The 111719-nt window shown below is 57.4% G+C and carries 118 protein-coding genes and 2 pseudogenes (1 of these 120 cut by a window edge); 46 read left to right on the forward strand and 74 right to left on the reverse strand.

Translation table 11 applies throughout. The features are described 5' to 3' along the window. Window positions 1-1538 precede the first annotated feature (1538 nt). The gene (locus LMH93_RS27925) at window positions 1539-2006 is read right to left on the reverse strand and encodes a hypothetical protein (protein ID WP_023383514.1); all 468 of its coding nucleotides are present in this window, start codon (window positions 2004-2006) and stop codon (window positions 1539-1541) included. A gap of 356 nt (window positions 2007-2362) precedes the next feature. On the opposite strand from LMH93_RS27925, the gene LMH93_RS27930 reads away from it, so the two are divergent. After that, window positions 2363-2623, forward strand: coding sequence for a xenobiotic compound monooxygenase A subunit (locus tag LMH93_RS27930; protein WP_023383513.1), 261 nt, complete (start codon window positions 2363-2365; stop codon window positions 2621-2623). Between the two features lie 1603 nt (window positions 2624-4226). Here LMH93_RS27930 and LMH93_RS27935 read toward each other — a convergent pair. The 4 genes from LMH93_RS27935 to LMH93_RS27950 form a co-directional block, all read right to left on the reverse strand. After that, complete coding sequence (locus LMH93_RS27935) at window positions 4227-5264, reverse strand: ParB/RepB/Spo0J family partition protein (protein WP_023383512.1); 1038 nt, start codon at window positions 5262-5264, stop codon at window positions 4227-4229. Next, window positions 5261-6382 carry a ParA family protein gene (locus LMH93_RS27940; protein WP_023383511.1) on the reverse strand — a complete coding sequence of 374 codons (1122 nt, stop codon included), beginning with the start codon at window positions 6380-6382 and terminating at the stop codon, window positions 5261-5263. Before LMH93_RS27940 ends, LMH93_RS27935 begins: the two co-directional genes overlap by 4 nt. 382 nt (window positions 6383-6764) lie before the next feature. Next, on the reverse strand, window positions 6765-7916 hold the full coding sequence (locus LMH93_RS27945) for a tyrosine-type recombinase/integrase (RefSeq protein WP_054893896.1): 1152 nt from the start codon (window positions 7914-7916) through the stop codon (window positions 6765-6767). Further along, on the reverse strand, window positions 7913-8581 hold the full coding sequence (locus LMH93_RS27950) for a hypothetical protein (RefSeq protein WP_023383816.1): 669 nt from the start codon (window positions 8579-8581) through the stop codon (window positions 7913-7915). The genes LMH93_RS27945 and LMH93_RS27950 overlap by 4 nt, the downstream gene beginning before the upstream one ends. A 962-nt stretch (window positions 8582-9543) precedes the next feature. Between LMH93_RS27950 and LMH93_RS27955 the strand changes: the two genes are divergently transcribed. Next, a complete protein-coding gene (locus LMH93_RS27955) occupies window positions 9544-10569 on the forward strand; it encodes a DNA-binding protein (protein WP_023383815.1) in 1026 nt (341 codons plus the stop codon). 165 nt (window positions 10570-10734) lie between these two features. Here LMH93_RS27955 and merR (LMH93_RS27960) read toward each other — a convergent pair whose 3' ends face one another. Then, window positions 10735-11133: an Hg(II)-responsive transcriptional regulator gene (gene merR / locus LMH93_RS27960; protein ID WP_003089120.1), complete on the reverse strand. Its 399-nt coding sequence runs from the start codon at window positions 11131-11133 to the stop codon at window positions 10735-10737. 74 nt (window positions 11134-11207) lie between these two features. On the opposite strand from merR (LMH93_RS27960), the gene LMH93_RS27965 reads away from it, so the two are divergent. From LMH93_RS27965 to LMH93_RS27975, 3 genes are read left to right on the forward strand one after another with little or no spacing between them, the layout of a single operon-like run. After that, complete coding sequence (locus LMH93_RS27965) at window positions 11208-11558, forward strand: mercuric transporter MerT family protein (protein ID WP_003089115.1); 351 nt, start codon at window positions 11208-11210, stop codon at window positions 11556-11558. Between the two features lie 12 nt (window positions 11559-11570). Beyond that, complete coding sequence (gene merP, locus LMH93_RS27970) at window positions 11571-11846, forward strand: mercury resistance system periplasmic binding protein MerP (protein ID WP_003150552.1); 276 nt, start codon at window positions 11571-11573, stop codon at window positions 11844-11846. Window positions 11847-11853: 7 nt separating this feature from the next. After that, entirely contained in the window at window positions 11854-12066 is a 213-nt protein-coding gene (locus LMH93_RS27975; RefSeq protein WP_003089113.1) for a GDCCVxC domain-containing (seleno)protein, read from the forward strand. Window positions 12067-12078: 12 nt separating this feature from the next. Here LMH93_RS27975 and LMH93_RS27980 read toward each other — a convergent pair whose 3' ends face one another. Genes LMH93_RS27980 through LMH93_RS27990 form a run of 3 tightly spaced genes read right to left on the reverse strand, consistent with a single transcriptional unit; the run spans window position 12079 to window position 15725 of the window. Beyond that, window positions 12079-15072, reverse strand: a complete 2994-nt coding sequence (locus LMH93_RS27980; RefSeq protein WP_003299771.1) for a Tn3 family transposase — start codon at window positions 15070-15072, stop codon at window positions 12079-12081. A 3-nt stretch (window positions 15073-15075) separates the two neighbouring features. Next, complete coding sequence (locus LMH93_RS27985) at window positions 15076-15486, reverse strand: putative toxin-antitoxin system toxin component, PIN family (protein ID WP_003150546.1); 411 nt, start codon at window positions 15484-15486, stop codon at window positions 15076-15078. Continuing rightward, window positions 15486-15725 (reverse strand): ribbon-helix-helix domain-containing protein, encoded by a 240-nt coding sequence (locus LMH93_RS27990; RefSeq protein WP_003089107.1) that lies wholly within the window; start codon window positions 15723-15725, stop codon window positions 15486-15488. Before LMH93_RS27990 ends, LMH93_RS27985 begins: the two co-directional genes overlap by 1 nt. Before the next feature lie 201 nt (window positions 15726-15926). Here LMH93_RS27990 and LMH93_RS27995 point away from each other — a divergent pair, with 201 nt between their 5' ends. Then, on the forward strand, window positions 15927-16856 hold the full coding sequence (locus tag LMH93_RS27995; RefSeq protein WP_003150544.1) for a recombinase family protein: 930 nt from the start codon (window positions 15927-15929) through the stop codon (window positions 16854-16856). 81 nt (window positions 16857-16937) lie between these two features. Continuing rightward, window positions 16938-17393, forward strand: a complete 456-nt coding sequence (locus LMH93_RS28000; protein WP_023383814.1) for a hypothetical protein — start codon at window positions 16938-16940, stop codon at window positions 17391-17393. A 60-nt stretch (window positions 17394-17453) separates the two neighbouring features. Here LMH93_RS28000 and LMH93_RS28005 read toward each other — a convergent pair whose 3' ends face one another. The 3 genes from LMH93_RS28005 to LMH93_RS28015 form a co-directional block, all read right to left on the reverse strand. Continuing rightward, window positions 17454-19970 (reverse strand): hypothetical protein, encoded by a 2517-nt coding sequence (locus LMH93_RS28005; protein WP_224459424.1) that lies wholly within the window; start codon window positions 19968-19970, stop codon window positions 17454-17456. Then, window positions 19967-22501, reverse strand: a complete 2535-nt coding sequence (locus tag LMH93_RS28010; RefSeq protein ID WP_023383812.1) for a DNA topoisomerase — start codon at window positions 22499-22501, stop codon at window positions 19967-19969. Before LMH93_RS28010 ends, LMH93_RS28005 begins: the two co-directional genes overlap by 4 nt. Before the next feature lie 141 nt (window positions 22502-22642). Next, window positions 22643-23635, reverse strand: a complete 993-nt coding sequence (locus LMH93_RS28015) for a hypothetical protein (protein WP_004574787.1) — start codon at window positions 23633-23635, stop codon at window positions 22643-22645. A 286-nt stretch (window positions 23636-23921) separates the two neighbouring features. Here LMH93_RS28015 and LMH93_RS28020 point away from each other — a divergent pair, with 286 nt between their 5' ends. Next, window positions 23922-24617 (forward strand): XRE family transcriptional regulator, encoded by a 696-nt coding sequence (locus LMH93_RS28020; protein ID WP_224459423.1) that lies wholly within the window; start codon window positions 23922-23924, stop codon window positions 24615-24617. A gap of 48 nt (window positions 24618-24665) precedes the next feature. On the opposite strand, the gene LMH93_RS28025 is transcribed toward LMH93_RS28020, so the two are convergent. From LMH93_RS28025 to LMH93_RS28040, 4 genes are all read right to left on the reverse strand, one after another. Beyond that, window positions 24666-24986, reverse strand: a complete 321-nt coding sequence (locus tag LMH93_RS28025; protein WP_230065390.1) for a hypothetical protein — start codon at window positions 24984-24986, stop codon at window positions 24666-24668. 31 nt (window positions 24987-25017) lie between these two features. Beyond that, a protein-coding gene (locus LMH93_RS28030; RefSeq protein WP_087535084.1) for an IS3 family transposase occupies window positions 25018-26168 on the reverse strand; the annotation gives its coding sequence in 2 pieces (ribosomal slippage) (window positions 25018-25934 and window positions 25934-26168; 1152 coding nt in all). 41 nt (window positions 26169-26209) lie between these two features. Then, the gene (locus LMH93_RS28035) at window positions 26210-27022 is read right to left on the reverse strand and encodes a DUF3150 domain-containing protein (protein ID WP_230065391.1); all 813 of its coding nucleotides are present in this window, start codon (window positions 27020-27022) and stop codon (window positions 26210-26212) included. Window positions 27023-27137: 115 nt separating this feature from the next. Beyond that, on the reverse strand, window positions 27138-28082 hold the full coding sequence (locus tag LMH93_RS28040) for an AAA family ATPase (RefSeq protein WP_230065392.1): 945 nt from the start codon (window positions 28080-28082) through the stop codon (window positions 27138-27140). A 110-nt stretch (window positions 28083-28192) separates the two neighbouring features. Between LMH93_RS28040 and LMH93_RS28045 the strand changes: the two genes are divergently transcribed. Next, window positions 28193-29173: an IS5-like element ISPa16 family transposase gene (locus LMH93_RS28045; protein WP_038410028.1), complete on the forward strand. Its 981-nt coding sequence runs from the start codon at window positions 28193-28195 to the stop codon at window positions 29171-29173. A gap of 350 nt (window positions 29174-29523) precedes the next feature. On the opposite strand, the gene LMH93_RS28050 is transcribed toward LMH93_RS28045, so the two are convergent. The 9 genes from LMH93_RS28050 to LMH93_RS28090 all read right to left on the reverse strand — a co-directional run bounded on the left by LMH93_RS28050 (window position 29524) and on the right by LMH93_RS28090 (window position 41234). Continuing rightward, window positions 29524-31257: a VWA domain-containing protein gene (locus tag LMH93_RS28050; RefSeq protein WP_023383809.1), complete on the reverse strand. Its 1734-nt coding sequence runs from the start codon at window positions 31255-31257 to the stop codon at window positions 29524-29526. Between the two features lie 80 nt (window positions 31258-31337). After that, the gene (locus tag LMH93_RS28055) at window positions 31338-31892 is read right to left on the reverse strand and encodes a hypothetical protein (RefSeq protein WP_175442731.1); all 555 of its coding nucleotides are present in this window, start codon (window positions 31890-31892) and stop codon (window positions 31338-31340) included. 101 nt (window positions 31893-31993) lie between these two features. Continuing rightward, complete coding sequence (locus tag LMH93_RS28060) at window positions 31994-33925, reverse strand: helicase-related protein (RefSeq protein ID WP_023383807.1); 1932 nt, start codon at window positions 33923-33925, stop codon at window positions 31994-31996. Between the two features lie 141 nt (window positions 33926-34066). After that, window positions 34067-34531 (reverse strand): membrane protein, encoded by a 465-nt coding sequence (locus LMH93_RS28065; RefSeq protein WP_041925804.1) that lies wholly within the window; start codon window positions 34529-34531, stop codon window positions 34067-34069. Window positions 34532-34837: 306 nt separating this feature from the next. Next, a complete protein-coding gene (locus tag LMH93_RS28070) occupies window positions 34838-36430 on the reverse strand; it encodes a conjugal transfer protein TraN (protein ID WP_217989949.1) in 1593 nt (530 codons plus the stop codon). Window positions 36431-36442: 12 nt separating this feature from the next. After that, window positions 36443-37603, reverse strand: a complete 1161-nt coding sequence (locus LMH93_RS28075; RefSeq protein WP_041925803.1) for a hypothetical protein — start codon at window positions 37601-37603, stop codon at window positions 36443-36445. Continuing rightward, on the reverse strand, window positions 37600-38016 hold the full coding sequence (locus LMH93_RS28080) for a hypothetical protein (RefSeq protein WP_023383803.1): 417 nt from the start codon (window positions 38014-38016) through the stop codon (window positions 37600-37602). Before LMH93_RS28080 ends, LMH93_RS28075 begins: the two co-directional genes overlap by 4 nt. 245 nt (window positions 38017-38261) lie before the next feature. Continuing rightward, window positions 38262-39446, reverse strand: a complete 1185-nt coding sequence (locus LMH93_RS28085) for a hypothetical protein (protein WP_175442732.1) — start codon at window positions 39444-39446, stop codon at window positions 38262-38264. 825 nt (window positions 39447-40271) lie between these two features. After that, complete coding sequence (locus LMH93_RS28090) at window positions 40272-41234, reverse strand: tetratricopeptide repeat protein (protein ID WP_023383801.1); 963 nt, start codon at window positions 41232-41234, stop codon at window positions 40272-40274. Window positions 41235-41282: 48 nt separating this feature from the next. Between LMH93_RS28090 and LMH93_RS28095 the strand changes: the two genes are divergently transcribed. Genes LMH93_RS28095 through LMH93_RS28110 form a run of 4 tightly spaced genes read left to right on the forward strand, consistent with a single transcriptional unit; the run spans window position 41283 to window position 44163 of the window. Next, window positions 41283-41714 carry a lytic transglycosylase domain-containing protein gene (locus LMH93_RS28095; protein ID WP_023383800.1) on the forward strand — a complete coding sequence of 144 codons (432 nt, stop codon included), beginning with the start codon at window positions 41283-41285 and terminating at the stop codon, window positions 41712-41714. Beyond that, complete coding sequence (locus LMH93_RS28100) at window positions 41715-41993, forward strand: hypothetical protein (RefSeq protein WP_023383799.1); 279 nt, start codon at window positions 41715-41717, stop codon at window positions 41991-41993. Between the two features lie 9 nt (window positions 41994-42002). After that, on the forward strand, window positions 42003-43637 hold the full coding sequence (locus LMH93_RS28105) for a GspE/PulE family protein (protein WP_023383798.1): 1635 nt from the start codon (window positions 42003-42005) through the stop codon (window positions 43635-43637). Continuing rightward, window positions 43543-44163 (forward strand): thiol:disulfide interchange protein DsbA/DsbL, encoded by a 621-nt coding sequence (locus tag LMH93_RS28110; RefSeq protein ID WP_224459421.1) that lies wholly within the window; start codon window positions 43543-43545, stop codon window positions 44161-44163. Before LMH93_RS28105 ends, LMH93_RS28110 begins: the two co-directional genes overlap by 95 nt. Window positions 44164-44355: 192 nt before the next feature. On the opposite strand, the gene LMH93_RS28115 is transcribed toward LMH93_RS28110, so the two are convergent. From LMH93_RS28115 to LMH93_RS28175, 13 genes are all read right to left on the reverse strand, one after another. Continuing rightward, window positions 44356-48552, reverse strand: a complete 4197-nt coding sequence (locus LMH93_RS28115) for a conjugal transfer protein TraG N-terminal domain-containing protein (RefSeq protein ID WP_023383796.1) — start codon at window positions 48550-48552, stop codon at window positions 44356-44358. A gap of 9 nt (window positions 48553-48561) precedes the next feature. Beyond that, entirely contained in the window at window positions 48562-50001 is a 1440-nt protein-coding gene (locus tag LMH93_RS28120) for a conjugal transfer protein TraH (RefSeq protein WP_224459420.1), read from the reverse strand. Window positions 50002-50012: 11 nt separating this feature from the next. Continuing rightward, window positions 50013-50984 (reverse strand): conjugal transfer protein TraF, encoded by a 972-nt coding sequence (traF, locus tag LMH93_RS28125; RefSeq protein WP_082412208.1) that lies wholly within the window; start codon window positions 50982-50984, stop codon window positions 50013-50015. A 29-nt stretch (window positions 50985-51013) separates the two neighbouring features. Beyond that, entirely contained in the window at window positions 51014-51577 is a 564-nt protein-coding gene (locus LMH93_RS28130) for a S26 family signal peptidase (protein ID WP_041925802.1), read from the reverse strand. Window positions 51578-51581: 4 nt separating this feature from the next. Next, window positions 51582-52046, reverse strand: coding sequence for a hypothetical protein (locus tag LMH93_RS28135; protein ID WP_023383792.1), 465 nt, complete (start codon window positions 52044-52046; stop codon window positions 51582-51584). Window positions 52047-52226: 180 nt separating this feature from the next. Further along, window positions 52227-54659: a type IV secretion system protein TraC gene (gene traC / locus LMH93_RS28140; RefSeq protein WP_054893906.1), complete on the reverse strand. Its 2433-nt coding sequence runs from the start codon at window positions 54657-54659 to the stop codon at window positions 52227-52229. 112 nt (window positions 54660-54771) lie between these two features. Further along, entirely contained in the window at window positions 54772-55113 is a 342-nt protein-coding gene (gene traA, locus LMH93_RS28145; RefSeq protein WP_054893907.1) for a TraA family conjugative transfer protein, read from the reverse strand. Between the two features lie 19 nt (window positions 55114-55132). Then, window positions 55133-55741, reverse strand: a complete 609-nt coding sequence (gene traV, locus LMH93_RS28150) for a type IV conjugative transfer system lipoprotein TraV (protein ID WP_082412207.1) — start codon at window positions 55739-55741, stop codon at window positions 55133-55135. Window positions 55742-55755: 14 nt separating this feature from the next. After that, on the reverse strand, window positions 55756-56958 hold the full coding sequence (locus LMH93_RS28155; protein ID WP_054893908.1) for a TraB/VirB10 family protein: 1203 nt from the start codon (window positions 56956-56958) through the stop codon (window positions 55756-55758). A 2-nt stretch (window positions 56959-56960) separates the two neighbouring features. Continuing rightward, the gene (locus LMH93_RS28160; RefSeq protein ID WP_054893909.1) at window positions 56961-57806 is read right to left on the reverse strand and encodes a TraK domain-containing protein; all 846 of its coding nucleotides are present in this window, start codon (window positions 57804-57806) and stop codon (window positions 56961-56963) included. Further along, window positions 57803-58435 carry a TraE/TraK family type IV conjugative transfer system protein gene (locus tag LMH93_RS28165; RefSeq protein WP_023383786.1) on the reverse strand — a complete coding sequence of 211 codons (633 nt, stop codon included), beginning with the start codon at window positions 58433-58435 and terminating at the stop codon, window positions 57803-57805. Before LMH93_RS28165 ends, LMH93_RS28160 begins: the two co-directional genes overlap by 4 nt. A gap of 58 nt (window positions 58436-58493) precedes the next feature. Then, window positions 58494-58778, reverse strand: coding sequence for a type IV conjugative transfer system protein TraL (gene traL, locus LMH93_RS28170; protein ID WP_054893910.1), 285 nt, complete (start codon window positions 58776-58778; stop codon window positions 58494-58496). Then, window positions 58775-59386 carry an OmpA family protein gene (locus tag LMH93_RS28175; RefSeq protein WP_054893911.1) on the reverse strand — a complete coding sequence of 204 codons (612 nt, stop codon included), beginning with the start codon at window positions 59384-59386 and terminating at the stop codon, window positions 58775-58777. The genes traL and LMH93_RS28175 overlap by 4 nt, the downstream gene beginning before the upstream one ends. Window positions 59387-59608: 222 nt before the next feature. Between LMH93_RS28175 and LMH93_RS28180 the strand changes: the two genes are divergently transcribed. The 4 genes from LMH93_RS28180 to LMH93_RS28195 all read left to right on the forward strand — a co-directional run bounded on the left by LMH93_RS28180 (window position 59609) and on the right by LMH93_RS28195 (window position 64490). Further along, on the forward strand, window positions 59609-60481 hold the full coding sequence (locus LMH93_RS28180; protein ID WP_054893912.1) for a hypothetical protein: 873 nt from the start codon (window positions 59609-59611) through the stop codon (window positions 60479-60481). A gap of 64 nt (window positions 60482-60545) precedes the next feature. Beyond that, window positions 60546-62306 (forward strand): type IV secretory system conjugative DNA transfer family protein, encoded by a 1761-nt coding sequence (locus LMH93_RS28185; RefSeq protein WP_054893913.1) that lies wholly within the window; start codon window positions 60546-60548, stop codon window positions 62304-62306. Further along, window positions 62299-63573, forward strand: a complete 1275-nt coding sequence (locus LMH93_RS28190) for a hypothetical protein (RefSeq protein ID WP_054893914.1) — start codon at window positions 62299-62301, stop codon at window positions 63571-63573. Before LMH93_RS28185 ends, LMH93_RS28190 begins: the two co-directional genes overlap by 8 nt. Before the next feature lie 11 nt (window positions 63574-63584). Further along, a complete protein-coding gene (locus LMH93_RS28195) occupies window positions 63585-64490 on the forward strand; it encodes a hypothetical protein (protein ID WP_023383780.1) in 906 nt (301 codons plus the stop codon). 46 nt (window positions 64491-64536) lie between these two features. Here the strand turns inward: LMH93_RS28195 and LMH93_RS28200 are convergent, their stop codons facing one another. The 3 genes from LMH93_RS28200 to ligA form a co-directional block, all read right to left on the reverse strand. After that, window positions 64537-65073, reverse strand: coding sequence for a YcbK family protein (locus tag LMH93_RS28200; protein WP_054893915.1), 537 nt, complete (start codon window positions 65071-65073; stop codon window positions 64537-64539). A 142-nt stretch (window positions 65074-65215) separates the two neighbouring features. Then, window positions 65216-66283, reverse strand: a complete 1068-nt coding sequence (locus LMH93_RS28205) for a toprim domain-containing protein (RefSeq protein ID WP_023383778.1) — start codon at window positions 66281-66283, stop codon at window positions 65216-65218. A gap of 60 nt (window positions 66284-66343) precedes the next feature. Then, window positions 66344-68350, reverse strand: coding sequence for an NAD-dependent DNA ligase LigA (gene ligA / locus LMH93_RS28210; RefSeq protein WP_060495169.1), 2007 nt, complete (start codon window positions 68348-68350; stop codon window positions 66344-66346). Between the two features lie 122 nt (window positions 68351-68472). On the opposite strand from ligA, the gene LMH93_RS28215 reads away from it, so the two are divergent. Continuing rightward, window positions 68473-69369: a recombination-associated protein RdgC gene (locus LMH93_RS28215; RefSeq protein WP_023383776.1), complete on the forward strand. Its 897-nt coding sequence runs from the start codon at window positions 68473-68475 to the stop codon at window positions 69367-69369. An 80-nt stretch (window positions 69370-69449) separates the two neighbouring features. Then, on the forward strand, window positions 69450-69830 hold the full coding sequence (locus tag LMH93_RS28220) for a hypothetical protein (protein WP_023383775.1): 381 nt from the start codon (window positions 69450-69452) through the stop codon (window positions 69828-69830). Between the two features lie 41 nt (window positions 69831-69871). Here the strand turns inward: LMH93_RS28220 and LMH93_RS28225 are convergent, their stop codons facing one another. Genes LMH93_RS28225 through LMH93_RS28245 form a run of 5 tightly spaced genes read right to left on the reverse strand, consistent with a single transcriptional unit; the run spans window position 69872 to window position 73555 of the window. Further along, window positions 69872-70267 carry a hypothetical protein gene (locus LMH93_RS28225; protein WP_023383774.1) on the reverse strand — a complete coding sequence of 132 codons (396 nt, stop codon included), beginning with the start codon at window positions 70265-70267 and terminating at the stop codon, window positions 69872-69874. Between the two features lie 42 nt (window positions 70268-70309). Continuing rightward, a complete protein-coding gene (gene trbC, locus LMH93_RS28230) occupies window positions 70310-71041 on the reverse strand; it encodes a type-F conjugative transfer system pilin assembly protein TrbC (protein ID WP_224459419.1) in 732 nt (243 codons plus the stop codon). Next, complete coding sequence (locus LMH93_RS28235) at window positions 70989-72026, reverse strand: TraU family protein (RefSeq protein ID WP_023383772.1); 1038 nt, start codon at window positions 72024-72026, stop codon at window positions 70989-70991. Before LMH93_RS28235 ends, trbC begins: the two co-directional genes overlap by 53 nt. Then, window positions 72023-72721 carry a type-F conjugative transfer system protein TraW gene (gene traW / locus LMH93_RS28240; protein ID WP_023383771.1) on the reverse strand — a complete coding sequence of 233 codons (699 nt, stop codon included), beginning with the start codon at window positions 72719-72721 and terminating at the stop codon, window positions 72023-72025. Before traW ends, LMH93_RS28235 begins: the two co-directional genes overlap by 4 nt. A 36-nt stretch (window positions 72722-72757) precedes the next feature. Continuing rightward, entirely contained in the window at window positions 72758-73555 is a 798-nt protein-coding gene (locus tag LMH93_RS28245; RefSeq protein ID WP_023383770.1) for a DsbC family protein, read from the reverse strand. 110 nt (window positions 73556-73665) lie between these two features. Between LMH93_RS28245 and LMH93_RS28250 the strand changes: the two genes are divergently transcribed. Next, the gene (locus tag LMH93_RS28250) at window positions 73666-74394 is read left to right on the forward strand and encodes a hypothetical protein (protein WP_041925798.1); all 729 of its coding nucleotides are present in this window, start codon (window positions 73666-73668) and stop codon (window positions 74392-74394) included. Window positions 74395-74473: 79 nt separating this feature from the next. Here LMH93_RS28250 and LMH93_RS28255 read toward each other — a convergent pair whose 3' ends face one another. From LMH93_RS28255 to LMH93_RS28270, 4 genes are all read right to left on the reverse strand, one after another. Next, window positions 74474-74737: a hypothetical protein gene (locus LMH93_RS28255; RefSeq protein WP_023383768.1), complete on the reverse strand. Its 264-nt coding sequence runs from the start codon at window positions 74735-74737 to the stop codon at window positions 74474-74476. Between the two features lie 34 nt (window positions 74738-74771). Continuing rightward, complete coding sequence (locus LMH93_RS28260) at window positions 74772-74996, reverse strand: hypothetical protein (protein ID WP_023383767.1); 225 nt, start codon at window positions 74994-74996, stop codon at window positions 74772-74774. Window positions 74997-75135: 139 nt separating this feature from the next. Further along, window positions 75136-75384, reverse strand: coding sequence for a hypothetical protein (locus LMH93_RS28265; protein ID WP_023383766.1), 249 nt, complete (start codon window positions 75382-75384; stop codon window positions 75136-75138). 11 nt (window positions 75385-75395) lie between these two features. Beyond that, window positions 75396-75659 (reverse strand): hypothetical protein, encoded by a 264-nt coding sequence (locus tag LMH93_RS28270; protein WP_054893917.1) that lies wholly within the window; start codon window positions 75657-75659, stop codon window positions 75396-75398. Window positions 75660-75862: 203 nt separating this feature from the next. On the opposite strand from LMH93_RS28270, the gene LMH93_RS28275 reads away from it, so the two are divergent. Continuing rightward, on the forward strand, window positions 75863-76561 hold the full coding sequence (locus tag LMH93_RS28275; RefSeq protein ID WP_023383764.1) for a hypothetical protein: 699 nt from the start codon (window positions 75863-75865) through the stop codon (window positions 76559-76561). 38 nt (window positions 76562-76599) lie between these two features. On the opposite strand, the gene LMH93_RS28280 is transcribed toward LMH93_RS28275, so the two are convergent. Both LMH93_RS28280 and LMH93_RS28285 read right to left on the reverse strand, forming a co-directional pair. Beyond that, window positions 76600-77061 carry a hypothetical protein gene (locus tag LMH93_RS28280; RefSeq protein ID WP_023383763.1) on the reverse strand — a complete coding sequence of 154 codons (462 nt, stop codon included), beginning with the start codon at window positions 77059-77061 and terminating at the stop codon, window positions 76600-76602. Window positions 77062-77080: 19 nt separating this feature from the next. Further along, entirely contained in the window at window positions 77081-77944 is an 864-nt protein-coding gene (locus LMH93_RS28285) for a hypothetical protein (RefSeq protein ID WP_023383762.1), read from the reverse strand. 538 nt (window positions 77945-78482) lie between these two features. On the opposite strand from LMH93_RS28285, the gene LMH93_RS28290 reads away from it, so the two are divergent. After that, complete coding sequence (locus tag LMH93_RS28290) at window positions 78483-78974, forward strand: hypothetical protein (RefSeq protein WP_175442733.1); 492 nt, start codon at window positions 78483-78485, stop codon at window positions 78972-78974. A 49-nt stretch (window positions 78975-79023) separates the two neighbouring features. On the opposite strand, the gene LMH93_RS28295 is transcribed toward LMH93_RS28290, so the two are convergent. Further along, window positions 79024-80082, reverse strand: a complete 1059-nt coding sequence (locus LMH93_RS28295) for a tyrosine-type recombinase/integrase (RefSeq protein ID WP_023383760.1) — start codon at window positions 80080-80082, stop codon at window positions 79024-79026. 253 nt (window positions 80083-80335) lie between these two features. Here LMH93_RS28295 and LMH93_RS28300 point away from each other — a divergent pair, with 253 nt between their 5' ends. Then, window positions 80336-81193: a hypothetical protein gene (locus LMH93_RS28300; protein ID WP_004574800.1), complete on the forward strand. Its 858-nt coding sequence runs from the start codon at window positions 80336-80338 to the stop codon at window positions 81191-81193. A gap of 95 nt (window positions 81194-81288) precedes the next feature. On the opposite strand, the gene LMH93_RS28305 is transcribed toward LMH93_RS28300, so the two are convergent. From LMH93_RS28305 to LMH93_RS28325, 5 genes are all read right to left on the reverse strand, one after another. Continuing rightward, complete coding sequence (locus LMH93_RS28305) at window positions 81289-81948, reverse strand: hypothetical protein (protein WP_023383758.1); 660 nt, start codon at window positions 81946-81948, stop codon at window positions 81289-81291. A 159-nt stretch (window positions 81949-82107) separates the two neighbouring features. After that, entirely contained in the window at window positions 82108-82398 is a 291-nt protein-coding gene (locus LMH93_RS28310) for a hypothetical protein (RefSeq protein ID WP_023383757.1), read from the reverse strand. A gap of 58 nt (window positions 82399-82456) precedes the next feature. Continuing rightward, window positions 82457-82972: a hypothetical protein gene (locus tag LMH93_RS28315; protein ID WP_023383756.1), complete on the reverse strand. Its 516-nt coding sequence runs from the start codon at window positions 82970-82972 to the stop codon at window positions 82457-82459. Continuing rightward, window positions 82969-83376: a hypothetical protein gene (locus LMH93_RS28320; protein ID WP_023383755.1), complete on the reverse strand. Its 408-nt coding sequence runs from the start codon at window positions 83374-83376 to the stop codon at window positions 82969-82971. Before LMH93_RS28320 ends, LMH93_RS28315 begins: the two co-directional genes overlap by 4 nt. A 201-nt stretch (window positions 83377-83577) precedes the next feature. Then, complete coding sequence (locus LMH93_RS28325) at window positions 83578-84039, reverse strand: hypothetical protein (RefSeq protein WP_023383754.1); 462 nt, start codon at window positions 84037-84039, stop codon at window positions 83578-83580. A gap of 127 nt (window positions 84040-84166) precedes the next feature. Between LMH93_RS28325 and LMH93_RS28330 the strand changes: the two genes are divergently transcribed. After that, the gene (locus LMH93_RS28330) at window positions 84167-84742 is read left to right on the forward strand and encodes a hypothetical protein (protein ID WP_023383753.1); all 576 of its coding nucleotides are present in this window, start codon (window positions 84167-84169) and stop codon (window positions 84740-84742) included. Between the two features lie 96 nt (window positions 84743-84838). On the opposite strand, the gene LMH93_RS28335 is transcribed toward LMH93_RS28330, so the two are convergent. Together LMH93_RS28335 and LMH93_RS28340 are read right to left on the reverse strand one after the other, a co-directional pair. Next, on the reverse strand, window positions 84839-85633 hold the full coding sequence (locus LMH93_RS28335; protein WP_023383752.1) for a hypothetical protein: 795 nt from the start codon (window positions 85631-85633) through the stop codon (window positions 84839-84841). Between the two features lie 84 nt (window positions 85634-85717). Beyond that, on the reverse strand, window positions 85718-86080 hold the full coding sequence (locus LMH93_RS28340) for a hypothetical protein (protein WP_175442734.1): 363 nt from the start codon (window positions 86078-86080) through the stop codon (window positions 85718-85720). Between the two features lie 78 nt (window positions 86081-86158). On the opposite strand from LMH93_RS28340, the gene LMH93_RS28345 reads away from it, so the two are divergent. Then, window positions 86159-86377 (forward strand): co-regulatory protein PtrA N-terminal domain-containing protein, encoded by a 219-nt coding sequence (locus LMH93_RS28345; RefSeq protein WP_004574529.1) that lies wholly within the window; start codon window positions 86159-86161, stop codon window positions 86375-86377. A gap of 152 nt (window positions 86378-86529) precedes the next feature. On the opposite strand, the gene merR (LMH93_RS28350) is transcribed toward LMH93_RS28345, so the two are convergent. After that, entirely contained in the window at window positions 86530-86949 is a 420-nt protein-coding gene (merR, locus tag LMH93_RS28350) for an Hg(II)-responsive transcriptional regulator (RefSeq protein WP_004574528.1), read from the reverse strand. A gap of 71 nt (window positions 86950-87020) precedes the next feature. Here merR (LMH93_RS28350) and merT point away from each other — a divergent pair, with 71 nt between their 5' ends. From merT to LMH93_RS28390, 8 genes are all read left to right on the forward strand, one after another. Further along, window positions 87021-87371, forward strand: coding sequence for a mercuric ion transporter MerT (gene merT / locus LMH93_RS28355; protein ID WP_004574527.1), 351 nt, complete (start codon window positions 87021-87023; stop codon window positions 87369-87371). 13 nt (window positions 87372-87384) lie between these two features. Beyond that, window positions 87385-87663 (forward strand): mercury resistance system periplasmic binding protein MerP, encoded by a 279-nt coding sequence (merP, locus tag LMH93_RS28360; RefSeq protein WP_004574526.1) that lies wholly within the window; start codon window positions 87385-87387, stop codon window positions 87661-87663. 12 nt (window positions 87664-87675) lie between these two features. After that, window positions 87676-88107, forward strand: a complete 432-nt coding sequence (gene merC, locus LMH93_RS28365; RefSeq protein WP_004574525.1) for an organomercurial transporter MerC — start codon at window positions 87676-87678, stop codon at window positions 88105-88107. Between the two features lie 12 nt (window positions 88108-88119). Then, the gene (gene merA, locus LMH93_RS28370; RefSeq protein WP_004574524.1) at window positions 88120-89802 is read left to right on the forward strand and encodes a mercury(II) reductase; all 1683 of its coding nucleotides are present in this window, start codon (window positions 88120-88122) and stop codon (window positions 89800-89802) included. Between the two features lie 20 nt (window positions 89803-89822). Then, window positions 89823-90239 (forward strand): hypothetical protein, encoded by a 417-nt coding sequence (locus LMH93_RS28375; protein ID WP_004574523.1) that lies wholly within the window; start codon window positions 89823-89825, stop codon window positions 90237-90239. After that, on the forward strand, window positions 90239-90601 hold the full coding sequence (gene merD / locus LMH93_RS28380; protein ID WP_004574522.1) for a mercuric resistance transcriptional repressor MerD: 363 nt from the start codon (window positions 90239-90241) through the stop codon (window positions 90599-90601). The genes LMH93_RS28375 and merD overlap by 1 nt, the downstream gene beginning before the upstream one ends. Beyond that, entirely contained in the window at window positions 90594-90830 is a 237-nt protein-coding gene (gene merE / locus LMH93_RS28385; protein WP_004574521.1) for a broad-spectrum mercury transporter MerE, read from the forward strand. Before merD ends, merE begins: the two co-directional genes overlap by 8 nt. A 123-nt stretch (window positions 90831-90953) precedes the next feature. Continuing rightward, window positions 90954-91166 (forward strand): DUF3330 domain-containing protein, encoded by a 213-nt coding sequence (locus tag LMH93_RS28390; RefSeq protein WP_004574520.1) that lies wholly within the window; start codon window positions 90954-90956, stop codon window positions 91164-91166. Window positions 91167-91303: 137 nt separating this feature from the next. Here LMH93_RS28390 and LMH93_RS28395 read toward each other — a convergent pair whose 3' ends face one another. The 3 genes from LMH93_RS28395 to LMH93_RS28405 are packed head-to-tail and all read right to left on the reverse strand — an operon-like array spanning window position 91304 to window position 94953. Continuing rightward, the gene (locus tag LMH93_RS28395) at window positions 91304-94300 is read right to left on the reverse strand and encodes a Tn3 family transposase (protein WP_004574519.1); all 2997 of its coding nucleotides are present in this window, start codon (window positions 94298-94300) and stop codon (window positions 91304-91306) included. A 3-nt stretch (window positions 94301-94303) separates the two neighbouring features. Then, on the reverse strand, window positions 94304-94714 hold the full coding sequence (locus LMH93_RS28400; protein ID WP_004574518.1) for a putative toxin-antitoxin system toxin component, PIN family: 411 nt from the start codon (window positions 94712-94714) through the stop codon (window positions 94304-94306). Next, a complete protein-coding gene (locus tag LMH93_RS28405) occupies window positions 94714-94953 on the reverse strand; it encodes a ribbon-helix-helix domain-containing protein (protein ID WP_004574517.1) in 240 nt (79 codons plus the stop codon). Before LMH93_RS28405 ends, LMH93_RS28400 begins: the two co-directional genes overlap by 1 nt. A 201-nt stretch (window positions 94954-95154) precedes the next feature. On the opposite strand from LMH93_RS28405, the gene LMH93_RS28410 reads away from it, so the two are divergent. After that, on the forward strand, window positions 95155-96081 hold the full coding sequence (locus LMH93_RS28410; RefSeq protein WP_004574516.1) for a recombinase family protein: 927 nt from the start codon (window positions 95155-95157) through the stop codon (window positions 96079-96081). Here the strand turns inward: LMH93_RS28410 and LMH93_RS28415 are convergent. The 4 genes from LMH93_RS28415 to LMH93_RS28425 all read right to left on the reverse strand — a co-directional run bounded on the left by LMH93_RS28415 (window position 96035) and on the right by LMH93_RS28425 (window position 98552). Further along, complete coding sequence (locus LMH93_RS28415; protein ID WP_079392336.1) at window positions 96035-96292, reverse strand: replication initiation protein; 258 nt, start codon at window positions 96290-96292, stop codon at window positions 96035-96037. The genes LMH93_RS28410 and LMH93_RS28415 overlap by 47 nt on opposite strands. Then, window positions 96285-96572 carry a helix-turn-helix transcriptional regulator gene (locus tag LMH93_RS29735; RefSeq protein ID WP_073656513.1) on the reverse strand — a complete coding sequence of 96 codons (288 nt, stop codon included), beginning with the start codon at window positions 96570-96572 and terminating at the stop codon, window positions 96285-96287. The genes LMH93_RS28415 and LMH93_RS29735 overlap by 8 nt, the downstream gene beginning before the upstream one ends. 770 nt (window positions 96573-97342) lie before the next feature. Continuing rightward, window positions 97343-97984 (reverse strand): DUF1109 domain-containing protein, encoded by a 642-nt coding sequence (locus tag LMH93_RS28420; protein ID WP_021703084.1) that lies wholly within the window; start codon window positions 97982-97984, stop codon window positions 97343-97345. After that, window positions 97971-98552: a sigma-70 family RNA polymerase sigma factor gene (locus LMH93_RS28425; RefSeq protein WP_034011917.1), complete on the reverse strand. Its 582-nt coding sequence runs from the start codon at window positions 98550-98552 to the stop codon at window positions 97971-97973. Before LMH93_RS28425 ends, LMH93_RS28420 begins: the two co-directional genes overlap by 14 nt. A gap of 215 nt (window positions 98553-98767) precedes the next feature. Here LMH93_RS28425 and LMH93_RS28430 point away from each other — a divergent pair, with 215 nt between their 5' ends. The 5 genes and pseudogenes from LMH93_RS28430 to LMH93_RS28445 all read left to right on the forward strand — a co-directional run bounded on the left by LMH93_RS28430 (window position 98768) and on the right by LMH93_RS28445 (window position 102108). Then, a complete protein-coding gene (locus LMH93_RS28430; protein WP_021703082.1) occupies window positions 98768-99040 on the forward strand; it encodes a BufA1 family periplasmic bufferin-type metallophore in 273 nt (90 codons plus the stop codon). A gap of 206 nt (window positions 99041-99246) precedes the next feature. Beyond that, window positions 99247-100275 (forward strand): annotated as a pseudogene (locus LMH93_RS30020) (methyl-accepting chemotaxis protein); the annotation flags it as partial. A 198-nt stretch (window positions 100276-100473) separates the two neighbouring features. Further along, window positions 100474-101178 carry a methyl-accepting chemotaxis protein gene (locus tag LMH93_RS30025; RefSeq protein ID WP_442800205.1) on the forward strand — a complete coding sequence of 235 codons (705 nt, stop codon included), beginning with the start codon at window positions 100474-100476 and terminating at the stop codon, window positions 101176-101178. A gap of 40 nt (window positions 101179-101218) precedes the next feature. Then, window positions 101219-101473: a hypothetical protein gene (locus LMH93_RS28440; RefSeq protein WP_217989955.1), complete on the forward strand. Its 255-nt coding sequence runs from the start codon at window positions 101219-101221 to the stop codon at window positions 101471-101473. Next, on the forward strand, window positions 101404-102108 hold the full coding sequence (locus LMH93_RS28445) for an HD-GYP domain-containing protein (RefSeq protein WP_217989954.1): 705 nt from the start codon (window positions 101404-101406) through the stop codon (window positions 102106-102108). The genes LMH93_RS28440 and LMH93_RS28445 overlap by 70 nt, the downstream gene beginning before the upstream one ends. 11 nt (window positions 102109-102119) lie before the next feature. Here LMH93_RS28445 and LMH93_RS28450 read toward each other — a convergent pair whose 3' ends face one another. After that, entirely contained in the window at window positions 102120-102761 is a 642-nt protein-coding gene (locus tag LMH93_RS28450) for a DUF1109 domain-containing protein (protein WP_021703079.1), read from the reverse strand. A 342-nt stretch (window positions 102762-103103) separates the two neighbouring features. Between LMH93_RS28450 and LMH93_RS28455 the strand changes: the two genes are divergently transcribed. From LMH93_RS28455 to LMH93_RS28470, 4 genes are read left to right on the forward strand one after another with little or no spacing between them, the layout of a single operon-like run. After that, the gene (locus LMH93_RS28455) at window positions 103104-103376 is read left to right on the forward strand and encodes a BufA1 family periplasmic bufferin-type metallophore (RefSeq protein WP_021703078.1); all 273 of its coding nucleotides are present in this window, start codon (window positions 103104-103106) and stop codon (window positions 103374-103376) included. A gap of 18 nt (window positions 103377-103394) precedes the next feature. Further along, a complete protein-coding gene (bufB, locus tag LMH93_RS28460; RefSeq protein WP_021703077.1) occupies window positions 103395-104228 on the forward strand; it encodes an MNIO family bufferin maturase in 834 nt (277 codons plus the stop codon). After that, window positions 104225-104980, forward strand: a complete 756-nt coding sequence (locus LMH93_RS28465; protein ID WP_021703076.1) for an HvfC/BufC N-terminal domain-containing protein — start codon at window positions 104225-104227, stop codon at window positions 104978-104980. The genes bufB and LMH93_RS28465 overlap by 4 nt, the downstream gene beginning before the upstream one ends. A gap of 11 nt (window positions 104981-104991) precedes the next feature. After that, a complete protein-coding gene (locus LMH93_RS28470) occupies window positions 104992-105456 on the forward strand; it encodes a DoxX family protein (protein WP_034011916.1) in 465 nt (154 codons plus the stop codon). 142 nt (window positions 105457-105598) lie between these two features. Here LMH93_RS28470 and LMH93_RS28475 read toward each other — a convergent pair whose 3' ends face one another. Continuing rightward, window positions 105599-106306: a glutathione binding-like protein gene (locus LMH93_RS28475; RefSeq protein WP_021703074.1), complete on the reverse strand. Its 708-nt coding sequence runs from the start codon at window positions 106304-106306 to the stop codon at window positions 105599-105601. Continuing rightward, window positions 106303-106917, reverse strand: a complete 615-nt coding sequence (locus LMH93_RS28480) for a TetR/AcrR family transcriptional regulator (protein WP_034011914.1) — start codon at window positions 106915-106917, stop codon at window positions 106303-106305. The genes LMH93_RS28475 and LMH93_RS28480 overlap by 4 nt, the downstream gene beginning before the upstream one ends. A gap of 101 nt (window positions 106918-107018) precedes the next feature. Between LMH93_RS28480 and LMH93_RS28485 the strand changes: the two genes are divergently transcribed. Then, window positions 107019-107717, forward strand: a complete 699-nt coding sequence (locus LMH93_RS28485) for a glutathione S-transferase family protein (RefSeq protein ID WP_021703072.1) — start codon at window positions 107019-107021, stop codon at window positions 107715-107717. A gap of 65 nt (window positions 107718-107782) precedes the next feature. Next, window positions 107783-108457 carry a haloacid dehalogenase type II gene (locus tag LMH93_RS28490; protein ID WP_021703071.1) on the forward strand — a complete coding sequence of 225 codons (675 nt, stop codon included), beginning with the start codon at window positions 107783-107785 and terminating at the stop codon, window positions 108455-108457. A 213-nt stretch (window positions 108458-108670) separates the two neighbouring features. Here LMH93_RS28490 and LMH93_RS28495 read toward each other — a convergent pair whose 3' ends face one another. After that, on the reverse strand, window positions 108671-108907 hold the full coding sequence (locus LMH93_RS28495; RefSeq protein ID WP_021703070.1) for a DUF2798 domain-containing protein: 237 nt from the start codon (window positions 108905-108907) through the stop codon (window positions 108671-108673). 360 nt (window positions 108908-109267) lie between these two features. On the opposite strand from LMH93_RS28495, the gene LMH93_RS28500 reads away from it, so the two are divergent. Beyond that, on the forward strand, window positions 109268-110014 hold the full coding sequence (locus LMH93_RS28500; RefSeq protein ID WP_060495442.1) for an SDR family NAD(P)-dependent oxidoreductase: 747 nt from the start codon (window positions 109268-109270) through the stop codon (window positions 110012-110014). Between the two features lie 413 nt (window positions 110015-110427). Here LMH93_RS28500 and LMH93_RS30030 read toward each other — a convergent pair whose 3' ends face one another. Both LMH93_RS30030 and LMH93_RS30035 read right to left on the reverse strand, forming a co-directional pair. Then, entirely contained in the window at window positions 110428-111303 is an 876-nt protein-coding gene (locus LMH93_RS30030; RefSeq protein WP_082469383.1) for a methyl-accepting chemotaxis protein, read from the reverse strand. Between the two features lie 48 nt (window positions 111304-111351). Then, window positions 111352-111719, reverse strand: a pseudogene (locus LMH93_RS30035) (PAS domain-containing protein) (its annotated part continues 286 nt past the right edge of the window); the annotation flags it as partial.

Here is a 111719-nt window from a genome sequence, read left to right on the forward strand (position 1 = left end):
GCTCTAGCCATTTTTCTGTGCCATCTCCAGGGGAAACAGTGCCATCCTCCGAGACTAATGTGCCGGCGGTAGATGGCTCCGGTGCCATCCTTAGAAACATGTGCCACCTTTAGACCCGTACTGTGCCATCGCTAGGCGATCTCGTGAATTGTGCCACTGGTAGGCCTGTGGCTTCCTAGCAATGGCACAATTGGGCCAATCCCAGTAAATACGGGCTTTCCAGCCATTACTGATGATCGATTTCGCATCGGCACCCTCCCTAACGATGGCACTCTTCAGCACGATTCGTGGCACACGAACGCAGCGATCTGCCGAAATTGCTTTAGCAGTGCTCTAACAATGGCACATTTCGTTTCTTCAGCCTTATCAGACACCTACAGAACCCCTCCTCCCCCTGACGATGGCACAATTGATGTTCTAGGGAGGTGCGACTCCCCCCTTAGCCCCCCCTAATAGTGGATTGCCACGACGCATAATGACTCAACCTGTTTGAACTAGTTGAACGAAGCCCGCGATCGGCATCGTTGATATAGTTTTCACTGTGAAAAGTGGCATAAGACTGATGGGGAGACACTCGAAGCGTGGCACATTTGGCTGGGTGGCCACTGCCCTTACCTCATCTAGAGATGGCACATTTCGGACGGCTTCCCAATTTTGCCCACTAACCATGGCACATTTGGGCAATTTCGATCTGTCGTGCCTCTAGAGATGGCACATTTCGCTGTTTCGCCCTGTGATCAGACAGCCAGGTCCAGGGAGGTCCGCGCCTACGAAGGACGCCACCTCTAGCCATGGCACAATTGGCGGCATGAGGTTTTCACGTGAAAACACTGCAGGCGGTCCCAGCAGGTCACCTCGATCAAGAGCCCTGGGTCACTTGAGCCATGACAGAGAGAAAAAGGGGGGCGATCGAGTCGACCAGGCTACGAAACAAGATGTCAGGCTCATGCTGCGTCTGATGGAACGAGCATGGGCGATAACGGGGGAATAGGACACCATTGCCAGAGTGCCCGTGGCCTTATCGGGAACAGCCGTGTTGCCGGCCTAATTGGCGGGAATAATGTATCTGCTCGGCCTGGCAAGGCCTCCTAAATGGCAGTCGGACCGAGCGAGCCCGCACGCAGCTAAAGCCCGGGCGGTAACCAGGTGCGCAGAACACGCTCTCTCTATGGGTATGGGCAGCATGGCCCTGGTCTTGATCGGTTGCAGTCTTGACTGGCCTCGCGCCGGCAGTGCCTGCCTACACGGTACCCAAGACCAGTAATGAAGGGCTGCATGATTATGTGGGCCGTATGTTGTGGGCGGCCTGGTCACATATGGCAGAGAGCGCCAATGACGCTGTGAAGGCCCAATTGCAGTCAGAGTTTGAGCTTTCGACCGCTTCGCGGAAGTCACCCTCCTACAGCGGTTAAGCCTGGGTAGTAAGCTGAGGTCCATTGCCGTTGAGATGAAGGGCCAGTACCTCGTGATTCGACTTCGAAGCTGCCTGCGGAAATGAACAGGCAAAAAAAAACCCCGCTAAGCGGGGTCTGGGGTTATCAGAATTGGAACCGAGGATCACCTGTATCCACTAGACCATCCTGAGCTGGGTTTGCATGCGCAGCAGCGTCAGCTGCTGGCGACGGCTGGCTCACCGGTCTAACCTTTGGTGTAACCGAAAGGCTGATGAATGGTGCACCACCATCCACGCCGTCTTTGCGCCAGCCTGCAATGCGCATTTCGTGGTTGAAGCCGAAGCTACCCGCGTAGTCGGGACCTTTTTCCTTCTTGTCAGCTTCCTTGAACAGGCTGGCATTGATCCCGCCTACTGACAGTGAGTAGAACTTCTCGTTCGAGCCGTTCTTCTGCTTGAGCCAGACCGCTACCTCAAGCTTCAGCTTATGGCTGCGCTCCTTGTTCAGCGGGAACTCCATATAGCCGATCATCACGGGTGCTGCATCAGATGTGCGGTTCTTGTTCTCGAAGATGGTTCCGGAGCCTTCGCTCAATACCAGTGCAATAGACATGCGTTTCTCCTGATCTTTTGGGGGCGTATGCGCCATAGCTTGCACTGCTGTTATGCAGCACATGGTTTTGTATTCGACGCATAACACGTAAACGTACTTTTATTGAATCCTATGGTAACAGATTGATCTGCTTGCCCCACGCCCTCTACTCTACAAATCAAAGGAGGACCCCATGCCAGGCCAAGCATACGCACCGTCTATGTACTGGTTACGTTGGGCAGGCGAGAACAATTGGGCGGTTCATCTATGCACTTCACCTAAAGTCCTTGATGACCGGGGGCCTGATTTTCACTGTGAAATGGCTAATTTATGAGCTCGTTTCATCCCTACGTTTCACAGTGAAATGACCACGCGAGTTGATTGACGGCCCGGTACCGGAATCGAACCTGGAGATCGTCGGGCTGCGCAGCACCGCGCAGATGTACTACGAGACCGCCCAGCGAAAAGGCCTGAGCATTCTTCAGCTGTGCAAGCGCATCGCTTGGAAGGCCCAGGAGCACCTGGCCATCGTCAGCACCGGTCAGGACGTGGGCGACAAGATGGAGGCTTGGGTCGAAGAGGAACCCGCCGATAGCGTCAACATCGCGCCCACTCACTTATACCCATGGCATCGATGATTTCGTCGAGTACGTGCTGCCCCGAATTGCGCCGCCGGCCGGATCCGCTTCCGCGAGAAATACGAAGGCAGAACGCTGCGCGAGAAAACAGCCCTGACCGTGCCTTAAAGCCGCTTCGCCTGGTCCTGGCCGGAGAGTCGTCATCATGTCGCCGGCCTTGATTCAAACCGAACCCGCCCCGGTATCAAAGGTAGCCGGTGATCCGCCTCTTTCCGCCGTTGCCTGGGGCAGTACGCTACGGGCAACGGCGGTGGTCACCGCGTGCAGCGGGGCACAGCTCAATGGCATGACCATCGACTCGGGACCCTCGCTGTATGAACCCAAAAGCAGCAGGTTCTTAACAAGCTGGCCCGTTATCTGGGCTCTTGGTTGTGAGTGTTTTCACTGTGAAACGCACAGCTTGATCCAGCAGCCGGCACGGATTTAATGCACTGCCGTTAACCCTGTCGATCCTCGCATCCCCTATGACCGTTGGGCATGGTGGAGAGCAGTTCGCGGTAACCGCTCGTAATGGTGTGCCACCCCGCGGGTTTTCACTGTGAAAACGTCGGAATGCCGCCAGTGGCGCGAATTGCACCACGGAGCTGATTAAGCCAGGACAGTTCGATACCTGTTTACGTACTGAGCTGCGTTTTGAATCCATGAGTTCCCTCACCGAGGTGAAGCTTTTCACAGTGAAATAGAAACCCGGAACCTGTCCGTATATGAAGGGGGCCGCGGCTTTTCACCGTGAAAAGCTCGATGCCAGATTGAAGCCAGGCGCGCAAAGTCGGATCACTCATGTCCATTTCCTTTGGATCTGCAGGCACTACCCCAGACCAGCAACCCGTAGTCTTTTCACCGTGAAAAGGGAGGCGGAAATCTATGGGCATTCACAACATGCACATTCCTGGACGCTGGCTATTCAACTCGGCAGTCGGCTGCTCATAACTTGAGTCTCCTAGAAGATGTCCGGTAGCACCCGGCTTGGTAAGGAGTTCCGCCCAAGTGCCCGAGCGCACTTTTCACCGTGAAAAGTGGGGATGGGTCGGTGCTCGGCAACTTGCCAGCTGCGCCGGTGATGTCTGGATCGCAGGAGCAGAACGAGACTTCTGGGCACGACTCGGAGAAGGAAGAGAGCAGGTGGAAGCCGATTACCTTTTCACTGTGAAACGACCCGCATTACAGCAATCGGCGGGAGCGCGTCGAACTGTGAAATGGTTTGGCTAGGAGAAGGGCTGCTAGAGCGTTTCACAGTGAAAAGCATGACGGCGTGACTTCATTCATCCAGCAAATGAGCTGGCTATGCGGTGCGCAGTGAGCAGTGAGCAGTGTGAGGTGTGCACTGCATAGTAAACACTGCACAGTGCGCAGTTGGTAGTGAGCGCTGATGGAGGGAGCTGCTACATAGTTGAGATGGGAATAGGGGCTAGTTTTTCACAGTGAAACGCCTAGGAGGGGGCGTTATTTTTCACTGTGAAAAATAGCCAGGAGGACAAGAAGTGATGTGATCCGAGACCGAGCTTTTCACAGTGAAACTACGAAAAACTCAACAATATCAGTGGATTAAAAAAGGAAAGGCGAGGGCGCCTTGCCGCCGGAGGGACCGGCGGCGGAAGGGATTTTAACTACGCGTTTTGAGCATCTCCTCGATGTATGCGAGGACCTCTGCGGGATCAATGCCTTTGGGAGGAGTGAGAATCAACTTGCGCCCATCGATACGGGCATCCAGCTGGGTGCGTTCCTTGTAATCGATTTGCCGCGGAGGAACAGGGGCCTGAGGTGATGTCTTGCGCCGAATCTCACCTTTGGCCCAGTTGATTGCGCTGTCCTGGGATGCACCTTCTTTAATACGGTTTGCGGCGGCCAGAACGGTTTCAATATGTCCCTTGTCAGCCAAAGCAACCATATCGGAGACAACCCTGTTACCAATCAGGTCAGGATCTTCTTCCAGCAGTGAAATGACACCCTCAGGCAACTTGAAATAAGCAAGGCAGCGGCTGATCGTGGCCATGCTTCGACCGACACGGCGGGACAACTCCGCCTGGGACTGTACAACCTTGTCATCGAGAAGCTTCTTGTAACTTGCACCACGCTCGAATTCAGTAAGGTCTTCCCGGGCATCGTTGTCCGTAACGGACAAGATCGCCGCTTCCGCATCCGACAGATTCCGGATGAGCGCGTAGATGTAGGCTTTTCGGAGCAGCTCATGAGCCAGGAACCGGCGCTCACCAGCAATAAGCTCGTAAGTACCGTCAGCAAGAGGGCGAACGATAATCGCGTTGTTGAGGCCTTTATCTTCAATCGTGTTCGCGAGAAGGCCGAGTTTCTCGGGGTCAAATTTGCGGCGTGGCTGATACTTCCCGCGGCGTATGAGCGTCAATTGCAAGAACTTTGCCTCGCCTGGCAAGCGCTCGCCGCTCAAGAAAATGTCATCCAAGCCCGGCTGGTGAACGTGATCAGCATCAGAAACCGGTGCACGTTCCAGCGGCTCCGCTGAACTGTCCCTTTCTTCATCAAGGTGCAAAGAACTGAGCACCTCGCTCATCGGCCGGAGGTTAGCTTCCGGAATAACCTTCGGAACATGTACGCCCTGGATGCTAGACGAACCCTCCGCCGGCGCGATCACAGTAGGCTTGCCGATCGGGCTAGAACTCCTCATTTACCCTTCTCCAGGACTGTTTTGATTCGGCCAACCATTTCCTCGAACACATTGCGGAACGCGACCAAAGAGTTCTCACCACCTTGTTTCCAGAGGGAAAGAGGTACGCCGTCTTCCAGGCTTTTCGAGTAGTCCTCGGAGTGGAAGAGCGGTTGTTCCGTAACCTTCCCTGGGAACAAACTGGACAAGCGAGCGAGGTTCGCTTGTAGGCGGGGGCGGTTGCGCATGTACATGGTGGGAACTGCAACGATCTCTGGAGCCCGACCGAAATCGGTGCTCATTTCATTGATCTTGTGGGCCAGTCGAGATAGCGCACGGAAGGAGAATTTGTCCATACGGATTGGGCACAGCAGGAAATCAGCTGCGGCCAGGCTGTTCCGGGATAGCATGGTTCCAGAAGGTGCGTTATCCATGATGATCACATCATAGCTTGATAAGTCGCAGTGAGGGAGCTGACCTTTGCGAGCTCGTTCGATGAACAGTGAGTACCGGAAGTCGGCACCCTGGGCGTTACGGAGCACAACGTCCATATCGTCCAAGGAATCGTAAGCTGGGATGAGGTGGGGGCCGTGCTCGCCAAATGGTTTTTTGATCACTTGGTCCAGGGTCATTTCTGGGAAGTTTCCGAGACGGATCAGGTTCCCGAGGTGGCCCTCTACTGCTCTGTCAGCAGGAAGGCCAAGCTCTACAAGCTCCTCGGTAGTCTGGTCAGGGTCATAGCCCAGCATGCTGGACACGTCGGCTTGAGGATCGTTGTCAATGATCAGGGTCTTGAAACCTGCCAAAGCGAACTCGATGCCGATATTGCAAGTGGTGGTAGTTTTCGCGGTCCCACCTTTTTGGACGTAAGTCGAGCAGGTGATTGGTCTCGAAAACCCTTTAGTGTTCCCATTTGCACGACGAATCGACGCAATCAGGAACATGTCAGCTAGCGTGTAGCTCCTGACCTCTACGGATCCGCGTGCGACACGTGCGATGTTGAGGTCGTGTTCCTTCTCGATGGCTTTGAGTGTCTGCGTGCTGATCATCAAGCGTTCAGCCACAAATTGTGGGGTGAAGGTTAGCTGAGTGAAATCAGTGAAGATGTACTGATCGAGTGGCGCAGCAGCTGAAGTCATGTGGTTTACCGAGGTCAGGTAGGTAGGATGGCCGCATTTTCATACGAATCCATACGGTCAGACAAGAAAAAACGCATTTCTACCTGATAGAGATAGAACACTTACTGAAATCTGTCATCTGGTAGTGTCTGGGTTAAAACGCTGTCAACCAGATGATTTTGGGTAATTAACTGATTTAGCGACAAAAATATCGAGGGTAGGGCGCTCAGATGTCCGTCGTAACGGAGAGGGCTCTATGCGGAGGACGTACACTGCAGGTATGAGAGTTGTTCGTCGAAAATGGTCGGACGATGCTTCATCCCTCACAGCAGCCGGGCCATCAGCGAAGGGTGGCCTTGGCAGCCACCGTCACTGATTCAACAACACTGAGGCCTGGAGATATTTACCGGTGTAGTCGAGGGGTGCTTAGGGTTTGAACGACACCCGCATGCAAAGCGTCGTCCTCCGTATGCAGGTAACGACTGGTGGTTTCGATTTTGCTGTGACCAGCCAGAGCCTTGATCATCACCAGGTCACCAGTAGCTTTGGCAAGGTGACTGAAGCACGAGTGGCGGAGCCAGTGCGTTGAGGCCTCCTCAAGTCGATCGGCCAAATCGAACTGGCTGCGCTCTATTGCCAGGGCTGCAGCACGATGCATGATCTCTTTGACTGCTTTCAAAATGGTGTCGTTATGCGCGCGTTTGAGCTTTGAGTTCGAGGCGAGGAGGAGGGGGGTTGTGTCCTTCACTGGCACCTCACGTGACAACCCGAACGCGTGGCGATACTGCAACAAGTCCTCATAGAGGTCTTCGGATATCGGCACATCTCTAACCTTGTTTCGTTTGCCCAGCACCTCCAACCACAGAGTACCGCTTGCTGATCGCCGGATTTTGCCCATGGTAGCGCCGGTCGCTTCGAACGTTCGCACGCCGGTCATGTAGAACAAGCTCAACATGAAATGGTCGCGAGCTCGTTTGAGTGGGCTTTTTGTAGCTGCGATAGCCTCAAATGCCAAGCCTATGGCTGCCTCGGGAAGCAGCCGTTTGATCGTCAAGTCGACGTCGACTTGGGGCTTGGCCACGAGCGACACTGGGTTCGCTTTAAGGCGTCCACCCTGGATCATCCACTTGTACATGCTGCCGATCTGGATCAGGGCGTACTGCTGCGACGCTTTGCTAAGTGGTCCAGCGAACGGTCTCCAGTCTGGATGAGAGCGCTTGTGCTTTGTATGCGATACCCAAACCTCAGCCGGCTGTGGGTCAGCCATAAAGCCGATGTACTGGGTGATGTCCATCACAGTTATTTGGGAGAGCTGTTTACCCAGGGTGTGCAATGCCCAGAGGATGAACCGCTCCACTTCCTTCCGCATAACCCGTTTAGTCTTAGGGTTCGTTCCTTTGGCATGGAGCCACATCCAAGCTGCTTCGATGTCGTTATCTGCCTGGATCACATCGACCTGGTCAATGACGTCGACAGGCTCGCGATCAAGCAGCGCAACTTCTGACTTGGCCTGGAGGTACGGAATTCTGTGTATGGCTGGAGTGTTCGTGTTCATCGTAAGTCTCGCGTTTTGCCGTTGTAGACAAGCCAGTCGTCAATCTCATCGGGCTCGAACCATCGCTGCGAGCCTGATGGTGCTTCGCACTGGTACTCTTCCTGTACGCCTCCAGCCGAATCGACACCTTCCCGTGTTGCAACCACTACCAGAATGGACCCGAACGTCGCAAAGTTGTCGATCTCGCTGTCGACGACCAGCTCGGCACCGCGGGATAGGTAGCGCCTCCAGCGATAGCCGTCTGTGGCGACCCCTGCGAACTCTTCGTCATCTTCGTCGTCATCATGATTCCAAGTGAAGGGCTTATCAGCAGCTGCAGAGCTTGCGACCGCTACTGGCACCTCGATCGGTGCATCTTGCACCTGAGTGATCTTGCGCTGCCGTTTGGCTGGTGGCGCCAGCACCATGCGAGCTGCTTTCACCGCAGCCTGTTCGTTTGGGCTCAGCGTTGGTAAAGCCCGGGCCAGGTCGTCCCATTTGAAGTCCCTGTCCTCGTCGGCAGCGATGCGGCTCATGTGCTCTGGACGAATTGACCAACGGCATGCCACATCAGCCATGCGCCAACCCTTATGTAGGATCAGTTGCTTGAAGTCATCTCGGGACAGCTTCCCAGGGCGCAGGAGCAGCAGCCCACGAGAAATCTTTGCATTTTTGGCTTGATCCACAGCGCAAGTCTTTTGTTGTGAAATCCCTGATTTTAGGGGCATTAACGATGAAATCAAGTAGTTGGATGAGCCAGGTTGGCTGCGCCCGTTGAATCCTGAGATGAGCCCAGAAGATGGATTTTTTACGTGCTCCTGTGTGAAATCTGGTGATGTTAGCCCCTGCGAATTGATCAGAATCGACGTAGGAGCGTCTTCGGGGTCCGTACATCCCAGTGGTCGCCGCGGCTTATGAGCAAGGTACCGTGGGGCTCTGTCCTCGGAAGTAATACTGAGGACGTTTCCGGAACTGATTCCTGGACCGTTGCGTTCATCCTCCAAGTTCACGAATTACTTCCCGCCGTTGGCAGCCATGCCTCAGACGTCTGGATCACCGCCGGCGCCAGACTGCTCAACAAGACGGTTTTGCCTGGGCGTTTGACCCAGGAGCATCAGTGAGGCTTTGCCAATACAGCAGGTTTTCTGCAGCTGATCGGGCAATGATCGGGTTGCGGCCGCTCTGTGCTAGGGTTTGAAAAGTGTCCATGGTTCGTTTCAGCTATGGTGCCCCGCAGATCCGGTGCTGCCTTGCTTTCGCATTTTTGGCCGTGGCTTCGCATTTATGGCTGACGTTGATGCTTGATCTCCAGCGCAAGCAAATTTGTCAGAACCCCTTTGTTCATAGGGGTTAACGAGTAATCAAAAACGCCTCTTTGAAAAGCCAGCTACTGATAGCGATGGGCTTTTGAAGGGGCGTTTTTTCTTGCTTGAAAAAACTCGTGATAATCGGAGATATTCACGAGTTTTTCATTTTTCGGATACGTTACGTATGATATCCAATACGAATTTGTTGTTTTAGAGACGTGAGTGTATGCTCCCCTCTAAGGCCAGCCCCCTCCCTGTGAGGAGCGGCCAAGGCACGTACTGGCCCCTCGCCGAGGTCGCCGGCTCCTAGTCTCCCGACCCTATCTCCAAGGATACGCCTCATGGCCAACACCGGACTCCCATCTGACAAAAGGCTGAGCACCAGAGATCTTGTCCACCTTTACGCGAGAGAGCTGCTTGATGCGGGTCGCGAGGTTCGCCAGGCGGAAATTCGCGAGTGCATATACATTCACCATGACCTCAAAGCCTCGCCCAATCTGGTGAACGAGGAAATCAAAAGGTTCTGGAGTGAGACCGGCCCTATTCTGAGCGCCAGGCTGCGAAGACCTGGTGTTCCAAACGCAGTGTGCGAAAAGCTTGATGAGATCTGGGATGTCGCTCTAAAGGCGGCCGAGGAGACTCATGCGGTTGAGCGCAAAGCGCTTGAGACGGCGACAGCGGCTGCCGTTGATGCCGCCAAGGCGGCGCAGGACAATGAGCGGGCAGCTACTGCTAGCCTTGAATCCCAGAGCAGAGAGCTCGCTGGCCTCATCGCGGACAAGGAGCGGTTGACCGATCAGCTGGATCAGTCGAGTGCTTATATTCGGCAACTTCAAGCTGAGGTCGCAGATCTCAACAAGAGACTCACTGCCGCAAGTCAGGCTCATGGTGAGGAAATCAAGCGCCTGCAGGATGTGCACAGTGGCGTAGTTGAGCGTGCCCAGGACATGCATCGCGGAGAGCTTGAGCGCCTTCAGCAGCAGCTCCAATCAGCAAACGATGCGACTGAGTCTGCACGTGCGAAGGCCGAGACTGCGCGGATTGCCGCGGAGGAGCACCTTGAGAGAACCGAAAACCACCTGATGATGGAGACCGCCAGGGTTCGGGATGAAGAGAGAGGCAAAACAGAGAAGGTCGGCAAGGAGCTGCAGCAAGCTTTGACGCTCATCGACCAGCTGCGGATTCAGCGCTCGAAGGCCACTGACGATGCCGCTGAGACCCGCGGTCGTCTGGAGGTTACCCAACAGAACCTGAGCGCCCTAGAAGCACAGAACAAGGAGCTGCGTGAACTGAACAGAACCCTGCAGGCCGCTCTGCTGGAAGGCTTTAGAGGTGGTAAAGCAGCAGCTTCTGGCACGGATGAATAGTTTGCTGAATTGACATTTTGTCAATTTGTCAAGTATTTCTTGTGGTTTTCGGATGAAGGGTGGTAGTTTAATAAGGGGTTTGGGGAGCAATGGAACCAAAAACCAACGTAAGCTCTGAATCCCACCGTAAAGGGGCTTTCCGATCTCCAGCTCACCCGCCAGGCATTACTCTCTGATCAGTGCCTCGATGATCGGGCAGATCGTTCCGCCGTCTCCCGCATCACATTGCTGCACCAGTTCGCCTAACAGTTGCTGCATGACGACCAAGTCGGCCATCTTCTGCTCGATCAACGCGAGCTTGCGTGCAGCCCGTGCTCGCGTTTCGGCACAGGCGCACGACTCATCCAGCGTCAGCAGTCCACCGACTTCCGAGAGCGTGAAACCCAGCGCCTGAGCCCGCTTGATGAAACGCAGTCGCTTCACCATGTCCACCGGATAGCGCCGATGGCCACCCAAGGGTTTGGCTGGTTCATCCAGCAGCCCGCGTCGCTGGTAGTAGCGGATCGTCTCGACGTTCACCCCGGCGGCGTCTGCCAGCTTGCCAATGGTCAGCTCTGTGGCCATCACTTTCTCCTTGATTCCGTACTTTGGTACGGAGTTTAGAATAGCACCTAGGCAATCAGGCTCAGGAGATGGGAATGGGGATGCAACTCACCGGGAAAGGCTCGCTGGTCGCGAGTTCGCTGACCGCCATCGGTGCGTCGGTGTGCTGTGTCGGGCCACTGGTGCTGTTGGCACTCGGTGTCGGCGGTACGTGGGTGGGCGCTCTGACCATGATGGAGCCACTACGCCCCCTCTTCATCGGGTTGACTCTACTGTTCCTGGGATTGGCATTCCGCAAGCTCTACCTGGTGCCACAGGTTTGTACGCCAGGTACACCCTGCGCCGATCCGCGCACGCTCGTGCGACAGCGACTCGTGTTCTGGATCGTCAGCGTGCTGCTGCTCGGCCTATTGGCCGTGCCGTGGCTCGCCCCGCTGTTCTACTGAAGGAGATTAACCATGCGCAAACTGCTGATCGCCGTGCTTTTCGCCTTGCCCTTCGTGGCGCTGGCGGCTCCCCCGAAAACCGTCACGCTCGACGTGCAGAACATGACGTGCGGACTCTGTCCGATCACGGTCAAGAAGTCGCTGGAGAAGGTGTCCGGCGTGAGTGACGTCCAGGTCAATTTCGACCAGAAGACGGCGACCGTCACCTACGATCCCGATAAGGCCCAGCCCGAGGCACTGACTGAGGCGACCGCGAACGCGGGATACCCCTCCACAGTGCAGAAGTGAGGTCACGATGAGCGCCATTGTCCTTGAGTCCGTGCTGACTTGCCCGCGCTGCGGCTTCGCCAAGCCGGAAACCATGCCCACGGACGCCTGCCAGTTCTATTACGAGTGCAGCAACTGCAAGGCGCTGCTGCGCCCCAACCCAGGGGATTGCTGCGTTTTCTGTTCGTTCGGCTCGGTGAAGTGCCCGCCGATCCAGCAGCAGCTTGGGTGTTGCTCATAGCGTTTAGGGGGATCACAGGTCGTCGTCTGGATTACGCAGTGGCCGCAGCTCGCCGCGCGCAACTTCTTCCGGTACCGCAAAGGAATACCGCCCGAGCATGTTGATGTGCTCGTAGATCAGCGGCGATAGCCGGGCCAAATCCTCTTCCAGCACTGGATAGCCGTGCTGCTTGAGCCGTTCCACGGCCGCCGTCATGTAGAGGGTGTTCCACAGCACGATGATGTTCACCACCAGGCCCAGAGCACCGAGCTGGTCTTCCTGGCCTTCGCGGTAGCGCTGGCGGAGCTCGCCGCGTTTGCCGTGGAACACGGCGCGGGCCAGGCTGTGCCGGCCTTCGCCTCGGTTCAACTGGGTCAGGGTGGCGCGGCGCTTGGACTCGTCGTCGATATAGGTCAACGTGTGCAGAGTCTTTTCGATCCGCCCGAATTCGGCCAGCGCCTGGGCCAGCCGGGTGGGTCTATCTCCCGTTTGCAGCGTGCGCATGATGCCAGTCGCCGGCACCCGGCCGAGTTTGAGCGAGCCGGCCAGGCGCAGCAGGTCGTCCCAGTGCTCGGCGATCAGGTCGAGTTTGACCGACTGGCGGGCCAGCCCGTTGAGCTTGCCGTAGTCCGCGTCCGGGCGCGTGCGCCAGAAGCGGGTACCGCCGACATCGGCCAGCCGCGGACTGAAGTGGTAGCCAAGTAGGCGGAAGAGCCCGAACACCACATCGCTGTAGGCCCCGGTGTCGGTCATGATTTGCGTCGGCTGCAACTCGGTCTGCTGTTCCAGCACGACCGCCAGCAACACCAGGCTGTCGCGCAGCGTGCCGGGCACGGTGATGGCGTTGAGGCCGGAGAATTGGTCGGAAATCAGGTTGTACCAGGTGACACCCCGGCCGGTGCCGAAATACTTCGGATTGGGGCCGGCATGCACGGTGCGCACCGGTACGACGAAGCGCATGCCATCGGCGGAGGCGACCTCGCCGCCACCCCAGACTTGGGCCAGTTCCAGTTGGCTTTGCGCTCCGACCAGGATGGCGTTAGCCGCTGACAGGGTGTCGTCGCGGATATAATTCTGGCTGACCCAGGACAGCCGGTCACGGCGCAGCGCCGGGTTGTCGGTGCGGATCAAGGGCTCCAGGCCGGTGTTGCAGGCCCCGCCCAACAGCACCGCGCAGAGGCTGGTGACCAGGTTGTCGGCGCGTGCATTGCGTTCGGAGACATGGGTGAAGGCCTCGGAAAAGCCAGTGCGGGCGGCGATTTCCAAGAGGATTTCCGGCAGATCGACACGCGGCATCAGGTCAGACACGGCCGCCCGCAGTTGCAGCAACGAGCAGGGCTCGTCCAGCTTGTCCAGCGCCCCGAGCGACAGTTCGGTCTTGCCCTCGGTGTTCTCGCTCAGTTGAATCGCCGGGTTGTCGGGCAGGCGCGCGGCTACTGCCAGCCAGGTTGCATCCAGCTCGACGGACAAGGCGTCCAGGGTGGTTTTGGCGTCGATGGTCAGGCCCAGTGACCGGCAGATGATCGGTCGCGCCGCCAGCCATTCGGCACCGTCGAGCAGGCCAAGACGCGGGTCGGCATAGCGCCAACTGGGCGAGACGAAGACATCGCGGCGGCGCAGGGCCGTGCGCAGCGCATCGAGCGTGCAGAACACATAGGCACCCATGTCGAGGGAGCCATCTTCGCGGGTGATGTGCTTCTGCCAAGCCTTGGCCACGATCTCCTGCGGCGCGTCATCCTCTGGCTTCCGGCGCGGCAGGTTCAGTTGCAGCCACTCCAGACTAGCCGCCACGCCCTTGCCGGCCGGGCTGAAGCCGAAGCGGATGTGCTTGAGCAGGTCGGGCAGGAAGCGGCGCACGCTGCGGTAGCGCGCTTCCAATGCAAGAAAATAGACGTCATCTACCGGGCGGATCAGCGCGTTGACCTCTTCCAGGGCCTTTTCCAGGGTGGTCCTCGGCAGGTCGTTGAACAGCCGGGCGCGCACGTTGTCATCGCTGATCGAGCTGTCCAGCACGACCTTGCACGCGGCGGCGAGCGTCGCGGCCGACCGATCCAGGTCTTTCAGGCTGCGCATGCGGGCTTTCTTGTCGGCCTTCTCCGCGTTGCTGAACAGGTCGCGCAGCAAGGCCTCCAGGACTTCCAGTGCGTCGTCGTGCGCAGTCGCCTCCAGGCAGAGTGCGAAGGCCACCAGTGTCGCCATCCGCCGCGACGCCGGCAGCCGATTAATCGCGGTGACCTTGGCCGTGTTGGCGAAGCGGGCCAGGGCGGCGATACGGCTGGGAGGGATGTGCGCCGCCGCCGGCAAGGTGATGCCGATGCCGCGCACGTCATCGAGCCGGCGCAGTGCCCGAATCAACGCGGGGCCACTGACCATGACCGGGCCGGAGCGCAATTGATCCAGCCGGGAGCTGCGGTTGCCTTCGGCCACCGTCAGCAAGTCTTGCAGTTGCAATCGCTGTTCCTCAGTCACGCTGCGGCCCAGCGTAAACCAGAGGCGTTCTTCGACCCGACTGCGCAACTGGGCGATAAAGCGCTCTAGTTGAGACACACCAGGCAGGAGGACTTTCTGTGTGAACAGCCACGAGGTGGCTCGCTCAAACAGCACTCCCGGCCGGTCGGTGCCCGTCCAGCAGAGGGCATACAGCCAGCGGCTCAAGCGAAAGCCGATGCCCGGATCGGTGAAATGACGATAGCCAAAGCGGTTCTGAATATCGGTGGCATGTATCCAGCGGCGATGATCGCTATAGCGCTGGAGGCAGTCGGGGTCTGGAATCGCCAGTTGTCGGCAAAGCACCTGCAGGACTTCCACCGGCACGGCGGCGGGCTTGTCCGGCAGAACGCCAACGAAGCGGACGGTGGTCAGCAGAACGGCATAACCCAGACGGTTATGGTTACCCCGCAGCACCTGGATGGCTTCACGGTCTTCATCGCTCAGGTGGAAGTAACGTTCCAGCTCTTCACGGCTGGGCGAATCAACATAGCGGCCAAAACCGTCGCGTTGCTCTTGAGTCAGAAAACCGACCGGCATTGATCACAGCACCTCGACGCAGAACACGGCGGGCGTGACGATCCGCGTGCGTTCGATGTGCCCGCGTTGCAGCAGGCCGGCGCGGCGATCACCGGTTACCAGGTAGTCCGCATCGCCCGCCAAGGCCATGGCCAGCAAAAACGAGTCATCCGGATCATCGGCTTCGACCTCAATGGTCAGGCGCTCCAGTACCACAGCCCGTTGCAGGTTATTGATCATGGCGCCCACCTTGGCGGGCTGTAGGATGGCCTGAAGCTTGGGATAGCGGCTGGCTCGACGAATTTCATCGAGTTGCATCCGCGAGGTCACCACCTCGAAACGCGCCGCCCGCCAGGCACGGTAGATCGCATCGGGCGCGCCATGTGGCGAGATCAGGGCGCTGAACAGGATGTTGGTATCCAACACGACCCGCATCAGCGCTTACGTGCCCAGTCGAGCGCTTCGTCAACCGCGTTGGTCAATTCTGCCTCACTCAGATGGGCGTTAGCGGCCTTGGCCTGCTCAGCGCTCAGCTCCAGGATGTGTGCCCGTACCGCTTCTTCGATGAAGCGCGACAGGTCGCCCTTACGGCCGCCGCCCTGGCTGGCCAGAAACATCCGAAGCGACTGGTCGGTGTCGGCCGAGACGGCGACATTCCAGCGAATGGTATTCATAGCGTTCTCCGCTAATAGGTGTTTGTGTGTTTATACGCCAATCACAAAGGGCGATGCAATGGTTCGACAAAACGAAGGTTTTGCCGAACTCTATCGAGGAATGGCTCGGTTCGTTAAGCTCCCCGCGCTACGGTTCAAATAACTGGTACGCTTAATCAAAGTTCAACTATTACTAACGTAGTCGAGTAAACAGTACTTTTGATGAAGATCGGTTATGCGCGAGTGAGCACTCGGGATCAGAAAGCCGACCTACAAGTCGATGCCCTGAAACAGGCCGGGTGCGAACGCATCTACCAAGACATCGCCAGCGGCGCGAAAAGCGCCCGGCCGGAGTTGGACAAACTGCTGGCCAACGTGCGGCCGGGTGATGCCGTGGTGATCTGGAAGCTGGATCGCCTTGGGCGTTCCCTCAAGCACCTGGTCGAGTTGGTCGGCGAGCTGGCAGAGCGCAAGGTCGGCTTACAGAGCCTGAATGACCCCATCGACACCACCCACGCCCAAGGCCGCCTGGTGTTCAACCTGTTCGCCTCGCTGGCGGAGTTCGAGCGCGAGCTGATCCGCGAGCGGACTCAGGCGGGTCTGTCGGCCGCACGGGCGCGTGGCCGGATCGGTGGCCGTCCCAAGGGCCTGCCAGCCAAGGCTGAGGCCACCGCCATGGCGGCCGAAACCCTCTACCGCGAAGGTCGCCTGAGCGTCAGCGCGATCGGCGAGAAGCTGCACATCTCCAAGAGCACGCTGTACAGCTACCTGCGCCACCGTGGTGTCGAGATCGGCGCGTACCAGAAGAGCGCCAGGTCACGCGACCAGCAGCCTTCGGCCGCGTCGCCGGCAGAGCCGCCCGCCGCCGAGCGGGTGGCCACCGTCACCCTGCGCCTCGCGGTGGTGAATAACAGCAAGTTCGTGCGCGGCCGGAAGCGGGCCACGGAGAACATTGAGCGCTACTGCCTGGAGCCCTATGGCATGAAGCGGCTGGATGCCGGCCACTATGAGTTGACCATTCCGTATCGGAGCGACGATGAGCTGGACAAGAGCGTGCATGACCTGCTGACCGAGATCAGCCAGGAGGCCGACATGCGCAACTGTTTTGTCGAGATGGGCGCCTGGGAAGAAGACACCGAAAAGCGTTGGTAGGGCTTACGTTGGTTTTTGGTTCCATTGCTCCCCAAACCCCAATAACGCACCGCGTGGTGCTACTTTAGATGAGGACTTTTTATGGCTAACCGCAAGACATGCACGGACAGTGCATCTAACGAGGCAGCGCTTCTGCAGGTGTTTGCCACCAACACCTTTCGTAAGGTCATCTTTTTTGCTAGCCCAGATACGGGCGGTTCGCGCAAGGATGGCTCCGAAAACAACTGGCCATTGATGGCTGTGTTGGTCGAGGACCAATCAGGCGAGCTCGACGTTTATGATGGGGATTTCCTTACTGCTACTCGTTACCCGCGCTACCTGGAAGTTAAAGCCGTCTTGGATGCGGCCCAGGCTAGTAACGGCAATGTGTTTTATGCCACAGCTCCACTTCCTTTCACTTCGGGCAAAGGAGAGGATGCAGCTGCGTTGGACATGCTCTCAGTTCAAACCGACGTATTTGATCAGTCGACGCGAGCAAATTATTTCAAACTGCTGAGCCGTTTGACCGAAAAGCAGTACGCTCAGACCTACGACTGATCATGGCTCCCTGGCTTTCTTGATGTCAGCCAGGGAGTCATGATCAGAGCCGGCAGCTCGTCAAAGGTCCAGCTGCATCGGCGCCATCGGAATGCCCACCATTACCACGCCTGGCTTAGGCTCGACGGTAGGCAACTTCCCCGCCCGAATCAGCGTGCTCAATTTCAGTTTTGGGTCGTAGACCATCAGGTCTGACTCCAACACGTAATCAAACCCATCTCTTGTCCCACAAATCGGTATTTCTTCCGCTTTTACTGCTGCGCGGATACCCTCTAGCTGCTCAGCAGGGCCTGGCTTTTTCTTCCTTGGTGCAACGAATGCAGTGAAGTTGGCGCCTGCCTCTTCAAGAGCCCTGAGCGCTGCGGATTCGGCAGCAGGGCTTATCCTTTTCGTTGGGGTTGCATCAGGATCAGGTATGGCTACCGCCACAGGTGCCGGCGCCGGTACGCCTAGATCACCATCATTGTGTATGAGCGAAGCGCCCGGCCCTTCTTCTCCTGCAGTTGAATTCACGCTTTGCTCGGCTGTGTCCACGATCGAGGATTCACTGGGCGCGAATGCGCCGAACACATCATCCACATCATCGACGTCATCGCTCCCTGAGTGCCCAGGTTCTATGGCGAGAAAATCTTCCTCCAGTTCCACCTCCTGCCCGGGACCGAACGAGCTAATCGACAAGCTCTGCAGGTCCTCATCTAGCAAGTCGTCATCTGCACCACCACTCATGAGCGGGTCATCATCCTGCGCCGCTAGCGCTTCAGCGGAGATACCGGATTGCGTCCCTGGAACGTCACTTTGCTCGGAATCACCGCTTGCAGCGCCGGCGAGCGCAGATGTTGCGTGCTCGGTTGAGTCGACTGTTGGAGCATTAGGTTGAGGAACACTCGCGGTATCAGCTATGGGTTGACTAAATCCTTCATCAGCCCGAACTTGTGGTGCTGGTGCTGGTGCTGGTGCTGGTGCTGGTGCTGGTGCTGGTGCTGGTGCTGGTTGTGGCTTCACTTCTTGCTTGCCGGCGATGTTCATCTTCGCGGCGATTTCAGCACTGAAACCACGGGCAACGATCTCCCGAAGCGCATCTGCTTCAGTGATTCCCAGATTGTGCGTGAACAATGGGCGCTCGATATCCAGCTTAGTACCCATGTTGGGTAATCCACTGAGGCCCGCAAGCTCGGGGGTGGTGGCAACTGGCACGACAATAATGCAAGGTTCCCAGGTCGTGAGGTGAGCACCCGTTTGTGCGTTGCGCAACGATACCGAGTACATCGGCAAAAATCGGCTCATGTCGGCGTGATTATGTCGCGAGTACAGCAGCCCCTTCTCTTGGAGCGTCGTCATAAGATTGAGGGTCATTCGGTACCGACCATCACCCTCCTCCAACGACCAGCCCATTTTGGCCAAGATGAGAGATCGAAGGTCCTTTTCCCGGATGACGATCAGTCCATCGTGTTTCTGAGCAATCTTCAGCGTGGAATCTTTGGCCTGGTCACCGGTGCCGTTAACTCTGCCGTACTCCGTCATGATCTCGACGAAGCTGTGATAAATGGCATTGGACTCGTCTTCTGAGATCTCGTGATCACTCAGCGTCTCGGTGATGCTCGACTCGACCATGCCGGTCTTTTTGTCAACCAGGATCAGGAACTCCATGAGCGCCGTCATGCGGTCGTCCAGGCTGAGGCCATTGCGGTCAACCGGGAAATCGCTTGGGTGGTGGTAGTGGGCGATGACCAGGTTCACTGCTTGTCGATCGCGTGCAGGTAAGGCCCAGTATTCCGGGAAGCGTGCAAGAATTCTCGCACCCAGGGCATCGTGCTGGATCCGGTTGTCATCCTGCGGTGTGAGCGCTCCAACCTCCTCCTGGGTCTTAACACTGCCGTCGGGTAGGAGCTCATAGGCTTCCAGCTTACCGATGTCATGCGCCAGGCCCAGAATGGGGATCAGCGGATCAGTGGCGTCAAACCGATATTCCTTGTTTTTCAGGTCAATGATTTTGAATTTGGGCTTGCCCCTGGCCTTTACATAAACCCCGTCGAATACGTATGCGCCAGCATCCTCCAGTGCGGTATCTGCCACGGCCAGACAATGCTCCCAAAGCCGACGATTTCCGTGCCCCCCCTTGCGATGCGATGCAGGGAAGTGCGCATGTGCGGAATAGGTGTCCCAAATAGCCCAGAAAAACGCTACATGTGCCGGCCACTTCTTCTCATTGGCAGCAACCCAAGCCAGCACTTTTTCACTGCCGATGGGGAGACGCTTTGACGCTACCTCGATGCGAGGTAGCGCTGAGGTGGGCATGGGAACCTTGCCGAGCGTCGATCGGGCGCCGTTGAGGATGTTTCCTTTCTTGCCGGCGTATAGCTTGTTCAGTGCTGACAACCTGGTGAACCAGATAAACCAGACACCGATGATCAGACCGGAAACAACGCCCAGGATCCAGTGTGAGACGTTATAGCCCACCAGAGGCCAGTTCTCTAAAAACTCCATGGGAGAACCGCCAAAGGCTCGGGCCGTAAGCAGAAGCCACCAGAAACCGAACACGATGGCCGTTGCGCGAATGACCTTGTTGTTGGCGTTCACAGGAAAGCTCCGCTGTCTGTTTGGACCGTAGGTGACGGCGCCCCGTCTGAACTGGCTGGTTGTTCCTTCGGAACCGGGGCCCCGTTATTGTCCTTTAATGTGTTGGAGCACCCACCGCCCCCCTTCACAAAGCCACTGCAACCCCAGAAAGGAGACTTTTCAGCGTTCCGCAGGTACATGGGTTTGCCGCAGAGGTCACATGGAAATGACTTCGGCCGCTCCACTGGGTCGCCGTCGCGATCGTTCATGGTGTGATTGCACTGCTCTCGATCAACGCAGGCCCAGAAGTGCCCTTTGGGGACTTTGATTTTGCGCATGCCGCCTTGGCATTTCGGGCAGGAAACGACATTACCTTTGGAGTCCCGGGTATTCGCCGTCGGGTCGAAGTAAAACTCGACCTTGCCTGTGTCGAGCAGCTTCAGCCCGGCCTCGAACTTGGTGGATTTCTTCGGATTGACAAAGCCCTTGAGCCCAAGCACTACCTTGTCCCGGAGCAAGGTTTCTGCTTCCGATACTTTCAGCATGCGACTGGCAATCTCCCGCCATATGGAAAATCCGCACTGCCGCTCGCACATGAACGTTCGGGCCTGGATCTCAACTGCGCCGCCGCAGGTGGGGCAGAGAGCGCCAAGCTTCTTGACCTGGACACCTGCGTATTTTTTCTTGATGGAGTCGAGGATTTCCGTGGTCAACTCTGCAAGCTCGGATTTGAAAGCGTCACGCTTGTACGCCCCCTTTTCCATCTGACGGAGCTTGTGCTCCCATTCCCCGGTGAGAACTGGCGACGTAAGGGCATCGATGCCGTTGTCGACCAGGAAACGGTAGACAGTCATCCCCTTTGCGCTGGGAGCAAAGTACTTCTTCTGCTGGATGAGATAGGGCTCTTTTTTTCGGCCTGCGCCGTCCTTGGTGGATTGGAGCGATTCGATCATTGCAGAGCGCGTGACCGGTGTACCCAGCCCCCGCTCCTTCATCGCCTCACGAAGGTCCTCATCCTCTACCAGGCGCCCTGCCGTCTCCATCGCGCCCAGCAACGTGTCCTCGGTGTACCGTTCTGGAGGCTTGGTTTTGAGCATCTTCAGCTCCATGCCCAGCGGAGTGACTGACTCTCCTTTGACGTACCGTGCGAGCTCTTTCTTGTCGTCGGAGTCACCATTTTGATCGGTTACGTCCTCGACGATCCCGGCTCCGTAAACCACCATCCAACCTGGGGACACAAGCACACGACCTGTCGACCTGAAGAGCTCGTCAGCCACCGTCGTAAGCCGGACAGTCACCGAATACTCAGCTGCTGGATGGAACACGGCAATGAAGCGCTTGACGATCATGTCATAGATTTTTTGAACGTCCGGCTCCAGGTCCCCAGCTCGCTTTCCGGTTGGAATGATAGCGAAGTGGTCCGACACCTTCGTCGAGTCAAAAATCTTCTTGTTGGGTCGTACCCAGCCTTCATCGAGCACGCGCTGCGCGTGATCTGCATAGGGGGTTCCAGCAAACATTCCCATGACCTTCTTCGTGTCGTTGATTGCGTCATCGGGAAGGTAGGCAGAGTCAGTCCGCGGGTAAGTAGTGAGGCTGAGCTCCAGGTAAAGTTTCTGGGCAATCTCCAGTGTGTATGCTGCAGAAAACCCAAGCTTGCGGTTCGCCTCTCGCTGCAGCGAGGTGAGGTCGTACAGCTTGCCAGGGCCCGTCTGGGCCGGCTTGACTTCATCCACCACACTGCTCGGTGCGACTCCAGAGCACTTGCTGATCAAAGCATCGGCTTTTGCTCGATCCATGATCCGGTGCTGGGAGCCACCCTTCTGCTCAGTCGTCTGTGGTGCCAACCACTTGCCGGTGTATTTACCAGCAGCAACCCCAAAGCTCCCGTGAACCTCCCAATAGGGCATGGGCCGGAAGGTCAAAATTGCCAGCTCCAAAGCACAAACCAAGGACAGCGTTGGGGTCTGCACGCGGCCAAGCGGGAATATCTCGGCTTTAGCAGTCTCTCGCTCATAGAGGCGTGAGATACCCCGGCTCGCGTTGATGCCGACGATAAAGTCGCCTTCGCTTCTGATCTCTGCTGCCATGGCGAGGTTGTCGAAATCTGCGCCTGGCTGCATGTTCTTGTACGCCTGCCGGATAGCGTCATCGACCATGGATCTCATCCACATCCGAAGCATTGGCTTTGTGCATCCAGCCATTTTGTAGATGAGCCTGAATATGAGCTCGCCCTCGCGGCCGGCATCGCACGCGTTCGCAACAGCGGTGACGTCAGGCCGACGCATTAGGCGTTGCAGCACGTTATAGAACTTGGCCTTTGGCTCAATGACCCTCAGGTCGAATTGATCTGGGATCACAGGCAGATTGCCGATGTCCCGCCCTCCCTTGGCCATTTCCTCTGAATGGATTTCAACCAGGTGGCCGGCAGCGGGGGCAAGAATAGCGTTCTCGCTCTCCAGCCATGATTCCACCTTGCTGAATCCTCCGACCGCTTGCGCGATTGAGACCGCTACGGTTGCTTTTTCAGTGATGATCAGTGTCTTGCCCATGCGGACTAGCCTTCCAGTGCAGAATTACATTTCTTCCAAGCTGCCGGCCTAGCCAGACGGCTGCTGGGTGAGAAACAAAAAAGCCATCGACTCCAGTGCTGGATCTCGATGGCTTCACAGAACGAGGTGAGGCGGCCGCTGCTATGCGTCTTGTTGCTCACCTGGAGTTGCAGGCGTGCTTGCCGAGTCGGAACCAAAGGCCGAGGCGAACATGGCGCTGCGCTCTGCATCTCCTTGTTTCGGCTGCGGCGCCTGGGTACCGTGGCCCTTGAAGAGCTCAGCCGCCCAGCTTGGCACGATCTTGATGTGGCCAGAGTCCGGGAGCACAGGGCCTGGCATGTCCTTGGCCTGAATGAACGGAATTTTGGACACTTCGGCGATCCCTGTTTCACCATCCGGCAGGGAGATTGCCTTTACGTCCATACGGAATTCGCCGTTGACGATGATAGGCATGCCGCGGGCGAGTTTCTCAGACAGCGGCTGCAGATTACGGCCGTACCAACGAACAGGGATGCAGGCATCGGTGTCCTTCGACTGCCGAATCAGCACGACCAGGCGGTCGTTGATTGGAGTACCGTCTACGGGATGTTTGCGGTTGCGTTCCAGCGACTTGGCTTGAATGAAGCCTGCGATACGGATCTGGTTCGAGGCGTTCTTGTTGAGATCCATTGCCTTCCAATCGAACGAGTTGAGACGGTCTTCTGTGCCAGCGCTGGGTAGACTCTCCAGCTGTGCCACAGAATCCGGAGTACCGGAGTCCTTTGCCGCTGCGTGCACGGCTACATCCCATTTCCGCATGAAGTCGTCTCGAAAACGCCCTCCAAGGTGCATCAGGTTTGGAGCTTCGAATCGGATGCTCTTCACCCGTGCAATACGGTTATCACCCTCGATGGCGCCATCGGTGTGAACGAACGCCATGATGAGGTCCCACTCCTTGATGTCCTTGGGGATCGGCGACTTCTTGGGATCGTAGTGGATGGGAAGCATGTGGTTTTCCGCCCGGGTCTGCTGGATGTAGCAGATCCCCTTGACCGGATCATTCAACCGCAGGACGCCGGCGATGTAGCCAGAGTTGAGCATCCCGTTTGGATACGAATAGGAGTCAGGCTTCCGCTTTGCGTCCTGGGGCAGCATTGAGTACCTCGATACGTGAATGGCTTGGTTTTCTCAAGAATACGCAACACGTACCAATAATACAAGGCGAATCAAAATGCACTTGTCGCGTGCTTGGCGGTCACAGAGCTACCTGCAAGGGGGCACATCCAGCCCAAAAGTCTCTTTTTCCACCGGAACAAGAGATTTGAATCTTGTTGTTAACTGTGTAGAATCTTTTTTAAATTTATACTGGATTTCTCTGCTTTATTTGTTTAGGGAGCGTCCTGAATCGTGTTAGACGCCGCGACCAACCTGGAGCCGCACAATGCCCAAAGCTAGCGACAAGACCGCAAGTGAATCGACAGGACGGCGGTCTCAAGCGCCCGCCAAAGCACCAGCAAAACCAGCTGCAAAAGCTGCGGCGAAGCCGGTAGCTAAAAAGCCTACTGCAAAAACGCAAGCCCCTCAGGCTGCTACGCCTAAGAGGCCTCGTGCTTCTGCCAAGGCCAAAACAGCAGTACCAGAAGATAAGGGACATGCAGCAGTCGAAACTCGGAACACTATGCCGGGCTCTCGCCTCGTCAAGATGATCAAAAAGGTGATCATCGATCGTGGACTACCTGATCGTGCAATTGCCGATGTCATGGGTATCACGGTCATCTACTGGAACTCCCTGGCTAACGGGAACCGCCAGATACGATCGCTGGGTAAGGAAAAGCTGCAAATGGTGGCTGAATTCCTTGGCCTCCCCCTCATCCAGGTTTACAACCTGGCTGATTTCTTCACGCCAGAAGATTTTGTGTACAAGAAAGATCTTGATGAGCAGCTCTGGCTGTCGATCGAGAAGATGGGTAGTGATCCTACCTGGGCGGGCTATATCCCGAAGCCGGATGAATGGGCGCAAACGCCTCTCTCCGTTCGCATGACCATGGTGTTGCTGTATGAGCAGCTCTCTGGGCGCCAGCTGTTGGCTAAGGCCGAAATCGAGCTGCCTGGTGTGCAACCGCCGCCGGTGGCTTAATTTGCGGGAATAAAGAAACCCCGGTCATTGACCGGGGTTTTTTTTGGGTTAGAAGATGAACGGAGCCGATGGTGGCTGCGAGGTGGTGTCCGATGGCACAACCTTTTCAGGCTCTACCAGGGTTTTTTCAGGTTCAGCCGCAAAGAAGAGGTTCTCCTCTGTCTTGCGACCAGTTGGAAGTGGCGGAATCACAGAGACCTCAGGAACGATGGTAACTTCATTTTGTTCTGCTTGAGGATGAATAGTTGCAGATGCTGAGCTACTGAAGAAGACGTTATCGTCAGCAACAGCCGGCGCTGAATCAGAAGCCGATACATTCAAAGGATCAAACTCGGTGGCATGTTCTCCAAGGATTTTTTCAGGATCCATGCAGAAGGACAACTGAATCGCCCCTGGTTTTCTAGACACTCTCCAAGCTCAGGAAATAGCGTTTCTCATACTCTACTGGAGACAGCTGCATAGCACTGCTGTGTCGGCGTTTAGGGTTATAGAACATCTCGATGTAATCGAAAATATCACTTCGGGCTTCTTCACGGGTTGTGTAGATCTTTCGTCGGATTCGCTCTCGCTTCAAAAGCTGGAAAAAGCTCTCGGCTACGGCATTGTCGTGGCAGTTTCCCCGCCGGCTCATGCTGCTGATTACATTGTTGGCCTTCAAAAAGCTTTTCCAATCCGAGCTACTGAACTGACTGCCTTGATCTGAGTGAATCATAACTTGCTGCTGAGGCTTGCGTCGCCAAACAGCCATCAACATCGCGTCGATAGCCAGGTCGCTGCACATCCTTGGCTTCATTGACCAACCAATTACTTGGCGTGAGAACAGATCCAGCACTACCGCGAGGTAGAGCCACCCTTCATAGGTGCGGATGTAAGTGATATCTGTCACCCAGACCTTGTTCGGCTCACTTACCTTGAACTGCCGCGCGAGGTGGTTGGGCGAGGCCACTGTTGGTTTTCCACCATAGAACCCTGGACGCCGCCGATAGCCCGTTTGAGAACGCAGCCCCTCCGCCTGCATCAAGCGCCTGACTCGATTTCGGCCGCATTCCTCTCCCAGCTCACGCAGGTCATCGTGAATTTTGCGGTAGCCGTATACACCTCCGCTTTCCAGCCAAGCGTGTTTGATCAAGCCAAGCAGACGTTGATCTTCTTTTGCTCGGGCAGATTGAGGCTCGGCCAGCCAGGCGTAATAGCCGCTGGGGTGCACCTTGAGGGTTTGGCAAAGGCGCCGCACCGGGTAATCAGTCGAGTGCTTCTTGATGAAGGCGTACTTCAGCCGCACTCCTTGGCAAAGTACGCGGCGGCCTTTTTTAAGATGTCTCGCTCTTCCGTCACGCGCTTGAGTTCAGCGCGTAGCTTGCGCAGTTCGGCCTGCTGATCGTCGTCTTGCTGACGCTGCTCTTGGGGCTTGCTGTAGACCTTGATCCAGGCGTAAAGACTGTGCACGGACATGCCCAGGCGCTGGGCGACATCGGCGACAGGTTTGCCTTTCTCGGTCACTTGCTTGACCGCTTCGATCTTGAATTCTTCGGGGTAACGCTGACGACTCATGGCACCTCCTATTTGGGCCTCATTATGAGGCTTGGAGGTGTCTACGAAACCAGGGGCGATTCAAACAAGCCAGATACTTGGATGTAAGCAACCCCTTCAATGCTCGGTCCGCTCGGAACAGCAGCCAACACCGATGCACACATTTTCTCCAAGTTAGAGAATTTGCTTGAAAGAACGCTCATAGCTTCAGCTTTGTCCTGAACCCGACGGATCAAACCCAGGATTCTCGACGTCGTTTTGCCGTTGCCCTTGCGAGTCCAGGAGCGATTTACATCTTCCGCGATCTCCAAAGCGGCCTGGCCGACTAAGCCTTTAACTTCCGTTTGAAGTGCATCTTCTTCGCCAAAGTAGCTGGTGTTGCTGATACGAATCGCCGAAGTGTCAAAGGTCAACAGTCTTTCGAGCACTTGTGCCTGTGGAGCATGCTGGCGGATCAAATCTGCACGGGATTTACCACCTGGTGTTGTAACCGCGTTTGCAGGAGAGCTAGCCCACTTCTCCACCAGGTCCGGTAAAGTGTTTAGGAAGGAAGCCTTTTCAACCAGATATTTTCCTTTGATCGCATGCAGCACTTTTGCAAGCTCGTCTGCGTGTTGGGTGGGTACAAAGTATCCGCGGATACGATTGTTTACCTTTCGAGAAACCCCTACTTTAAGGATTTCTCGCTTGGCTTCCGATCGGTATTTGTTAACCCAAGCGAATGCGCCCGACGGCAGCATGCGCCCGACCTCGCGGATGAAGTCATCCCCATCTACAGTTTTCTCACCGGTGCTTCCACCAATGATGACGTCAAAAAGCACTACATCCTGAAGGATGCTGATGCCCAATTCATCGGTTTGCTTGGTAGTGCTCATGGTGGTTCTCCTGAAATTGAAAGAGCGGGTCCCTTGCGAAAGACCCAGTGACAGGAGATGCCTCACAGGCACCCATAAACGAAAAAACCCCGGCGAGCCGGGGTATGGTGAAGCGTTAGACTTTTCCGACGATCGTCGACCAGGTGCTCAGGATCGCAGCAGCCTCATCGTGCGGTGCGAAGTCCAGAACTGTCACTTGCAGAGCAAGCTTCTGGCTTTCTTCAGTCGTTTTGCCCATCTGCATGAGGAGCTTGTAGTTCATCGCCCAGTTCAGCACATTACGGGTTGTAATGGTGAAGTTGAAGGCCATCCCCCCTGCCCCAGCATCCTCGTTGAGAGCGATGAAGTTCGCCCGAACTTTGGCTGCCAGGGTTGCCATGGATTTTGCAACCAGTGGATCAGTATTCGTCTGGTCTACAATGAGGTTGGCTTCACGACCCTCCTCCATGTAGGTGCAGAACATCGAATTGAAGCGGTCCATCGTCGCGATGTTCATTTTCTTGGTACCCCTGTAGCCAGTAGCGCTACCGCCTTTGCCGCCAGCAGACCCTTGGCCGTTTGTGTTGCCAGTAGCAGCGATCAAGCATCCAGGAGCAATCGGGATCACTTCGTTGGTCTGATCAAGAAAGATCGGCTTGCCATCCAGAATACCGTTGAGACCCATCTGGATCTGTGGTGGTAACTGATCGAACTCATCCAAGAGCAGGATGGAGTTGGGGGTTTTAGCCCATTGGCACACCTTCCCATAGATCCACTTCATGCCTTCGGGGCCGCACAATTTCCAACTGCCGAAGAGGTCAGAAAGAGTGGTTTCCTCGGAACATTGAACGGTGAAAACCGACCTGCCCGTACGGGACGCAAAGGCCTCGACTAACGTGGTTTTGCCGGCGCCGGTTGGCCCGTAGATGTAGGTCGCTTTCTTGATGGATGCCTTGAAAAAGTCCTGTGGAAGTCCTGCTGAAGCTGCCCAAAGGATCAGGCGCGTAAGCAATTCATCGTCGAAGCTGTAAGGTACGATTTTTGGTGTGAAGCGTGTTTCAGCAAAGATCTTGGTCTGCATTCCATTGAAAAATGGTGCTGTTGTACCGAAAACCTCTGGTGCTAAGGAAGGTCTGAAAAAGACTTCCCGAATCTGGTGAAATACGCCGATCCCGCCAGCCGAGTTTTTCCATGAAGCAGATGACCTTCGCCGACGCCGAGTACGCCGGCAAGCGCAAGCAGACCCGTAAGGAATTGTTCCTGATCGAGATGGATCAGGTGGTGCCGTGGAAGGGATTGATTGCCCTGATCGAGCCACACTACCCAAAGGGTGAAGGTGGTCGTCCAGCCTATCCGCTGATGGCCATGTTACGTATCCATCTGATGCAGAACTGGTTCGGCTACAGCGACCCGGCCATGGAAGAAGCGCTCTACGAGACGACCATCCTGCGTCAGTTCGCCGGGCTGAGCCTGGAGCGCATTCCCGACGAAACCACCATCCTCAACTTCCGTCGTTTGCTGGAGAAACATGAGCTGGCAGCCGGCATCCTCGGCGTAATCAATGGCTACCTGGGGGATCGCGGCCTGTCGCTGCGCCAGGGCACTATCGTCGATGCCACACTGATCCACGCACCCAGCTCGACCAAGAACCAGGACGGCAAGCGCGACCCGGAAATGCACCAGAGCAAGAAAGGGAACCAGTATTACTTTGGCATGAAGGCGCACATCGGCGTGGATGATGAGTCGGGGCTGGTACACAGCGTGGTAGGCACGGCAGCCAACGTGGCGGATATCACCCAGGTCGACAAACTGCTGCACGGTAACGAGAACGTCGTCTGCGCCGATGCCGGCTACACCGGCGTCGAAAAGCGCCCCGAACATGCGGGCCGCGAAGTGATCTGGCAGGTCGCAGCACGCCGCAGCACCTACAAGAAGCTCGATAAACGCAGCGCCCTGTACAAAGCCAAGCGCAAGATCGAGAAGGCCAAGGCACAAGTGCGAGCGAAGGTCGAGCACCCGTTTCGAGTGATCAAGCGCCAGTTCGGTTACGTGAAGGTGCGCTTCCGTGGCCTGGCCAAGAACACCGCTCAGCTGGTGACGCTGTTCGCGCTGTCGAACCTATGGATGGCGCGCCGACATTTGCTGACTACCGCAGGACAGGTGCACCTGTAATGCGGAAAATGGCTGCTGCGAGGTGCTCGCGGCGGCCAAAAACGGAGAACTGAGCGGGTTACCTGGTCGATTTTGATCGACGGCCCGCTTTCAAAAGCAGCAAGGGCTGAAGTCGACCGGAAATACAGGGTTACTTCAGACCTTCCCTAAACGGACTTCAATTGGATTGAGGGTGTCGATTCCAGCGTCGAGTTGCGGGTCGTTGATGTGTTGGAAAGCAGTCATGGTCAAATCCCCAGTAGGCAATGGATGGCCTCTTGCGAAGGCCTGGTACAAGGGGATGCCTAACACGCGAGTAGAAACATAAAAAACCGGACTCCAAGGAGTCCGGCTGGTCTTTCGTTTTGGCTCTATACGATACCCTGCTTCAACGCTGCAAAAACGGCTGTCGCGAGGTCTTTGTCGGATTGTGCCACTCCACAGGCCAAACCCAGGTCAGCGTAGCGTTTATGGTACCCATCACCGATCAGGACGAAGCGTACTTCGATGCCCATCAGCATTGCTTCATCAACGGCTGAACGCAGCACATCGCTATTCCCAGGATCCCCGTCAGTAACCACAATCAGAATTCTGCGGGCCTCCGGTCGATCGATGAGTTTCTTGAGCGCCCAGACCACAGCAAGGTGAGTTTTCGTACCATTTTTGGGCTCAGGGCTGTACCGTTGCAATGTACCGGCCCAGCTCTCTTCAAACCCATGCCATTCACGAACTACTGTGTTGTAGGTAGCAATTCCAAATGGAATGGCCGAGTTATTCAAAACTTCACCTACTGCCACCGAAACCCGGTTGCAAGCTTCCTGTGCTGAGATCCGATCGTCACTCTCATCCTTCTTTGGAATTGGTCCAAATTTATTGTCCATGGAAGAGCTTTCGTCACCCAAAAGGTAGAAACAGGTGTCAATCTCCTCCGCTTGCTTTCTTCTGGTGCAGATTAGGTCGTCTCCCACTGCGTATCGCCAAAGTTTTCGAGTGTTGAGCCTTCCTTCACTTGCAGCCCATACTTCATTTTGGGTGATTGTTTCTATGAGTTCCTCGAAAGTCGCTGAGAGTATTGCAGCTGTCTTCTGAGCGCCAGCCCGAAGAAGGCTACGATTTTCAAATGAGCCACCAGACTTTGAAAGACTCAATTCCTTCATCTCGTTTGAGGCGTCTGGCTGATAGCCTCCCAACCGATTCTGACTCACGCCAGGCAGGCTGGAACAGATGACATCTTCTAACCCTTTTGCATAGCTTCCACAATCAATCTGGCTCGCGTTCAGCACTTGGTTTATGGCGTCGGAGATGTTACCGGGAGTACTGGGTTGGCCATTACTACCTGGTTGCCCCGGAGAACCAGGTTCACCTTGCGGGTTGTGGCTACCAGATCCTTGTTGCGGGGGGCTCTTCTGTTGGTCCTTAGTCAGTTGGAGTAGATCCACAATCTCATTCGCTGCAAGGTTCGCACCCTGAGTGTCTGATGCATTGCAGCCCTTTACAGCAATCGCCTTCACTTGCTCAACCAAAGGTGCACCGAACGTTGCAATAGCCAGTGCGCGATACGCGATAGCGAAGTCCTTCAGACAGGTTTGTTCAAGGAGCTCACTACGAAGCTCAGTGACCAACCAGGCAACGAGAATTGACTGAGGTGTTTCTTGGCCAGCGACTGGACCGTGAAAAACTCCTCTTTTCACCAGGATCTTTAAGGTGTTGTGAATATTCGCGTTGGCACCACGAAAGCGGGGCTTTGCCAATAGCTCGCCGCGGGGATCCTCTAGAACGTTCAGCAGTGTTCCGGAGATATCTGGCTTCATCAAAACAGAAAAGTCCGTGTGCAGGCCGTGGCAGAGAATTTCATGGTCGAGTAGACCTTGGATCAATTCGAGATCTTCATCAGTACCCATGGCAGCGGTCAGAGGCAAGGTCAGAAGTAACCCACCAGCAACCTTTTGATCCGGGCCAATCGAAGCAGTTTTAATGTTGGCCCAGATGACACGCACCCGTCGCCCCAGCTTGTTCGCTTCCGCGATCAGCAGATGGGTATAGAGGTAAATGTGACGCATCGAGACTTTGGACGTTGCAGGAAGCTGCGCTTGAGCGAGACCCATGGATATCCCCTTCTATTGAGTGACGGCATCGGCGATGCCTTTGCCTTACGAAGGGGAATGCTTGACACGTGATTAGAAAATCAATCGTCACCCTGTGGCAGTTCGATACCATGCTTTTGCAATTGCTCACGAAGAGCGCACTGCAGGTCCTTCATGAGAGCTTTGCCATCGAGGGCTGGGGCTGCAGGCTCAACTGGCGCCGGCGTCTGTGATTGGTGGACCAAGGTGGGTGGTAGGGGCCGGCCGTTGGCTTTGTACCGGGCAATGTAGTCCTCAACAATGTCACGTAGGAGTGCCGACGATGTAAGGCCTGGGTGGGATGACTGCGACATCTCAGCTACGATCGCTTGAAAATCTTCTTCAGTTGTACGGCTTACGCGGGTCGACAATGGCTGATCAGCGCTCTCCCGGCTTGCGAAGTTGATTTTCTCAGCCTGGCCCAGGTAGGGCTCCAGGATCGGGGCCATCAGGTCTCGTACTACCTCGTCATCCACATACTGGTAGCACTGGATTTTAACGGTGCGGCTTAAGAAGCCCACCAGGATGGGAGAGCTCTCGACCGCTTCAAGCAGGCGCAGCTCCGCAACCGCATCATTAGCGTACTTCAAAACGGTTGGCATACTGATGACATACATGCGGCCGACGTCGCGGGCTATGTCCCCGGAGAGTAGTCGCTGGTAAATCGCTACCTTGACAGCGAGCGGTGTTGATTTCGCGGCCAATTTGTCCCCCTGTCCTATTCCTGAGCCGGTATGAGGCCCGCTTTGACTGCGCCAGCCATGATTTCACCATGACTTAGCCGTAAACCGAAGAACAACGGTCGATTGGCACCAGATTGCTTTTCACCCTCTAGGCTCAGATCACCATAGCCGCGACTCTCCGCATCTTTCTCGGCGAGCACGAACCCATCATTGCAGGCTGTCAAAAGTCGCAAGCGCGATGACGCTGACTGTTTGATGGGGCTCGGCAGATACATGATGAAAAACCCACGCCCCCCCTTACGAGCTACCCGACCACGGAGCTGGTGCAACTGAGCCACACCAAAGTGCTCGGGGCTCACTGCAACTAGCAAAGTCAGACCGGGGAAGGTAACGCCTACCTCGATCACAGTGGAGGCGACCAAAAGTTTCAGTTGCCCGGCCTTCATCTTGTTTATGACGTCAGTCTTTTCGTCATCCGTCATTCCCCCATGGACCCGGCCTACGTCGTCTCCCAAGCTCCTCCTGAATCGCTCGTAGGCGGCTTCCACGGCATTGCGAGTTTCAGCCTCACCATTGACGACGGGATAGACGAACGCTGCTTGTCCGCCCTGCTTGATGATCTGCATAACGAGATCATGCAACTTCTGCCTAGCGTTGTGCGTGATGATCCTTGTTACGATCTCCCGCGGTACCGGCGTGGTCCTCAGAATTGAGATTGGCAGGCCTCCGAGCTTGACCAGTGCAACCGTTCTGGGAATCGCGGTTGCCGTTGATTCAAGGAAGTTGGTATGGGGCGCGATGAGCTTCTGCCGTTGCGCCACAGAGAATCGTTGCTGCTCGTCAGCGATGACCAGGTCGAAGACTATCCCCGCTTTTTTGGCGGCAGAAAGCACAGCAGTGGTGCCGACAACGATTCCCGCAGACAGGTCAATATTGGTCTTGCCCACCGGACCGACAACAGTGACAACGGGGATTTCGTAGAAGAGGCTGCTCAACTCGGCCGCCAGTTGCTGCGCCAAGATTTGCCCGGGCGCGATGATGGCAACCTTTGCCCCCGCGAGGTAGCTTGCCGCAGCTGGAACCATGAACGTGAATGACTTGCCCGTACTGACATCACCCGACAGGACACGCTGCATCGGATAGGGCGACCTGAGGTCTGACACGATCTCGTCGATGGCTTGAAGCTGGTCGGCAGACGGCGAGAAAGGAGCACGCCTGATTAAATCAGCAACCTGGACTCGGTCGATTCGGAGGAGGGCTCCTTTCACTGCTGGTCGGTTGCGATGAGCCTCAACGCGATTAACAAGCGCCTGTATGCATACGGCCTTGGCAATCCTCACCGCCTCGTCTCCCTCACGCACTGACAAAGGCGTGTGCAGGTTACGCAGCAAGTCAGCAGGGTCGACAAGGCCTGTCAGCTTCCGGAAGTCATCTTCGTGCATCAGGGCCTGTTCTAGGAGCAGGCAGGCTGCCTCGTTGATGTGTGCCATCGCTGCGGTGATGGCCTCACCAAGAACTTCAGCACTCACCTGATTCTGCTTTCCCTGATAGACGGGCATCACCCGTCCAATCATCGCAGGGGGTATGACCATTGGGTTGGACATGGAGGGACGGCCCTCATAGGTGACCACCTCGCCGTAGGTGTGCACCGTCGCGCCAAAGTCGTACGCCATCCAGGGTTCGATCGAAGGCTTACCAATCAAGCTGATGTGCAGACGCTGACCTCGCCCGTCGACCACTTTGACGAATCCGCGGAACGCCCCTTTGGCCTCTTGCAAGGGCGCACCGGTGCGATCGTAGATCGATCGCTCGATTAGGGTGAGCGCCATGTACGAGGCTTCGCCAGTGTCAGGCAAGGGAAGCACCACAATGGGGTCGTGAAAATCCCTGTATTCCTTCGGTACCGTCAGAAGGCACTCGGGCAGCGATGTGAACCCCAGGCGTGTGAGGCGGCCTATGTCATGCATAATCTGATTTCGCGGTTGATGATCGAATATGAATAGTCACGCGTAACTATAACTCAAGAGAATCAAATAGCACTCGCTTGGTTCCGGTGCCGGCACAAAAAAGCCCTAGACGAATGATGTCGTCTAGGGCTGGGTGGAACATTAGTGGCTGACCCGAGAGTCGCCGGTTTGGCCTGTGATCAAGCGAACCGAATCACCAGGGGCGAAGGTTTCAGCTGGATCTTTTGCCTGGGTGACCGCCTGCAAGCTACCGTCACTGGTCATTTTAACGGTGATCTCGACCCCATCAGCATCGTGGGCTTTTTTGTCGACCGCAGCACCAATGGCGGCGCCAACTGCACCTGCGACGACCATCACGGCCAGTTGTCCCAGACCACCACCGCCATTGCTGCCGGCGATAGCGCCCAAGGCACCACCAGCCATGCCGCCGATTGGCGAGGGCTTCCCATTGATTTTGACATCACGAACAGAGTCGACGACACCGAGTTCAACCTTCATCTTCTGCATGGCAGTTGCTTGGGAGTAATCCCGGTTCGTCATGTTCGAGGCGCAACCAGACATTGCAGCAGTAGTGACGATCAGCAGAGATGCGATAATTTTATTCATAATTTTTATCCTTAAGTCAGTTGTTCGCTTTAATAGTGCGAATTAGAAAGAGCACAGGACGGCGACGGCCGAGACGGTGTGATCCAATCCTGAATGGGTCTTGGGTTAGCTTTACACTCACGGGATGTGCCACACGGGTTTGTAAACGGCGGCGAAAAAAACTGATTGGCAGTTATAGGTCCGTGTAAATCATCTCTTAAGCCCCATTCTCTTTTCCTTCACAAGGCCGTGTATTAATCGGTTGCCCGGACACACCCAGCCAAAAAAAAGCCCCGCTAATTTGCGGGGCTCTAGAGGGTTTCCGTTTTAGTTGTATGTGTTGTCGCTGGCTTTTTGTGAGATGTCATCCTGAATGTTTTTGACCTCAGGAAGAACGGTTGCATTCATGACATCATCTACGAACTCGGAGAGGTCGAGTGCTGAGAAGTCAATTTGCTGGAACTCCTCCACTGTAAATCCGCCACAACTAGGGCTTTCGGGTGTTCCCCAGCCCTTCCCTATCTGTGGCTTGCCCTGTTCGTTGATGATTTTTGCAAGCACAGAGTTGTAGCAGCAGTACGCCTCAGTGGTTTCGAGGCATGCACCAAAGACTTTTTTAGAGCAGTAGCTACCGACCAGGTGACACAGGTTTGCGCCACGATGCATCCCAAGTTGCTGCTCCTCTGGCTCGCAGGACTTGAGCTCCATTACTACTTGAATTGCGACAGCAATCGCAAAGCTGTACGGGTCGAAGTAAAAGCCGCCGCCAAGGCCATAAACAGGGCCACCAAGCATACCTGTGGCAGGGATGGTTCCACCGACGGCATAGCTCAAGCCGTAGACACTGAAGCTAAGTGTTGGCGCAGATGGCGCCGCCGCCCCCAAAGCAGAAGCACCTTGTTTTACCCACTCGACGTTGTTGTACGCAAAGTCATACATGTATTTCGAGCCATAGCTAGCTAGGCCTCCTCCGACAGTAGAGACTGCCTGGCCCATAATGGAGAAGTTGGTTTCAGCTCCGCTACTTTTACCGCAGCAGTTTTTAATACCACCGTACCCTTTTCGGCAGGATTCATCTTCACCGCCAAACAGTTCGCCGTCCGAACCATACACACCGGCTTCACGAGCTGCCTCTTTAGCTGCAACAGCTTTGGCGAAATCGCTATCAGATGGATAGCTGGTGTCCCAGCAGACACCCTCGTAGCAGGAGACTTTCGTGCTGCAATCCTCGGTGGTGGTCGTCTCACCCTTTTTGGTAATACAACTATAGGTGATCTGGGACATAACGCAGCCGATCGGATCGGTACTCTCGATGCACGTCTGGACGATTTTCTTACAGCCCTTGTCCTCGTATTGCTGGCAGTCGTTCTTTTTGTCAGGGTTGATGCAGGAATAGTCGTCCTTGTATTTCCAGCATGCCTTATAGACCGGCAACCCGTTGATGACCCGGGTTTCCGGTCCCTCAACGCACGTGTGCGACGCGATATAGCACAGCGGGTTTGTAGCGAGTGGGTCGCACTGGCTGGTGTCGAGCTCGTCGCGGATAATCGTATGGGTGTCGTCCAACTGTATGGTGTCGGACGGCTTTGGTGTGGCCGGATTGTCGCAACGATAAGTTCGCTGCTCGACCAGGCACGTGCCGTTCCAAGCGGTGGAAATGCAGGATGTTGAGGTTTGATAACAGCCAGCGACCTTCGAAATGGCGGCACAATAATCAACAGAGTCAGGCTTCACGCATTCGTATGTAGATCTATATCGCCAACAAGCCTTGTAGATTAAGTTGCCCGCAATATTTCGGGTTTCGGCGCCCTCTACGCATGTTTCCCCTGTTTTACGGCAGTCAGCCGCATGGGAGAAGGTTGCAAAAAAAACTAACACCATTAGCGGAATCAGTTTCTTCCAAACGTTTCTAATACTCATCCGTTATAACCCCTACTGAGCGCGAGCATTCAGCGCGCTACATTGATCAGTCCATGTTTCGGTGCAGGGGCCGTTGCACAGCATCCGAGCGTACATTGTGATGTAAGTTTCGCCTCCGCCACCTACAGCTGTGATCGTTTCAAGCTTGTTGACACCAGCCACCAGGTAAGGAATCAGATTGATGTTTGGTTTCGCCCCCCAGCTTTTACCAAGCTCCCGGTTGCGCTGTACTCCATCACCGATGTTAACTTTGCCGTTGCTGAAAAGGGACAGCTCAGTACCGCCATAAGGACCACTGAACAAATAAGTACCGTTGATTTTGATCAGGATGTAGTCGTCGTAGTACACGGATGCGAGCGTAAACTCGGTGAGCATTGTCGGGTCTTTGACTTCGAACTCAAGCGAACGCGGATAAATACCATCGCGCCAGTAGTTGTCACCGATGGAGCCGAACTGAAGCGCATAGGTACCGTTAGAGTTGGCCAGCTTCCAGGAAGTGTACATGTCGGATTGTGTGGTTCCTGGCACAATACCTCCGTTGTCGCATCCTACAATAGGCGGCTCGCAGGCCATGGTGAGGTAACGGTCACACGTGACGTTCTCGATAGCGTTGTGTGTCACATTGCACTGAAAATTTGCCTTTGTGTCGACATCAACGACTTGACCCATTGAGCAATATTTTGCTTCGCTCAAGTTGTACTCGTTGCATACCTCCGTCGAGTAGATGTCCGGGGTGGTTGTGGTTTTGGTACCGCAGTTTTCAGTGATATCGCCTGGCTTGGCATTGTTGATGATTTCACCGATCCCGCTGATGATCGGGTCGTTCTCGTCGACATCAACTTTGACTCGTTCGTAGGGATTCTTTGCCAAGAAGTTGACAGCATCGCATTCTTGGTTCGCGATCTGGTCGGGGCCGTCTGGCTCTGTCTTGCACGTGTTTATCCGTGCGGTACCGACGTTGAATAGTGATGTGCTGCCGAACTGTGAAGACTGCGATGGCGTGTCTGTGTAGAAAGGCATCGCCTTCGCATTGGATGAGCTCACGTTGGAGGAAAGTTTACTGAGGTTTGCCTTGCCGAGCTCTGTCCCCTCAGAGTGTGGATCAGCCACAACTGTGGTTGACAGCACGAGAGCCGCGGCCAAGGTCAGCAGGCCATTGATTCTGGATTTCATTTGGACTGGACCTTGTTGACCTTGGTCGCCGATTGCGGTTCTTGAGTGAACAAACTCGGGTCTGCCGGTGGCGCTCCGTCCTCACAGACGTTCATCCCCCAGCCAACTTCAAGTGGTCCGGACCCCCCATTGACTTTCGGTACCATCTGCTGGGTGAACTGAATGGCTACGCGAGCACAGCCTGGCTGCTTCAACTGCTCTACGACTTTGGCTTCCACCATGATCGGTTCACGGGAATGGGTTTGAGCCATCCAGACGTCAGCCTGGTCACCGGTTAGCTCAGCGGATGCATGTCCGGATTTCACAGCTTCGATCAGAATTTCTTTTGAGGTGTCGGCGTGCGCTGCGAATGGGGCGGCGGCGAGGACGATGAAGGAGGTGCACAGGGACAACAGCTTGGCTCTGAAATGCATTTCGGCTTCCCGGATACTGACAGTATTTTACACGTAAATGTAAGGCACTTTGGTATCGAAATCAATCTGGCAGATTGGAGGCCGGCTGAACGCCACTAGCCATCGGGAACGTATCCGCAAGTGATCTGGCGCCGGTTACGCTCAAAGAAGCCCTCAGTTCAGATGATCTGCGGGCTTCTGATTCATAAGCATACGTTTGGTCGGGTTACATGCGCTGATACGCGGGGTAGTTCAGTGGTGAGGGTTTATAGCGAACGTTGTTCATACGATGAGCACTGATCAACCCAAGTTTCCTCGCATTCTGGAGGGCACTGTTGGTGCGCTGTGATATAAACCATCCCATAGCCTGGGCCTTTACCATTGAGAACTTTAATATTTATAACGTTCGAGCCTTCTCGCAAATATGGAATCAAGTCGATATGCTCGCTTGTTTTGAGATTATTGCCAGTCTCTGCTTTGTAGTGGTCGGCGGGATTGTCACTCCACCGAGCATGAGGAGGGCTGTAATTGGTGTCTTGAACCAGCTTAGTGGCATTCGCGTTCCAGCCTCCAAATGCACGGCCGTGTACACCAATAAAGATGCCATTGACTGCAATGCCTACATAGTTGTCGGAATGTATGGCGTTGATGAAGAACTCATCGACACGGTCAAGCCCTGCGATGGAAAAGTTAAAGTCTGCTTCTGTCACTTCATTGATGGCCGTGACGTTATTGACGATCGTCAGGGCAGAGCCGACCAGAGTAAACTGATAGGCGCCATTACTGATCGTTGCGGAGTTTACGGCGATGCCTGATCCTGTGCAGCCTGCGATTGGGGGTTGGCAGGACAGCACAAGGTACTTGTCGCACGATACCGTTTCTAGTGCGTTCTGGGTGACATTGCATTGGAAGTTGGCCTTTGTGTCAACGTCCACAACCTGGCCCATTGAACAGATTTTTTGATCGCTGAGGTTGTACTCGTTGCACACTTCTGTTGAGTAAATGTCTGGCGTAGTAGTCGTCTTCGTGCCGCAGCTCTCAGTGATCTCATCGGGTTTTGCATTATTGATGATTTCGCCAATGCCACTGATTATCGGATCATTTTCGTCGACATCAACTTTAACGCGTTCATATGGGTTCTTTGCTAGGAAGTTTACTGCATCACACTCTTGATTCGCGATCGCATCAGGGCCGTCAGCTTCAGTTTTACAACTATTGATGCGGCTTGTACCAACAGTGAAAAGTGAGCTGCTGCCAAATTGAGAGGATTGCGATGGTGTGTCAGTGTAAAAAGGCATCGATTTAGCGTTAGCTGAAGTCACATTAGAGGAGAGTTTACCTAAAGTTGATTTTCCAAGTTCGGTACCTTCCGAGTGCGGGTCGGCTAAAGCACCAACGGCTACGGCCAATAACCCCGCCAGAGTTAGCACCCGTTGTTTTCCTTTTTTCATCCCATTCACCTTGCTATCGGATGCTGGATGGTGAGGACTTCCTTTCCAGCATGACTGCGACAATGCGGACCCAACAGGCCATCTCGTACCAATTCGCTACCCCTGCCCACGGCCCGGTTGAGATTGCTTGGCCTCTTCATGTACCGCACTTGATTCAATGTCAGATCGGCCTGAGCATTGTCGAAATTTAGAAACGCCGATCGCATGACACATGGTTGCGTACATCGTCTGCGCATGACACATAAGCATAATACTGTCAGTATTGAAAGCGCTTTTCATGGGATTTCATTAGCGCGAGGGATGATGGATGGTTATGGAGCGATACAGTGCTCTGGAGAATTTTTTGCTGGCAAGCCCTGGGGGTTACCTGGTGCCAATGCTTGTGATGGCATTTGTCGTGCGAATGCTGCCACCTCGATCCCTTGCAGCGTCTCTGCTCAGGGCGGTTGGTGTTTTCAGCCATGAACTCTTCCATTTCGCGGTGGGCTACCTCACAAGGGCTAGGCCCATTGGAATGACCCTGATACCTCGGCGAGAAGGAAATCAAATTATCCTTGGGTCCGTGGAGTTCGAGCGCCTGACATGGGCGAATGCTTGGGCTACCGCTCTTGCACCCTTGTTAGCTCTGCCAGTCCTCTATGCGCTCGCCTCATGGCGCACCACGAATCAGGTAGGGGGACTGGCTTTTGAGGACCTGGCCTGGTGGATTCTCGCAGGTCCCATTGTCTTGCACTGCTGGCCATCGAGGGCAGACTGGCGGATAGCCCTCATCTCGTGGCCGATAGTGGGGCTAGGTCTGCTATCTACAGCTCTGTACGTATGGACTCACGACTTGTCGTTTCTGTTGGCCTGGAGCAGCGTGGCGTCGTAGTCAGGACGCTTCATGTGTTTGTGTGTCAATAGCCAGTTGGTTGCGAAGCTGGTTGCGTCATTCTGTTCTTTGGCGGTCAGTCCGAAGGACGACATTCCCGCTGAGTTCATGCCCGGTTTTCCCTTGTTCAGACCGACGTAGATCATCCACCAGGATGCGGCCATCTTCACGTTTTGATTCATCCCCTGGCCATTTTTGTACATCGCAGAGAGGATGGCGGGTGCATTCGGTTCGCTTGCTTGCGCTGCCTTCGTCAGCCAGTTGTATGCCTCTTGGTACCCCCCGCGTTCGTAGAGCATCCGCCCAAGTAGGTAGTAGGCTGTCACGTTGCCACGGTTGGCGCCCTCATTTGCCCATGTCCAGGCTTTGTCATGGTCGCCTTTGTTGAGGTAGTAGAGCGACAGGCGGACAGCTGCAAGATCGACAGACGCGTCCTTTACTGACGACTCAAACATCTCCATCGCCTTGGTCTCGTCCTTCGGTACACCGCGGCCAAGCAAAGTAAGTACTGCCAGGTTGTACCGAGCAAGGGGGTAGTCAGAGCTGGCGGCAGAGAAATATGCTGCAGCGGCGGCGCTGTCTTTTTTGACCCCTTCACCGTGATCCAGCAGATAGCCCACTACGTTCTGTGCTCGGCTATTCCCGCCTTGGGCGAGCTCGAAGAGCTTCGGCAGTGCAGCTTTGTCCCCAGCTTTGTAGGCTGCCCAAGTCCGAAGTACTTCGCCACCCTCCCGGGCGGTTGAAAGGAGGCCCTTCATAGCAGTGGAGATGTCTGGGAGGTCGGCGCCCCCTGCTGCTGCTTCGTTGCTGAAGTATGCAGCTGCTGACGTGTCTTGGGCGCTGCTTGCAGCACAGGTGAGGCTCACGAACGCTAGAGGGAGCGCCAACAGGATCGGCAGTCGATTCAGTGAATGCATTAGCGGATACACCTTGTTTATTGGTACGCGTAATGTATTCTCTAGCGCATGAAAAAACTATCCCTCCCTTTTCTCCTGATAGGTGCATTGGCCTGGCTTCCTACGACCTCCCACGCGGACTGCTTCGCCGAGGCGGCTGCGCGATATAGGGTCAGCGAGAAGCTACTCCGCGCCATTCAGGTCACCGAGAACCGACCGGGCAAAGCAGACGTAGTGAGCCAAAAAAATAGCGATGGGACCTGGGATATCGGATTGATGCAGATCAATTCCTCTTGGCTTCCAAAGCTATCGAAATACGGTATTGGTGAGAAGGAGCTGTTAGATCGCTGTGTTAGCGCGAATGTCGGCGCCTGGATCCTAGCAAGTAACATCGCTTCACACGGCCATGTTTGGAAAGCGGTTGGCGCATACAACAGCCCTAATGAGAAAAGTCAGCGGATTTACATTCAGAAAGTCATGAATAACTACGGTGGTTTGTAAATGAAACAGCTATTCAGCAGTTTTTTTGCTGTTCTTCTATTTGGCTGGATTTTGTACACGGTATCCCCGGAGGAACCGTGTGAACGCGTCGAGCGTGGCGCTTTACCGGTCCGAGTTGTTTTTGATGCAGTTCGTTGGGCAGGTACGAACTACCTTAGTACAGATTCGCGTATTGACTTGTTGATTTGGAGCATTGCGGCTGATAAATCCGTGCAAAGTTTCATTTCGCGCTTGTTCTATGGCCCAGAACTCAACTGCACTACCGGCCAGGCTAAATAGGAGCTGACTGTGGCAAAGGAACCAGATCTTTTTATTTACAACTCCCCGGCAGATAAACCGGCGGCAACCTATTTGAACGACTTGTTCAGGATGGCCGCCGAGAATAAAGTCCCGGACATTCACTTCCAGTGGGTTCAAGGTCACGTGCATATTCAGCTACGGCAAGACGGTCAGCTGAGGCATTTTGAAACCGTAGAGCCTGCTATGGGAAAAATGATCGATACGAAAATTCGATCGCGGGCCACCATGGACCTCTCGCAGCATCAAATCCCCCTCGATGGTCGTATCGGATTGCGATACCCGGGACTGGAGTTGGAGGTCCGTGTGAGCTTGGTTCCAAGTCACAATGGGCAAAAAATCGTATGCCGGTTGCTCGACCAAGAAAACGCGTCGATGAGCCTTGACCGAATTCGAATGCCGCCTCTGGTCGAGCACGCATTCCGCGAGATGATCAACGAACCTCAAGGGCTGATCCTTGTCACCGGCCCAACCGGCTCAGGTAAAACCACGACACTGTACGCAGCACTCAATGCCATCAACGACGGTACGCTCAACATCTGTACTATCGAGCATCCGGTTGAGTATGTAGTTAAGGGCTTTGTCCAAATCAACGTAACGCCCCAGCTCAGTTTCGCATTGGGTCTACGGGCCCTGTTGCGTCAGGATCCGGACGTTATTCTGATTGGTGAGATTCGTGACCAGGAAACCGCACAGATTGCCATTCAGGCTGCAAACACCGGCCACTTGGTCTTTGCCACATTGCACTCCAATAGTGCAGCACAAGCTGTACCTCGCATCGTTGATCTTGGGGTCGATGCCCAAACACTTGCGTCTGTACTCATTGGTGTGATTGCTCAGCGACTTGTGCAGACTCTTCGGACTGATATAGAACACGAATGGCTACCTATTAATGACGTAGAGCGCATGTGGTTGAAAAAGAATGGGCTGCCGCCTGTCACAGGCAATATTCCATTTGCGCCTTCGAAAGATTCGTTTTCAGGTAAATGCCCCATCATTGAGCTTATTAGATCAGACAGATCAGTGCGTGCAGCCATTATCGGTGGCGGTGGAGAGATGGCTGTGTTGAACGCTGCTGCACGGCAGAGCCAATTCGACACATTAGGCCAATCCGCTGTGCGGATGGTAACTGATGGCTTGACAACCTTGGGACGGGTACGGACCTTAATTAAAGATGATTCTGTGAAGCCAGCGGTTAGGCGCATCGGTGATGTTCTAATCGCTCAGGGCCTCATTACCTTTACGCAGGCAAATCAGGCAGCTGAACTTCAGCTGCGGTGTACGATTGAAGGCAAGGTCAAAAAGTTCGGGCAAGCCCTCATTGATCTGGCGCTTGTGTCACAAGATGACGTGGTGAACGCTCTTGGTTACACCGAGGGGGCGGTGGAATTTTTGAATGAGTTGGCCGCGACCCGGAAAATCAACTTCAGGGCACTGAAGGATACTGTCGAGCTGTGGCGCACTGAGCGAAATCAAGAGTCAATCTTCGACATGCTCATCGAGCAGAACCTCATCAGCAAGGAAAGTTTATATGAAGAAGTTTATTGCGCGGATGGCTATGGCAGCCCTGCTGGCAACTCCAGTCCTCTCCTTAGCACAGGAGTCGCTGCCGTCGCTGCCGTATAGAGAGGTTGCGGCCCAGGCTGAAGACAGTCACAAGGTCATCGTGTTCTTTTCCTTTGCGTGTCCAGTCTGTGCTTCATACGATCAGACCTTGGCTCGGTGGGCCAAAACGATGCCGCCTGGCTGGTCCGCTGAGTTCCTTCCCGTAGCGGTCCCCGACAAAGCCAATTACATTGCTGCTCGTGCATTTTTTGCTGTCCAGGATGCAGATCCAGCCCGACTCGACGCATTCATGTCGGCGGCCTATACGTTGATCCAGCAGAATGGCATGCCGATGGAGAGCCCTGATACATGGACGAAAGCTGTAGCGATCTCGAACGTTCAGGGGTTCAACGAAGCCTGGCACAACGTCACTCAGCAGCGGCTGGAGAAGGCTTTTGCCAAGCTCCTCACATATGGAGTTGATGCCACACCTTCCATGGTCATCAATGGGAAGTACGTGATCACACCTGACGATGTTTCCGGCGATAGTGCGCTCTACATGAACCTGGCCAACGGCATGATTTCCAAGGTGATGCTGGAGCAATAACCCAGCCCACGGTTGGTTCTGCCAGGAAAGATTGTCAAAACAGGAAACCCCCGTACCCACGGGGGTTTTGCATTTTGGCGGCCAGCCCGGTGCCAGGGATCCTATCTACAAAGAAGAGCTGTACAGTCCGAAGGCGGGCAGCGTTACAAAAAAGAAAGCCCGGCATAGTCGGGCTTTCTTTTTCAGCTGTAGTTAGCTTTTGCCCCCTCTCGTCGTCGGCGGCTTGGCGTCGTCATCACCCTTGTCTTCCGGGGTAACAACGGTGTTTTCCAGGGTCATCACTCGCGTAACGGGTGCCGGCTTCCCTCCTCCACTGAACGGCGACTCGTAAGCATCCGCAGCTCCCATCATGCCTTCACCGTATGGGCTACCTGACCCATTATCTGAGCCGGACAGTTGTGGCTCACCTGCTGAGAGCCCAGCGCTAGCCTGCGATTGGGCACCAGCAGTCATCAAACCAGCACCCGATGCCGTCATCATTTCGCCCGCTTGTAGTTCAGTGTGGGACTCGGCCATGGCTGGTTGCGAACCCATATGGAGTTGACCGGTGTGAGCGGCGGTGGACGCGTGACCAATGGGCTCCATCAGGTTCTGACTAGTCCCCGCGGTCATGAGCCCCTCACCTGGGGCCGCTCTAAGCTCCCCTGCGTGACCTGTGATCGGTGCAGCCTCGACGCCGGTCAGCGCTGCGGCCGCGACGGGCTGGCTGGCTTGTACAGGTGCAGCGTCCTGACGGATTGGTGCCTGTGCCTCGGCGCTGGTCAGCGCTGCGGCCGCCACGGGCTGGCTGGCTTGAACAGGTGCAGCGTCTTGGCGGATCGGTGCGTTGCCCTCCCCCCCGGCGAGCGCTGCCGCTGCTACAGGCTGACTGCTCTGTGCATGGGGCGCCTCCTGTCGTATTGGAGCTGGTGCTGGGGCAGGCGCTTCAGCGTTTGCATTAATTGGTGTGACCAGTGGCTGGCCATGGGCTGCAGCTTGCGTATTTTCGCCCGGGGCAGCCATCAAGTTGCCTGCGTGTCCGCCCAGGGGAGCAAGAGCGTCGGCGCGCGCCGGCATTGGGGTCACAAGCGGCTGACCACTCTGTGCTTGAGGGCCAGGTGTGGCGCCATCACTCTGGAGCATTGAGCGCACACTTGAGCCGGGCTCAAAGCGCTCAGGCTTGCCGTTGGCGGCCACATCAGCATTGTAGTTGTCTGCCATGTGATCGGAAGCGATCATCATCCCTGGAACAACCGAAACGTTGCCAGCAAGCTTGGTGGCGGCTGCGGCCTCGCGGCCAGCAGTCTTCGCAGTAGCTGCAGCGGCTTTCGCAGTTTCAGCAGCTTCTGCCACATGTTCGGCGTTCACGACCCGCGAAGCCTGGCCTTGGCCACGAAGCAGCGCAGGTACCTCGTGCCCAGCTGCATTGACCACGCGTGCAGCCTGAGCAACTTCGGTACCGGCTTCAGCTGCTTTCAAGGCAGTTTCAGCGCTGCGTGCTGCCAGAACCGCTCTTGTCGCTTGAGTCCCTTTGATAGCTGCTCCACCCCATCCTGCGCCTGGCACAAACATAGTCGCTGCCGTAACGGCCATCGCAGTTTTAGGGTTTTCTTGCTCCCATTGCTGCTCGGCCTGGCCTACGCCGACCATGGTGTTCGTGATTGGCTTGACCGACATTGTGTCGCGGATCTGCTCAGGGGAAAGGGTAGTGTCCGCATTTTCGAGTGCTGTTTTACCCGCCCGCATCTGCTCTTGAGCTTTGGCATGGCTGCTTGGCATTTGCGACGATACATAGGTCTCGCGGTCCTCGTAGGAACGGTATGGATCCATTCCAGATGCGACTTCCCTGAGCTCTTGTGGTTGTGGAGCACCAGTAGGGCCGACCTGATTCGGATTGACCCCGGGAACATTGGTCGACGGGTTGCCGATGTTAGCGCGAGAAACCTGACCGGCTGGGTTGTCACTGACCTGGGCTGCTCGCCCACCTACGCCTTGGAATTTGGCCGCATCACCTTCGCTCGGCCCACCCACAACGTTTCCAGTCATAGCCGAAATGACATTCGCGAACTCTGTGTCCGCCCCAATGGACTTGAGGGCCCACAGCTGGGCTGACTCACGAGCGCCAACCATGCCAGTGGATTGCTGGGCATAGCGGGTTTCAAGCTCGGGGAATTTCTTGTTGAATTCACTGCGCTGCGAATCGCTGAGCCCGGCGATTGCCTGATTGAGCGCCTGCATCCCCTGCTGCGATCGGGTGAGATTCCCGCCGGTGGTCTCCTCACTGATCTTCGCGTTTGCGGAAACGCCGGCCTCCGCTGATGTAGCTTGCTGGAAGCGATTGAACGACGATTGGGTGTCGGCGGTGGTTGCACTCAGACGTCGACCCAAGGCGTTTTCAGTTGCGGCTTCTCTGCCAGTGCTATGAGAGAACGTATCAGCAACTGAGGCCTTCCACCCGGACATGTCACTTTCATTTTTGGAGATCTCTGAACCAAACTGGGATGCAATGGTTGAGGCCTGAGACTTGGTCATATCTTTCCCAGTGGCGTTCTGAATGCCAGCAGAAACACCGCCGAAGATACCGCTGAAACCCACCTTCGCGTCGAACGCCTCTTTGAAGGAATTCATCTCCTTCCCAGTGAACCCCAAGGCCTGACCAATGCTATCCCCCAGCTTCATCGCCTGCTGGGAAATATTGCTGTGCTGGCGATCGAGCGATTGCATGCGCTGATCTGTCCAGCTGTCACCGGATTTGTAGGAGGACATTTGGCGCAGTGAGGCCTCGACAGCTGAGGAGCTCTCGCTGCGCTTAGAATGGTCGGAACCGAAGGCACTCTGGGTGGAAGTGCTTAGCGTGTTTTTTAGATCCGCCGTGTTCCAGTTGGCGCCATTGAGTGACAGACCGTTATTTACACTGCCGGAATGTTCTGACTGGTACTGGTTACGGCTTGCCACATCGACATGTGCCCCATTTTTTACAAGATCAGGAGACTGAAGTTTCTCGTCATTGTGGTCGCGCCCCGACCAGCGGCTGGCAAGGCTTACCATGCCGTAAGCAGTCAAGCCAAGCATTGCTGCAGAAATGAGTGGTGTGGCGGCCAGCATATCCGATGCGATACCCAGCCTAGTTGCAAGAACATCGTAATAGACCGCCTTCATGTTGCTCGGTACTAGGCCAGCTTCTGTGAACTCAGTCAGTTTCTCTGCGACATCGTTTTGGATGTACATCTGAATCACAGCGGAAAATGGCAGCCAGGAAGTAGTCCATATCCCGAACCCCAGAAACTTTACATACATCATCAGCGATCCAGCCCCTTTAAACAGGCTGTAAATGATGACGATGGGCGCGAAGCCGAAGAAGAGAATCTGAAGGAAGACCATTGTCGGTGTCATGATCTTTGCAAAGAAACTGCCAGACGCCGCAGCATCGGAGCGGAACTGCTCGTCTTGCTGAGTCAACGATGTCATACAAAGATTGAAGCTGTTTTGATCGGAAACGCTATCTAGACAGTTGTATGTCCCTACTACAGAGTTGTAGAACAGCGCGTTCACCATGAAATCATCAGCGCTTTGAGCGGCAGACCACAGCGAAGGCACCAGGTTGGTAATTGCAGCACTAACATCGTCAGGCGTGTAAGCACTGCCCGAAGGGCTCTTAACCTTCATGCCGGCATTGATCATTTGTTTCGCGGCTGCGGAGGATGGGAACGCATCAACCTTGAGTGCTATCTTGGTCTGTGCTTCCTGGCAAGAAAGAGCGGAGCCTCCAATATTGACGTTATCCCAATAGGTGGTAAGGCCCGTGCCGCGGGAATGGCCTAATACATAAGAAACAATATTTGTGGATTTTTGGAAATCCGCAATGCTGAATGTCGTTGAGCCAGGAACACAGTCGATAATGTATTGTTTCAAGCTGGCCACAAGGTACGGGTCAACATTCTCCACACCCTTGCGCAGTGTAAGAAGCAGTTTCAACGGAGTGACAAAGCCATTCTGAGTGACGGCCATGTAACTCCCTGAGGTGCTTTGGTAGGCTGTGTTGATTTTTTCAAACAGTCCGTACATTGTCGTTGTGAACAAGCTGGCTGGTGCCGCGATTACAAGGGGGACGTTATCAACCTTGTTGACCGTCCCTGTGTAGATATCCTCGATCTTCACATCGGCCTTAATGGTGCAACACGCAACCATCATGGCGAAGCCAAACAGGCCACCCACAGGTCCGTTTGCAGGGATGAACTGTTCCGAAGCGCCTTTCTGAATTACAAACATAATTCCTGAGATCAGCGCAATGAACCCACCAACGAGGTACACGCCAGTCATGAAACCCTTGGCGTTGAATATCATCGCTACGCTGTTGAGCGTATTGTAAAAAGTCGAAACATCACCTAGTACAAATACAGTGAAGTCCATAATATATCCCTAGAGGCCCGGCTTAACAAAGATCGCTGGGTTGCTGGTTAAAATCATCTTAATCCACTGCTCGGTAGCAACAACCCTTGGTTGGAAGTTTGCGTCCTCCGCCCTGATGGCTGCGAGCTCCTGAACGAGCTTGTTAATGTTCTGGTCAACAAAGTCAGGTTTGATGCCTTTAACTCCGTTGAATGTCTGGTTCGCTGCATACAGAGCAGCCTCACCATATTTCAGGGCCAGTTCATTTGCGATGATTGGCGCCATTTGTTCCGCAACACCCTGAATTGCCCCAGGGAATTGCTGTACCTTTCTAATCAAGGCAAGCGCAGGTGTTTTGACAGAGTTGATGAACTGTTTTTGTGCTGCAGTGAAGTCGCAAGAGTTACTGGTGCAGTTTGTAAGCTTGCCTACAATCGAAGTGCTAGCTGTACCACTTGTCGCGCCTTGTGCGTAGCCGAACAGCATTTTGTTGGTGTAGCCCAAGGTGCCATCAAAGCTCAATGTCTTATTGGGGTTGATGCTAGTGCACTTGTTGCGGTCGTACCCGTTGTCGCAATGCAGGAGTTTAAGCGGCGTACTGTTGGAACTTGAGCCGTTTTTGAAATTCATCAGTGTCAAGGTTGGGCTATAAATTTGACCAACCTTAGGCTTTTCAGAACCGTCAGAGTTTTTCGAGGAGCTGTCCGGCGCAGTCATAACTACTGCGCCAATCATGCTCATCACAACTTCGTTAGCGAGATTGCTGTCAGCTTCGCCAGTGTCGGGGTTACCCAGGTATTGGCCTGATGAGGTGTCGGTAAGGGCTTTCCAAACAGGGTTGCCGCACTCCTCGCAGCTTCCGTCATTGGTGCCTTTGTCAGAACTGCTGTTCGGAGAGCTGAATAGATCTGTCAAACCAGCGAACAGATCAGAGAAGGAGCCAGTTGCTGCCGAGGCCGCCGTCGATGCCTGGTCAACCATCTCTTTTCGAGCTGATGGATCTGTGAACGACTTGACGATGGAGTTCGCCACAGCGCATGTGTTCTTCATCATCTGGTTCAGGGCTTGCAGCTTATTCTGGAAGTCCTGCATCAGCTTGCCCAGAGCCGGGTTGATAGCGTCAATGGCGGCTTTGAACGCAACCCCAACAGCGTTCGCTGCGATTTGGCGGAACAATGCAACCAGGGCGTCTGCGTTGATGAACGAGAATGACCCCGCGAACATATCAATCCCGCCGCAACCGGCCGAGAATCGAGGCGGGTCGAAAGCAACCAGGTTAATGTTACGAACCGGGCTTCGAAGGGCTGCGCCACCGCCTACCATGCCGCCGCGGCTTTGGCTTGTGAAGGCGCCCGCGCTGGTGCTGTTCGACATGAACATGCCGTCAAGCGCATCAGCAAGTCCAGCTGATGCAGGTGCTGAAACCATGGTAAGTGTTGCCACCAGTAATAACGATACCAGCTGTTTCAATATATTCCGCATTATTGTTGCCCCCCTTCGTAGCGGCCTTCCAGTTTGTCCTTCAGGTATTTAACCCACTGCTTTGGATCATCACTCGCACCCTTTTGAGTGTCTTCGTTGGTCAAGACGCCTCGATCATATGTATTGATTTTCTGTGCAATGTCTTTCGGCAATAGATTGTTGCTGTCAGCTGCAATGATGATCCGCTCTGCGAGCTGGTCTTGGGCCATCATCCCTTGCGATACGATGTAGTAGTTGTTCGGAGGAACAACGAGAACTGTAGTTGGCGTGATGCGCAGGTTCAGAATGCTCGCTTGCCCGGTGTTTTTCTCAAATTCCGTTACATTCGGTAGAGGTTTGCCATCCATGGAAATGAATTTCGTGACAAATCCATACTCCTTGGCCAGTTTCTGAACGGTGTTCACTTGAGGTCGGCAGAATTCACACTTCGAATCGAAGAAAACCCACAAGCCGCCCACGGTCGCGACATGTTTTAGTGCCTCAGTTACACCGGCCTGAGCATTCCTCAGGAAGAATGGTTTCGTGTAAGTTGCGATAGGGACTCGGTTGTTCTCGTCCAGGAATGGATCGGCGGCCACAACACGGGTTGTCATCTCTGCATAGCGCTGGGACTTGTCCATGGCCACGCGCTGCGCGTAGAGATACGCCTCAACGTTTTCCTTGCTAGGGTCGTCGATCGCGGCGTCCAACAGCTTCGGCATGTTTTCGCGCAGCCACGAAACAGAAAACGGGTGAACTGTCGGTTCTTTGGAGTCAGGTTTTTCGCTGGGAGCTTTGGGCTCTTGACGGATTAATGGCGGAGGCGGTGCAGTCTCTTTTGGATCTTTGTAGAAAAACCACCCCTCAGCTTTGCGCTCGATGAACCTCGGAGATCCGCTGTCGACATCCGCATAGACAACACTGGGCAAGGCGGCGATAGACAATAGCGCCGATACTAGAATGTTTTTTAGTAATCCTTCACGCGTACGCATACGCTTGAGTCGTTCGAATGGAGCTTTCATCAGATGATGGGCCCTACCTTGCCAATGATCAGCTTCGAATCTAGGAAGCCCCAGTAGCGGCCGTCATAGCTCCTTGGCTCAGTCCCAATGACCAGAATCTTGCCGGCCGGTACTGTCATGACACGGTCGAAATCGCCGGACTTCTTGCCCAGCTTTTCGATAAGGTCCAGCTCACCGATCAGTCGATCGCCGATGTAGGCGACGTTGTTCTTCACGACCAGCTTGTCACCCGGGAGGCCTGCGACCATCTTTCCAACGGTCTTCCCTTCGAAGTGCTCGCCCATGAGGCCGCCTTTCGGCACGAATGCGACGAAATCACCCCGTTTGAGGTCAGCAGGCTGGCCATAAGTGATCATGTACAGGCGCCAGGGCAGGCAACGGACTGACGCAAGATCAACACCGATCCGGTAGTCCTGGCGAAACGTCGTAACGGCCGCAATTGCAACGATGAACGCAGCGGCGATACCTATGAGCGAGTTTCGAAGAAATCGAAGCCGTGCTTTGTCTGTCCGAAGGGTTTTGAGCGGGGACACCAGTCGAGACGCCAGTGCTTTAGAGTTCATGCGATCACTCCAGCTCAAGGCCAAGGTGCTGTGCAACCTGGCCGGTAACGTTCAGCCCCGCGGGTGCGTTTAGGGCTACCGATGAGTTGATCACCAGCACCCCTGAATCTGTGTACCCCTTCAGTACATTTTGAAGTTCTGTCACGAATGCAAGGCCGTCGGCTTGCGCTTGCTCAGGGCTTAAGCCGGCCTTATCGAGAGTACGCTTCATCTGCGCATTGGCGAGCTTGGTGCCATCAACCAGCACTACCTGTGCTCCCGAACTGAGGTTCTGCCCGGCGAAGTGATAAGCCATGAAGCTGGTGAAGCCGGATACAGCGAGAGCCACGAAGGCGCATGTCAGAAAGGAAACCCCTGCAGGTGCTTGCTGGGCTTTGCCACCCTGTGCTGGCTTAGTCCTTACCTGGTCATCATCAGGGCGGATTTGCTCCCCTGGCTGTTGTTGTTGGCTATTCGCTGTATCAGTCATCGTGGCGTTCCCTAGTAGCGGTGGAAAGAGGTAGCGCTCAATGCGCAGTTATTTTTGCAAGCATAACACGTAGCACTACGACAACAGTATCAGTTTGCCGCAATAAAAAGCCCGGCGCATGGCCGGGCTTTTTATTGCAGTGGTGGTGATGGTGCAGGTGCTGACTGCTTGCTGGCCTGATTACGCCGCAGAGCTCTGGCGGGCCATGTAATTGTTCACTGCCTCTACCGCATCGACCCCACGGTCAAGATCATCAAGAATCTCGTTGCGGGCTGCCCCTTTCGAGGAGAACGTCACGTTGTGGAACTCATCCACAACAAGGCGCACGATGCCCCAATCGGTTTCGCTACGCTTGACCATAATCTCGCTGTACTTGCCGGGCATGGTGTGTACCGTCTTCAGCATGTGAGCCCCGTAAGGTTCGATCTTGAACTGCTTGCTGTCGATGGCCGAGTCGATCGATTCGGACTTCTGCTGCAGGATGAACTGCCAGGCCGAGTTTGCGGCGATTGCCTCGGTGTTTTTCGACGCATAGACGTCGCCAATAGCCTGCGTTACTACCAGCACCGCACCATCTTCTTTCCGCGCTTTGCGGTAAGCAGCAACCATGGCCTTGGCCATCATTGGATCGTCGAGCATCTCCCAGGCCTCATCGACGATGAGGATTTTCTTCCGGCCTCGCTCACCCAGCTGCGCCTTGTACATGTCGTGGTTGATGCGCGAGATCAACTGCAGGAGGACCACCTGCTGAAGAGCTGGGCGCCCCTTCAGATCGCTCAGCTCCATGCAGATGAACGCGTTGCTCATGTCCAGGTTGTTCTCACCATCGAACCATTTGGTGTACTGACCACCGGCAAACGGGAACAGCTGGCGGCCCAAGCGCCGGCACTCTTCGTCATCCGATTGATTGATGAACCAGTCTGCAACAGCGGTGATATTTGCGGCGTTGCCGAACTTCTCCCAGGTACTGGTAATGGCCTGCTCGACACGGGACAGCTGGTAATCGTTAAGCGTGTCCTCCGGTGCGGCCATTTTGGCGATGGTGGCTTTGAGGATGTCCATTTCCTCGTGCAAGTCTTCAACATGCGTGAACGGGTTCAGGCATACATCCGACTCAGGCTTGAACTCGATGAATTCGCCACCAACCATCTTGCACAGCTTCAGGTAACTCCGGCCGGCGTCGATCACCCACAATTTTGCGCCTGCAGCGAGGTAGTCGGCGGCGATTTTCTGTGTGAAGAACGACTTGCCAGCGCCGGCCTCAGCAAAAATGATCCCGCTGTAGTTGGTACTCGACTCGTACAGATCAACCAAAGCAGGCTGGCCACGGCGCGTGAGCAGCAGCATTGCCCCACCCATGCCGCTACCTGTCCATTCGCCGAGTATCGGTAGGAACTGACAGGCATGTCGCACTGCCATCGTATGGAAGCGATAGAGGTTCTTGACGCCTTCATTGGACGTATTGAGTGGCAGCAGGTTGTTCCAGAGAGCTTCAAGGATGCGCCTGTCTTCCCGGAGCTCGAAAGCCAGAGAGGTGTAGTAAGCCTGCAGGCCCGCGGACAACTTGTTCAGGCGCTGCTTGTCACGCGAGAACAGGAAAATCGTAAAGTTCACCTCAACGATGATCGCACCCTTGCCGTCGATCTCATGAACCAGGGTGTCGATGCCCTTTTTCTTGTAGCTGAGGATGGGTATCAGGTGAGCTGTGGGCCCAAAGACCTGGTGGTTGATGATCGAGGACGTTTGCTTGACTTCGTCCTTCTTCACGACCTGGTCAGGGTAGTGGATGGTCAGCACCATGTAGTACGGGTCGGTGATCTGGTTCGAAAGCCCGTTCGGGTCGCCGATCATGTGGTTCATGATTGCGAGGCTGGTTTTCTGAGGGAAGTGTTTGACACTCAGCGCTTTCGCATAGTGGGCGCCGTCATTGAAATTGATGGTCGACGGGTCATCGTAGTTGATGGAGTCGCCAGGGTAGTAGACCTGGTCCTTGATCAGTTGATCTTCATCGTAGTGCGACCGAGGAGCATCCCACAGCTTCGTGAGGATTCGCATGAGCACCAGATAGCCAACTGCATCGAGCTGGAACAGATTCAGCGACGCTGCTTTGAGCGCTTCCGTGACCCGGTCGGCCGATTCTTTCGTCGCCGCGATGTCTGCGTCATCGGGGCTATCGGTGCGGCAAGGGAACTTCACGGTCACGATGACGCGCTGACGATTCAGCATCACACCACTCCGCTGAACCAGCGGATTATCAACGCCACCGTTAATCAGGTTGGCGTGCTGGCGTGAGAGAGCCTTGAGAATCGGGTTCAGCGCTGGCTTGCTGTTCAAATAGGCATCGATGTATTCGCCGACATCGGGGCTTTCAAGCATTGCGATCTGAATGTAGGTGCCTGCCGCGAAGTTCATGCTCAGGGCAGACTGAAGCTTGTCGACGGTCGAGGAGCTGGCGCCTGTCAGGGCGTCAGATACAAAACATGCCCCGAGGTAATGTTCATTCCCGTCGGAGCAAAAGAATACTTTTGAGTCGGGGTCGATAGCCCTGACATTGAGTTTTTTTTGAGGGGTGGATGTTCTATCCCCTTTGAGCGTCGCTTTCGAAGCTGCCATTTCACTGTTCGCCATATGTGGTGGTTGAGTAGGCTTGGAAGGCCTGGAGGGCAACCCGCAGGCAGAGCCAGTTGAAAAGGCGCACTAGCGACCTAGTGCGCCTTGAGGGGCGTTACAGCGTTGCGGTGAAGATGTTGGTCAGTACGCCTGGGCCAACGCTTGCAGAGAGCGCTACGGCTACGCCGGTCACAACGGCCATGACCGATTGCTTGACCACGCCGATTGCCAGGCCGGTACCGAGGGCACCCAGGGCAAAGACCTTACCGAGGGAGCCGGTCATCCAACCGTCGAGGCTGATGACGATCTCGTTGAAGGTGGAGTCGGCGCCGGCGGTCACGTCGACGGCGACAGCCAGACCGACCACAGCCATGCTCACCAGGGCACGTTTGTCGATTTTCTTGAATGGAGCAGCGGCTACTGCGGTGGTTTCGATTTGTGCGATTTGTGCGGTCATTGTGTAGCTCCCAGTGTTATCAGTTCAGATTGATGTCAGTTGTGGATGGGATTGCGGACGACGTAACTTGCGGTCCGTAATTGGTTGGTTCTGCAGCAACGTTTTCCGATTTAGGGGCGGCAACATTGACTGGCGGTACAGCGGTTAACTCAAGGTGAGGAACAACCATGCCTTGGCCTGAGTATTCGGATTTTCCGAACGACCAAGTGCGTGGCTGAATCTCGGTAAAGAGGTAGGACGGAAAGTGCAAATCGTCCTTGCTGTCGATCCACGGAGCGATCCAGATGCGCATGACTTGGGCTGGAACTCGAACCGGTCGAGCAAGATCCGCAACAGCTGGCCCTGGCACACCATTGGATACCTTGAGGTTATGCTCAGAGCCGGCAGTCTTTCCCATGTCGTCACCGTACTTTACGTTCGGTGCCTTCTGACCAATTGGCATATCGCTGTCGGTCAGCGCTGGGCTCTGTTCTGTGGACTTGTAAACAGCCATTGGCGACTTACAAATGATGCCTTGCGGCATGCCTGGGCATGAGAACTCGTCATCGCCGGCGGTATTCAACCAGGACGAACAACCACTCAGAAGAGCAATAGGCAACAGCGCTGCGACTAATGCAGTACGTTTCATATGATTACCTTTCATCATTTCAGTTCGATCCCTTTCACCAGCATGATCGTAACTTTGCGGCCGGCGTCGATCTCAACTACCGGAGTCATTTCGCGAGCCATCTCCATGTAGAATTTGGCAATTTCATTCGCGGAAGTAGAGAACCCTTTAGCAACACCAGTTTGCAGAATGGTCGATGTGTCAGCGCTTTGGGTTTGAGTGGTGCTGCTGTCACCCAGGCTCAACTGCGGGATTGTTTGTGGTGTCATGCCCTGTGCGAGGCCCGAGAGACCGCCGGCAACCAAAGTTTTGGCAATCATCTGGCCCTGCTTGGACACGAGTCGACCACGCATACCGACCCGCCCGTCCTCGCCAACGATGTAACCTTCCATCTTCCCTTCGATGATCTTTCCGTCTTTGCGTACGCAAGAGAAAGATTCTGTCCGGAGCATAGCGCGCTCACTGGAAAGAACACCGTAGCCAGAAGCGAGCGCAAAACATTCTTTAACATCGACGCTGTACTTGTTTGGCAGTACGGCGTCAGACTTGATTCGCATGGTCGTCGGCACAGGGTTTTTCTGCGTTGTGGAGCTGGTTGGCGCGTCCATACCGTTCAGCAGCACACCTTCGAAGAACGAACCGGCTGGCATCGCCGGGGTCGGCTTCTCTGCCTGCTTCGGGGCCTCATTCCGGGCCGTTTGGGTACCGCCAGTGACCCGCAGGGTTGCTACCTTCGGTTTCGGCTCTTGCAGGGCTTCACCAGTGCCAGCTGCGCTTTCATAGCCTGGCAACGCAGCATTCAGAGCTGGAGCGGTACCGCCCTTGCTAAGCTCCAGTTTGTCCATCCGATCACCCAAGCGCTTCAGCTCGCGAAGCGTGTCCTGGGTAACAGGGTCAGGCCGTTGCCCCCGCAGTCGTTCTTCTTCAAGGGCGCGTAGGCGATCATCTTTGCGATCTTGCTCCATCTGCTTGAGCGATTGGCCGATCTCTTTAAAACGTTTGTCCTGTAAAGCCAATTTAGCCATGATCTGCTCAGGAGTATTATTATCTCCACGAGGCAAGAGCAGCTTGGTGTCGGAAGTGCCTTCGGTTTTCGTATTGTTCTTGGGCTTGTCATTGCCAACAATTACAGAGCCGACAATCATCAAGAAGCCTAAAAGGCCAATAATTGCAATTGTCGATCGAACGCCTGGGCTAAGATCTTGCCACTTATCTTTCAGCTGGTCTTTGATAGCCATGCTTAATTCCCCGTAGCCGACTTATCAGAGACGATGAACACATCAGTGGTCATGCCGGCACGTAGGGTGGCTGTCGGGAAGAAAGACACAGCGCGGACACCATCGCTGTAGAACGTACCTTCATCAAGATCGACGTCGGTTTTGGACGTTCCTTGCAGGCTGTAACGATAAATATCGTACTCTGGGCCGGAGTAACGAACTTTTGGATAGGCAATTACGTTGCCAATGTTCGCGGCCGACGCAGGCAACAGACCTTCACTGAAGCCTTCAGGGGTTTTGCCGAGAGCTGCTTCTCGCAACACGTAACGAATAGTATCGGTGTAGTTGTTGCTGTCGGGCGCCTGGTTCTCGGACGCATGACCGCCAGTTTCCACCATCGGCTTGTCCAGTTGCAGCGTAATGGTCTGCTGTGGGAGCTCCTTCGGAATCAGGGTCAAAGAAATGACCGGGTCGTTTGGATTAGAACCAGTCACGTACAGTGCGACTGGCTTATCCTTCGTCTTCATCGTCGCATAAAGCGATTGACCGATCGTACTGATATCCAAATCATCAGGTTGCTGGTCGACTGCTTTAGGCGAAGCGAACGGAGTGGAAATCCGGTTCGGCAAGATGTTCGAAACGTAAATAACTTCGTTACGGTCCGAGCTCACGCGAACTACCTGGGTGCGCGAATCAGATTCGGCGCCAGGCATAACGCCCAAGCCAGGCAGAGGCTGCGCTTCGACAGGTTTGACTCGTTTTGCTGCCGTAGGAACAGGCGGCAATTTTACTTCCGCCATCCCATCAGCCCATGAGATGGATGCATGGATGGTGGCCAGCACGATTAGAGCAATGGCTGAGCGTTTCACTGAAGCGCCTCCTTGGTTGGTTCTGCTGGCTTAGGCGGGTGAGACTGAAGCCACTTGAGTGTTTTTGGGGTGCTGCCTGGGTAGTGGTCCATACCCGTGATCCAAGGGCGGCCCGCACGCATCTCGATGACGTACTCGACCACTTGGTAGTCCGGTTTGGGCTTGCCGGTTGCGCTGCGAGACTCCATCGAACCGAGAATGAAAACCTTCTTCGTCTCCTTCTCGTAGCTGATGTCAGTGGCGTTCCAGGACACAGAACCAGCATTCGTTGCGAACACGGGGTCGTTGGCCAACACGAACATCTTCTTGCGCACGTCTGCGTAGATCTTCGGATCAACGAAGGCGCTAACAGAGTCGGCAATGAAATTCACGTTCTTGGGCGTGACATTGCCCATCAAAGTCGAGGCATAAAGGCCAAAGGACTTGATGTACTCGTCGTCCGCGTTGTTCCAGCCAACCTTCACGGCCTTGTCCAGGTTCGGCGGCACCAAACGTGTGGTTTCGTGCTGCCCCATTTGGTTGAAAGTGAGCAGCAGGACCGATACCGAAAGGCACGCGATCGACAAGGTCTGGAAGTTTCTGAGACTTTTCAGCCCTTCCATCGTGTTCTGCATTTTCTTGATCTTCATTGCGGCCTCAAAGCGCTATCGAATACATAACGCGTACAAATAAAGTCGTTCGAAAGCTTTAGTAGAAGTAGTCGCGCTTCGAAGAGTCGTCGTAGTGTTTATTCAGCCCCATGACGCCTGCCTCGTAGCAGAGGTGATGCAGAATGCCGTCCAGTGCACCGCTCTTGAAACGCTTAAACCGCTTTACTGCGTACCAGCCGCCGGCGAGGGAAGCGATGGTTGCCCAGCCCCCCAGTGCGATACCTGCGCCCAGGCAGCCAATGAAGATCGCAGCCTCATCGATTTCCCAAAAAAGTAATTGCGTCTGACTGTCAACGTAGCGCGGGATATCAATCTCCTTCACAGAGGTTTCCCCGCAGCTTTAACGATGTCGACCTCGACCCGACGGTTCATCGAGCTATCGGAGCTAGATACAGGGTCACGCTTGCCCCGGCCGTAAACCTTGATGTTTTTCTTCTTAACACCGTGCCGAACCAGGTAACGCGCAGCTTCGATGGCGCGGTTCTCGGACAGGCGCTGGTTGTAAATCGCCTCGCCCACTTCGTCCGCATAACCGATCAGGGTGATGGTGCTGCCGACGCGAAGTGCGTCAGCGATGACGTTGGTCAGCGGCCACCAGCCCGTAGGCATGCTCTTGTCGAAGTCAAAGTAGAGCGTGGTCCGCGTGTGACGGGCCTCCTCGGCGATCTTTGCATCTTCTGCATCGAGCAGAGCCTCTTCTGCCGGCATCAGGGCCCGAGGCCTGGCTGGCTCAGTCACCGTCCAGACCGGAGATTCGGCTTTCTTCTGGGTGTCGCGAATGGATTCAACAAGCGCGTGCCCTGCATGCGCGGGCTCAATCGCAACGCCGTAGCTGTCTGGAACCACTACCTGTCGCACATCAACGGCACCCGCGGTGCTTGCTGAGAGCGCAAGCGACGCAAGCAGAATGGCTCTGTTCAAGGTGATCATAGAATACTCGTTGGTTTGGAATGCTAAATAACACGTAGCGATAATACAGATAGTTGGCTTTTTGTTGCAACCGTCCTCTTGTGGCGCCTAAAATATAGCGACGTGTTACGTATTGCAAACGCTTTTGGCGATTTCGCGGTCTAGCCCCACCACCTTATCAGCAGCTGTGCTTCATACCCCTGCATTAGGTATTCCCTCTTTGCAGAGTCGTAGGAGTCAAAAATGCAAACCAGAACAGACGCAGCAACCCACCAAAGCTCGGCCAACGGCGAATCGCTGTGGGCCAGCCAGGGCCAGGCCGCGGCTTCTATTGGCCTGCAGGTGTGGAACAAGGTTGAGAAGACCAATCCTGATGAGACCAAGTCCTTCAACAAGGGTGGTTTCCAGGGGACCGCGATCGCGCCCATCTATCAGATCAAGCGTGCTACTGAGGTTTTCGGACCTTTTGGCCTTGGCTGGGGTGTCGAGCTGATCAGTGAAGCGTACGTGGACGGGAAACCGTTCGTTGTGGATGGCCAGGTCGTTGGTAAAGAAGTCATTCACAAGGTGTACGTTGAGCTGTGGTACCTGCAACAGGGATTCCGCGGTTCAGTGAAGCAGTTCGGCGCTACCACCTACATCACGCGAGATTCCTACGGAATCATCAGTAGTGATGAGGATCACGCCAAGAAAAGTCTCACAGACGCAACTTCAAAATGCCTTTCGTTGCTTGGCTTCAGTGCCGATGTCTTCACTGGCAAATTCGATGACACCAAATATGTCGAGGGTCTCCGCGAGGAAGCCCAGCATGGTCAGGTAAACGAATCAGTTGGAGGCACAACAGGTGCAGCTGAGACTGTTCAATCAGATACCCAACAGCAGACATCGACGCAACCGCCAGAGAAATCTCGGTACCAGAAGTACAAGGATCAGCTGGATCAAATTGCTCAAACCGGGCAGACCGTAAAGGACGTGCCAGGCGTTCGGACCACCATCGAGCAGGACAAGCTCCTGTCGCAGATGGAAATCCAAACGCTTTTGCAATCGCCGCTGCTGCGCTTACCCGCAGCAGAGAAAGACAATGCGCAGGCTTCCGAGTCGAGCGTTTTCCTCTAACCCCCACAACCCGGGCGCCTCATGGTGCTCGGGTTTTTTTGTGCGTAGCTTAAGGCTCACCTCCATGAGTATGGATCAGATACTTCGCTCGAAAATCGGTGGCTTCAAAGACACCCTGGCACTGAGTTCGATCGGTGCTGGTGGACTTCTGACATCGCCTTTTTTCAGCTCTGTGCCGGCCACCCTCCCCCTCGCCATGGGGGCTGCGGGTGCGGCGTACGTGGGCAACCGTGTCTTTGATTTCTGGAAGAACCAGCTCCTCCTTGAGTCGAAGATCAATATCCGCTCGGCTACCGATCTGGCGCACGGAGATGGCTTGCTGCTTGGCTTCACTACCGACACGGGACAGCCTGTACGTGTCCCTGATGAAGACTTCATGCGGCATGGATTTATCCTGGGCCAGTCCGGTGTAGGTAAAACCGTATTGGGCAAACTGATGATGTTCCAGCAGATCCAGCGTGGCGGCGGCCTGACGTTCATCGACGGTAAGATGAATGCGGACGACATTCAAACGATCTACCAGTACTGCGTCTGGGCGGGCCGCGAGCAGGATCTGCTGATTCTGAACCCGGGTAACCCATCACTCAGCAATACATACAACCCCATCCTCAGGGGTGACCCTGATGAGATCGCCGCCCGCATCCTGTCCATCATTCCCTCTACCGAGAATAACCCTGGCGCTGACCACTACAAACAGTCGGCGAACCAAGGCATCACCACCCTCGTAGCGGCAATGCAAGCTGCTGGCCTCGCTTACAACTTCATCGACTTCACGATCCTGTTGATGAACCACAAAGCGATCGAGGAACTGGAAACCCTGCTCAAGAAGACCCAGCCTCACAACCCGGCGACCAAGAACTTCTCCCTGTTCCTTGAGCAATACAAGATCGGCGGAAAGCCGGGCATGGAGAACGTGGTTGACATCAAGCGGATGAAGGAAACGTTCGGCGGTCTTGCCGGCCGGATGTACTTGTTCGGTACGGGGAAATTCGGTGACGTGATGAACACCTACGCCCCCGAGATCGACCTGTTCGAAGCAATCCGGGCGAAGAAGATCATCTACGTCGCTCTCCCGACGATGGGTAAAAACGAAGCCGCCTCCAACTTCGGCAAGATGTTCCTGGGCGACCTGCGTACGGCTATCTCGTGGATCCAGGCGCTGCCTGAAGAGGACCGGCCTAACCCCCCGCATTTCAATTTCATGGATGAGCTGGGCAGTTACGCCGTTCAGTCGCTAGCACGCCCCTTTGAACAGGGGCGCAGCGCGCAGATGGCACTGTTCCCCGCAGCCCAGACCTTGGCCAACCTGGATGTGGTTTCTCCTGACTTCAAAGAGATGGTCATCGGTAACACCTGGACCAAGATCTTTTTCAAGATCGGTACCCAGGCCACGGCCGTTGAGTGTGCAGACCTCATCGGCATGAAAATCGGTATCACGAAGTCATTGAGCGGTACGCAGAACGAAAGCAGTAGCACCCCCCTTCTCAATGTGGCGCCAGAGGGTGGCACCGGTGCTGCCGCCGGCATATCGGTCGGTGAGCGAGAGCAGGAGGAGTACAAGGTCTCGCCGGATGACCTCAAAGCGCTCGGTAAGGGGGAATGCATCATCCAGTACGGCGGAGACCAGATCTTCAACGTCCGGGTGCCGATGATCAGCATCGACAGAAAGCTGCAGAAAGAAATCGGCCCTATTCGAATCAACCACTTCCGCAGGCCGTCCGTTAAGGGTGCGGACTTCTTCAAGAATAGTGACAAGTACCTGGGTGGCAGCGGGCTGCCCACTGGTGGGCGGAAGAAACAACAGGAGCAGCTGAGAGATGAGTAACGTAGAACCTAAGGGCGCTCATGTTGTGCCCGGGCATACCCTTGTGCTCGATGAGAGCACTGAGGGCCAGGGGCAACTGATCAGGGAGGTGATTCAGCGACGCATTGCAGCCGGCGCTGCGGTCTTCGTGGTCGGCTCATCGGTCGATGAATCACTTTTGGGAGCGATGATCGGCGCCAGCACTGCAGTTGGCCGGGGAGCTGATCTGCTCATCGTGAATCCTGGTAGTCCCGCCTTGAGCCATACCTACAACCCGGTGCTGCACACAGCTCCTACCAAGGTCGCGAGCCATGTCTTGAATTTCCTCGCGGATCAGGATGCGACGGCAGGTCACGATTCAACCCCAACCGCAGCTCTTGTTCGGGCGATTGTGTCCTCGCTGCAGCTCGCTGGCCTGCCCTACTCGTACCTTGATCTGGGTATGTTCGTGATGAAGCCTGACGCTATTTCAGCGCTGATCGAACACATGGCCACTGCATACCCTCGTTCAGTGCAGCTGGGAGCCCTGCAGCAGGCCTGCAAGGCCTTTCAGGATGATGTTGGCGACATCTGTGCGGTAAAGCTGAAAGGACGCTTCTCGGGCCTCGCTGGGAGCATGTGCATGCTCGGCGCCGGTAGAGCGGGTGAAGTGTTCAACAGCTACCAGCCTGACGTCGTGCTGCACGAGGCGCTGGTAACACGAAAGATCGTGTATCTCGCAATTCCCTACATCGGCCGAGGCCAGGCGGCGTCCAATCTCCGCCGCATCGTGATCTCGAATCTGGCGGATGCTGTTCTGCGGTCGATCGGTGAGCCTGGTGCACCCACTGCGCTGGCTGTGTTCACCGATCCAGGTGGTTGCAATGACCCGAGCATCGAGCAGCTGCTCTCGCCACAGACTGAGCAGGTGATGAGCGTATGGGTTGCAGCTGGTTCGCTCGACGATCTTGGGCGTGAGTCTCTGGATCTGCGCGAGGCCTGCCTGAGTCGAGCTCGCAACCTGGTTCTGTTCAAACCTCAATCCGAGTCGGCAGCGCAGGTCTATTCGCAGCTGTTGCCTACGGAGCCTGAGCAAGCCCAGGGCACAGGGGATGTGATGCAAAAACTCTTGTCGATGGGCACCACCGACTACGCGATTGTTTCCGGCGAGCACCAGGTGACCTGGGCGAGTGTGGCCACCCCTGGTGAAGTGAGGTTCGCCACAGCGGCCGACATCAGATGGCCGGCCAGGCGCCAGCATGCCCGAATGGCTGGCGCAGATCAATTCACGCAAACAGTTCCGGTTTAAGGGTGGTGCCAATGAACGAATTCACTGATATGCCCCTGGGCAACGAGGAAGAAAATGATGTCTTCGGATCTGAGCTTCTATCTGACGATTCTGGCGGTCTTTCTGATCCTGGCGATGTTCGTAACTGGCTTGAGAGCTTTGATAGCGCCAATCTTTTCGAAGGTCTTGACGCCTTCGATCTTGATAACGCTGCAGACGATGCTCAAGTGGATTTTCTGGGGACTGACGAAACTGTGGTCGAGTCATATCCTTTTGCTGAAGAACTTGGGCTCGCCGCACTCAATAATCTATCGAACCTTGGAGCGCAAAGACGAAAACTGAAGAAGGATGAGCTGCGCCGGCTTGATGAAGAGGATTTCGAGGACGGCGTAACGCGTCTCGCGTTTCGCATCATTAAGGCCAACGTCGAGGCTTTGTTCGCGAAGAAACTGCCGACCGATGTGTATGTGACAGCTGCCCAATGGGTGTTCGGGCCTACCCTTGGCGACTGGGCATTTGATAAGTGCTGTGAGGTGCTTGGAGCTCGCAAGGACGTCATTCGTCTGCGGATCCACTACGAGTTCTGGCGTCGCTGGTACGTGTTCCCGGTCGAGTTTCCTTTCATGATCGACCCCGTGCCAGAAGCTGTTGCGGATGAGATCTTCATCCTGGCCGGTGATGAAGGGTACGATCTTGCTCGGGTAGCGTGGGGGCAGCCTGGCATTCGATCGGCTGACCTGCTGGCACTCGCATCCGGCGGCAATGTCACAGAGGCCTATCGTTCGGCTTTGGAGCGGCTGTGTGATCGATACATGCTGAGTCAGCAAAATGATTGCTGGTACCTCACCGGCCGTAACCCAGCACTGAGGGCCGTGGACCTGGCCTTGCTCCCTCACAAGCCCCTCGTCAACCAGATCTCCTGGTCCAGCATGTTCTAAGCATGATCGGGGGCAGCCAGGCTCTTCATCGAGCGAGAGCCTGGTACTATCCCCGCCAGACCCTCAAATTTCCATCGTCTACGTGAATGAAGTTCCGGCCTGGGTAAACGCCCACGCCGCCGCCCTCAAGATATAGGGCTAGTCGTCGAAGGTAGTCTACCGGTACGCCTGGCACTGTGAGGTCGCAAGCGCCACCTCTTAGGTGCGCAGAGTGCTTTTTGCCACCCACCTTCTTGTTGGTCGACTCTTCGCGATACCCTGAAAGCACGATGATGGGCTTCGTTATCCCGTGAATTTTGAACCAACCTTGAATTCCTGCGACGTCCAGGAGCACAGGGCTCATCTGCACAGCCTTGCCCGTGTGAACATCGCGCATCAGTCGGCACACGGGGTCATAGCCGGACCAATCGAGTCGACCGTTCTGGTAATAGACCTTGTCGACCTCCTCCCACTGCCCGGGTTTGATCTCACGCTTCAGCCAGAGACGTCTGGGTTGATCCCAGAAGGTGCTGGCGCTTGAGAGCAGCGGAGTTGAGGAAGCGGCCAAGCCGAGGGCATATTGCAGGAATGTTCGACGGTCCAAAAGGGGGGCTCCACTTCTCTGAGCGGTGATTTTATCACCCGTATTGATGTATGTGTACGCGTTATGAATCTACCGACGCACTCCCCGGGGTCGCATTGTAACAAGCCAAAAAAACCCGGCTGCGAGAGCCGGGTTTGGTGGGTTAGTTTAGGAGGCCACGCATGTGCTTGAGCTGCTCGTTTAAGTCGCCGACCCGGTTGGGTGGATTGAAGGTGCCAAGGTTGGCTTCAAGAGCCACTAGCACTGGCTTGAGGTTCTCTGCAGCCTTGAAGCCCGGCTTATCAGGATCGAGCGCCTGAAGCACGTTCTTCTTGGCCATCATGTTGAACCATTCAGGCTCCCAATTCTCGCAACCAGGAAGCGCGAAGATCGTCCTTTTCGACCCCATTTCGACGGCTGATAACATGTCGATCGGACCTTCGACGATCATGAACTCACTTTCAGAGCCTTCCCAGATCCAAGGAGATTTTCCGCCGTACCGCATGGCCTTCTTCTCCCCTTCTTTGGGTTCACGCATGAGCCTAAACTCAGCAGCACAGTGCGATTGCGACCGAAACCACAGTGGCCGAAATGCACAGGCTGGCGCCTTTTTTTCGGGGTTCCACAGGCCCGCTTTCACCATCAGTTCCTGCCCTGCGACTTCAGTCAAGAACCCCTTGGCTTCCATCGGGTTGTTCGGGATTGTGATGAGGATGCCTCGGTTGCAAGCTTCCCGGGCTACATCCTCAGATATACCCCGGCCAGCAAAGTACTTCAGGGCATCTTTCGAGGGATAACTGCAAGCTTCGGCGACGCGTTGCAATACCAGCGCAAGAGCACTGTCATCGCGTTGGATCGCGTCCATGGGCTTGGGCGGAACATAGTGCTTCAGCAGCTCAACATCGGCGCCCATCAGGTCAAGACCTGCCTCCCGATGAGATTTCCCCCAGTAAAATGCCGCCGCAGCGACCACGTCACCTTGCTCACCGCACGAGTAGCAGAGCCACCCGCCGTTTTTCACGCTGATCTTCACCGAGTGAACGGAAGAAGCTCCGCATTCAGGGTTTGGACAGATGTTGTACCGAATTGCACCTGCTGATGGTCTCGCTTTCGCACCGAGCATGTGCTCGAAGAACCAGTCGAGCGGGACGTTATCTCGCACATACTCAAAGTCGACTTCATAGGCGACTCCATTAGCATCGCGCTTGTATGGTCCATTAGTTACTGACATTTTCTGGTTCTCCAGATGAAATCTTAATGCTCTGTGATGCTTCACGCCGGCCTGTAATACTCAGCCCGCGGCGGCGGCCAATAGCCGGGCTTCATCCCACACATCGATGTCCAGGTCCTTGGCGGCTTCGAGTTTCGAGCCTGCTGCCTCGCCGGCAACGACGAAGCTGGTTTTGCTTGAAACCTTGCTTGAGACCTTCCCCCCGGCTCCTTCGACCAGAGCTTTGGCAGCCTCTCTGCTGAGGGTTGGAAAAGTGCCGGTGAGGACGACAACCTTCCCTTTCAGCGAGGCCCCGCCGATGGCAGCGAAGTCGTTGGGTGTGGTGATCGTGGCCAGCCGATCTGCCTCAGCACCGAGAGTAGAATCCTCGAAGAATCGGGTGATGTTGGTGGCGGTACCATCCCCAACATCCGCGATGGCCAGCAGTTGCGCGTAAGTCGCTGCGCGGAATGCTGACCAGGACCCGAACTGCGCCGCCAGAGCTTTGCTGGTGGCCTCGCCGACACCCTCGATCCCCAGCGAGAAAATGAATCGCGGAAGGTCCGGAGCTTTCGAGCCCTCAATGCCCGCGACCAGGTTCTTCGCTGAGACCGGCCCAAACCCGGGGAGCGGTGCGATGACCTTGTCGTTCAGACTGTACAAGTCGGAAGGCATGCTGATCAGGCCGGCGGCGATCAGAGTTGAGACCGACTTGTCGCCCAGGTTGTCGATGTTCATTCCCAGCCGAGACGCGAAGTGAGCGATCTTGCCCTGCTTCTGTGCCGGGCATTTAATGCCACCTGGGCAATGCAGCTCGACGGCGCCCTGCAGGCGAACGAGGGGGCTACCACATGACGGGCACTCTGTCGGCATCACATAGTGGGAGAGGGTCTTATCGCCGATCGAGGGCACTGTCCGAACGATCTCCGGTACCACATCGCCCGCTCGGCGAACGATGACGGTGCTACCGACCTTGATACCCTTGGCCTCGATCTGATCGGCGTTGTGGAGGTTGGCGCTGGATACCACTACGCCACCGACGCGCACAGGCTTGAGCTTTGCCACAGGGGTCGCAGGCCCCGTTCGGCCGATCTGCACCACAATGTCTTCGACGACGGAGACGGCCTCCTCTGCTGGGTACTTGGACGCAATGGCGAATCGGGGGGTGCGATTGTTCCAGCCAAGGCGTTCTTGGTCGGCGAGGGAGTTGACCTTGAATACGACGCCGTCGATGGCTACTGGGAGGTTGTGGCGATTCGCACCCACCGCATCGTAGAACCCTTTGATGCCATCCCAGCCGTGGACCACGGTCGTTTCCGGGGCAATGCTGAATCCGAGCTCCAGCAAGCCCTCAATGATCTTCCACTGTTTGGTTGCCTTGAACGCAGGGGTGCCGTCGAGCTCTTGGGCGCCATACGCGTAGAAAGACAGTCTCCTGGACGCAGTTACTTTGGGGTCCAGCTGGCGCATGCTGCCGGCGGCGGCGTTGCGGGGGTTGGCGAGGGTCTTCAAGCCCTGGCTCTTGAGGCGCTCATTCACGATCTTAAAATCGCTATTGAGTATGACAACCTCGCCACGAACCTCCAGATCAGTGGCCGCTGGTAGGGTCAGGGGCAAGTTCAGGATGGTTTTGGCCTGTGCCGTTACATCCTCACCGGTCGTTCCATCCCCGCAGGTGACTGCGCGAACCAGGACGCCAGCCAAGTATCGAGCCGAAAGCGCTAAGCCGTCGTACTTCAGTTCAGCGGTGAACTCGATGTCCGCCGGCTGTGACAGCTCATCCACCACAGAGCTTGCAAATGCCCGGGCCTCTTCCTCGTTCATGGCGTCTTTGAGCGACAGCATTGGGACATCGTGTTGTGCTTGGAGGAACTCTTCCAGAACCCGGCCACCGACCCGCTGCGTTGGTGAGTCAGCGGTAGCCAGATCTGGATACGCAGCTTCCAGTTGCTCCAGTTCACGAAACAGGAGGTTGAATTCTCCGTCCGGGATCGTCGGGGCATCGAGTCGGTGGTACGCATCCATGTGTCCAGCGACCTCTGCACGGAGTTGAAGAAGGCGTTGCTCAACCTGGGCGAATTCAGACATGGTTTTTCCACTGGCAGGATAGGTGTGTGCATGATTATAAATCTGCCAGTATTATGCGTACATGTTTCTTTTTCGTGCGCCAAATTGTGCTGGCGGTAAGCCGGCCAGGAGTGAGTTGCATCATGTTTTCGAACCTTCACCTCTACCGGATTACTGAGCCCTGGAGCTTGTCTACGGCCGAGCTTGCGAAACGTCTGGAAAAAAGGGCATTCACTCCCTGTACGGGTAGCGTCATCAAAACCCAGGGTTGGGTGGAGCCCCGGGTTGGCGGTGGCCTCGTGTTCGAGGTGCAGAAGCAGATCCTGCTAAATCTGTGCTTTGAAGAAAAGAAGGTACCCGAGCCTGTATTGCAGCGACACGTGGCGAAGAAGGCGGCCAAGATGCTCTCCGAGAAGGGCTACAAGCCGAGCCGGGACCAGCTCAAGGCGATGAAGGAAGAGGCGTTTATCGAGCTCTTGCCCAGGGCATTCGAGTCACAGAGCACTGAGAAGGTGTGGATCGATACTTCGGCGGGCCTGATCGGCATCGACTGTGGCTCACCGGCGAAAGCCGATGATGTCGTCACTCAAATACATGACGCCATCGATATCCCTGCATCACTGATTCGAACCTCGATGGACCCCTCCTCTGCGATGGCCACCTGGTTGATGAACAACGAATCCCCCGACGAATTCACGGTCGACCGTGAGGTCAACCTGCAGGGGCTGGACCTTGAAAAATCTAAGGTGGGCTACGCCTCGATCAGCCTGGAGCGCGAGGAGATCCGACAGCACCTCCTCGAAGGTCGGCGCCCCGTACGGTTGGCCATGACGTTCAATGAAGAGGTGTCCTTCGTGCTGACTGACAAGTCGACACTCAAGCGCATTGTTTTCCTCGAAAACGTGAACAAAGAGATTCCCGATGAGGAGGAAGAGGAGGCTGCATTCGGCGCGATGTTTCTGACTTACGCCGGCGTGCTGGCAAAGCTCGTACCCGCTCTCATGGAAGCGCTCGGCGGTGAGGAGGCCGCACAGGGATAATCCGATTTGTAGTCGCGTGATGTGCATTACCGGGTACTAGGCAAACGCAAGGCTTAGCCACTCAACCCGGGAGAATGACCATGAAACTGACTATCGACACCGATGTTTGCAAACGTAAGGCTCAAGCTCTGTCGCTTGAACTCGTACTGTTCATCACCGCGTGCTGCATGCGCTTGAAACTGCTCTGCGAAATTGCTGTGATGCTGGCAAAGGCCGGTTATTACAGGATGTTCTTCTCGCAGATCTACACCGCCAGCAACATCGATGTTGACGGTTTTCGTAACGTGTATGAGCTCGAAGGGTATCCAAGTGTTACGCCTGGCTTTGTGCGCTTGCAGTATCGCCAGACAGTAAACGGTCACGAGAAGGCCCGCTCCAGCATGCTGGTTACTGTGCAGGAATGGAATGCAGTGGCCCGTCGTGTGGCATTCGGTTCTGGGCGCTTGGCTCAAGCTGATTAACGTTTTACAGCACCCGGCCTCTCCTGAGGCCGGGTTTTTTATTACTCGCCGTACAGCGCGGCCCATGCCTCTTGGACTGCTTCGTCCGAGGCGTCGCTGAGCTCATCCAGGCTGACGTCCGCATACCCACTAGCATGCAACAGGGCGTCGGCATCTGATGGTGCAAGCCCTCGGCAGATTTTGTGAATTTCTTGGCAGCGGCCATAGTTCCATGCCTCATAAACCTGCGCGTTCCAGGTGATGCCCTTTTCGACGTGTGCGACCAGGTCGCGAGTCATGACATAGGCGCCTAGGTAGAAGATGCAGGAATTCAAAGCGCATGCTGATAGTTCGCCTGGGCTTTCTCCACGACGCTTCGCAATCTCCAAATCAGCCCAGGAGCTCAGGTTCAGTTGGAAGCCAGGCTCCCAAGCAATGGTGGTCAGTTCAGTTTGCATAGTTTCACCAGAAGCCCGGCGCGATGCCGGGCTCGATCGTGATCAGTGGACGGTGCCAGGGGCTTGTTGTTTGTAGATCTTCTGCAACCTGGCCTCGGCAAGCTTTGCGATCTCAGGCTGCGCACGGAGGCGGATGGTATCCAGGGCCAACATTGCGCTGATGTCGCCGGTGATCGACGTGAAGGTGGCATCTGGTGAGCAGCCATCGTCCAGAACGGACTCTGCTTCTGCAGACGCCACGACGAACGTTGGTACCGATTCCACTTTGAAGGCCTTGAACAGATTGGGATTGATCTCCCACGGCACACCGGCCTTGTTCACCTCCAGCGCAGCCTGTTTGGTCTGCATCTGGGAGCCATTCTTGAACCCTCTCACGACCATGACAGCACCGGTTTCGCGAGCTTGTTGCGCCAGCCGCTCAAGCCTGTCTTTGGGCATCGAGAACGACACGAAGATGATGAAGTCGTTCGCGCCGTGGCCACCCTTTGCACCTTGTTTTGCGGCGTTGAATCGCGCAATGACGTCGTCAAGCGACTCGGTCTTGGTGGGCGCTGGGGCGTCGATGACCGGTACCGTGGCCTTGAACGTGCCCGGCTTCACCGGATCAATCTTCCCGTTCAGAGCGGCACTTCGAGATGCCGCCTGCTCCTGCATGATCTTCTGGATAGCTTCGTTGGAAGGCATTTCCAGCTGCTGGGACACGGCAGGCACGGCGAAGAAACTAGTTGCTAAGAGTAGCGCCGCCGCAGCAGTCGCGTTTACGGAAAATGCCATAGCCAAAGTCCTTGTATCCTGGGAGAGGGAACTCAGTGTTCGATTCGGTCAGAATTGTCGACCGCCCGATTGGAGAGCAGCACTTGCCTGCGATTTTTGCGGTCTCAGGCTTGGGGTAGAGGCGAGTCAGCTTGTACTGCCGCTTGTCCATGATGATCTGCGGGTAGTAGCCGCACATTGCGTCACCTCCCATTGCCGCCCACTGGGTACCCGCGGCATGGAGTTTCGCGAGGATTCGCGTGGTTTGCAGCCGGGCGGTTTGCTCCATGCTCAGGTGCGCCTCGTTCCGACCGGTCAGCGGGTACATGTGACCGTAGGAGCCGGCGGCCCAGAAGATCGTGGACAGTGGGAAGCCTGTAGCAGCGGCAACGGCATCGGCGGACATGGCCCCGATCGCCAGCATGCTCCCGAAGGGGAACGCGTAGGGGGTCAGGATGCCGGCGAGTTCGTCATCGTTGTGGGTTGGGTCCGCGAAAGACATCCAGGGCACGTCGATACCGCGGTTGTCCATGCACGTGTCGTCCAGGATGGCGCCCATCACATACATGGCCGGGTTGATATAGAAGTTGACCTGCATGAACGAGTCGCGGGTGCTGCCGATGCCGCTGCTCTGATCGTCAGAGATGTAGCCGAATGCATCTGCGTTGACGCCTACGTTGACTTTCACCCCACCGAGCAAGGGGAAGCATCCAGGCACCGTGGTAACGTCGGTCATCATGTCGAACTCCCAGAACGAGGTGGGAATGCCGACCTTGGGCGGGTTATCGCACGTGCAGAATGCGCTTTTGTTCCCGCTGTCGAAGTCTTCCTGGCCATCGGAAATGAGCTCCGTTGAACCGAAAAGCTTGATCGGGAACATGCAGGACCAGCAGACGTCCGAAATCAGGTTCGGGAATTTACCGGTGCACACGCCTTCATCGGCAGAGCTGACCGTACTGAGCAGGGCCGTTGCCACAAAGCCCAGGGCCATAAGCAGTTTCTTCATAGCTTCAACTCCTCGATCTGGAGTTCCCTGCCCTTTTGGGTCAGGACCGCGGGAACGCGCTCGATCCCGAACTTCTTCGTGAGGATGCCCATCTGGTCGAAGTAGACCGGGCGACCCCACTCCCGGTTGAGCTTCAGGAACGAACCCGCGACCAATATCACTTTGTCCCGGGGATGCTCATCGGTGCGCTTCTTGGCGTACTGCAGCTGCTTCGGGTCGCGAGCGTCGATGAAGATGATCGCTTTGCTGAGGGTGATGTGGTCCAGCGGGTTGATGCGAGTGCCCGCCGGCACCAGGATGTTACCCAGATGATCTTTGACGGTCTCAGGGTACGTGTAGGTCGGGTCGTACATCCTGATCTGCGGCTCAACGACGGGCCCAATGCCGGGTACCGGCTTGGGGTTTTCTGCTCCGGCCAACTGCTTGTCGCGGTAGTCGTTCCAGAACTTGTCGAGTTCGCCTTTCTTGTCCATCGCTTTCAACCGACCTTGGATCATGTCGATTGCATCCTGCTCCTGGATCTCCCAGGTGTTTCCGTACTTGCCGAGCTCTTCGGCATGAACAGTGGATGACGCGAGGTAGAGGGCGGTAAGGAAAGCGGATGCGCATAAGCGGCGTAGCTTCATCACAACTCCAATGAGAATGCCCAGCCCGGGGCTCATGACGATCAGGTGATCAGAAACCAACGTGGCCATCGAGATGGCCACGTGGAGAAGACTGTTGGCGGGAGATCAGGAACCGCCGTTGAGCCAGGCGTCGAGCCGCTCGGCCGATACCAGCCCCGGCATCTTCCGACCGTCTTCGCTCACCATGGCGGGAGTACCCTGGAAGCCAATGCTTTCGGCCAGCGCGATGTTGCGCTCGATTGGGTTATCGCATTTCTTCGCCGGCGGCTGGGTGCCTTGCGCCAAGGATTCCCATGCAGCAGCACGGCCAGCCTCAGGCAGACACCAGACCGATTCAGATTTGGCGCGAGCCTGCGGGTGCAGCGACTCCAGCGGATACATGAAGGTGTAAATGGTGACATTGTCCAACTTGCTGAGGACCTCCGTTTCCAGCTTCTTGCAGTACGGGCAGTCAGGATCAGAGAACAGATAGAGCTTGCGGGAGCCGTTGCCCTTTACGCGAGTGAACGCGTCTGCCAGCGGAAACTTCGAAACGTCGATTTTCTCAGCTGCAGCTCGCTTGGGTGCCGTCAGGTCCTTGCGAGTCTGCATGTCGTAAACGCTGCCGAACAACAGGTAGCGACCTGAGGCATCGGTGTAGGCAATGTTCTTGCCCATGGTAATTTCGTAGAGGCCATCGATCGGCGCCCGCTCTACGTTGGTGAAGTTGGTGGAGGGGTATTTGCCCTTGAGCGTGTTGAGCACGGTCATGATCTCGATGTCAGCAGCTGGCGCCGCTGCCGCAGCTGCTGGAGCGGTGGCTGCGGCAGGGGCCTGAGCAACCTCGGGTGCAGGCGACTCGGCCTGGGCGAATGCAGCCAGCGAGCAACTGGCGAGAGCGATAGCGACAACGAGCTTTTTCATCGGTTACCTCAGATTTATAAATGGTGCCGGTAGAATTATGTGTACGTGTGACCATATACTAGCAATACCGACAACTCGTGACTATACGCAGCGAGTATTAAAAGAGAGTTATGGATACCGCAAAGCCGCCATCTCACCCGTTGCAGCAACTGCACCACGCCTATCAGGCAATCAATGAGCGCTTCTTTTCCGGGTCATTACCTGGCTGTGAAATCAGATTCTCGACACGCCAAGGGTCTGAAGGCCATTACCGGCCTGGCGCTCTTCCGAGCGGGGAGCTCTGCCCGGCCTTGGACCAAATCGCCGTTGGGGCGCACCTTTCGAGCAGCAAGATGATCGAATCGCTGGCGCATCAAGCCTGTCATCAGTACCGGCAGCACTCCGGACAGCCCCCGCGGCGGGCCTACCACGACCAGGTCTGGGCCGATAAAATGGTCGAGATCGGTCTGCAGCCGTCCAGTACCGGCCTGCCTGGTGGCCAAGTGATCGGGCAGAAGGTGTCGCACTACCTTCTCGAAGGCGGGGGCCTGAGCCTCCTCATCCGCGAGCTTCACGATCAGGGGCTGAACATCAATCTGGCGGGTGCGGCCGGGCCTGCTGGTGCTGGCCGCCGAAGCGCGCAAAAAAAAGTCTGGGCCAGAACGAAATACACATGTGCTGGCTGCAACAAATCTGTGCTCGGCGGCGACCAGTTCAACCTGGTGTGCGGTGATTGCCAGCTGCCGCTAACGCCTGAGGTATCTACTGCGGGAGCGATCGAGCGCGAAGGCGCCGAGATGCTGGCGGAGGAAGGGGCACTTCATACGGCGCCCAGCTCCTGGGAACAGTCGGTGGCATAAGAAAACCCCCGAACCAATAGATTCGAGGGCGGGTGAAGCAGTTATGCAGAGTTGGAGAACTCGCAAGAGTCCAGCCGACTCACGTCCGGCGTGGATCCTCAATTACGTTGGTTTCTGGAACCGGAATCCCGTAGTGGTCCGCATCGTGGTACACGGCAGAGTTCGGATTGAGGAAAGACAGGTCGTCAACGACCCAGCGTCCTCCGTTGGTTCCGCCGGCGAGGTAGCAGCAGCGGGTACCGGCAGGGACTTCTACTTTGTAAAAACTGCGGGCGACTTTAAATTCGACTTCGGCAGCATTGATGGTCTTGCCCATTTTCGCGATAGGGGTGCGGGTGTTCATGTGTTTCTCCTGAAAGGCGTTTTTTGCTGGCAAATCAAAAAGTGAACAGGTCACCCGCGGATCCATGGCCGTTGTTGAACTTCGTCTCGCGAGGTACCTCGAACCAACTGAATCCGTCCCAGACCTCCAGCTTTTCGCCTGACACACGTGCTTTGAAGTAGCGACATCCCAGCTTCGGGTGGTAGGCGTAGATGCCCGCCCCTTTCAACAGGTGATCATCGATTTTCTTCTTCGCTTGAACTGCGGTGAGAGTGGCCATTGCCTGCTCCTTTCATGTGAGGTGTGCCAGGGCACTTGTCTTGCCGTAAGGCGTTGAACTTGCCTCGGGAGATGAGTCTCAGCTCTCTATAAACCCACATGAAAAAACCCGGCGCATGGCCGGGTTGGATGGAGCGTTTCTAAGCTTGTAGCTGGTAGCTACCAGTTACCTTGGTGCCACGCATGGCGCTGTAGTAATTGACGCGATCGATAAAGGGGATGGCCTTCAACGCGGTTGAACTGAAGCCATGGGTTGAACGTATGGTCTCAATGGTGTCACCAGTTGAGAGCTCCCAGAGGAAGATAGTCCCCCCATTGGCATGTACCGCTGCTTTCCGCGTGATCTGCGCGCCCTTCATAAGCCGCGAGGCTTCAATGATCGGATGCATACCGCCACCCTTCACTTAGCTTTTGCGTTGGCGACGAACGATTCGAGCTCCTTGAGGGTCGACCCGAAATTTACTTTCTCGCACAGCACTTCGATCTCTTGGGTCGACAGGGGCGTGAGCTGACCGGAATTGCTTGCGATATCAAGCAGGCCCGGAGCAGCTGACGCCCCACTTCGGAGGATCTCCTGGTAGTGGCGAAGTGCGGCGAGGATCGTACCTTGCTCACGGTCAGCGACCAGAACTGCAGTTTGATTTGCTTGGATTTGCTTGGACATACTGATCTCCTGGAAAAGCAGGTCTATGCGGGTGACCTGGTCTCCGGAGATGGTGTGCATCGAGCTATAAAGCTGCCCCGGTTTGAGACGGTGGTTGTGATTCAGTGGTGTATACGCGTTCGGCCAGGCCGGCGATCGCCCGGCAAGGCAAAGCTCGGCGGCGGTGCTTAAGTTAAGGAAGTGCCCAAATTTTCAGCAGCATCATGGCCCAGGAAAAGCTGATCACCCGAATAACCGAGATCGCTGAGTCGCTCAACGAGCGCCAGCGTGCCTACCTCGTGGTGGCGTATGACGAAGATCAGCGGGCCGAGCAGGCGAATTCTGGGCCAGGCTCTGCGCCAGCGAGCCAATGGCGGTGGCTGGAATATGGTCCTGACGGTCGGGTCCGAAGAATGACGTACGATGGCCCGTTACGGTACGCGCTCGCGGAGATGAAACTGGTCGGTCATGGCGCCGGCTCAACGTGGCATTCCCTGGAAAGCCGCGGCTTGCTGAACACGGATCACCGGCTGATCGGTTTGGGCGATCTCATGTCTCTTTATGTCAGGCTTACAACTGATGGCAGGAGGGTCGCCAGAGTGCTGAAAGGCTTGCCTATGCAAAAACCAAAAATTGACCCTGCCAGCAAGCCGATGTCGCTCACTGCCCTGCGCATTCTTTACCAGGGGCAACAGCAGCCAAACGAATTCTTGGACCCATTTGAGCCATGGATCGGGCGAAGTTATTACCCTCCTCTCCTGGTCGTGCTTGGCATTGCCCGAGGACTAGCAAACAGGGGGCTTCTGGTGGCCGATAAGCGAAAACTGAGCTTTAAAATTTCCGCTGCGGGCCAGGCCGTCGACATCGAGGGAGCCGAGAATTGGCAGCCGTTCCTTAGGCCGGCCTATGGTGAACCTGATTAGAACGACAAGTGCCTTGAGCTAAGAGCGCTCATAGCCTGCTATTCCTGGCTGCGATCATTGGCCACTGGCTTGACTGGCTTGCTGATGAACTTGTGGGCTGCGCAATCTGGGACTTTCGGTGTGATAGCGGAGAGAGCAGTCATTTCCTGCTCTATCCAACTGAACACCGCAGGAAGATCGAGGCCGCCCCGCTCACGTGTCGCATGGTGAAAAGTGGCGTACGCTTCATGGTCGATTGGCTCATAGTCGGTTAGCCGGTTATCAAGAGCCTCGGCCCACGACTTAGAAAATGGGGCTCGAAAGTAAACCAGCAGGGCAACCACAAGGCTGGTGCCTACTACCAAAAGTGGGTCCTGTTTCATGATGACTCCGACAATGATGGCAGTGGAAATAGAGGCGAGAAGGCTTGCCATCATGGACGGTGGAAGGGTCCCGTTCTGCATGTCCAGCGCACACCTCCTTATGTCCATTAGCTTTTTCTTTCGGGTTTCAAAGTTCATGCTTTCTCTCATCAGTCATTCAGTTTGCTGCTGGGGCTATCAGCTGTAATTTCGCCGCCTCGGCTTCGTACTCGGCAAGCGCTTTGGCGTACATATCAGGGTGCTGCTTGTCGAAGCCGGGCATGTGTTCAGTTTCCACCCACTGACCGCGGATTTGGCTTTTAGCGAGCCAGGGTCTCTTGCTGCCGGCCGGCTGGGTCCATGCGGTGACGCCTATTCCGAACGATGCGATTTGCTTGGCCGTGATGAATCCCTGCTTACGCATCAGGACCACCACTTTCAGTGCCGATTCTTTCCATGGCGTGAGTCGAACCGGGGCTGGAACTCCAGCCGGCAAGGAGGTTACGATGGCCGGTACACGGCAGCGCACTGAGGGCCACCAATCGAACATACGTTCATCAGAGCCTGCGCTGCCCTCTGCATAAAAGAGCCGATGATCAAGTCCGAACGTGTGCACGTAGCCTTGTGCTGTCCATGACTCATATGGGCAGAGTACTTTGACTCCAAGCCGACGGAGCATCTTGGCAATGCCAGCACTGGCATCGGTGATTTTGCTGACGATGACCAGGCGGTGATCTGGGCCCGGACTTTCCCAAAAGTCGTCGCCTTGATTGGGAAGGATCTGTTCAGCGACCTTGGCATTCAGCGAGAGCTTTGCCTGGACACCGATCTGGCGGCCGTCGTCGTTGACCACCAGCACATCGAACCCTGCAGCCTCTGGATAACACGTCCATCCTTTGATCTGGTTGAACTCTTTGATGAATACTTCGCAGAGCGTCGACTCTTTGCTGATGGTTGGAGGCTTGGCTCGGCTTATAGGCTGCATGATGAGCTCGGTGTGTTCCCGGCGTTGCTGCTGGTCGTGTGAGAGTATGGTGGCCATCGTTGTCCCTATTGGGTTGAGGCGGAAGTCGCGCTCGCGCGGTCATAACTCGTACCTATACGCCACATGATTCTGAATGCATGCATTCAGTTTGTCCATTCCGATACTGTGAGTATCTCGCGGGTCGAGTGGAGGGTAGTTAGGCACTCCCTCTGGCCTCGATACCCAACGGAAACGGCGTATTTACGGGCTTTCTGGCGCTCTGACCGCTCGTTCGCATATTTTTATAGTTCCATGTTGCATTGCCAGCGAAACCAGTGTTTAATAGGCCCCATGTAGGCGAACAAGCCTCAACCGACCCAATCTCCTGAAAGGCTGGGAAAATCAACCGAAAGGTTGAACTTGCGACCACAAGGCCCGCTACTTCGTAGTGGGCCTTGTGGTTTCTGGCGTTCGTGAATCAGGCGCGTCTCACCCGCTGGGCCTGGGCCTAGATGCTATAACACGAACACATACACCGACTGTATCTAAATGCTATCCTGCTCAGGTTGGCCATGCGGCCGACCAATAATCCCCACTAGGAGCACAGGATATGAGCATGAGCGAGAAGCAAGTCACGGTGGAGGTCAACGGTGTAGGGGTGGGTTCTCTCTCGATGGAGAAGTACCAGGAGATGCGAAGCCGCGTGCGGCGAGATCCTCGGACGTACGTCAAAGCCCTGATCGTTGTGATGGGCGCCTTGACTCGAACCCTGCGCGGAGCCCTTGCAGCCTTGCCAACGGCCGTTTTCGCTTTAGTGCTGCTTGCGACATTGTTGGAGCCCGAAGCAGTCACCAGAGCACTTTTTGCGTTGCAGTCTGCTAGTCCTGCTGAGATCACTGCGGGGTTGACCAAAATCATTGAGGTGGCGCGATACCTGCTAGTTCCTATGATTGGCCTCTTCACATTGTTCTCGGCCTTCCGTGAAGTGCGGGACGCCTACTATGAGGATGTTTGCCGCGAAGTCCGCATCGCTCTGAATGCCTCTGCCGTTGGCCACGTGCACATCAGCGTGTGCGACGTGGAGGCCGAGGCTCCTCAGTCCGCGTAAGCGTCTGCTGCCCTTTGGGCGGAGGTGGTCACGCCTCTGCCTAGCCCACTTACTCCCCTTGTTCTGTGCCTTTGATGGTCTGCCGCCACAGCTTCCAGGACTCATAAAGCCTCTCGGCCGACACGGGCTGTGCAAAGCCCATCCACTCCGCCACCAGGGCCGGCGTTTCCCCTCTTTCGAACAGCTCAGCCGCAAACGTATTACGCAGGGTCTGCGGGCTAGCTCGATGCTCAGGATCGCGAATGGCCTTCACCCCAGACTCGACGATCACGGCCTCGGTGATCCGGTTCACCGTCGACGGGTTGATCGAGGTGATTTTGCGACCGTTCTTGATCACCGGCGTGATGTCGCTGGGGAATACCAGGTCGCCCTCGGTACCGGCCTGCTGGCGGATGTGCAACCAGGTGGCCAGCGCCCGGGCGGCGTAGTCAAACGGCTTGGTCCGGTGCTCGAACTTCGAATCCGCATAGGAAAGGGTGATCCATGGGGCGGCTTGCGGGGTGATGCAATTAACAGTCAGGCCGACGATGTCCTGCACCTTGAGCCCGGCCCCCACGCACAGACCCACCATCGCCCGATCCCGCGCCTCGCGCCACCGCCCCCGCTCGTTCTGTGCCGTCAGCGGCGCCACCAGGTGATTGGCCAGCAGCTCGGCTTCCTGGGGCCGCAGAAAGCTGGTAGGCAGGTTGCCGTCGACATCCTTCCATTTGACCCCTTCAGCCCTCAACGCCTGCGCCGCCGGGTTGAGGAAACCTGGCTCTTCCTTTTCCTTGAACAGGTCGGCCAACACTCGTTGTATTAGCTTGCGGTACCGGTCGCGCTGCGGCCTATTGTTAACTCGCTTTTCGTTCTTCTCGATCTCAGGGGTTAGGCTATCAAGGAAGTCTGAAATATCGCTTGCATCCACTTCGTCTAATTTAATGCTCTTTTGCTCAATCCAGTCGACAAACCGGCCCCACTGCGAGCGATAGACCTCCGCGGACGATATTCGAATGCGGGCTGAGGTTCCTCTGCCCGCTTGCTGGCTGATCCAGTGGTCGAATGTCTCCTTAGGCCGTTCATTCCAAGAAGGACTGTCAGGTTTGAAGAGGTCTTCAGTAGCGCTCATGGGCGACTCCGGAGGTACAGGATGGACGGGAGCTAGGTCGGCCTGCTCTGACTGTTAATTGCATGTCGGTGAAGTGTAGTGGAGAACATTTGTACTCGCCTGGTTTTTTCACTGACAGAATGGGGGCGTGCCTGGCGCCGGCTTTGAGGGCCGAGAGGGACCGGCGGCTTCAAGAGCACAGAACAAGGGAGGGGGGTATTCGTGCGTGTGTGGCATCCCTGAGGGCAAGTTCAACTACTTTCAGGAGTTCGCCATGAACAACGTATCGCTCATCAGCTTCATCAACCTGCTGCACAGCGCCTCCCACGTGCAGCTGACGCTGCCCGGGCTTACCACGCGCTGCACTGCGGAGGTCGAGCAATCAGGTTCGACAGTCATCCTGCTTCGCCTGTTGTGGTCGAGCAACTGCGAGACGCTGATCACTGCTGAGGCACTGTCGGCTGGCCGCTGGGTCGACGACACGTTCCACTGCCTGGATGCTCACGGCCGCGAGGTCACGCTGCAATTACTGCAGACGACAACAATCAAACCCGACTGCAGCACGCCGAACGAGCTCGATGCCTTGCTCCGTGAGCTGTTGCTGGAAGCTAATCGCCGTGGGTCCTCTCCAACCAACATGCAAAATGCCCTGCAGGTAGCTGTTTGGGAAGGTTCGAAGTCAGTCCGACGGTTGCTCTTCCCGCAGATGCTTGCAACGCTGAACACCGTCCAGGAAACACTCACCAAAGCCGCGCAACTCGGCGTATGGGACTGGGCCTCGATGCCGCAACTGCGTGACCAGGTCACGGCTGCGCTCGCGGCTGATTACGGTACCGAGGTCACCTGGAGTCCGGATTGCGTCTACGACCACCTGGACAGCAGTGAGATCCTCGATTTCTTCGCGGATCTTCGCAAACGCACCGACACTCTCGATGAAGAATCCGAGCTGGTATGGCGAGTCTTGGTCATGGCGGTCAACCTTCTGGAGAAAAAGCAGCTCCACGAGTTGCTCCAGGGCCTGCGTCAACGACTGGAAGACATGAACGACGACATGCGCCAGCTCTGCTCTCTGCCTGTCGCTGATTTGCTGCGGCTGATCGCAGACCCTGAGGCTGATGCCGAGGAGGTATAACGCTCTACCCGCCCCGACCATGTGTCGGGGCTTTTCTTTGGGCAAAAGAAAACCGCCAGTCCGAAGACCAGCGGCGGATGGAGCGTTCGTAGGTGCTATGCCGACTTCAGCACATAGCGTTTCTGCGGAATGAGCACTGTTTCTTCGACGACGTTCAGGCTCAGCATGTCGATGAAGGTTGAGCGGATACTGTCACAAGCATTGTCAAATGCCTCGACGACCTCTACTCGGTTCGCGAGCTGGTCCAGAGACCATTCGTTGAAGTCTTCATCCTGGTCCAACGCCTGGCCAGAGACACGAAGCGTTTTGGGTGGATGCTGGAAGTTTAAACGACCTGCATCACCCTCGGCGCCACAGCGACCGCAGCGATTGTTACCTTCGGTACAGGCTTGGTAATTGCGCTGAGAGCAGCTTTTGCAGTAGGACTGATAGCCGGTGGATTCCCATTGGCTTTTCATGAGCACCAGATACCCGCTCGATCGGCCATTACTGCTGATGGTGAACTCGCCATTCATTTCCACGACGAAGTCCTCGATCACCAGAGACAAGTCATCCCAGTAGTCGACATTGAGCAGCTCAAAGGCCTTCTCTGTCTGCTCCCGATCCAGGCCAAGGGCATGGATCTTCACGCAGTGAGCGTAGCTCGTGGCGCGGTTCCAAGAGTTCATGGTGTCATAGCGATAATGGCCAGCCAGGAAGCTGATCATCGCTTGACGATCGGTGCGGTCCACTGCTGCTTTTTGAAAATGTTGCATTGGGAAATCTCCTGTTGGCTGTATAACCGGAGATGTGCAACACAGAGCGGTAAATCCGGGCAATGGCGCGATCGGGGATCATGGACCTGGGAAGATCGAGTGCTGCAACGGCGAGTTGGCCCGCTGGGTTAGCCCACCCGCCTGGCAACGGTCTGGGCATCACCAAAACTGCGTGATAGGCCGGGTCTCAAAATTGTCGATGGCTTCCTTGTGCTGCTGGTAATGCTGCTCGTACATCTTGATGTTGAGGCGGCAGAACTCTTCCAGCTCAGGCTCGGGTAACCGCGGCGAAAATAGAATCACTGGCCGCTGGTCCTGATCAGCGAACTGTAGGGTGCCGTCAGGGAACATCACCTGAGGTATCCCGCCCAATAGCATCTCCACTTTGGTAATGAACGGGGTGATCTTGGACTGGTCGGGCGCGAAAATGTGCATCACTTGATCGGTCATAGCGGTTATCTCCTAGGTCAATGGAACTGGGGTGCGATTAGGTCCTCTGGTCCCTACATCACACCAGCTTCAGATGGGGTCTTTTAGGGTCGCCTATACGGACCTGCAGCGCCGGCTGCATGTGCATTACGTCAAAACCCATGGACTTGAACCACATAGGGTTCATCAACGTGCGTTTCTCGGTGGGGAGTTCGAAAAAACCGTTGTCCTCGGACCAGAATCGGCCGCTCACTGGATGAACCAGGTCAAGCTCACAAGTGCCGTCGGGATAGGTGCACACCACAAGCTCCCAGGACGGATCGGGGGGGACTGGCCATTGGTAGTCCTCCGGCGCAAGGCGCTTTCGAATTCCCCCGTCACAGCGGCCGGACAACCCATAGACGAATGCACGGACATGCCACATCAAGATCGGGCGGTCTCGCTCAGTCCACCCTGCACATGCGTACTTGAATGCCTGGCGAACCAACGGCCTTGGTAGGCCCCACTGAAAGCACGCGAGGCCCTTCTGATACATATCTTCAAAGTCGAGGTTGGGATAGCCTGCGTCGTCTGCTGCACGTTCCAAGTAGTTCATGCTTCGCGCACCTCCGGGCGATATGCAGACCCTCCGAGACGGTACTCGTCCACCTTGGCCAGCGCGTCTGCCGCTGGGCGCTCGACCAGGGTTTGTATTTCCCCATCGGTGTACAGGCAGCCGGTGATATCCATCACGAGTGCAGCGCCGGCAAGGTCGATTGCAAGGATGTGGGTGTAGTTTTGGTGGCCTGCCAGGCTATTTTCCCCTTGCGTGAAATCTCGACTGATCGGCCCTTTAACAACCCCGCGGTACGGCTCTGGAACTGTCTCGGGCCATCCGTCGCAGAAGAATGACTCGACGAATTTCTGCAGGCCGATTCCGAGCTCGGCAGCAAAGCGTTTGATGCCGTCGATCGATGATCCATCCCACGACCATTCTTCAATCAGATTCCGATTGCACATGCTGGGTCCCTCCCTAAGGCTCCGGCGCCATTGTGTGTTTGCAGCAATTGAGTCATGCATCTTAGAGCATATCGATACTTAACGCGTAAACATAAGGCTAGTTTTCTTTGTACACCATGTTCATCTGGGGCCAGCAGTGAAGCACGCTCATCCTGCGGGCGAAAAAAAACCCGGCAAATGCCGGGCTGTGGGGTTACCTGCTCACGCTTGCGGCGCCAGCAGTAGCTCAAGGTGTTGTCGATCACTTGCGACCATCGACTCGACACCCCGCAAAATAGCTGCAGAGAGCGCTTTTCCAGCGATTTGCTGCGAGTTTGCGTTACCGTTGAGCTGCTCTTGGGTGCAGCACTCATAGGCCTGGAGAATTGACCGGAGATTGCCTAGGGAGAGCCGGCCGACGATGGCATCCAGCACGATGGCAACAGGAGAACCACACACCTGAGTCGCTTTAGCTACAGCGCTCGCTGTGTCAGGTGCAGGATCAGCAGTGATGCCCTGGGCAGCGCCCAAAATCGCATTCAACTGATCAGTGACCAAGTGCAAGAGCTCGTTGTAGCTATCCCCATCAGGAGGTAATACTTTGTCGTTGAGGTCTCGGGCGTGCGCGTTGACGGCACTGAGAAGGCTTTCCACCGCTTGTAGGGAGCTTTTTGGATCGTTCATGAGGGGCACCAGGTAGTTGGTTGTTTAACTGACTTCAGGGGATGCTCCACACAGCCCTACAATCCACCTTCTACATGCCTGTGGGACATCTCCTTGCATCATGAAAAGCCTTTCTAGGAGAGACCCTATGCAATTCCAACCAGCGTTTGAGCAAATGCGTGCCATCGTTGAGGCTGATGACTGCCTTCTGCGTGGATTCAAACAAGACTTTTACCAGTTTGACCTGCTCCACCTCACCAAAACTGGGACGGTCGGCGGTCGATACGTTTGGGTCATCCGCGAAAACGGCACACACCTGGCTTCACTCGGCCTGCATCCCAAGCTCACTGAGTTTGTGGAATGCGCGCTCGACATGAAGGAGGCACTGCAGGTTTTCGAAATCACCCTGCTGAAGGATGGTGCTGCGACGATTAAACCTATCTCCGTGGAGATGGGGCGTGACCTGTTACGGCACCAGCAATACAAGTTCGAGGGACGGCACATCAAACGAGGCGGCCGCCTCGTTGCGCTGGTTGACATCGAGGTGCTGTACAACCGAGGCCAATACGGCGGTACCGTCACCTTCTCCTTCGAATCAACACCGAGCAGGGATGAAGAAACTGACTTCAAGCAAATCGCCCTGTGCCTATTCCAGCAGAAAGCGCAAAGCTTGTTTGCCTGTATGGACCACGTGACTTTCCAGACGCGCAATCTTGCTGCATGAGGTACCAACGCAATACCCCACCGCTGGCCACCTAGGTCAGCGGTTTTTTGTGCCCGAAAAAAAACCGGCCTCAAGGGCCGGTCGGTAGCGTTGCCTTCAGCGTGCAGCGAGCATTGCCATACGGCTCCGCTCCTTGCGTTCAAGCAATTGCTGGCTGTTGTACGGCCCAACCTCCTGGACGCCGCCCAGGTCATCGAGGTGCACCAGGTAATTTAAGTAATCATCACCAGGATTCGACCATAGGTGCCTCAGCCGCTCGTGGTTGAGCACATGTGCCTTGAACTCCTCTCGACTCAATTCACCACGGCCGAGGGCGACCTGCAGTTTCGAATACGCCAGGTAGTCTGGGCGCCAGCTTAAAGGGATAGCGCACAACGCGTGATGTACGCGATCCGAATCGGGCCATACCGGGGGAATGGTCGTCAGTTGTGCCATGGTTAGGCCCACCTCTTCTGCCGGTGCAGCGATGGGCGAGAGTTCGAACCTTGTCACATCGAACCAAGCATGGCCGGTCGCCGAATAAGCACCCGCGCTGATCGGTGACGCTGGTGCGCAACTATAGACCAGCCAGCTCTGGCAGCCAGCCCACTGTCGGATGAATCTCACCATTAGGGTGCCGTCGGCAACAGGCTTCCGCCAGATGCAAGCACGCAGGTGGTAATCGATATTGTAGGGCGCCAGGTCCGCAGGTAGATCAGCGTCGACAACAGTATCGAACACCTCAAACCCACTGGCGCCGATTCGCGCCAGGTAGCTGGCCCCCTCGGCGATTTCAAAGGCAGGGTCGAAGTGGAGCACGCCGGCAAGTGCCGTCTCCCCTCCTCCGGTTAGGCGAAACACAATGCGGCCGCGAGGCTTGTAGCTGTGGTTGAACTGTACGGTAGTGGTCATTTGTATACCCTCATCTTGGTCTGAGGGAATGCTTTGCAGCGCCCAATAAAAAACCCACCGCGAACGGTGGGTCAGGTGGAACGTTCAAGAACTGAGCAGGTAGTCCCCTGCGATGACAGCATTCGTAGCCAGGCCCTGCGAAGGGATTTCGACACGCTTGGTGCCGTCATCGATCAGCTCAACGAGTGTGGCGGCAAGTTTACGCACGATGACATTGTCGACCGTTTTGACTGGTACCGAGTGGCCCTTGTCCTGGAGCAGGATTTTGTAGCCGGTATCGTCGGAGTTGTGGGTAATCACCAGAAATCCATGCAGCTTGCTCGTGTTTACATTTACCTGCAGCGCAGGGCGGCGGGCGAGCCGAGATTGGGGTTTGGGGAGCAACGGAACAGAAAGTGCACTTAAGCCCTGCCATTTCCTCTCAGCGCCATAATCCAGGACCTTCATCTCCATCTCTCCTTGATTCCGTACTTAACTACGGAGATAGAGTCGGCTCGTGGGTAGAAAACCCGAGAGGAGGCTGTTATGAAATACCTAAGACTACTGCTGATAGTTGGTGCGACTCTGCTGTCATCCACCGTATGGGCCGAGAGCGGGAGCGACCGTTCAATCGAGCGAATCGCCGCTATGCGCGACAAGGCTGAGGCGGCCTTGGTGGCGGAAACCGCCAAGAAGATTGAGCAACTGGGGGCCACGGCGGCTGGCCGGGTCGAGGCGCAGCCCGGCTGTCCGCCTGCAAAGTAGAACATGAGCTGCTGATGCAGTACTAACCTGTGGCCTATGCAAGTGCTCCTTTGGCCATTCAGCGGCGCTCAATGAGCGCCGCTGTTTTGCCAAGCGCAAGCCGACCCCGGAGGTGCCTCACGCATCGGGAAATCCTCGGTTAACGCGCGGAGTCAGCGCAGTTCCTTTTCCCCCTGCAGCGAAACGATCAGCGGACAGGAAACCGTCCCGTGGCTCGCACAACAATCGTGAACCAGCCGCGCCAACACCGACTCGATCCGCCGCAGATCCGCGAGTTTCCCCCGCACATCCTCGAGCTTCTGCTCGGCGAGCACGCGCGCTTCGTCGCAGTGAGCGCCGTCATCCAATCGCAACAGCCCGGCCACCTCATCGAGGCTGAAGCCCAGTCGTTGCGCGGATTTGACGAATTTCACCCGGGCCACGTCCGCCTCGCCGTAGCGGCGAATGCTGCCGTAGGGCTTGTCCGGTTCGGGCAACAGCCCCTTGCGTTGATAGAACCGGATGGTTTCCACGTTGACCCCGGCCGCCTTGGCGAAGGCGCCGATGGTCAGGCTTTCCACAGTGTTTTCCATACTGCTTGACTCCGTACTTGACTACGGAAGTAACCTTAAACCATCGCTCACATGCTCGAAAGGAGAAATGCATGTCTGAACCATCAAACGGGCGCGCCCCTCTTGTCGCCGGGGGGCTTGCGGCGATTCTCGCCTCGACTTGCTGTCTTGGGCCGCTGGTTCTGATCGCACTGGGATTCAGCGGGGCCTGGATCGGCAACCTGACCGTGCTGGAACCTTACCGCCCGCTCTTCATCGGTGCGGCGTTAGTCGCGCTGTTCTTCGCCTGGCGACGCATTTTCCGCCCGGCTCAAGTCTGCAAACCGGGTGAGGTCTGCGCCGTGCCCCAGGTACGCACCACCTACAAGCTGCTGTTCGGGCTGGTAACGGCCTTGGTGCTGGTCGCGCTCGGCTTCCCCTACATCCTTCCCTTGTTCTACTGATCAGGAGTCCGCCATGAAAAAACTGCTTGCATCCTTCGCCCTCGCCACCCTAGTCGCCGCACCTGCCTGGGCGGCCACGCAGACCGTCACTCTGGCGGTGCCGGGCATGACCTGCGCCGCTTGCCCGATCACGGTGAAGAAGGCGCTGACCAAGGTCGAGGGCGTGACCAAGGCCGAGGTGAGCTATGAGAACCGCGAGGCCATCGTCACCTTCGATGATGCCAAGACCAATGTCCAGGCGCTGACTAAGGCGACCGAGGACGCCGGCTACCCGTCCAGCGTCAAGCAGTAGGCGGGCATTCCGATGGCAAACCCTTTCAATTTGTTCACGCGGATCGGTGACAAAGCCGGGTCCGTTGGCGTGCTGATTTCTGCCATAGGCTGTGCCTCGTGTTTCCCCGCCCTTGCCGGTCTGGGGGCCGCGATCGGTCTGGGCTTTCTGAGCCAGTGGGAAGGCCTGTTCATCACCACGCTGCTGCCGTTATTTGCCGGGCTGGCCCTGCTCGTCAATGCCCTCGGCGGGTTCAGTCACCGGCAGTGGCGACGCGCTGCGCCTGGCCTGATCGGCCCGGCCCTGGTGCTGATAGCGGTGTATTTGATGCTGGCTCACGGCTGGCGGAGCGGCTGGCTGCTCTATATCGGCCTGGCCCTCATGTTTGGGGTGTCCATCTGGGATCTCGTGTCGCCCGCCCACCGCCGTTGCTCCCCGACGTCCTGTCCGACTCCGCCAAAATGAAGGAATAACACTATGACCAAACTACAAATCGTCGGCATGACCTGCGCCTCCTGTGTCGAGCATGTGAAAGAGGCCTTGGAGAAGATCCCCGGCGTGCATCGGGCGGATGTTTCCTACGCCAGCGGGAAGGCCGAACTGAAGGTCGACGAGGGCGTAAGCCGTGAACAGATGCAGGCCGCCGTCGAGGCCCTGGGGTATCGAGCGGCGTTCGAAGACGCCACGGCACCTACCCGCTCAGGCCTGCTCGACAAGGCGCGGGGCTGGTTGAGCGGCAGCATTGGCGCCGGGAAAGATGGCGACAGGCTCCACGTGGCGGTCATCGGCAGCGGTGGCGCCGCCATGGCGGCCGCGCTCAAGGCGGTGGAAGGCGGTGCGCGCGTCACCCTGATCGAGCGCGGCATCATCGGCGGCACCTGCGTCAACGTTGGCTGCGTGCCCTCCAAGATCATGATTCGCGCCGCGCATGTGGCCCATCTGCGGCGCGAGAGCCCGTTCGACGCCGGACTGTCCACCACGAGCCTGACCGTCCTGCGCGAGCGGTTGCTCGCCCAGCAACAGGGTCGTGTCGACGAACTGCGCCACGCCAAGTACGAAGGCATTCTGGAGAGCACGCCGGCGATCACCCTGGTACGCGGCACCGCCCGTTTCCAGGACGGCCGCACGCTCAGCGTGGAACTGGCCGAGGGCGGCGAGCGCATCGTCGCCTTCGACCGCTGCCTGATCGCCACCGGCGCGAGCCCGGCCGTTCTACCGATTCCCGGACTCAAGGACACCCCGTACTGGACCTCGGACGAGGCGCTGGCGAGCGACACCATTCCTAAGCGGCTCGCCGTGATCGGCTCCTCGGTGGTGGCGGTGGAACTGGCGCAGGCCTTTGCCCGGCTGGGCAGCAAGGTCACGGTCCTGGCACGCAGCACGTTGTTCTTCCGCGAAGATCCGGCCATCGGTGAAGCGCTGACGGCAGCCTTCCGTATGGAGGGCATCGAAGTGCTGGAACACACGCAAGCCAGCCAGGTGTCCCACGTCGACGGCGAGTTCATCCTGAGCACCAATCATGGCGAGCTGCATGCCGACCGACTACTCGTCGCCACCGGCCGCACGCCCAACACCCAAGGCATGAATCTGCAAGGCGCCGGCGTGAAGCTGGACGAACGCGGTGCCATCCAGATCGACTCGGGCATGCGCACCAGTGCCCCGGATATCTATGCGGCCGGCGACTGTACCGACCAGCCGCAGTTCGTCTACGTGGCGGCGGCCGCAGGCACCCGTGCGGCGCTCAACATGACCGGCGGCGAGGCGAAGCTCAATCTCGACGCCATGCCGGCCGTGGTGTTCACCGATCCGCAGGTGGCCACCGTGGGCTACAGCGAAGCGGAGGCGCACCACGCCGGCATCGAGACCGACAGCCGCACCTTGACCCTGGATAACGTGCCACGCGCACTGGCCAACTTCGACACGCGGGGTTTCATCAAGCTGGTCATCGAGGAAGGTAGCGGACGGCTCATCGGCGTGCAGGCGGTGGCCCCGGAGGCGGGCGAACTGATCCAGACCGCCGCCATCGCCATCCGGGCGCGGATGACGGTGCAGGAACTGGCCGACCAGTTGTTCCCCTACCTGACGATGGTCGAGGGGCTGAAGCTCGCGGCGCAAACCTTCGCCAAGGACGTCAAGCAGCTGTCCTGCTGCGCCGGGTAATGAGCGCGCGAGGTTGAAGCATGAACGACACGGCAAGCGATCTCGGCAGTCGCGACAGCCTGCGCAAGACCTGGCAGGTAATCAGCTTATGGGGGCTGCCTGCCGTCGTGGCGACCATAGCGCTTGTTCTGGCGGATCGACGCCCTGCGTTGTTCCTGGCAGCGAGCGCCGCGCTACTCGTGATGGGCGGCGCCTGCCTGGTCAACGCCGCGCGCTGTCGCCGCCTTCACTGCTACATCACCGGGCCGTATTTCCTGATGCTCGCGCTGGGTGCGCTGCTGGCTTATGGGTTTGCCCCAAACGGCGAGTATCACTCCCGGCTGTGGTTGCTCCTGGCACTAGGGGTTACGCCATTGCTCATCTGGCTACCTGAACGCCTAGCCGGAAGGAAATATCTGAGCGCCCTAGTTTGCGGGGAAGACCGGGAGTGTCGGTGATGAATGCCTACACCATATCCAGACTGGCCGAGGACGCGGGCGTCAGCGTGCATGTGGTGCGCGACTATGTGCTGCGTGGCTTGCTGCACCCCGCGCGGCGCACGGAGAGCGGTTACGGCATTTTCGATGAGCGGTCCCTGGCGCGTCTGCGCTTCGTGCGCGCCGCCTTCGAGTCTGGTATCGGGCTCGACGAATTGGCACGGCTCTGCCGGGCGCTCGATGCGGACGATGGCGCCGACTTGATCGGCTGCGTCGAGTGCCTGCTCCGGCTAGTCACGGCACGGCAGGCGGCCTTAGCCGCAGTGGCAACCCAGCTGGCCGGGCTGACTCATTGCGCCGGCGAAGGTTCTGCCTATGCGTAACGCCGATCACGTTGAGTCAAGCAAGGTCTTCCGCTGGCGTGCTTACACCTGGGGCGTGCTCGCCGCGCTCACCTGCCCTTGCCATCTGCCGGTGCTGGCATTGCTGCTTTCGGGGACAGCGGCCGGCGCGTTCGTCAGCGAGCAGTGGAGCCTCGCGACGCTCGTGCTGGCGGTTTTCTTCATCCTCTTCCTGCGAGCGGCATTGCAGGCCTTTCGGAAGCGACCGTGACCCGCTCGGAGCACGGCGCGACCACCACTGCCGAGTTGGGCAGGGAGGCTGCAGGTCGATCGGCGCTCAGTCACGGGGGGAAAGCGTTGCTAGGTTTTCTTGGACGATGGAGGAACCCCCATCATGAACACAAACAACACCTCCACCATCAGCTGCTGCGAATGCTGCAAGGACATTCCCCTTGACGCCGCACTGACGCCGGAAGGTTCCGAGTATGTCGTGCACTTCTGTGGCCTGGAGTGCTATCAGCGTTTCATGTCGCGAGCAGATAAGAGGGCGGCATCCGAGCCTGATCACCCCTGCACACAAAAGGTCAGTACCCGTCAGGACGGCTAATTCGCGCTGCACCGGAAAAGTGGCTCTTGCTGGTCGCAGAAAGCGTGAGCCCGAGGACTCCGTCAGTCGCAATCCGTCTGAGCTGGAAGTGGCATCGAGTGCGGTGCCCGGCCGATTTCGAACCCAGGCCGTTACACCTACTGGTCGTCGTCCGGATTGCGCAGCGGCCGCAGTTCGCCGCGGGTAACCTCTTCCGGCACCGCGAAGGAGTAACGGCCCAGCATGTTGATGTGCTCGTGGATCAGTGGCGAGAGCCGCGCGACATCCTCCTCCAGCACCGGGTAGCCGTGCTGCCTGAGCCGTTCTACGGCCGCCGTCATGTAGAGGGTGTTCCACAGCACGATGATGTTCACCACCAGGCCGAGGGCGCCGAGCTGGTCCTCCTGGCCTTCGCGGTAGCGCTGGCGCAGCTCGCCGCGTTTGCCGTGGAACACGGCGCGGGCCAGGCTGTGGCGGCCTTCGCCCCGGTTCAGCTGGGTCAGGGTGGCGCGGCGCTTGGACTCGTCGTCGATGTAGGTCAGGGTGTGCAAGGTCTTCTCGATGCGACCGAACTCAGCCAGCGCCTGGGCCAGGCGGGTGGGACGATCCCCTGTTTGCAGGGTGCGCATGATGCCGGTGGCCGGCACTCGGCCGAGCTTGAGCGAGCCGGCCAGGCGTAGCAGGTCGTCCCAGTGCTCGGCGATCAGATCGAGCTTGACCGACTGCCGGGCCAGGCCGTTGAGTTTGCCGTAATCCGCCTCCGGGCGCGTGCGCCAGAAACGGGTACCGCCGACGTCGGCCAGGCGCGGGCTGAAGTGGTAGCCGAGCAGGCGGAACAGCCCAAACACCACATCGCTGTAGGCCCCGGTGTCGGTCATGATCTGCGTCGGCTGCAACTCGGTCTGCTGTTCCAGCACCACGGCCAGCAGCACCAGGCTGTCGCGCAGGGTGCCGGGCACGGTGATGGCGTTGAGGCCGGAGAACTGATCGGAAATCAAGTTGTACCAGGTGACGCCCCGGCCGGTGCCGAAATACTTCGGGTTGGGGCCAGCATGCACGGTGCGCACCGGTACCACGAAGCGCATGCCATCGGCGGAGGCGACCTCGCCGCCGCCCCAGACCTGGGCCAGCTCCAGTTGGCTCTGCGCCCCCACCAGAATGGCGTTTGCCACTGACAGCGTGTCGTCACGGATATAGTTCTGGCTGACCCAGGACAGCCGGTCGCGGCGTAGCGCCTGATTGTCGGTGCGGATCAGCGGCTCCAGGCCGGTGTTGCAGGCCCCACCCAGCAGCACCGCGCAGAGGCTGGTGACCAGGTTGTCGGCCCGCGCATTGCGCTCGGACACATGGGTGAAGGCCTCGGCGAAGCCGGTGCGAGCGGCGATTTCCAAGAGGATTTCCGGCAGATCGACACGCGGCATCAGATCAGCCACGGCTGCTCGCAGTTGCAGCAGCGAGTTCGGCTCCTCCAGCTTGTCCAGTGTGCCGAGCGAGAGCTCGGTCTTGCCCTCGGCGTTCTCGCTCAGCTGGATCGCGGGGTTGTCGGGTAGGCGGGCCGCGACCGCCTGCCAGGTCGCATCCAACTCGGCGCTCAGCGCATCCAAGGTGGTGCCGGCGTCAATGGTCAGGCCCAGCGAGCGGCAGATGATCGGCCGCGCCGCCAGCCATTCGGCACCGTCGAGCAGGCCGAGACGCGGGTCGGCATAGCGCCAACTGGGCGAGACGAACACGTCGCGCCGGCGCAGGGCCGTGCGCAGCGCATCGAGCGTGCAGAACACATAGGCGCCCATGTCGAGGGAGCCATCCTCGCGGGTAATGTGCTTCTGCCAAGCCTTGGCCACGATCTCCTGCGGCGCGTCATCCTCCGGTTTCCGGCGGGGCAGGTTCAGCTGCAACCAATCCAGGCCGGCGACCACGCCTTTGCCGGCCGGGCTGAAGCCGAAGCGGATGTGCTTGAGCAGGTCGGGCAGGAAACGGCGCACACTGCGGTAGCGCGCCTCCAGGGCGAGAAAATACACATCGTCAACCGGGCGGATCAGCGCATTGACATCTTCCAGGGCTTTCTCCAGCGAGGCCCTCGGCAGGTCGTTGAACAGCCGGGCGCGCACGTTGTCATCGCTGATTGAGCTGTCCAGCACGACCTTGCACGCGGCGGCGAGCGTCGCCGCCGAGCGATCCAGGTCTTTCAGGCTGCGCATGCGGGCTTTCTTGTCGGCCTTCTCCGCGTTGCTGAACAGGTCGCGTAACAGCGCTTCCAGGACCTCCAGGGCGTCGTCGTGCGCGGTGGCCTCCAGGCACAGGGCGAACGCCACCAGTGTCGCCATCCGCCGCGACGCCGGCAGCCGGTTGATCGCCGTGACCTTGGCGGTGTTGGCGAAGCGAGCCAGGGCCGCGATACGGCTGGGCGGGATGTGCGCCGCCGCTGGCAAGGCGATGCCGATGCCGCGCACGTCATCAAGCCGGCGCAGCGCCCGAATCAGTGCGGGGCCACTGACCATCACCGGGCCGGAGCGCAGTTGATCCAGCCGGGAACTGCGGTTGCCTTCGGCGACCAGCAGCAAGTCCTGTAGCTGCTGCCGTTGCGCCTCGCTCACACTGCGGCCAAGGGTTAGCCAGAGGCGTTCTTCGACCCGGCTGCGCAGTTGGGCGATGAACCGTTCCAGAACGGTGACGCCGGGCAGTAAAACCTTGTGCGTCAGCAACCAGGTCGTCGCCCGATTGAACAACTCGCCAGGACGATCTGTCCCTGTCCAACAGAGCGCATACAGCCAGCGGGCAAGTCGAAAGCCGACGCTGGAATCAGCAAACACCCGATAGCCGTAACGCTCCTGAATCTCGGCGGCATGACGTTGACGTTGGCGGGTTTCGGCATAGGCCAGGATACAAGTTGGATCGGTAATGCCTAACTGGCGACTGAGCGCTTGCAGCACCTCTTGGGGGACGGCTGAAAAGTCGTCGGGAAAAGTGCCCAGGTAGCGGATGCTGGTCAGTTGGGTGGCGTAGCCAAGGCGGTTGTGCTCGCCGCGCAGCGGTAGGAGGATTTTGTGGTCGTCGTCGCTCAGGTGGAAGTAGCGTTCCAGCTCCTCACGACTGGGGGCATCGACATAGCGGCCAAAACCGTCGCGTTGCTCCTGGGTCAGAAAACCGACCGGCATCGATCACAGCACCTCGGCGCAGAACACGGCGGGCGTGACAATCCGCGTGCGTTCGATGTGCCCGCGTTGCAGCAGGCCGGCGCGGCGATCACCGGTCACCAGGTAGTCCGCATCGCCTGCCAGGGCCATGGCCAGCAGAAACGAGTCATCCGGATCATCGGCTTCGACCTCGATGGTCAGACGCTCCAGTACCACAGCCCGTTGCAGGTTATTGATCATGGCTCCCACTTTGGCGGGCTGAAGGATGGCCTGGAGCTTGGGGTAGCGGCTGGCTCGGCGGATTTCATCGAGCTGCATCCGCGAGGTCACTACCTCGAAACGCGCCGCCCGCCAGGCACGGTAGATCGCATCGGGCGCGCCATGCGGCGAGATCAGTGCGCTGAACAGGATGTTGGTATCCAACACGACCCGCATCAGCGCTTACGTGCCCAGTCGAGCGCTTCGTCAACCGCTTCGGTCAGCTCTGCCTCGCTCAGATGGGCATTAGCGGCCTTGGCCTGTTCGGCCGTCAGTTCCAGGATGTGGGCCCGCACCGCCTCTTCAATGAAGCGCGACAGGTCGCCTTTCCGGCCACCGCCCTGGCTGGCCAGAAACATCCGAAGCGACTGGTCGGTGTCGGCCGAGACGGCGACATTCCAGCGAATCGTATTCATGGCGTTCCCCGCTAGTAGGTGTTTGTGTGTTTATACGCCAATCACAAAGGGCTATGCAATGGTTCAAAAAAACCTTCGTTTTGCCGAACTTTAAGTGGACAGGAATCGGCTGGTTAACCTACCTGCGCTACGGTTCAAATAACTGGTACGCTTAATCAAAGTTCAACTATTACTAACGTAGTCGAGTAAACGGTACTTTTGATGAAGATCGGTTATGCGCGGGTGAGCACTCGGGATCAGAACGCCGACCTCCAGGTCGATGCCCTGAAACAGGCCGGGTGCGAACGCATCTATCAAGACATCGCCAGCGGCGCGAAAAGCGCCCGGCCGGAGTTGGACAAGTTGCTAGCCCATGTTCGAGCGGGCGACACCGTGGTGATCTGGAAGCTGGATCGCCTCGGGCGCTCCCTCAAACACCTGGTCGAGCTGGTCGGCGAGCTGGCAGAGCGCAAGGTCGGCTTGCAGAGCCTGAATGACCCAATCGACACCACCCACGCCCAAGGTCGCTTGGTGTTCAACCTGTTTGCCTCGCTGGCCGAGTTCGAGCGCGAGCTGATCCGCGAGCGGACTCAGGCGGGTTTGTCGGCCGCGCGGGCGCGGGGCCGGATCGGTGGCCGTCCCAAGGGCCTCCCAGCCAAGGCCGAGGCCACCTCCATGGCGGCCGAGACGCTGTACCGCGAGGGCCGCCTGAGCGTCAGCGCCATCGGCGAGAAGTTACACATCTCCAAGAGCACGCTGTACAGCTACCTGCGCCATCGTGGTGTTGAGATCGGCGCACACCAGAAGAGCGCCCAGCCGCGAGGTCAGCAACGCAATGTCGCGTCGCCGGCAGAGCCCGCCGCCGAGCAGGTGGCCACCGTCACGCTGCGCCTGGCGGTGGTGAACAACAGCAAGTTCGTTCGCGGCCGGAAACGGGCCAAGGAAAATATCGAGCGCTACTGCTTGGAGCCCTACAGTATGAAACGGCTGGAGTCGGGCAACTACGAACTGGCCATTCCGTATCGGAGCGACGATGAGCTGGACAAGACCGTGCATGACTTGCTGACCGAGATCAGCCAGGAAGCCGACATGCGCAACTGCTTTATCGAAGCCGATGCCTGGGAAGAAGGCTCTGAACGGCGCTGGTAGGGCTTAAGTGCACTTTCTGTTCCATTGCTCCCCAAACCCCATCATACAACTCTGCAAAATCATGAGCGCAAACCCGAATAGGACGAGGTAACGGTTTTCTGGGATCAATCTGACTAATAGCAGCCAAGACTAGGCGATGTTCATTGAGAGTTAATCTATAGCTTGCTGCGATCAGGCTATTGGACTTTGTGACCTTATGGCACTTATGCATAAGTGCCTCCTCGCTGAGTCATTCGCTCGGACTTCCGAGGTCGACCAGGCTTTCGTTTTGCGACAGGCCCAGCAGAGTCAATTAAGTCGAGTTGAACAACATGCAGCTGCAGCCAACTCTCAACATCCGCACGACGCCACAATAGTCTGCCTGCACCAGGAATGCGGCAAACAGGAGGCAAGCGCGAGGGATTCTTTGAATGCTGGTTTTTGATGGTGCCGGTAGACCGGCCTAGGATCTCAGCGAGATCAGTAACGGTGAGAAGCTTTTCGAGCGACATGATTCATCCTCGCCCGACCAGAAGGTCAGGTTTGGATGGGTCCACGGCAGCGCTGGTGATTGAGCAAGTGGAACTGCTGCTTCAGTTCCAGGATGCGATCATCCAGACGCGGGGTTGTACCCACAGTCGCCCACGCTTTCCTCCGCACCGCGCCGATTATTTTCCGGCCCCATCAATGCCGGTAGCTTGGTGTCAATCAGGCGATTACCCCCGAGAGAGGGCATCCTTTCTTCCGTGACAGTCTCGTCCGCTTACTACTGCCACGGTGCCGGGCCGAGGGACCCTGCTAACCTTCATCGGCTGCCACACCATTAACAGATAGTGGGGGGCCTCAGGCCAGGGCATTTCTCGTACCTCGCCGGCGCGTTCGTATTCAGACTAATCATTGGCAGTCATCCGCGCAACCACCATGGCACACTTTTGTCACACTGAAGCTGTGAATAATGATGATTCAGCGTGATCGACGATTATCGAGAGCGCCGACGCAGCCCAGGGAAATAAAGGGATTTAACGCTTACAGGCTGTACTTTAAGGCCCCGGCATGACGCCAGGCTTTGCAGTTGCACTGCAAAGGCCCGACGGGGAAGGTTTCGCGGATCAGCTGGGGAGGCGTGGGTTGCATCGGGGTTCCTGCGGGTGGGTGGTGGTTTCTGGCAGGTGCAAAGGGTGAGCCCAAGGGGCGGCGTCATTCAAGCCCTGCCGCCGTGTTCATCGCGCCTGCGCAGCCCCGGCGCCCTGGCCCGGCAGCAGGTGTGCGCCGGGCGGGTTCGTTACCAGCGCAGCAGGTAGGGGCCGACGATAGCGCCGAACAGGGCGGGCAGCAGCATGCCGGACAGGTACCAGACGCCCCAGAACGGTACCTCCATTTCCGGGCAGTGCAGGCAGTAGGCCAGGGTTGCGGTGGAGCCGGCAAGCAGGCCGCCGCCTGCGCCTGCCAGGCGCAGACGGGTCGGGGCCAGGCCACGCAAGGCCCAGAACACCGAGATAAAACCCGGCACGGAAAGCATCGCGATGTTGAATGGGCATTCTTTCCAGCTTATGCCCAGCAGCATGGGCATGCGTGCCTCGGTCGGTGCTTGCCACAGGGCCGCTATCGCGGCCAGCCACACAACGATGATGGGCAGACACAGCGACGCCCAGGCCGCACCGCCTTCGACACCCGGCCGAGCCAGGCGCGTGGAAAGCCACAACGAGCCCAGGGCGAGACTCCCGGGCAAGGCGAGCTTGGCCCAGAACACCGGTGTGCGCGCCACTTCGGCCAGGTCTGGCCGCACCCCGAAATACAACGCCATCAGCACAACTGCCGCGACACCGCCGACGAGCAGTGCCAGGGCGAAACGCTTGGCCATGGCCAGCCTGTCCATTGCAGGCTCACCCGCAGCAAGCATGGAAATCAGGTCATCCGTTTTCATGGCTCTGTTTACCTCTGATCACCATCGCCAGCGCTTTCAGGCCGCGATGGATACCTACCTTGACCGCAGAACTGGAAAGACCGGTCAGTTGAGCCGTTTCCTCTACCGAACGGCCTTCCAGTTTCACATGAATGATGGGCAGACGCTGACGCTCGGGCAGGTGCTGTAACAGCTTGCCCAGATCACGCCGGGCCTCCGCCGGGCGGCTATCCTCCACCTCGAACATGTCTTCGTCCAGCGAATCGGACAGCGCATCGCGGCGGGCGAACGCACGGAAGTGATCGGCCAGCTTGTAGCGGGCGATCGCCTGCACCCACACGGTCAGCGGCTGTTCGGCGCGATAGGTGTGCCTTGCGTTGTGCACGGCCAGCAGTACCTCTTGCAACAGGTCCTCGACCTCTCCCGGGCGCTGCGCCAGGCGTCGGCGAAGGAAACCGCGCAGGTGCGAACTGAGCGCGGTGAGGAATTCGCGGTATGCGGCCTCGTCGCCTGCCAACCCACCCAGAAGCAATGACTGCAGGCGCTCTTCGCGCGTGGCCATGACCTCATAGCTTGTAGTTCGCTCCATTGGCCGCCTTAGTTACACCGCAGGTGGATATTTTTCATTGAGCCCAGACTGCATCATATCGGCCGCAACGCCAAAGGTTTCAATCGGCGCAGGTGCACCGAAAGAAATCTCAACATTTTTCTGCCGCGCTGTAACCGTATCGACTGCTACGACGAATTACCTGTCGGACCGTCACACCGAGCTGACGGCCATCCAGTCCATTACGGAGATATGCCATGAAAAGCATCGCCCTCGCTACCGCCGCACTCGCCCTCGCCTCCATTGCATCCACCGCCATGGCCGACAACCAGGCCACGCCAAGCGTGGAAAAATGCTACGGCGTGTCCCTGGCCGGCAAGAACGACTGCGCCGCCGGTGCCGGCACCAGTTGCGCCGGCACCTCCAAGGTCGACTACCAGGGCAATGCCTGGAAGAACGTCCCGGCAGGCACCTGCACCTCGATCAAGACCCCCAAGGGCATGGGTTCGCTCACGCCGATCAAGTCCTGACCCACGGGGTTGCCGACCACGCCCGCACGGCACCGATGCGTGGCGTGGCCGGCGCACCGCTTTAGCACCGCCTGCCCGTCACCACGCTGCGCCCATGCAGGCCGCAGCCCGGCGGGATGCAAGCACCAACGTTGTGTATTCCCTGACGCCTTGCCGATACGACAGGCAACGCGCCAGGCCGTTTCAACGATCAGGGAGCGTTCAGCATGTTCGCCGTAGTGGGTCGGTTCTTCGGTAAGTCAGTCCATGGCAAATTGACCCTGGGCTTTGGCGCGGTGCTACTGCTATCGATCACGCTGTCCGGGATCGCCCTGCGCAGCATCAATCAATTGACCGACCGCAGCGAAGCGCTGGTCGAGAGTGCCTCTCTCGCCACCCTGATCGCGGCGGTTCGCCTCAAGGAAAACGAATTCGACCGCAATGGCCAGAGCAGTGCTGCCCAGGCCTACACCCGCGAGGTCGAGAAGCTGGGTGCGCGGGTGAATGAAATCCGCGCCAGCCTGGGCCCCGAGGCCCGCGAAACCCTGGATCACATCAGCGCCGTGGCGGGAGACTACGAACAAGCATTCGACAAGCTGGTAACGGCACGCCACCAGGCGACAAGCGCAGAAAAGGCCATGCTCCCCGCCATCGAGGCCATCGAGCAGCACTTCGGCAATGTCCGCCAGGCACTGTTTGACCTGCTGCCGGGCGGCGACCCGCAGAGCATCGAGCGGGCGCGCATGATCGTTGAGCTCGAAACCATCATTTCCCGGCTGCGCGAGCAGGTCCAGAGCTACATCGCCCGCCCCACAGCCGAAGGCGAACAGCGGGTGGCCCAGACCGCCGACAGCATACGCAATCGCGGCAATGAACTGTGGGAGCGGCTACCCAACGACACCCTGCAGGCGCAACTGGTGGAAGGGTTGCGGGCCGTGCTGGCCTACCAGGACCGGGTAAAGGAGTTGCAAAGCAGCGTGAGCCAGAGCGAATCGGTGAAGCAGACCCTGCTCGCACACTCCGAGGAGCTGCAACGACTCGCCACGATCGCCTACCAGCAACAGGTGCAGGGGCGCGATACCGATGTGCGCTCCGCCCATGGCGAACTGCTGGTGGCCCAGGCACTGGCATTGCTGCTGGGCCTCGGCGCCGCCTGGCTGATCACCCGGCAGATCGTGCCGCAACTGCATCGGGCCCTGGCCCTGGCACGGCACATCGCCGCCGGGGACCTCACCGGCAACCTGGACCATCGCCTGCACGATGAACTGGGTCAGTTGATGGATGCCATGCGGGAAATGGCGCGTCATCTCAGGCAGATCATAGGCCATATCGGTGCGAGCACCGAACGCCTGACGGTATCGGCGACCGACCTGTCGGGCGTGGCGACCCGCAGCAGTGCCGGGCTCAGCGACCAGCGCCACCAGACCGAACAGGTGGCGACGGCCATGGGCGAAATGGTCGCCAGCGCCCGGCATGTGGCCGAGGACGCGCGCCAGGCCTCACAGTTGGCGATCACCACCGAAGCCCGCAGCGTCGAGGGCGACCGGGTCATCAGAGAAGCGGTCGAGCAATTCGAAGCCCTGGCCAGCAATGTGCAGGTGTGCAACCAGGCCATGGCCCGCCTGCGCCATGATGGCGAGCGCATCAGTGGTGTACTCAACGTGATTCGTGACGTCGCCGACAAGACCAACCTGCTGGCGCTCAATGCCGCAATCGAAGCCGCCCGCGCCGGTGAATCGGGGCGCGGGTTCGCCGTGGTCGCCGATGAAGTGCGGGCGCTGGCGCAGCGCACCCAGAGTTCCACGCGGGAAATCGAAGCGCTGGTCCATGCCCTGCACACCGGCACCCAGGAAGCCACCACGCTGATGGAGCGCAGCGAAAGCATGAGCCACACCAGCGTGCAGCTTGCGCACAGCGCCGGGCATGTACTCGAGGAAATCCGTGAGTCGGTGGCGTCGATCCAGGCGGCCAACCAACAGATCGTCGTCGCCGCAGACCGGCAGACACAGCTTTCCGAGCATATCAACGAAAACATCACCACCGTGCGCAGCATCACCGAAAACTCGACCAAGGCGGGTGCTCGCATCGCCTCGGCCAGCCAGGAGCTCTCCAGCCTGGGCGCAGAACTGAACGAGCTGATACGGCACTTCACGTTCTAGGCATTCGACTGAAACCATACGGCCCGACCAAGGAACGCCTATGAACATTCTCCACTTGCTGGGCAAGCGCCCCGCGCGCCCTGTCATCGACGAAGCCTTGCTGTCCAGCCTGCTGACGCTGGCCTGGGTCGTGGAAGCCCGCGATCCCTACACCGGCGGCCATCTCTGGCGCGTTGCCCAATACTGTGCGCTGAAGCCGAAAAAAGCGGCTTCGCACCAGCGGAGGTGGCGCGCCTTGCCCTGGGTGGTTTCGTTCACGACCTGGGCAAGGTCGGCATCCCGGATGCCATATTGAGAAAGCCCGGCCCGCTGAACGATGACGAATACGCGGTGATCCGCACGCACCCGGAAATCGGCCGGCGCATGCTCGAAACCCATCCGATAGCCGCGCTGGTGATGGATGCCGTGGCCTCGCACCACGAAACCCCAGACGGCAGCGGTTATCCCCACGGGCTCGGCGCAGCGGATATTTCCACGATGGCCGCCATTACCGGTATCTGTGACGCCTTCGACGCCATGACCAGCTCCCGCGCCTACCGCCCGGGCATGCCGCTGGACAGGGCGCTGGGCATCATCGGTCAGAACCTCGGCACGCAGTTCAATACGCACTATGGCCGCCTGTTCATCGAACTGGGGCACGAGGGCCTGCTCGACGCCGTAATGGGGCATACCGACGCGGGCATTCCCCTGCGTCGCTGCGCGATGTGCGGCCCTACCGTGGTCCTACAGCAGGCTCACGTCGAGGGCGATCATGTCTTCTGCCCTTCGTGCGCCAGCGGCTACGAGTTGGTTCGCCCCACCCCGGACGCTGCCCTGGCACTGCGTGCAACCGGGCAAACCGGCAGCGCGGACGACCTTGCGCCCCAACCCGATACCGACCTGCTCGCCCGCCTGGCCCGGCAATTCAGCCCGGCCCGTGGCCCGGCCTGAGCCGACAGCCCCTACCAGCGCAACACACAACGCCCCAGCAACGCCCCCAATGCGGTGGGCAGGGCCATGCCCAGCACATACCAGACGCCCCAGAACGGCACGGTCATTTCCGGGCAGTGCAGGCAATAGACCAGGGTGGCCAGCGTACCGGCCAATGCACCGGCACCCGCCCCGGCCAGGGGCAGCCGGGTGGGCGCCAGGCCGCGCAGCGCCCAGGAAAAGGCAACGATACCGGGGAGCGAGAGCAGCAGGATCTTGAACGGGCAACCCTTCCAGGTTCTACCCAGGGTCAATGGCAAGCGGGCGGCCAGCGGTGCCTCCAGCAGGGTATAGGCACTGGCCAACCACAGCACCAGCAACGGTATGCACAGCATGACCCAGGCGCCGCCGACCCGCCCGCCCGGACACGCGGTGCGCCGCGTCAGGTACAGCGCCCCCGGCAGCAACGCGACCGGCAACGCCAGCTTGGCGTAGAAAAGCGGCAAGCGAGCCACCTGCGCCAGATCGGGACGTACCCCGAACAGCAGGGTCATCAGCAACGCGGCCCCCAGGACACTGACCACCAGCGCCAGGGCAAAGCGCTTGCCGAACAGGTGCTTGTCGACCGCCGGCACACCGGTCGCCAGCAGGGTAATCAGCTCGTCAGTCCTCATCGTCCAACTACCTCTGCTACCCGATGCCAAGCGGGCCTTGGCACCAGCGGGCGCCCGGCCATCGAAGCCATGTGCGGCCGAGCGCGGTGCCGTTGGCACCGGCCAGGCCCTGTGGAGGTAGTTCGCTGCCAAGGGGGTAACGGTTACAGCCTGGGTGAATTTTCCCGCGCTGTAGCACCAGGTGGTTGCGCCCCCGGGGCATGGGCAGGCGTCAAGGCGGCGAGCGTGAGCACGTCGAAGGAAATATTCGATGTGCTGTAACCAAGTGCGCCGCCAGAGCGAATTACTGGTCGGACCGTCACGTTGCGCTGGCGGCCATTGAGCCTCTCACGGAGATACACCATGAAAAGCTTCGCCCTCGCTACCGCCGCACTCGCCCTCGCCTCCATTGCATCCACCGCCATGGCCGACAACCAGGCCACGCCAAGCGTGGAAAAATGCTACGGCGTCTCCCTGGCCGGCAAGAACGACTGCGCCGCCGGTGCCGGCACCAGCTGCGCCGGCACCTCCAAGGTCGACTACCAGGGCAATGCCTGGAAGAACGTCCCGGCAGGCACCTGCACCTCGATCAAGACCCCCAAGGGCATGGGCTCGCTCACGCCGATCAAGTCCTGAGCGCAGGCGCCGCCGATCATGCACGCTCCTATGCCACTGGGTGCCGGCCTTGGTTTGAAGGCCGAGCACTACGACGCCGCCCGGGACTGCAGCGCAGCCGGGCTGTGGTTTGAGGTCCACCCAGAGAACTACATGGTTGGCGGTGCTCGCCTGGCCCACCTGGAAGCGGTGGGCGAACGGCATCCGCTGTCGCTGCACGGGGTCTCCCTGTCCCTGGCGGCGGACGCCGCCCCCGACCCGACGCACCTCCAGCGCCTGCGCAGGCTGGCAGACCACGTGCGACCGGCGCTGGTATCCGAACACCTCGCCTGGTCCACCTGGCGCAATCACTATTACCCGGACCTGTTGCCATTCCCGCGCAGCCACGAGGCCCTGGTACGCATCGCAGACAACATACAGCGTACCCAGGATGCCCTGGGGCGCAGCATTGCCATCGAAAATCCCAGCCATTACCTGCACCTGGACGGCCACGACTGGGATGAAATCGACTTTCTCACCGAGCTGACGCAGCGCACTGGTTGCGCCCTGCTGCTCGACATCAACAACGTGCACGTCAGCGCGCACAACATCGATTTTGATCCGGCCGCCTACATCGATCGCTTCCCGGGCCAGGCCGTCGCGGAGATTCATCTGGCGGGGCACAGCCATGACGCCGGCGGTGCGTTGCTCATCGACTCCCACGACGCCCCGGTCGCTGACCCGGTCTGGGCCCTGTATCAGCGCTTGATCCAGCGCATCGGCCCGCGCCCGACGCTGATCGAGCGCGATGACAACGTACCCGCGTTCACGGCATTGCTCGGCGAACGCGCGCACGCCCAGGCCATGCTCGACCGACTGGGAGCGACGCAATGATCAGACGTCTCGAACACTTCCAGGACGCCTTCATCGAGGCCTTGCAGGTACGTGCCGCCCCGGAACTGTCCGCCCTCACCGCGCAACCCGGCTTTCAGGTGTACCGCAATACCGTACTCAAGGGCTGCGTCGAGGCGCTGTGTGACAACTTCCCCAGCGTCGAACGCCTGGTCGGCCGTGACTGGCTGCGCGCGGCGGCGGTCGTTCATGCCAACGCCTGCGCACCAAGCGATGCCCGCCTGATCTTCTACGGGGCGGACTTTCCCGCGTTTCTCGCGGCCTTCGAGCCGGCCCGGGAGCTGCCCTACCTGGGCCCGGTGGCCCAACTCGACTACCTGTGGATAGAGGCCTTCTGTGCCGTGCAGGAGCCCGCGCTGGAACTTGCCAGCCTGGCCGGCGTGTCGCCCGAGGCACTGGCAACCTGTCACCTGCGCCCGCGCGCCAGCGCACGCTGGCGGTGGTTCGACGAGCAACCGATCTACAGCCTCTGGCGCTGCAACCGCGAAGGGGTGGACCTGCCTGACAACCTGCCCTGGCAGGGCGAAGGCGCTTTGCTGGTGGGCCATTGCGATGGCGTCACCTGGCACGCGCTCGAACCCGCTGGCTGCGTGTTTCTGGACGCCTGCGCTGCCGGACACGATCTGGAGCGGGCCTCGGCCCTGGCCTTGCAGCGGCAAGGCGACCTGGACTTTACCGACCTGCTCAGCCGCTTGCTGGGTGCCCGCGTGTTCTCTCCCCTTGTTCTTGCATGAAGGAAATAGCCATGGATATCACCCAGCCGTCGTCCAACAACAGCCGCGCCACAGTGCGTCAACGCTGGGACCAGGTTGCGACCTGCTTGATCAGCGACTCGACGCTCAGCCTGGTGGCGCGCATCAGCGTTGCGGCGATCTTCTTTCTCTCGGGGCGCACCAAGGTCGAGGGGCTGTTGACCATCACCCCCGGTACCTATGAGCTGTTTCGTAGCGAATACGCCCTGCCGCTGCTGTCACCGCACCTGGCCGCCCACCTGGCGACCTATGCCGAGCATGTGTTTCCGCTGCTGCTGATCGTCGGCCTGTTCTCGCGCCTGTCTGCCCTGGCGCTGCTGGGCATGACTGCGGTCATCCAGGTATTCGTCTACCCCGATGCCTGGCCAACGCACCTGTCCTGGGCCGGATTGCTGCTGGTCATCATCGGCCGGGGCGCCGGGGCGTGGTCGCTGGACAGGCTGCTGCGCATTCGCTGAATGCGACTGGCGCAGGCAATGCTGTGCGCTTCAGGTCGTGGGCGCTCCGTGCCCCTCTACCGTTTATGAGAGAGGGGCAGGAACCGAGGCCCACGGCTGAATGCATCAAGGCTATTACGGCAGGTACGGCAGGCTCAGGGGCTCATTGCCCGGCCGGTACATTGCCCGCCGTCTGCCCGAAGAGGATCTTCTTGCCCGCCTCGGTCACCGTCGGGCGGCTGGAGAACGGCTCACCCCTGGCGTAGGCCCTGACCGTGGCCGGGCGCTGGGCGATGGCCTCGAACCAGCGGCGCACATGGGGGAAGTCGTCGAGGTTCTGCTGCTGGTTCTTCCACGGCACGATCCAGGGGTAGCACGCCATGTCGGCAATGCTGTACTGCTCGCCGGCAACGAAGGTGCTGTCCGCCAGGCGACGATCCAGCACGCCATAGAGGCGGTTGGTTTCGTTGACGTAGCGGTTGATCGCGTAGGGGATCTTTTCCGGTGCATAGATCCCGAAATGATGGTTCTGCCCGGCCATCGGCCCAAGCCCGCCCATTTGCCAGAACAGCCATTCCGTCACCGTCTTGCGGCCACGCAGGTCGGTGGGCAGGAACAACCCGGTTTTTTCCGCCAGGTACAGCAGGATGGCGCCGGATTCGAACACCGTCACTGCTTCCCCGCCATCGGCCGGCGCAGTGTCGATGATGGCGGGCATGCGGTTGTTCGGCGAGAACGCGAGGAAATCGGGTTTGAACTGGTCGCCCGCGCTGATATCCACCGGGTGGATGCGGTAGTCCAGGCCGGCCTCTTCCAGAAACAGGGTGATCTTGTGGCCGTTGGGTGTTGGCCAGTAGTAGAGCTCGATCATCGTTGGTGGTCCCCGTGAAGGTTCAAGTGACTGTCAAGCAGGGTCAGCGCTGGCCGTACCATGCCTTCGAGCAGTTCACGCTCCGGCCGCGTTCGGGCCAGGACGCGAACGCCCAGGAGAATGCCCAGCAGCAGGCGCGCCAGATCGTCCGCCGGCTGCGCGCAGGTAATGGCGCCGCTGTGCTGGCCGGCCAGCACGCAGCGCCGGAAAAAGGCCTCGATCTGTATCAGGACAGCAGCCACGGCGCGCTGGAAGTCGGGGTCGTCCGGTGAGGCCTCAAGGGCGGAATTCACCAGCATGCAACCCTTGTGCTGGGGGTCGTTGAGCGAGCGTTCGAGTATCTCGTCGAAGAACGCCCCGATGGCCTGGCGCGGCGGCAGGACGCCTTCGAATCGCCGCACCCGGTCGGCAAAACCCTCTTCGACGTAATGGTCCAGCGCACGGCGATACAGCGAGCGCTTGTCGCCAAAAGCGTTGTACAGGCTGGCACTGGTCAGCCCCATGCCCTGGGCCAGGTCACGCACCGAAGTGGCCTCATAGCCACGGGCCCAGAAACATTGAACGGCTGCATCGAGCACCGCCCTCTCATCGAACTCTCTTGGCCGAGCCATCCGTACTCCCATTGCCAGGCCAACACAGGTGTTGCCCTTTTTCTGTAGACGGCCCTATTCTAGATCGAACGATCTAAAACACAAGACAGGACCCCACCCGCATGATTCATTTCTACTACCACCCCACGCCCAACCCGGCCAAGGTCGCCCTGTTTCTGGAAGAAACCGGGCTGCCCTACCAGCTGGTTCCTCTCGATACCGGCAAGGGCGAACAGCACACCGCGCAGTTCCGGGCCATCAACCCCAATGGCAAGGTCCCGGCCATCGTCGACAGCGAAGGCCCCGGTGGCCGCGAGGCACGGGTGTTCGATTCGACCGCCATCCTGCTCTACCTCGGCGAAAAGACCGGGCAGCTCATGGGCGCGCCGACCGACAAACCCGAACTGCTGTCGTGGCTGATGTTCATCGCCACGGGTATCGGGCCGTTCTCCGGCCAGGCCGTGCACTTCCAGTATGCCGCGCCGGAGAGCATCCCCTATGCAATCAACCGTTACCGGCGCGAAGCCGAACGGCACTACCAGGTGCTGGATGAGCACCTCGCCGGGCGCGACTACATCGTGGGCGACAGCTACACCCTGGCGGACATCTCAGCCTGGGGCTGGATCGACCGTGCCTCGCGCGTGCTCAAGGGCGAAAGCGACCCGCTGGCCGCCTACCCCAACATCCAGCGCTGGTTCCAGGCCATCGATGCGCGCCCGGCGGCGGCCCGTGCCCGTGAAGTGGGCAAGGACCACGCCTTCAAGAAAGACCTCGACGAGCAGATGCGCCGCGCGCTGTTCCCCTCCAACTACCCGGCGTAAGCCTCACCGGGTCAGCGTGCCCAGCGCACGCTGACCCCCGGACACGATCCCCAGAGAGGTGTGGCATGCAACCCATTGAAGGCATCGTTTTTGATCTCTACGGCACGTTGTACGACGTGCACTCCGTCGTCCAGGCCTGCGAAAGCGCCTACCCGGGCCAGGGTGAGGCCATCTCCCGCCTGTGGCGACAGAAGCAGCTCGAATACACCTGGCTGAGCAGCCTCATGGGCCGCTATGCCAGCTTCGAGCAACGAACCGAAGAAGCCCTGCGCTACACCTGCAAGCACCTGGGGCTCGCCACGGATGAAACCACTCTGCGGCAGCTCGGCCAGGCCTACCTGCACCTGGCTCCCCACCCGGACACGACCGCGGCCTTGCGGCGGCTGAAAGCAAGCGGCCTGCCCATGGCCATCGCCTCCAACGGCTCGCACCACTCCATCGAGCAGGTCGTCAGCCACTCGGACATGGGCTGGGCATTCGACCACCTGATCAGTGTCGAAACGGTCAAGGTGTTCAAGCCGGACAACCGCGTCTACAGCCTGGCCGAACAAACCATGGCCATCCCCAGGGACAGGCTGCTGTTCGTCTCGTCCAACAGTTGGGATGCGACCGGCGCCCGGCACTTCGGCTTTCCGGTGTGCTGGGTCAATCGTCAGGGGGCCGTGTTCGATGAATTGGGCGCCACCCCGACCCGTGAAGTACGTGACCTGGGCGAGATGAGCGACTGGCTGCTCGATTGAAGCTGTCCGCGCGAACGGCGCCCATGGATGATGGCCGGGGCGCCGTTCGGGCCAGGGCTGCTAGTGAACAAGGCGAATGCCGTCGATGCGTACCTGTTCCCCAGGCGAGAAGGCTTGCCCCGGCGTACGGAAACGCTCGCGAGTGCCGTCATCGTTTTTCACCCTGTAGGCGTTTTCACTCAGGCCCGCCGATGCCATCGCTGCGCGGTGGGCTCAGAGGTTGTCGCTGTCGGTCAGGTAATTGACCAGGCGCCGAAGCCAGGGCGCGATCAACAGCACCACCGGAATCATCATCAGCCAGGACAACACCCAGGCCTTCGACCAGTGCCCCATGAACCGTTCCACGGGAAACAGCGGACGGCTGGCAATTGCCGAGGCAATCGCACAGGTAATGGCCGACTGCAACAACGCAAAAAGATGGTGCCCGTGGCGTTTCGATAGCTTGATCACTGTACATGCCCCCTGGTTACGGGAAGCGCGCCATGCGCCTCCGCCTCGATGCCCTCAACGCGTGAACGCCACAAAGGCGCCTGGCATGGCTGTTATCCTGCCGCGAATGCGCACAGTGGTTTTATCCGTCCGTGCAGAACATTTTACCGATTGTCCCCACTGCGCATTCTATGCGGAACGAGCCTGGAGGCAATGCGCTCGCCTGGCCGGGTCATCGCGACCACCGATGAGTCACCGCGACCACAAAAACTCCAGGTCATAACGACAACAAAAATCACAACCTACTGTTTTTAAACAACTTATATACTGGCATGGTTTGTGTTCAGCACAGTGCTCACCCACTGAATGCAAGGACAAACCATGCAGCACAACGAATTCGACAATCGCCTGGCTGTGGTCACCGGTGCCAGCTCGGGCATCGGTTACGCGTTGACGACCGGCCTGCTCCAGGCCGGGGCCAGGGTGTTGGCCATGAGCCGTCACCAGGGTGAGCTGGGGGCTTTGCAGGAACACTACGGAGAACGACTGACCTGGCTTGAAGGCGACATCAGCCGCGCCGACGACCTCGCCAGGCTGGCCCGGTATGCGCACACCCTGGGCCCGATACACTACCTGGCCCCCAATGCCGGGATCGCCCAGTTGGCCGATGGCCTGGATGCCGCAGCCTTCGAGCGGCAATGGGCCGTCAATGGCGCGGGCGCGCTCAATACCCTGGCCAGCCTGAAAGCCCACCTGGCCCGCCCAGCCTCGGTCGTGTTCACCGGCACCTTTCTCTCGCAGGCAACCTTTCCCGGCCTCGCCGCCTACATTGCCTCCAAGGCGGCCCTGAAAGCCTTTGCGCGCAACCTGGCCGTCGAGCTGGCAGCCGACGACATCCGGGTCAACATGGTATCGCCAGGGCCCACGGCAACACCGATCTGGGGCACCCTGCAACTCAGCGACGACGCGCTGGCGGCGGTGGCCAAGACAGTGAAACAGCGTTTGTTGAATGGGGCATTTCTCGAACCCGCCATGATCGCCGACGCCATGCTGCACCTGCTGTCGCTGGGCGCACGGGGCATCCACGGGCAGGACCTGATCGTCGACAACGGCTACACCCTGCGCTGACCATGGCATGCGCCGGCAGGGCATATGCCCTGCGGTGCATGTTCATCGCAGCAAGGCCGCCATCAGGCGGCCGTCAGGCGCACTCAGGCAAACTGGCTGAACGACATATTGTCGTCCACATTATTGCCGGTACTGGCTGTGGTCGGACCACCCACCAGTTGGCCGCCCCAGGGATTGCTCTTCGGTTCGCCCTCATTGATGGCGACCTGCGAACGCTCCTTGATGGGGGAACCGCAGAATTCGGAAAAAATCGTACGCTAAGCTAACGGTGTTCTCGTGACAGCTCTTTGACTAGGCTTTCTAAGGCCATTCTGATAGCCCTGACTTCCTGAAAAGCCATGGCTAAAATTTGTGCGGCTAAAAGGGATAACCGATGGTAAAGTAAGTTATCCCTGTCGAGATACTGAAAAGCGTTATCCTCGTTTTTCCCAAAACTGTTTTGCCAGTTCGCTCAGAGCGCTAGTTAACTGAGCGACAGATTTCGCACTTTGCAAATTATTCTGCCCGGTCTGTACATTGGTATCAGCAGCATCGCGTATATTGTTAATACTGCGGTTGATGTCTTCACTTACTGCTCCCTGCTGCTCGACCGCAGTCGCTATTTGCGCGTTCATGTCGGTAATTTCGTTAACACGTTGGCCAATTCCATCAAGAGCTGTAGCTGCTTCCTCTGCGTGAGCTACACTCGTGTGCGCTTGCCGACTACTTTGCTCCATGACTGTAACAGCGGATTGCGCTCGCTCTTGTAGAGCGCTGATCATGCTTTGAATATCCGTTGTCGATTGCTGGGTGCGAGCAGCAAGACTGCGAACCTCATCGGCGACAACAGCAAAACCACGCCCCTGCTCACCAGCACGCGCGGCCTCAATTGCTGCGTTGAGTGCCAACAAATTCGTTTGCTCGGCGATCCCTCGTATAACGTCAAGAACTTTTGATATCTCGTTACTTTGACCTTCAAGCTCATGAATAACCTGAGCGGCTTGCCTAATTTCACCTTCAAGGGCAATGATTGACTGGCTTGTGTGGGCTACCAGACGCTGGCCAGATGCCGTCTCAGTGTCTGCTCTTCCGGCCGCATCTGCAGCATGCTGTGCATTGCTCGCAACCTCTTGAATGCTTGCCGCCATTTGGTTTACTGCCGTTGCTATTTGATCTGTCTCTGCCTGCTGCTCAACTGTAAGTACATTGCTTGACTCAATATCCTTTAGTAGGCTTTGGGTGTGTTCGCTAAGCCGATTTGATGCATCACCTATGCGACCTACTACGCTGCCTGTTTCAGCTTGCATCATTCGTAAAGCAAACTCTATTTGGCCAAACTCATCGGTGCGCCCAGTGTAGAGGGATTGACTTAATGGGTTATTGGAAATATTCCTGGCTCTTTCAACCAGTCTTCCAAGAGGAGAGAGAATAGCCAAAACACTAACAGAGCTTAAGCTTCCTGACATTAAAGTAGCTAACAATAAGCTGCTTATTGATGTATCAGTAAGCATGCCGGCAGCCATTGCGCTTGATATAATACTACCCCATATGAGCAAGAGTATTTTCACGGAAAAGCTAGCAGCCCATTTCGGCCTCGCGGCCTTCCCGCTTCTCAATTGAGCATATAATTTTTCCGCAGCCAAAACCTGCTCAGGTTCAGGCTTGGTCCTTACAGACTGGTATTCAACAATCGAACCATTCTTAGCTATTGGCGTTACATAAGCAC

The sequence above is a fragment of the Pseudomonas sp. CIP-10 genome (assembly GCF_020911845.1).
Taxonomy (GTDB): domain Bacteria; phylum Pseudomonadota; class Gammaproteobacteria; order Pseudomonadales; family Pseudomonadaceae; genus Aquipseudomonas; species Aquipseudomonas alloputida.

Coding starts and splice junctions, on each gene's coding strand:
- LMH93_RS28245 (WP_023383770.1), bottom strand. CDS start 73,555: ATGAAAAAGCTCGTTGTCGCTATCGCTCTCGCCAGTTGCTCGCTGGCT.
- LMH93_RS28195 (WP_023383780.1), top strand. CDS start 63,585: ATGAACGAATTCACTGATATGCCCCTGGGCAACGAGGAAGAAAATGAT.
- traV (WP_082412207.1), bottom strand. CDS start 55,741: ATGAAACGTACTGCATTAGTCGCAGCGCTGTTGCCTATTGCTCTTCTG.
- LMH93_RS28050 (WP_023383809.1), bottom strand. CDS start 31,257: ATGGGTCTCGCTCAAGCGCAGCTTCCTGCAACGTCCAAAGTCTCGATG.
- LMH93_RS27945 (WP_054893896.1), bottom strand. CDS start 7,916: ATGAACACGAACACTCCAGCCATACACAGAATTCCGTACCTCCAGGCC.
- LMH93_RS28295 (WP_023383760.1), bottom strand. CDS start 80,082: ATGAGCGCTACTGAAGACCTCTTCAAACCTGACAGTCCTTCTTGGAAT.
- LMH93_RS28315 (WP_023383756.1), bottom strand. CDS start 82,972: ATGAACTACTTGGAACGTGCAGCAGACGACGCAGGCTATCCCAACCTC.
- LMH93_RS28175 (WP_054893911.1), bottom strand. CDS start 59,386: ATGATCACCTTGAACAGAGCCATTCTGCTTGCGTCGCTTGCGCTCTCA.
- LMH93_RS28325 (WP_023383754.1), bottom strand. CDS start 84,039: ATGAACGATCCAAAAAGCTCCCTACAAGCGGTGGAAAGCCTTCTCAGT.
- LMH93_RS28300 (WP_004574800.1), top strand. CDS start 80,336: ATGAACAACGTATCGCTCATCAGCTTCATCAACCTGCTGCACAGCGCC.
- LMH93_RS28135 (WP_023383792.1), bottom strand. CDS start 52,046: ATGACTGATACAGCGAATAGCCAACAACAACAGCCAGGGGAGCAAATC.
- LMH93_RS28100 (WP_023383799.1), top strand. CDS start 41,715: ATGAAACAGCTATTCAGCAGTTTTTTTGCTGTTCTTCTATTTGGCTGG.
- bufB (WP_021703077.1), top strand. CDS start 103,395: ATGCACGCTCCTATGCCACTGGGTGCCGGCCTTGGTTTGAAGGCCGAG.
- LMH93_RS28025 (WP_230065390.1), bottom strand. CDS start 24,986: ATGGATCCTGAAAAAATCCTTGGAGAACATGCCACCGAGTTTGATCCT.
- LMH93_RS28255 (WP_023383768.1), bottom strand. CDS start 74,737: ATGAACACCCGCACCCCTATCGCGAAAATGGGCAAGACCATCAATGCT.
- LMH93_RS27985 (WP_003150546.1), bottom strand. CDS start 15,486: ATGCGGGTCGTGTTGGATACCAACATCCTGTTCAGCGCCCTGATCTCG.
- LMH93_RS28425 (WP_034011917.1), bottom strand. CDS start 98,552: ATGGAGCGAACTACAAGCTATGAGGTCATGGCCACGCGCGAAGAGCGC.
- merT (WP_004574527.1), top strand. CDS start 87,021: ATGTCTGAACCATCAAACGGGCGCGCCCCTCTTGTCGCCGGGGGGCTT.
- LMH93_RS28280 (WP_023383763.1), bottom strand. CDS start 77,061: ATGAACTTTGAAACCCGAAAGAAAAAGCTAATGGACATAAGGAGGTGT.
- LMH93_RS28420 (WP_021703084.1), bottom strand. CDS start 97,984: ATGAAAACGGATGACCTGATTTCCATGCTTGCTGCGGGTGAGCCTGCA.
- LMH93_RS28400 (WP_004574518.1), bottom strand. CDS start 94,714: ATGCGGGTCGTGTTGGATACCAACATCCTGTTCAGCGCACTGATCTCG.
- trbC (WP_224459419.1), bottom strand. CDS start 71,041: ATGGCATTTTCCGTAAACGCGACTGCTGCGGCGGCGCTACTCTTAGCA.
- LMH93_RS28345 (WP_004574529.1), top strand. CDS start 86,159: ATGAAATACCTAAGACTACTGCTGATAGTTGGTGCGACTCTGCTGTCA.
- LMH93_RS28480 (WP_034011914.1), bottom strand. CDS start 106,917: ATGGCTCGGCCAAGAGAGTTCGATGAGAGGGCGGTGCTCGATGCAGCC.
- traC (WP_054893906.1), bottom strand. CDS start 54,659: ATGGCAGCTTCGAAAGCGACGCTCAAAGGGGATAGAACATCCACCCCT.
- LMH93_RS27995 (WP_003150544.1), top strand. CDS start 15,927: ATGAAGATCGGTTATGCGCGAGTGAGCACTCGGGATCAGAAAGCCGAC.
- LMH93_RS28465 (WP_021703076.1), top strand. CDS start 104,225: ATGATCAGACGTCTCGAACACTTCCAGGACGCCTTCATCGAGGCCTTG.
- LMH93_RS28310 (WP_023383757.1), bottom strand. CDS start 82,398: ATGACCGATCAAGTGATGCACATTTTCGCGCCCGACCAGTCCAAGATC.
- LMH93_RS28045 (WP_038410028.1), top strand. CDS start 28,193: ATGAAGCAGATGACCTTCGCCGACGCCGAGTACGCCGGCAAGCGCAAG.
- LMH93_RS28055 (WP_175442731.1), bottom strand. CDS start 31,892: ATGTATGTCATCAGTATGCCAACCGTTTTGAAGTACGCTAATGATGCG.
- LMH93_RS27955 (WP_023383815.1), top strand. CDS start 9,544: ATGGCCAACACCGGACTCCCATCTGACAAAAGGCTGAGCACCAGAGAT.
- LMH93_RS28010 (WP_023383812.1), bottom strand. CDS start 22,501: ATGGGCAAGACACTGATCATCACTGAAAAAGCAACCGTAGCGGTCTCA.
- LMH93_RS28410 (WP_004574516.1), top strand. CDS start 95,155: ATGAAGATCGGTTATGCGCGGGTGAGCACTCGGGATCAGAACGCCGAC.
- LMH93_RS28080 (WP_023383803.1), bottom strand. CDS start 38,016: ATGCATTTCAGAGCCAAGCTGTTGTCCCTGTGCACCTCCTTCATCGTC.
- LMH93_RS28075 (WP_041925803.1), bottom strand. CDS start 37,603: ATGAAATCCAGAATCAATGGCCTGCTGACCTTGGCCGCGGCTCTCGTG.
- merD (WP_004574522.1), top strand. CDS start 90,239: ATGAATGCCTACACCATATCCAGACTGGCCGAGGACGCGGGCGTCAGC.
- LMH93_RS27965 (WP_003089115.1), top strand. CDS start 11,208: ATGGGGATGCAACTCACCGGGAAAGGCTCGCTGGTCGCGAGTTCGCTG.
- LMH93_RS28065 (WP_041925804.1), bottom strand. CDS start 34,531: ATGAATAAAATTATCGCATCTCTGCTGATCGTCACTACTGCTGCAATG.
- LMH93_RS28060 (WP_023383807.1), bottom strand. CDS start 33,925: ATGCATGACATAGGCCGCCTCACACGCCTGGGGTTCACATCGCTGCCC.
- LMH93_RS28040 (WP_230065392.1), bottom strand. CDS start 28,082: ATGCAGACCAAGATCTTTGCTGAAACACGCTTCACACCAAAAATCGTA.
- LMH93_RS28180 (WP_054893912.1), top strand. CDS start 59,609: ATGCAAACCAGAACAGACGCAGCAACCCACCAAAGCTCGGCCAACGGC.
- LMH93_RS28500 (WP_060495442.1), top strand. CDS start 109,268: ATGCAGCACAACGAATTCGACAATCGCCTGGCTGTGGTCACCGGTGCC.
- LMH93_RS27980 (WP_003299771.1), bottom strand. CDS start 15,072: ATGCCGGTCGGTTTTCTGACTCAAGAGCAACGCGACGGTTTTGGCCGC.
- LMH93_RS28375 (WP_004574523.1), top strand. CDS start 89,823: ATGAACGACACGGCAAGCGATCTCGGCAGTCGCGACAGCCTGCGCAAG.
- LMH93_RS28110 (WP_224459421.1), top strand. CDS start 43,543: ATGAAGAAGTTTATTGCGCGGATGGCTATGGCAGCCCTGCTGGCAACT.
- LMH93_RS28405 (WP_004574517.1), bottom strand. CDS start 94,953: ATGAATACGATTCGCTGGAATGTCGCCGTCTCGGCCGACACCGACCAG.
- LMH93_RS28305 (WP_023383758.1), bottom strand. CDS start 81,948: ATGCAACATTTTCAAAAAGCAGCAGTGGACCGCACCGATCGTCAAGCG.
- merC (WP_004574525.1), top strand. CDS start 87,676: ATGGCAAACCCTTTCAATTTGTTCACGCGGATCGGTGACAAAGCCGGG.
- merP (WP_003150552.1), top strand. CDS start 11,571: ATGCGCAAACTGCTGATCGCCGTGCTTTTCGCCTTGCCCTTCGTGGCG.
- LMH93_RS27975 (WP_003089113.1), top strand. CDS start 11,854: ATGAGCGCCATTGTCCTTGAGTCCGTGCTGACTTGCCCGCGCTGCGGC.
- LMH93_RS28190 (WP_054893914.1), top strand. CDS start 62,299: ATGAGTAACGTAGAACCTAAGGGCGCTCATGTTGTGCCCGGGCATACC.
- LMH93_RS28220 (WP_023383775.1), top strand. CDS start 69,450: ATGAAACTGACTATCGACACCGATGTTTGCAAACGTAAGGCTCAAGCT.
- LMH93_RS27990 (WP_003089107.1), bottom strand. CDS start 15,725: ATGAATACCATTCGCTGGAATGTCGCCGTCTCGGCCGACACCGACCAG.
- LMH93_RS28395 (WP_004574519.1), bottom strand. CDS start 94,300: ATGCCGGTCGGTTTTCTGACCCAGGAGCAACGCGACGGTTTTGGCCGC.
- LMH93_RS28335 (WP_023383752.1), bottom strand. CDS start 85,633: ATGACCACTACCGTACAGTTCAACCACAGCTACAAGCCTCGCGGCCGC.
- traW (WP_023383771.1), bottom strand. CDS start 72,721: ATGGCCACGTTGGTTTCTGATCACCTGATCGTCATGAGCCCCGGGCTG.
- merR (WP_004574528.1), bottom strand. CDS start 86,949: ATGGAAAACACTGTGGAAAGCCTGACCATCGGCGCCTTCGCCAAGGCG.
- LMH93_RS28155 (WP_054893908.1), bottom strand. CDS start 56,958: ATGGCTATCAAAGACCAGCTGAAAGATAAGTGGCAAGATCTTAGCCCA.
- LMH93_RS28450 (WP_021703079.1), bottom strand. CDS start 102,761: ATGAGGACTGACGAGCTGATTACCCTGCTGGCGACCGGTGTGCCGGCG.
- LMH93_RS27940 (WP_023383511.1), bottom strand. CDS start 6,382: ATGACTTCAGCTGCTGCGCCACTCGATCAGTACATCTTCACTGATTTC.
- LMH93_RS28000 (WP_023383814.1), top strand. CDS start 16,938: ATGGCTAACCGCAAGACATGCACGGACAGTGCATCTAACGAGGCAGCG.
- LMH93_RS28320 (WP_023383755.1), bottom strand. CDS start 83,376: ATGTGCAATCGGAATCTGATTGAAGAATGGTCGTGGGATGGATCATCG.
- LMH93_RS28035 (WP_230065391.1), bottom strand. CDS start 27,022: ATGAGCACTACCAAGCAAACCGATGAATTGGGCATCAGCATCCTTCAG.
- LMH93_RS28470 (WP_034011916.1), top strand. CDS start 104,992: ATGGATATCACCCAGCCGTCGTCCAACAACAGCCGCGCCACAGTGCGT.
- LMH93_RS28415 (WP_079392336.1), bottom strand. CDS start 96,292: ATGCATAAGTGCCATAAGGTCACAAAGTCCAATAGCCTGATCGCAGCA.
- LMH93_RS28215 (WP_023383776.1), top strand. CDS start 68,473: ATGTTTTCGAACCTTCACCTCTACCGGATTACTGAGCCCTGGAGCTTG.
- traA (WP_054893907.1), bottom strand. CDS start 55,113: ATGACCGCACAAATCGCACAAATCGAAACCACCGCAGTAGCCGCTGCT.
- LMH93_RS27935 (WP_023383512.1), bottom strand. CDS start 5,264: ATGAGGAGTTCTAGCCCGATCGGCAAGCCTACTGTGATCGCGCCGGCG.
- LMH93_RS28095 (WP_023383800.1), top strand. CDS start 41,283: ATGAAAAAACTATCCCTCCCTTTTCTCCTGATAGGTGCATTGGCCTGG.
- LMH93_RS30025 (WP_442800205.1), top strand. CDS start 100,474: ATGGTCGCCAGCGCCCGGCATGTGGCCGAGGACGCGCGCCAGGCCTCA.
- LMH93_RS28070 (WP_217989949.1), bottom strand. CDS start 36,430: ATGAGTATTAGAAACGTTTGGAAGAAACTGATTCCGCTAATGGTGTTA.
- LMH93_RS28390 (WP_004574520.1), top strand. CDS start 90,954: ATGAACACAAACAACACCTCCACCATCAGCTGCTGCGAATGCTGCAAG.
- LMH93_RS28205 (WP_023383778.1), bottom strand. CDS start 66,283: ATGTCAGTAACTAATGGACCATACAAGCGCGATGCTAATGGAGTCGCC.
- LMH93_RS28085 (WP_175442732.1), bottom strand. CDS start 39,446: ATGAAAAAAGGAAAACAACGGGTGCTAACTCTGGCGGGGTTATTGGCC.
- LMH93_RS28235 (WP_023383772.1), bottom strand. CDS start 72,026: ATGAAGAAACTGCTTATGGCCCTGGGCTTTGTGGCAACGGCCCTGCTC.
- LMH93_RS28340 (WP_175442734.1), bottom strand. CDS start 86,080: ATGAAGGTCCTGGATTATGGCGCTGAGAGGAAATGGCAGGGCTTAAGT.
- LMH93_RS28490 (WP_021703071.1), top strand. CDS start 107,783: ATGCAACCCATTGAAGGCATCGTTTTTGATCTCTACGGCACGTTGTAC.
- LMH93_RS28275 (WP_023383764.1), top strand. CDS start 75,863: ATGGCCCAGGAAAAGCTGATCACCCGAATAACCGAGATCGCTGAGTCG.
- LMH93_RS27925 (WP_023383514.1), bottom strand. CDS start 2,006: ATGTCTATTGCACTGGTATTGAGCGAAGGCTCCGGAACCATCTTCGAG.
- merE (WP_004574521.1), top strand. CDS start 90,594: ATGCGTAACGCCGATCACGTTGAGTCAAGCAAGGTCTTCCGCTGGCGT.
- merP (WP_004574526.1), top strand. CDS start 87,385: ATGAAAAAACTGCTTGCATCCTTCGCCCTCGCCACCCTAGTCGCCGCA.
- LMH93_RS28250 (WP_041925798.1), top strand. CDS start 73,666: ATGGATACCGCAAAGCCGCCATCTCACCCGTTGCAGCAACTGCACCAC.
- LMH93_RS28485 (WP_021703072.1), top strand. CDS start 107,019: ATGATTCATTTCTACTACCACCCCACGCCCAACCCGGCCAAGGTCGCC.
- LMH93_RS28270 (WP_054893917.1), bottom strand. CDS start 75,659: ATGTCCAAGCAAATCCAAGCAAATCAAACTGCAGTTCTGGTCGCTGAC.
- LMH93_RS28475 (WP_021703074.1), bottom strand. CDS start 106,306: ATGATCGAGCTCTACTACTGGCCAACACCCAACGGCCACAAGATCACC.
- LMH93_RS28260 (WP_023383767.1), bottom strand. CDS start 74,996: ATGGCCACTCTCACCGCAGTTCAAGCGAAGAAGAAAATCGATGATCAC.
- LMH93_RS28290 (WP_175442733.1), top strand. CDS start 78,483: ATGAGCGAGAAGCAAGTCACGGTGGAGGTCAACGGTGTAGGGGTGGGT.
- LMH93_RS28115 (WP_023383796.1), bottom strand. CDS start 48,552: ATGGACTTCACTGTATTTGTACTAGGTGATGTTTCGACTTTTTACAAT.
- LMH93_RS28330 (WP_023383753.1), top strand. CDS start 84,167: ATGCAATTCCAACCAGCGTTTGAGCAAATGCGTGCCATCGTTGAGGCT.
- ligA (WP_060495169.1), bottom strand. CDS start 68,350: ATGTCTGAATTCGCCCAGGTTGAGCAACGCCTTCTTCAACTCCGTGCA.
- LMH93_RS29735 (WP_073656513.1), bottom strand. CDS start 96,572: ATGTCGCTCGAAAAGCTTCTCACCGTTACTGATCTCGCTGAGATCCTA.
- LMH93_RS28165 (WP_023383786.1), bottom strand. CDS start 58,435: ATGAAGATCAAGAAAATGCAGAACACGATGGAAGGGCTGAAAAGTCTC.
- LMH93_RS28265 (WP_023383766.1), bottom strand. CDS start 75,384: ATGCATCCGATCATTGAAGCCTCGCGGCTTATGAAGGGCGCGCAGATC.
- traF (WP_082412208.1), bottom strand. CDS start 50,984: ATGCGTACGCGTGAAGGATTACTAAAAAACATTCTAGTATCGGCGCTA.
- LMH93_RS28225 (WP_023383774.1), bottom strand. CDS start 70,267: ATGCAAACTGAACTGACCACCATTGCTTGGGAGCCTGGCTTCCAACTG.
- LMH93_RS28455 (WP_021703078.1), top strand. CDS start 103,104: ATGAAAAGCTTCGCCCTCGCTACCGCCGCACTCGCCCTCGCCTCCATT.
- merA (WP_004574524.1), top strand. CDS start 88,120: ATGACCAAACTACAAATCGTCGGCATGACCTGCGCCTCCTGTGTCGAG.
- LMH93_RS28130 (WP_041925802.1), bottom strand. CDS start 51,577: ATGAACTCTAAAGCACTGGCGTCTCGACTGGTGTCCCCGCTCAAAACC.
- LMH93_RS28430 (WP_021703082.1), top strand. CDS start 98,768: ATGAAAAGCATCGCCCTCGCTACCGCCGCACTCGCCCTCGCCTCCATT.
- LMH93_RS28090 (WP_023383801.1), bottom strand. CDS start 41,234: ATGCATTCACTGAATCGACTGCCGATCCTGTTGGCGCTCCCTCTAGCG.
- merR (WP_003089120.1), bottom strand. CDS start 11,133: ATGGCCACAGAGCTGACCATTGGCAAGCTGGCAGACGCCGCCGGGGTG.
- LMH93_RS28285 (WP_023383762.1), bottom strand. CDS start 77,944: ATGGCCACCATACTCTCACACGACCAGCAGCAACGCCGGGAACACACC.
- LMH93_RS28440 (WP_217989955.1), top strand. CDS start 101,219: ATGAACATTCTCCACTTGCTGGGCAAGCGCCCCGCGCGCCCTGTCATC.
- LMH93_RS28185 (WP_054893913.1), top strand. CDS start 60,546: ATGAGTATGGATCAGATACTTCGCTCGAAAATCGGTGGCTTCAAAGAC.
- LMH93_RS28020 (WP_224459423.1), top strand. CDS start 23,922: ATGCCCAAAGCTAGCGACAAGACCGCAAGTGAATCGACAGGACGGCGG.
- LMH93_RS28015 (WP_004574787.1), bottom strand. CDS start 23,635: ATGCTGCCCCAGGACGCAAAGCGGAAGCCTGACTCCTATTCGTATCCA.
- LMH93_RS30030 (WP_082469383.1), bottom strand. CDS start 111,303: ATGATGCAAGCTGAAACAGGCAGCGTAGTAGGTCGCATAGGTGATGCA.